Origin of the sequence: Escherichia sp. E2586 (assembly GCF_005781105.1) — a bacterium.
In the GTDB taxonomy this organism is placed as follows: domain Bacteria; phylum Pseudomonadota; class Gammaproteobacteria; order Enterobacterales; family Enterobacteriaceae; genus Escherichia.
Genome location: NZ_VATN01000002.1, coordinates 172,061 through 287,403 on the forward strand (window position 1 = coordinate 172,061; position 115,343 = coordinate 287,403).

The 115,343-nt window shown below is 52.9% G+C and carries 87 protein-coding genes, 1 other RNA gene, 1 pseudogene and 1 other annotated feature (2 of these 90 running past the window's edge); of the genes and pseudogenes, 36 read left to right on the forward strand and 53 right to left on the reverse strand.

What is annotated here, in order from left to right:
- The 4 genes from FEK50_RS02155 to glsA all read right to left on the reverse strand — a co-directional run.
- Positions 1-20,836 carry the 5' portion of an Ig-like domain-containing protein gene (locus tag FEK50_RS02155; RefSeq protein WP_131160996.1) on the reverse strand. The gene continues 833 nt to the left of window position 1, outside the view, so the window shows 20,836 of its 21,669 coding nt (coding positions 1-20,836); it begins with the start codon at positions 20,834-20,836; its stop codon lies off the left edge, out of view.
- 108 nt (positions 20,837-20,944) lie between these two features.
- A complete protein-coding gene (locus tag FEK50_RS02160; RefSeq protein WP_130215513.1) occupies positions 20,945-22,300 on the reverse strand; it encodes a TolC family outer membrane protein in 1,356 nt (451 codons plus the stop codon).
- Positions 22,301-22,642: 342 nt separating this feature from the next.
- Positions 22,643-23,935 carry an APC family permease gene (locus FEK50_RS02165; RefSeq protein WP_131160995.1) on the reverse strand — a complete coding sequence of 431 codons (1,293 nt, stop codon included), beginning with the start codon at positions 23,933-23,935 and terminating at the stop codon, positions 22,643-22,645.
- A 2-nt stretch (positions 23,936-23,937) separates the two neighbouring features.
- Complete coding sequence (glsA, locus tag FEK50_RS02170; RefSeq protein WP_131160994.1) at positions 23,938-24,870, reverse strand: glutaminase A; 933 nt, start codon at positions 24,868-24,870, stop codon at positions 23,938-23,940.
- Positions 24,871-25,131: 261 nt separating this feature from the next.
- Here glsA and copA point away from each other — a divergent pair, with 261 nt between their 5' ends.
- The 3 genes from copA (at position 25,132) to ybaK (ending at position 29,542) form a co-directional block, all read left to right on the forward strand.
- Entirely contained in the window at positions 25,132-27,636 is a 2,505-nt protein-coding gene (copA, locus tag FEK50_RS02175) for a copper-exporting P-type ATPase CopA (RefSeq protein WP_131160993.1), read from the forward strand.
- A 428-nt stretch (positions 27,637-28,064) separates the two neighbouring features.
- Positions 28,065-28,859: a TraB/GumN family protein gene (locus tag FEK50_RS02185; RefSeq protein ID WP_130206323.1), complete on the forward strand. Its 795-nt coding sequence runs from the start codon at positions 28,065-28,067 to the stop codon at positions 28,857-28,859.
- A 203-nt stretch (positions 28,860-29,062) separates the two neighbouring features.
- Positions 29,063-29,542 carry a Cys-tRNA(Pro)/Cys-tRNA(Cys) deacylase YbaK gene (gene ybaK / locus FEK50_RS02190; protein ID WP_130260288.1) on the forward strand — a complete coding sequence of 160 codons (480 nt, stop codon included), beginning with the start codon at positions 29,063-29,065 and terminating at the stop codon, positions 29,540-29,542.
- 36 nt (positions 29,543-29,578) lie between these two features.
- On the opposite strand, the gene ushA is transcribed toward ybaK, so the two are convergent.
- Positions 29,579-31,231, reverse strand: coding sequence for a bifunctional UDP-sugar hydrolase/5'-nucleotidase (gene ushA / locus FEK50_RS02195; RefSeq protein WP_130206319.1), 1,653 nt, complete (start codon positions 31,229-31,231; stop codon positions 29,579-29,581).
- Between the two features lie 217 nt (positions 31,232-31,448).
- Here ushA and fsr point away from each other — a divergent pair, with 217 nt between their 5' ends.
- Positions 31,449-32,669 carry a fosmidomycin MFS transporter gene (gene fsr, locus FEK50_RS02200; RefSeq protein ID WP_130206317.1) on the forward strand — a complete coding sequence of 407 codons (1,221 nt, stop codon included), beginning with the start codon at positions 31,449-31,451 and terminating at the stop codon, positions 32,667-32,669.
- Between the two features lie 238 nt (positions 32,670-32,907).
- Positions 32,908-34,584: a YbaL family putative K(+) efflux transporter gene (ybaL, locus tag FEK50_RS02205; protein WP_130260289.1), complete on the forward strand. Its 1,677-nt coding sequence runs from the start codon at positions 32,908-32,910 to the stop codon at positions 34,582-34,584.
- A 91-nt stretch (positions 34,585-34,675) separates the two neighbouring features.
- Here ybaL and FEK50_RS02210 read toward each other — a convergent pair whose 3' ends face one another.
- The 3 genes from FEK50_RS02210 to gsk form a co-directional block, all read right to left on the reverse strand.
- Positions 34,676-35,128, reverse strand: coding sequence for a hypothetical protein (locus FEK50_RS02210; RefSeq protein ID WP_131160992.1), 453 nt, complete (start codon positions 35,126-35,128; stop codon positions 34,676-34,678).
- A gap of 14 nt (positions 35,129-35,142) precedes the next feature.
- Complete coding sequence (locus FEK50_RS02215) at positions 35,143-35,442, reverse strand: hypothetical protein (RefSeq protein WP_240780237.1); 300 nt, start codon at positions 35,440-35,442, stop codon at positions 35,143-35,145.
- A gap of 128 nt (positions 35,443-35,570) precedes the next feature.
- On the reverse strand, positions 35,571-36,875 hold the full coding sequence (gsk, locus tag FEK50_RS02220; protein WP_130206313.1) for an inosine/guanosine kinase: 1,305 nt from the start codon (positions 36,873-36,875) through the stop codon (positions 35,571-35,573).
- Between the two features lie 151 nt (positions 36,876-37,026).
- Here gsk and aes point away from each other — a divergent pair, with 151 nt between their 5' ends.
- Entirely contained in the window at positions 37,027-37,995 is a 969-nt protein-coding gene (aes, locus tag FEK50_RS02225) for an acetyl esterase (protein WP_131160990.1), read from the forward strand.
- Here aes and hemH read toward each other — a convergent pair.
- The 8 genes from hemH to FEK50_RS02265 form a co-directional block, all read right to left on the reverse strand.
- Positions 37,970-38,932 (reverse strand): ferrochelatase, encoded by a 963-nt coding sequence (gene hemH, locus FEK50_RS02230; RefSeq protein WP_131160989.1) that lies wholly within the window; start codon positions 38,930-38,932, stop codon positions 37,970-37,972. The two genes, aes and hemH, sit on opposite strands and share 26 nt — an antisense overlap.
- 131 nt (positions 38,933-39,063) lie before the next feature.
- Positions 39,064-39,708, reverse strand: coding sequence for an adenylate kinase (gene adk / locus FEK50_RS02235; RefSeq protein WP_001313630.1), 645 nt, complete (start codon positions 39,706-39,708; stop codon positions 39,064-39,066).
- A 218-nt stretch (positions 39,709-39,926) separates the two neighbouring features.
- Entirely contained in the window at positions 39,927-41,801 is a 1,875-nt protein-coding gene (htpG, locus tag FEK50_RS02240; RefSeq protein ID WP_000678201.1) for a molecular chaperone HtpG, read from the reverse strand.
- Between the two features lie 109 nt (positions 41,802-41,910).
- Positions 41,911-42,516, reverse strand: a complete 606-nt coding sequence (gene recR / locus FEK50_RS02245; RefSeq protein WP_130206305.1) for a recombination mediator RecR — start codon at positions 42,514-42,516, stop codon at positions 41,911-41,913.
- Positions 42,516-42,845: a YbaB/EbfC family nucleoid-associated protein gene (locus tag FEK50_RS02250; RefSeq protein WP_001515903.1), complete on the reverse strand. Its 330-nt coding sequence runs from the start codon at positions 42,843-42,845 to the stop codon at positions 42,516-42,518. The genes recR and FEK50_RS02250 overlap by 1 nt, the downstream gene beginning before the upstream one ends.
- A 52-nt stretch (positions 42,846-42,897) precedes the next feature.
- Positions 42,898-44,829 (reverse strand): DNA polymerase III subunit gamma/tau, encoded by a 1,932-nt coding sequence (gene dnaX, locus FEK50_RS02255; protein ID WP_130206303.1) that lies wholly within the window; start codon positions 44,827-44,829, stop codon positions 42,898-42,900.
- Positions 43,501-43,565, reverse strand: a sequence feature (DnaX frameshifting element). (Overlaps the previous gene by 65 nt.)
- Before the next feature lie 118 nt (positions 44,830-44,947).
- Entirely contained in the window at positions 44,948-45,499 is a 552-nt protein-coding gene (gene apt / locus FEK50_RS02260) for an adenine phosphoribosyltransferase (protein ID WP_064529079.1), read from the reverse strand.
- Between the two features lie 161 nt (positions 45,500-45,660).
- Positions 45,661-46,029: a DUF454 family protein gene (locus tag FEK50_RS02265; protein WP_130215613.1), complete on the reverse strand. Its 369-nt coding sequence runs from the start codon at positions 46,027-46,029 to the stop codon at positions 45,661-45,663.
- Between the two features lie 69 nt (positions 46,030-46,098).
- On the opposite strand from FEK50_RS02265, the gene priC reads away from it, so the two are divergent.
- On the forward strand, positions 46,099-46,626 hold the full coding sequence (gene priC, locus FEK50_RS02270; RefSeq protein WP_130206301.1) for a primosomal replication protein N'': 528 nt from the start codon (positions 46,099-46,101) through the stop codon (positions 46,624-46,626).
- A 13-nt stretch (positions 46,627-46,639) separates the two neighbouring features.
- Positions 46,640-46,807, forward strand: a complete 168-nt coding sequence (gene rsmS / locus FEK50_RS02275; RefSeq protein ID WP_130206299.1) for a pleiotropic regulatory protein RsmS — start codon at positions 46,640-46,642, stop codon at positions 46,805-46,807.
- Positions 46,808-46,852: 45 nt separating this feature from the next.
- Here the strand turns inward: rsmS and FEK50_RS24685 are convergent.
- The 3 genes and pseudogenes from FEK50_RS24685 to acrR all read right to left on the reverse strand — a co-directional run.
- Positions 46,853-46,951 (reverse strand): annotated as a pseudogene (locus FEK50_RS24685) (hypothetical protein); the annotation flags it as partial.
- 60 nt (positions 46,952-47,011) lie between these two features.
- A complete protein-coding gene (mscK, locus tag FEK50_RS02280) occupies positions 47,012-50,374 on the reverse strand; it encodes a mechanosensitive channel MscK (protein ID WP_135524485.1) in 3,363 nt (1,120 codons plus the stop codon).
- A gap of 121 nt (positions 50,375-50,495) precedes the next feature.
- Positions 50,496-51,149, reverse strand: a complete 654-nt coding sequence (gene acrR / locus FEK50_RS02285) for a multidrug efflux transporter transcriptional repressor AcrR (protein WP_130206295.1) — start codon at positions 51,147-51,149, stop codon at positions 50,496-50,498.
- A gap of 141 nt (positions 51,150-51,290) precedes the next feature.
- Between acrR and acrA the strand changes: the two genes are divergently transcribed.
- From acrA to FEK50_RS02320, 7 genes are all read left to right on the forward strand, one after another.
- Positions 51,291-52,484, forward strand: coding sequence for a multidrug efflux RND transporter periplasmic adaptor subunit AcrA (acrA, locus tag FEK50_RS02290; protein ID WP_130206293.1), 1,194 nt, complete (start codon positions 51,291-51,293; stop codon positions 52,482-52,484).
- A 22-nt stretch (positions 52,485-52,506) separates the two neighbouring features.
- Positions 52,507-55,656 carry an efflux RND transporter permease AcrB gene (acrB, locus tag FEK50_RS02295; protein ID WP_131160987.1) on the forward strand — a complete coding sequence of 1,050 codons (3,150 nt, stop codon included), beginning with the start codon at positions 52,507-52,509 and terminating at the stop codon, positions 55,654-55,656.
- A gap of 556 nt (positions 55,657-56,212) precedes the next feature.
- Positions 56,213-56,587: an Hha toxicity modulator TomB gene (gene tomB, locus FEK50_RS02300; RefSeq protein ID WP_021532618.1), complete on the forward strand. Its 375-nt coding sequence runs from the start codon at positions 56,213-56,215 to the stop codon at positions 56,585-56,587.
- 25 nt (positions 56,588-56,612) lie between these two features.
- Complete coding sequence (locus FEK50_RS02305) at positions 56,613-56,831, forward strand: HHA domain-containing protein (RefSeq protein WP_001280991.1); 219 nt, start codon at positions 56,613-56,615, stop codon at positions 56,829-56,831.
- A 171-nt stretch (positions 56,832-57,002) separates the two neighbouring features.
- Complete coding sequence (gene maa / locus FEK50_RS02310) at positions 57,003-57,554, forward strand: maltose O-acetyltransferase (protein ID WP_130206289.1); 552 nt, start codon at positions 57,003-57,005, stop codon at positions 57,552-57,554.
- 113 nt (positions 57,555-57,667) lie between these two features.
- Positions 57,668-58,138, forward strand: a complete 471-nt coding sequence (locus FEK50_RS02315) for a YlaC family protein (RefSeq protein WP_130206287.1) — start codon at positions 57,668-57,670, stop codon at positions 58,136-58,138.
- A 162-nt stretch (positions 58,139-58,300) separates the two neighbouring features.
- Positions 58,301-59,851 carry an EAL domain-containing protein gene (locus FEK50_RS02320; RefSeq protein WP_131160986.1) on the forward strand — a complete coding sequence of 517 codons (1,551 nt, stop codon included), beginning with the start codon at positions 58,301-58,303 and terminating at the stop codon, positions 59,849-59,851.
- A 37-nt stretch (positions 59,852-59,888) separates the two neighbouring features.
- Here the strand turns inward: FEK50_RS02320 and FEK50_RS02325 are convergent, their stop codons facing one another.
- The gene (locus tag FEK50_RS02325) at positions 59,889-60,242 is read right to left on the reverse strand and encodes a DUF1428 domain-containing protein (RefSeq protein WP_064529090.1); all 354 of its coding nucleotides are present in this window, start codon (positions 60,240-60,242) and stop codon (positions 59,889-59,891) included.
- A 119-nt stretch (positions 60,243-60,361) separates the two neighbouring features.
- Positions 60,362-60,458: signal recognition particle sRNA small type (ffs, locus tag FEK50_RS02330), an RNA gene on the reverse strand.
- A 162-nt stretch (positions 60,459-60,620) separates the two neighbouring features.
- Between ffs and FEK50_RS02335 the strand changes: the two genes are divergently transcribed.
- A complete protein-coding gene (locus tag FEK50_RS02335) occupies positions 60,621-60,932 on the forward strand; it encodes an MGMT family protein (protein ID WP_130215477.1) in 312 nt (103 codons plus the stop codon).
- A 30-nt stretch (positions 60,933-60,962) separates the two neighbouring features.
- Here FEK50_RS02335 and FEK50_RS02340 read toward each other — a convergent pair whose 3' ends face one another.
- Positions 60,963-61,535: a YbaY family lipoprotein gene (locus FEK50_RS02340; RefSeq protein WP_131160985.1), complete on the reverse strand. Its 573-nt coding sequence runs from the start codon at positions 61,533-61,535 to the stop codon at positions 60,963-60,965.
- A 218-nt stretch (positions 61,536-61,753) separates the two neighbouring features.
- Between FEK50_RS02340 and tesB the strand changes: the two genes are divergently transcribed.
- Positions 61,754-62,614, forward strand: a complete 861-nt coding sequence (tesB, locus tag FEK50_RS02345) for an acyl-CoA thioesterase II (RefSeq protein WP_130223207.1) — start codon at positions 61,754-61,756, stop codon at positions 62,612-62,614.
- 182 nt (positions 62,615-62,796) lie between these two features.
- Here tesB and amtB read toward each other — a convergent pair whose 3' ends face one another.
- The 6 genes from amtB to cof form a co-directional block, all read right to left on the reverse strand.
- On the reverse strand, positions 62,797-64,083 hold the full coding sequence (gene amtB / locus FEK50_RS02350; protein ID WP_130260297.1) for an ammonium transporter AmtB: 1,287 nt from the start codon (positions 64,081-64,083) through the stop codon (positions 62,797-62,799).
- 29 nt (positions 64,084-64,112) lie between these two features.
- Positions 64,113-64,451, reverse strand: a complete 339-nt coding sequence (gene glnK, locus FEK50_RS02355) for a P-II family nitrogen regulator (protein ID WP_000780338.1) — start codon at positions 64,449-64,451, stop codon at positions 64,113-64,115.
- A 180-nt stretch (positions 64,452-64,631) separates the two neighbouring features.
- The gene (locus FEK50_RS02360) at positions 64,632-66,413 is read right to left on the reverse strand and encodes a SmdB family multidrug efflux ABC transporter permease/ATP-binding protein (protein WP_131160984.1); all 1,782 of its coding nucleotides are present in this window, start codon (positions 66,411-66,413) and stop codon (positions 64,632-64,634) included.
- Entirely contained in the window at positions 66,406-68,178 is a 1,773-nt protein-coding gene (locus FEK50_RS02365; protein WP_130260299.1) for a SmdA family multidrug ABC transporter permease/ATP-binding protein, read from the reverse strand. Before FEK50_RS02365 ends, FEK50_RS02360 begins: the two co-directional genes overlap by 8 nt.
- A gap of 29 nt (positions 68,179-68,207) precedes the next feature.
- A complete protein-coding gene (decR, locus tag FEK50_RS02370; protein WP_000884589.1) occupies positions 68,208-68,666 on the reverse strand; it encodes a DNA-binding transcriptional regulator DecR in 459 nt (152 codons plus the stop codon).
- A gap of 152 nt (positions 68,667-68,818) precedes the next feature.
- On the reverse strand, positions 68,819-69,637 hold the full coding sequence (cof, locus tag FEK50_RS02375) for an HMP-PP phosphatase (RefSeq protein ID WP_131160983.1): 819 nt from the start codon (positions 69,635-69,637) through the stop codon (positions 68,819-68,821).
- A gap of 99 nt (positions 69,638-69,736) precedes the next feature.
- Between cof and FEK50_RS02380 the strand changes: the two genes are divergently transcribed.
- Positions 69,737-71,437 carry an SgrR family transcriptional regulator gene (locus FEK50_RS02380; protein WP_131160982.1) on the forward strand — a complete coding sequence of 567 codons (1,701 nt, stop codon included), beginning with the start codon at positions 69,737-69,739 and terminating at the stop codon, positions 71,435-71,437.
- Positions 71,438-71,500: 63 nt separating this feature from the next.
- Positions 71,501-72,196 carry a 7-cyano-7-deazaguanine synthase QueC gene (gene queC / locus FEK50_RS02385; protein WP_130206272.1) on the forward strand — a complete coding sequence of 232 codons (696 nt, stop codon included), beginning with the start codon at positions 71,501-71,503 and terminating at the stop codon, positions 72,194-72,196.
- Positions 72,197-72,247: 51 nt separating this feature from the next.
- On the opposite strand, the gene fadM is transcribed toward queC, so the two are convergent.
- The 9 genes from fadM to bolA all read right to left on the reverse strand — a co-directional run bounded on the left by fadM (position 72,248) and on the right by bolA (position 82,577).
- Positions 72,248-72,646, reverse strand: a complete 399-nt coding sequence (gene fadM / locus FEK50_RS02390; RefSeq protein WP_001194534.1) for a long-chain acyl-CoA thioesterase FadM — start codon at positions 72,644-72,646, stop codon at positions 72,248-72,250.
- Between the two features lie 93 nt (positions 72,647-72,739).
- Positions 72,740-73,111: a helix-hairpin-helix domain-containing protein gene (locus FEK50_RS02395; RefSeq protein WP_130206270.1), complete on the reverse strand. Its 372-nt coding sequence runs from the start codon at positions 73,109-73,111 to the stop codon at positions 72,740-72,742.
- Between the two features lie 150 nt (positions 73,112-73,261).
- Positions 73,262-75,133 (reverse strand): peptidylprolyl isomerase, encoded by a 1,872-nt coding sequence (ppiD, locus tag FEK50_RS02400; RefSeq protein WP_131160981.1) that lies wholly within the window; start codon positions 75,131-75,133, stop codon positions 73,262-73,264.
- A gap of 191 nt (positions 75,134-75,324) precedes the next feature.
- Positions 75,325-75,615: a nucleoid-associated protein HU-beta gene (gene hupB, locus FEK50_RS02405; protein ID WP_254892905.1), complete on the reverse strand. Its 291-nt coding sequence runs from the start codon at positions 75,613-75,615 to the stop codon at positions 75,325-75,327.
- Between the two features lie 190 nt (positions 75,616-75,805).
- Entirely contained in the window at positions 75,806-78,160 is a 2,355-nt protein-coding gene (lon, locus tag FEK50_RS02410; protein ID WP_064527151.1) for an endopeptidase La, read from the reverse strand.
- A 187-nt stretch (positions 78,161-78,347) separates the two neighbouring features.
- Positions 78,348-79,622, reverse strand: a complete 1,275-nt coding sequence (clpX, locus tag FEK50_RS02415; RefSeq protein ID WP_000130305.1) for an ATP-dependent protease ATP-binding subunit ClpX — start codon at positions 79,620-79,622, stop codon at positions 78,348-78,350.
- Positions 79,623-79,747: 125 nt separating this feature from the next.
- Complete coding sequence (gene clpP, locus FEK50_RS02420) at positions 79,748-80,371, reverse strand: ATP-dependent Clp endopeptidase proteolytic subunit ClpP (protein WP_000122253.1); 624 nt, start codon at positions 80,369-80,371, stop codon at positions 79,748-79,750.
- 246 nt (positions 80,372-80,617) lie between these two features.
- Positions 80,618-81,916, reverse strand: a complete 1,299-nt coding sequence (gene tig / locus FEK50_RS02425) for a trigger factor (RefSeq protein ID WP_001198386.1) — start codon at positions 81,914-81,916, stop codon at positions 80,618-80,620.
- 343 nt (positions 81,917-82,259) lie between these two features.
- Entirely contained in the window at positions 82,260-82,577 is a 318-nt protein-coding gene (gene bolA, locus FEK50_RS02430; protein ID WP_000973459.1) for a transcriptional regulator BolA, read from the reverse strand.
- Positions 82,578-82,882: 305 nt separating this feature from the next.
- Here bolA and FEK50_RS02435 point away from each other — a divergent pair, with 305 nt between their 5' ends.
- From FEK50_RS02435 to cyoE, 7 genes are all read left to right on the forward strand, one after another.
- The gene (locus FEK50_RS02435; protein ID WP_130206262.1) at positions 82,883-83,461 is read left to right on the forward strand and encodes a lipoprotein; all 579 of its coding nucleotides are present in this window, start codon (positions 82,883-82,885) and stop codon (positions 83,459-83,461) included.
- Between the two features lie 43 nt (positions 83,462-83,504).
- Positions 83,505-84,980 carry a muropeptide MFS transporter AmpG gene (gene ampG / locus FEK50_RS02440; protein WP_131160980.1) on the forward strand — a complete coding sequence of 492 codons (1,476 nt, stop codon included), beginning with the start codon at positions 83,505-83,507 and terminating at the stop codon, positions 84,978-84,980.
- A 460-nt stretch (positions 84,981-85,440) separates the two neighbouring features.
- Positions 85,441-86,388, forward strand: a complete 948-nt coding sequence (cyoA, locus tag FEK50_RS02445; RefSeq protein ID WP_001239440.1) for a cytochrome o ubiquinol oxidase subunit II — start codon at positions 85,441-85,443, stop codon at positions 86,386-86,388.
- A gap of 21 nt (positions 86,389-86,409) precedes the next feature.
- Positions 86,410-88,401, forward strand: a complete 1,992-nt coding sequence (gene cyoB / locus FEK50_RS02450; RefSeq protein WP_130215449.1) for a cytochrome o ubiquinol oxidase subunit I — start codon at positions 86,410-86,412, stop codon at positions 88,399-88,401.
- Positions 88,391-89,005, forward strand: a complete 615-nt coding sequence (locus FEK50_RS02455) for a cytochrome o ubiquinol oxidase subunit III (protein WP_032328763.1) — start codon at positions 88,391-88,393, stop codon at positions 89,003-89,005. The genes cyoB and FEK50_RS02455 overlap by 11 nt, the downstream gene beginning before the upstream one ends.
- Complete coding sequence (locus FEK50_RS02460; protein ID WP_130206254.1) at positions 89,005-89,334, forward strand: cytochrome o ubiquinol oxidase subunit IV; 330 nt, start codon at positions 89,005-89,007, stop codon at positions 89,332-89,334. Before FEK50_RS02455 ends, FEK50_RS02460 begins: the two co-directional genes overlap by 1 nt.
- An 11-nt stretch (positions 89,335-89,345) precedes the next feature.
- Positions 89,346-90,236 carry a heme o synthase gene (gene cyoE / locus FEK50_RS02465; protein WP_000971336.1) on the forward strand — a complete coding sequence of 297 codons (891 nt, stop codon included), beginning with the start codon at positions 89,346-89,348 and terminating at the stop codon, positions 90,234-90,236.
- Positions 90,237-90,261: 25 nt separating this feature from the next.
- On the opposite strand, the gene FEK50_RS02470 is transcribed toward cyoE, so the two are convergent.
- Complete coding sequence (locus FEK50_RS02470; protein ID WP_131160979.1) at positions 90,262-91,200, reverse strand: tetratricopeptide repeat protein; 939 nt, start codon at positions 91,198-91,200, stop codon at positions 90,262-90,264.
- Between the two features lie 10 nt (positions 91,201-91,210).
- Complete coding sequence (locus FEK50_RS02475; RefSeq protein WP_131160978.1) at positions 91,211-92,710, reverse strand: SEL1-like repeat protein; 1,500 nt, start codon at positions 92,708-92,710, stop codon at positions 91,211-91,213.
- Positions 92,711-93,103: 393 nt separating this feature from the next.
- Here FEK50_RS02475 and FEK50_RS02480 point away from each other — a divergent pair, with 393 nt between their 5' ends.
- Complete coding sequence (locus tag FEK50_RS02480; protein WP_130206246.1) at positions 93,104-94,468, forward strand: MFS transporter; 1,365 nt, start codon at positions 93,104-93,106, stop codon at positions 94,466-94,468.
- A gap of 127 nt (positions 94,469-94,595) precedes the next feature.
- On the opposite strand, the gene yajQ is transcribed toward FEK50_RS02480, so the two are convergent.
- Complete coding sequence (yajQ, locus tag FEK50_RS02485) at positions 94,596-95,087, reverse strand: nucleotide binding protein YajQ (RefSeq protein WP_131160977.1); 492 nt, start codon at positions 95,085-95,087, stop codon at positions 94,596-94,598.
- 167 nt (positions 95,088-95,254) lie between these two features.
- On the opposite strand from yajQ, the gene panE reads away from it, so the two are divergent.
- Entirely contained in the window at positions 95,255-96,166 is a 912-nt protein-coding gene (gene panE, locus FEK50_RS02490) for a 2-dehydropantoate 2-reductase (RefSeq protein WP_130206244.1), read from the forward strand.
- Entirely contained in the window at positions 96,129-96,719 is a 591-nt protein-coding gene (gene yajL, locus FEK50_RS02495; protein WP_001276309.1) for a protein deglycase YajL, read from the forward strand. Before panE ends, yajL begins: the two co-directional genes overlap by 38 nt.
- A gap of 53 nt (positions 96,720-96,772) precedes the next feature.
- On the opposite strand, the gene thiI is transcribed toward yajL, so the two are convergent.
- Positions 96,773-98,221: a tRNA uracil 4-sulfurtransferase ThiI gene (gene thiI / locus FEK50_RS02500; protein ID WP_131160976.1), complete on the reverse strand. Its 1,449-nt coding sequence runs from the start codon at positions 98,219-98,221 to the stop codon at positions 96,773-96,775.
- 205 nt (positions 98,222-98,426) lie between these two features.
- Here thiI and xseB point away from each other — a divergent pair, with 205 nt between their 5' ends.
- From xseB to yajO, 4 genes are read left to right on the forward strand one after another with little or no spacing between them, the layout of a single operon-like run.
- Positions 98,427-98,669, forward strand: coding sequence for an exodeoxyribonuclease VII small subunit (gene xseB / locus FEK50_RS02505; protein ID WP_001124935.1), 243 nt, complete (start codon positions 98,427-98,429; stop codon positions 98,667-98,669).
- A complete protein-coding gene (ispA, locus tag FEK50_RS02510) occupies positions 98,669-99,568 on the forward strand; it encodes a (2E,6E)-farnesyl diphosphate synthase (protein ID WP_131160975.1) in 900 nt (299 codons plus the stop codon). The genes xseB and ispA overlap by 1 nt, the downstream gene beginning before the upstream one ends.
- A 24-nt stretch (positions 99,569-99,592) precedes the next feature.
- A complete protein-coding gene (gene dxs / locus FEK50_RS02515) occupies positions 99,593-101,455 on the forward strand; it encodes a 1-deoxy-D-xylulose-5-phosphate synthase (protein WP_123178148.1) in 1,863 nt (620 codons plus the stop codon).
- 54 nt (positions 101,456-101,509) lie between these two features.
- A complete protein-coding gene (gene yajO / locus FEK50_RS02520; RefSeq protein WP_131160974.1) occupies positions 101,510-102,484 on the forward strand; it encodes a 1-deoxyxylulose-5-phosphate synthase YajO in 975 nt (324 codons plus the stop codon).
- A 53-nt stretch (positions 102,485-102,537) separates the two neighbouring features.
- On the opposite strand, the gene pgpA is transcribed toward yajO, so the two are convergent.
- The 6 genes from pgpA to nrdR all read right to left on the reverse strand — a co-directional run bounded on the left by pgpA (position 102,538) and on the right by nrdR (position 106,643).
- On the reverse strand, positions 102,538-103,056 hold the full coding sequence (gene pgpA / locus FEK50_RS02525) for a phosphatidylglycerophosphatase A (RefSeq protein ID WP_130223239.1): 519 nt from the start codon (positions 103,054-103,056) through the stop codon (positions 102,538-102,540).
- Entirely contained in the window at positions 103,034-104,011 is a 978-nt protein-coding gene (gene thiL, locus FEK50_RS02530; protein ID WP_130260311.1) for a thiamine-phosphate kinase, read from the reverse strand. The genes pgpA and thiL overlap by 23 nt, the downstream gene beginning before the upstream one ends.
- Positions 104,012-104,088: 77 nt before the next feature.
- Positions 104,089-104,508, reverse strand: a complete 420-nt coding sequence (nusB, locus tag FEK50_RS02535; RefSeq protein WP_000801121.1) for a transcription antitermination factor NusB — start codon at positions 104,506-104,508, stop codon at positions 104,089-104,091.
- Between the two features lie 19 nt (positions 104,509-104,527).
- The gene (gene ribE, locus FEK50_RS02540; protein ID WP_001021161.1) at positions 104,528-104,998 is read right to left on the reverse strand and encodes a 6,7-dimethyl-8-ribityllumazine synthase; all 471 of its coding nucleotides are present in this window, start codon (positions 104,996-104,998) and stop codon (positions 104,528-104,530) included.
- A gap of 88 nt (positions 104,999-105,086) precedes the next feature.
- On the reverse strand, positions 105,087-106,190 hold the full coding sequence (gene ribD, locus FEK50_RS02545) for a bifunctional diaminohydroxyphosphoribosylaminopyrimidine deaminase/5-amino-6-(5-phosphoribosylamino)uracil reductase RibD (protein ID WP_131160973.1): 1,104 nt from the start codon (positions 106,188-106,190) through the stop codon (positions 105,087-105,089).
- A gap of 3 nt (positions 106,191-106,193) precedes the next feature.
- The gene (gene nrdR, locus FEK50_RS02550; protein WP_064527125.1) at positions 106,194-106,643 is read right to left on the reverse strand and encodes a transcriptional regulator NrdR; all 450 of its coding nucleotides are present in this window, start codon (positions 106,641-106,643) and stop codon (positions 106,194-106,196) included.
- A 150-nt stretch (positions 106,644-106,793) separates the two neighbouring features.
- On the opposite strand from nrdR, the gene FEK50_RS02555 reads away from it, so the two are divergent.
- Together FEK50_RS02555 and tsx are read left to right on the forward strand one after the other, a co-directional pair.
- The gene (locus FEK50_RS02555; RefSeq protein ID WP_131160972.1) at positions 106,794-107,336 is read left to right on the forward strand and encodes a DUF3251 domain-containing protein; all 543 of its coding nucleotides are present in this window, start codon (positions 106,794-106,796) and stop codon (positions 107,334-107,336) included.
- Between the two features lie 297 nt (positions 107,337-107,633).
- Complete coding sequence (tsx, locus tag FEK50_RS02560) at positions 107,634-108,518, forward strand: nucleoside-specific channel-forming protein Tsx (protein WP_116836751.1); 885 nt, start codon at positions 107,634-107,636, stop codon at positions 108,516-108,518.
- Between the two features lie 216 nt (positions 108,519-108,734).
- Here the strand turns inward: tsx and yajD are convergent, their stop codons facing one another.
- From yajD to queA, 6 genes are all read right to left on the reverse strand, one after another.
- Positions 108,735-109,082: an HNH nuclease YajD gene (yajD, locus tag FEK50_RS02565; RefSeq protein ID WP_000974823.1), complete on the reverse strand. Its 348-nt coding sequence runs from the start codon at positions 109,080-109,082 to the stop codon at positions 108,735-108,737.
- A 127-nt stretch (positions 109,083-109,209) separates the two neighbouring features.
- Positions 109,210-110,181: a protein translocase subunit SecF gene (gene secF / locus FEK50_RS02570; protein ID WP_130206230.1), complete on the reverse strand. Its 972-nt coding sequence runs from the start codon at positions 110,179-110,181 to the stop codon at positions 109,210-109,212.
- Between the two features lie 10 nt (positions 110,182-110,191).
- Positions 110,192-112,039: a protein translocase subunit SecD gene (gene secD / locus FEK50_RS02575; protein WP_130206228.1), complete on the reverse strand. Its 1,848-nt coding sequence runs from the start codon at positions 112,037-112,039 to the stop codon at positions 110,192-110,194.
- Positions 112,040-112,066: 27 nt separating this feature from the next.
- The gene (yajC, locus tag FEK50_RS02580) at positions 112,067-112,399 is read right to left on the reverse strand and encodes a preprotein translocase subunit YajC (protein WP_000007629.1); all 333 of its coding nucleotides are present in this window, start codon (positions 112,397-112,399) and stop codon (positions 112,067-112,069) included.
- Positions 112,400-112,421: 22 nt separating this feature from the next.
- On the reverse strand, positions 112,422-113,549 hold the full coding sequence (gene tgt / locus FEK50_RS02585; RefSeq protein WP_000667317.1) for a tRNA guanosine(34) transglycosylase Tgt: 1,128 nt from the start codon (positions 113,547-113,549) through the stop codon (positions 112,422-112,424).
- Between the two features lie 54 nt (positions 113,550-113,603).
- Positions 113,604-114,674: a tRNA preQ1(34) S-adenosylmethionine ribosyltransferase-isomerase QueA gene (queA, locus tag FEK50_RS02590; protein WP_130206226.1), complete on the reverse strand. Its 1,071-nt coding sequence runs from the start codon at positions 114,672-114,674 to the stop codon at positions 113,604-113,606.
- Between the two features lie 92 nt (positions 114,675-114,766).
- On the opposite strand from queA, the gene acpH reads away from it, so the two are divergent.
- On the forward strand, positions 114,767-115,343 hold the 5' portion of the coding sequence (acpH, locus tag FEK50_RS02595; protein ID WP_130223247.1) for an ACP phosphodiesterase. Its footprint extends 5 nt past the window's final position; only the first 577 of its 582 coding nucleotides appear in the window; its start codon is at positions 114,767-114,769; its stop codon lies off the right edge, out of view.

Consider the following 115,343-nt stretch of genomic DNA (forward strand, 5'->3'; position numbering starts at 1 on the left):
CGGTGGATTTGATCAGCACCGCGTTGTAAGTTTCCCCGGCATTCAGCCCGTAGAAATTGACCAGCGCCGAGGTGTCGTTGACGCCCATCCCCGACTGCGGGTTGATGATTTGCGTAGCGACCAGCACTCCCGCCGAGTTGTAGAGTTTTACGGTATTACCGTAATAGACGTTAATGCCGTTGGGATCGGTGATGCGCAGGTGCAGCGAGGTACCGTAGCTCACCGTGTTAGTATTGCGGATCAGGAACACGCTGCCCGACTGTTTGGTCACCAGCACATCCACCGCGCCGTCCCAGTCGTAATCCATTGCCGCCACGCCGCTGGTGATGCCGCTCTGGCTGCCGCCGAGGGTAGATTGTGTCCAGTTACTGGCATTACTGACGTTAGTATAGAGGTACGACTGCCCGGTCTGAGCAATACGCGCGATATCCATTAACCCGTCATGATCCCAGTCCACTGCCACGCTGAACTGGCTGGCATAGGTTGTACCCGTAGCCCCCACCGCCACCGGATTCCCCAACACGCCGTTGGTATTGAATAACAGCGAGCCGTAGTTAGCTCTTCCCTGGCTGGCGGGCAGGAAGAGGTCCATATCGCCGTCACCATCGAAATCTGCCCAGGTCATGGAGACAGACGTCGAGTTACCACCGCTGCCTGCAACGCTGAGGAAGGTGTTGATGGTGTTCTGCCCCCAGACAAACGTGCCGTTGCCCTGGCTGATGAGCGATGAAAGGGTGTAGTAGTTATTCAGGTTGAAGGTGTGCTGAACCAGGTCTACCCTGCCGTCATTGTTGAGATCGACGCCGGAACCTTCGTTAAGGGAAAGATAGCCGTTCACCACCCCGCCGACCGTGGCGCTCCCTCCGTTGTTGGCGGTGGTGGAGTTGCCTACCAAGGTGCCTGCGTTATTCCACAGGAAGGTATTAGAGTCCGGCCCGCCTGCGTCGCCAATCCAGAAATCGAGATAGCCGTCGCCCTCTTTATCAAACGCCACAATCGAGCCATACCATGTCAGCGTGCCGACGTTCACCTGAATGGCGCTGGAAAAGGTGCCGTCGCCGTTATTGGTAAAGCCGTTGATATAGCCCGTGCCGTAGTCATCACGGGTGATAAACAGATCGCCTGTACCGTTACGATCGTAATCGGCAATGGAACTGGTTGCGTAGTTGTTGCCGCTTTGCACCAGCGTCAGTGCGGTCTTCGACCAGGTGAGCGGATCGGTTGATTGCATAATTTGCTGGTTAGCCAGCACCGTCCACATCCCATGGTTGTCGAGGCCGTAGGTCAGCCCCCAGGCGGTCGTTTTATTGGCAGTTGTCCAGGCGGGCGTGTAATCAATCGCCGCGTTGACTGTCACCGTGCCGTTGCTGACGTTGGCGGTGTTGCCGTTGCCCGCCGAGCTTTTTACCTGCGCGGTGACGTTATAGGCGGTCGCGGACGCCGCCAGCACATCGGTATCCGGTAACTGCACATACCAGGTGTTATGCGCCGGATCGACTACCACCGCACCGCCCGGCTGCGAGGTGTAGGTTTTGCCATTGATGACCACTTCGACATACTGCCCACTGGCGAGCGCGGCAGTGATCACCCCGCTGATAATCGGCGTGGTATCGCGCGTGGTCTGGCTGGTGATTTGCGCCAGCGTGGTCGGAATAGAAGTATCGACCGTCAGGATAAAATCGCTGGAGGAGGTGATATTCCCTGCCAGATCCACTACCCGCGCGCTGTAGGTATAGGCGCCGCTGACCAGACCGCTGTCGCTGTAGGTCCAGTTCAGCGCACCTACCATCGTCACCGCGCCTAACAGCAGACCGTTACGGTAGAGGTAAACCACTTCACCGCTGGCCAGCGGACCGGAGAGCACGCCGTTCAGCAGTGGCGTGGTATCGTCAGTGGCCTGCGAACTGCTTAACGTCCCCTGCCGCTGCCCGACATCATCGGTATACGACACAATAGTTGGCGTGGCGGTGGGGTTAATCGTATCGACCACCACCGTTTTCGACACCACCGGGCCGGTATTTCCCGCCAGATCCAGCACCCGCACCTGATAAACATAGCTGCCATCGGTCAGCGTGCGGCTGTCGGTGTAAGTCCACTGCGTGCCGTTGGTAGTGAGCGTGGTCCAGGTCGCACCGCCATCAAGGCTAATCTGCGCCACTTCGCCGCTCGCAAGCCCCGCCCCCAGCGAACCGGTCAGCGTGAGCGAGGTATCACTGGTGATAAAGTCGGTGGACGAACTCCCCGTGTCGGTGCTGATGCTGGCGATGGTCAACACCTGCGCCGGGTTAACGGTGTCGATCTGCGCCGACTGGCTGCCGGTTGCGCCAACGTTGCCCGCCAGATCGACCACTCGTACCTGCCAGGTCGTCGTGCCATTCGTTAGCGTGCGTCCGTCAACGTAACTCCAGTTCAAGCCGTCTGCCGCCAGCGTTACGTTCACCCAGGTTGCACCGTTGTCGGTGCTGATTTGCGCGAACTCATTAGCCCCTAGCGCCGCGCCCAGTACGCCGCGCACGGTAAGCGAGGTGTCGCTGGTAATAAAATCGCTGCTGCTGGCTCCGGTGTCGTCACTGATACCGGTAATGGTGATGCTTTTCGCCGCTTCCGGACTGGTGGTATCGACCACCACGTTTTGCGTCGCGGTCTGCCCGACGTTCCCCGCCAGATCCACCACCCGCACCGTGTAGTTCCAGGTGCCGTCGGTCAGTGAGCGACCATCGGCATAGCTCCAGCTGGTGCCGATAACGGTTAACGTGGTCCAGGTAACGCCGCCGTCGAGGCTGATTTGCGCCCGTTCATCGGCGGCCAGCGCCGCACCGAGCGTCCCGCGCACGGTCAGCGTGGTGTCGCGAGTAACAAAATCGCTGCTGCTTAACCCGGTGTCATCGCTGATGCCCGCAATGGCGATGGTTTTGCTCGCCAGCGGCGCGGTGGTGTCAACGGTGACAATCTGGCTGGCGGTCGCACCGATATTTCCGGCGGTGTCGATCACCCGCACCTGATAGTTGTAGTTACCGTCAGCCAGCGTGCGTCCGTCAAGGTACGTCCAGGTTAATCCGCTTACCGACAGATTCTGCCAGGTGGTGCCGCCGTCGATGCTGATTTGCGCGAACTCACCGGCAGCCAGCGTCGCCCCCAGCGTGCCGCTTACCGCAAGCGTCGTGTCGCTGGTGATAAAATCGTTAGTGATCAATCCGGTATCGGTGGTGATCGCGCTTATGGCGATGGTTTTTACTGCTGGATCTGGCGCGATGGTGTCGATCACCACGTTCTGGCTGTCGGTCGCGCCAACGTTGCCCGCTGCGTCAATCACCCGCACCTGATAGAGATAGTTGCCATCGGTCAGCGTGCGGCTGTCGTTATAGCGCCAGGTCGTGCCAGTAACGGTAAGCGTGGTCCAGGTTACGCCGCCGTCGATACTGATTTGCGCCGTCTCGTTACTGGCAAGCGCGGCGGTGAGCGAGCCGTTGACCACCACCGGACTGACGCTGGTGATAAAGTCGCTGGCGCTAAGCCCGGTGTCTGCTTGCAGGGAATCAATATTAATGCCCATCGCCGGGGCGCTGAGATCGACGGTAATGGTGTGATTACTGTTACCGGTGTTGCCAATGGCGTTGCTCACCGAGGCGTTAATCACGTAGGCGTTGCCGTCCGCCAGCGCGGTGACATCGGCGCTGCCGAGCGTGTAGCTCCAGCTACCGCCCGTCTGTACCGTAGTGGTGTAGGTTTTGCCGTTTAAGGTCAGGGTCAGCGTCTGCCCAACTGGGGCGGTGGTGGTGCCGCTGATCACCAGCGACGAGCCATGTTCCGCCGCGTTCACTACATCGTCGCCCGCAAAAGTGTTGATGGTGACGGTAGGCACATCGCCGTTCAACGTCACGCCACGGCTGGCGCTACCGGGGTTTCCGGCCTGATCGCTGACCGTCGCGCTAATGGTGTAGCTGCCGTCGCTTAATCCGGCAAACTGCTGCGCCGGAATAAACACCGACCAGCTTCCGCCGCTGCCGACCGTGGCGGTCCAGCTCTGACCGTTAAAGGTGACGGTCACCGTCTGACCCACTTCGGCGGTGGTGGTGCCGCTGATGGTCTGCCCGGCAAGCTGCTCGGCGTTGTTGATAATATCGTCACCCGCCACGGTGGCGATGGTCACCGTTGGCGCAACGGTGTCAACGGTCAGAGCGTGCGTGGTTTGACCGGGGTTGCCCGCGCGATCGTTCACGCTGGCGGTAATGGTCTGCGCGCCCTGCCCGAGCGCTGCCAGATCCGCCGCAGGCACGTTCAGCGCCCAGGTGCCATTGGCAGCAACCGTGGCGGTGTAGGTTTTGCCGCCAAAGGTGACGGTGACCGTCTGCCCCACTTCCGCGCTGGTCGAGCCGTTAAGGGTTAACGGCTGCTGTTGTTCTGCGGCGTTGAGTCGGTCGTCCGTCGAAACGGTGTTAATGCTGATAATCGGTGCGGTGAGATCCACCGCTACGCTGCGCGAGGCCGTGGCGCTGTTTCCGGCGCTGTCCTGAGCGGAGGCGCTGACCGTGTAGCTGGTGCCATCCGCCAGTGCCGCGACGTCTGCCGCTGGCACGTTCACGCTCCAGCTCCCGTTGCTTTGAATAGTGGCGCTGTAGCCTTTGCCGTTAAGCAACACGGTCACTACTGTGCCTGTCGCAAAATTAGTGCCAGTGCCGCTCAGGGTCAGCGCACTGCCTGCTTCGGCGGCATTAATAAGGTTATCGCCGCTGATGGTGCTGACCGAAAGTGACACTGCCGCCGTATTGATCTGCACGTTGTGCGTCTGGGTGCTGCTGTTACCTGCGCTATCGGTGATGGTGGCGCTGATGGTCACCGTGCCGTCCGCAAGGCCGGAAATCACGCTGGCAGGCACGCCGACGCTCCAGTTGCCGCTGGCATCGGTGCTGGTGACATACTGCTGCCCGGCGATGGTCACCACCAGGCGGTCGCCCGCGACCGCGCCCATGGCGGTGCCGCTGATAATCTGCGCCTGAGTGTGTTCGACGTTGTTAATCACATCATCGCCCGCCACGGTGTTAAAGCTGATGACGGGCGCGGTGGTATCGACGGTCACGCCTTTGCTGGCGCTACCAGGATTCCCCGCCAGATCGCTGACCGTGGCGGTCAGGGTGTAGCCGTTATTAGCAAGCGTGGTTAAGGCGCTGGCAGGCAGCGTTAAGCTCCAGCTACCGTCCGCCTGCACCGTGGTCTGGTAGTTGCTGCCGTTGAGCGTGACGGTGAGCGTTTGCCCCGTTTCCGCCGTACTGGTGCCAGACACCGTTACGCCCGCCGCGGCTTCGCTGGCGTTGATGATGTTATCGCTGGCTATCGTGTTGATGGTGACGATCGGCGCGGCGCTATCGACGCTGTATTCATGCGTTGCCGTGGCGCTGTTGCCATTGACGTTAGTCACCCGCACCTGGGCGCTGGCATCACCATCACGCAACGTCGCCATATCCGCAGCCGGAACGGTGGTGCTCCAGCTACCGTTTGCTGCCACCGTGGTGGTGTAGGTTTTGCCACCAAAGATCACAGTAACGGTTTGCCCCGCTTCGACGCCGGACGTACTGCCGGAGAGCGTTAGCGCCGCGCCTTTTTCGGCGGCGTTAATCACATCATCGCTGGTGATGCTGTTCATGCTGATGGCGACGGTAGTGAGATCAACCGTGACCGGATGGGTAATGCTGGTTTGCGTTCCGGCACTGTTCGCACCGCTAACGCTAATGTTCAGCGTTCCCGCAGGCCAGTTGCTGACATCCGCCGCCGGAACGCCGACGCTCCAGGTGCCGTTTGCCAGCACCGTGGCGGCGTAAGTTTGGTTATTAATCACCACCGTCAATGCCGTCCCTGCGGCAAAACCGGAACTGCTGCCAGTAATCACCTGCGCCTGACCGTGCTCGATGATATTGACCACATCATCGCCTGCGACGGTATCGACTCGCAGACCTGGCAGACTGGCGTCAATGGTGATATCGCGCGTGCCGCTGCCGGTGTTGCCAACGGCGTTGGTCACCGAGGCGTTAACGGTTAACTCACCGTTACCCAGCGCCTGCCAGTCGGCTGAGGGGACATTCACGCTCCAGCTTAAATCTGGCTGGACGGTGGCGCTGTAGGTTTTGCCGCCCAGCGCAACGGTGACGGTGCTGCCCGCCGCCGCACCGGTTACCTGACCGCTGATGGTTTGTGCGCTGCCTGCTTCGGCGGCATTGATAATATCGTCCGTCGCCACCGGATTAATGGTCACACCCGGCAGCGCGGTATTGACCTGCACGTTATGGCTGGCGGTGCTGCTGTTGCCCTGGGCGTTGGTGACGCTCGCCGTCACGCTGTAGGTAGCTTCGCCCAGCGCACTGACTGCCGAGGCGGGTACGGTAACGCTCCAGTTGCCGGAAGCGTCGGTGGTAGTGCTGTAGTTTTGTCCGTTCAGCGTCACGGTGATCGCCGTGCCCGCAGGTTGATCGCTGGTGCCGGAAAGCGCCAGATTCAATCCTTTTTCAGTGGCGTTGATCACGTCATCACCCGCGATGGTGTTGATGCTAATCACTGGCGCGGTGAGGCTGACGGTAACGGTGCGGCTGGCGTCGTCGCTGTTGCCCGCCCGATCGCTGACGCTGGCGGTGATCGTCTGCGCACCGCTACCGAGTGCCGTAACATCCGCCGCCGGGACGCCGACGCTCCAGTTGCCGGAGGCATCCAGGGTGGTGGTGTAGGTTTTGCCGTTGAGCACGACGCTCACCACATCGCCCGCTTCCCCGCCCGTGCTGGTGCCGGAAATCACCAGCGCCTGCCCGTGTTCGGCGTCGTTGATGATGTCATCGCCCGCCACGGTGTTAATGGTGAGAACGGGCGCGGTGGTGTCTATCGCCAGATTATGGCTGGCGCTGCCGGGGTTACCCGCTTTGTCATTGACTGTGGCGCTGACGGTGTAATTGCTTGCGGTCAGCGCACCTAAGGCTGAGGTGGGAACGCTGATGCTCCAGCTACCGTCCGCCTGTACATTACCGCTGTAGGTTGCGCCATTAAGGGTGACGGTGACCGTCTGCCCGGTTTCGGCGGTGCTGGTGCCGCTGATGGTGAGCGGGCTTCCGGCCTCCGTGGCGTTAAGAATATCGTCGCTGGCGATGGTATTAATGGTGAGCGTCGGCACGCTGGCGTCAACGCTATACGCATGGGTCGCCGAGGCACTGTTGCCGCTCGCGCTGCTGACGCTGGCCTGCACGTTCGCCGCGCCGTCTGGCAGAGTTGCCAGATCCGCCGCCGGAACCGTTACACTCCAGCTCCCGTTAGCGGCGACGCTTGCGGTGTAGGTTTTGCCGCCAAAGGTAACGGTAACGGTTTGCCCGCTTTCAATCCCGCTGGTGGTGCCGGAAAGGGTCAGCCCGGCACCTTTTTCCGCCGCGTTAATTACGTCATCGCTGGCGACCGTATTGATGCTGATCGCCACCGCCGTTAAATCGACGGTGAATGGATGGCTGACGTTGACTGGATTTCCGGCGCTGCTCTGGCCGGCCACGTCAACGGTTAACTGCCCCGCAGGCCAGGCGCTGACGTTTGCTGCCGGAATGCCTATGCTCCAGCTCCCATCTGCCTGTACCGTGGCAGCATAGGCCACGTTGTTGATGGTGACCGTCAGCACGGCGCCGGCATTCAGACCGCTGCTGCCGCCAGTGATTACCAGTGCCTGTCCGTGCTCGATGCTGTTGACGATATCATCGCCCGCCACGGTATCCACCCGCAGTCCAGGCAGGTTGGCGTCAATGGTGATATCCCGCGTGCCGCTACCCGTATTGCCATTCGCGTTGGTGACCGAGGCGGTAATGGTCAAATCACCATTGCCCAGCGCCTGGAGATCGGCTGCAGGAACGCTGATACTCCAGCTTAAGTTGCCCTGTACCGTGGTGGTGTAAGTGTTGCCGCCCAGCGTCACGGTGACTGTATCGCCAACTGCCGCGCGGGTGACCACCCCGCTGATGGTTTGATCGGCGCCTGCTTCAGCCGCATTAATAATATCGTCGCCCGCCACGGTGTTAATGGTGACACCCGGCAGGCCGCTATCGACCAGTAAATTGGCCTGGCTGCTGGCGGTGTTGCCCACCGCACTGGTAGCGCTGGCGCTGACGGTATAGTTGGCCTGGCCTAATGCCGCCAGATCGCTGACCGGCACGGTTAACGTCCAGTTGCCCGCTGCGTCGGTGGTGGCACTGTAGTTATGACCGTTCAGTGTGACGGTAACCTGTGCGCCCGTCGCCAGCCCCGTACTACTGCCGCTAATGGTCAGCGGTTGTCCTTTTTCATTGGCGTTCAATACGTTATCGCCGCTGATGGCGTTAAAGATAATTGATGGCAGGCCGGTATTGACCGTCACCTGATGCGTGGCGCTGCCGCTGTTACCGGCGGCATCGGTGACGCTGGCGTTAATGGTCACCGTGCCGTTCGCCAGTGCCGAGACGACGCTTGCCGGGACACCGACGCTCCAGTTACCGCTGGCATCCAGCACGGTGGTAAAGGTGTTTGTGCCGATAGTCACCGTCACGGTGCTACCGGTTGCCGCGCCAGTAGCGGAGCCGCTGATAATCTGCGCCTGGGCGTGTTCCGTCGCGTTGATCACATCATCGCCCGCCACCGTGTTGATGGTGACGACCGGAACGGAAGTATCCACCGTCAGGTTGTGATTAACCGAGGCCGGGTTTCCGGCCTTGTCGCTCACTGCCGCGCTGACGGTGTAGTTGCTGGCGGTCAGCGCGCTTAAGTCGGCTGGCGGCACGCTGACGCTCCAGCTGCCATCCGTTTGTACGGTGCCGGTATAGTTTGCACCATTGAGCGTGACGGTCACTGTCTGCCCCGCTTCCGCCGTGCTGCTGCCGGTGATGGTCAGCGCCGCTCCGGCTTCGGCGGCATTAAGAATATCGTCACCCGCAATAGCGTTGATGGTCACCGTTGGCGCGCTGGCATCGACGCTGTAAGCGTGGGTCGTGGTGGCGCTGTTGCCGTTAACATTGCTGACGCTGGCCTGTGCGCTGGCATCGCCCTCACGCAGGGCTGCCATATCCGCCGCCGGAACCGTGGTACTCCAGGAACCATTCGCCGCGACGCTTGCTGTGTAGGTTTTGCCGCCAAAGGTGACGGTAACCGTTTGACCAGCCTCCACGCCGGAAGTGCTGCCGGAGAGCGTTAACGCCGCGCCTTTTTCAGCGGCGTTAATCACATCATCGGCGGTAATGGCGTTGATGCTGACGGCAATCGCCGAGAGATCGACAGTCACCGGATGCGTAACGCTGACCGGGTTTCCGGCGGTGGTGCTACCGCTCGCCGTAATTGTGACCGTCCCCGCAGGCCAGGCGCTGACATCCACCGCCGGAACGCCGACGCTCCAGGTGCCATCCGCCAGTACCGCCGCAACATACGTTTGCCCGTTAATGGTCAGCGTGACGTTGCTGCCCGCCGCCAGGCCGGAACTGCTGCCGGTAATCACCAGCGCCTGCCCGTGCTCGATAATGTTGACCACATCATCGCCAGCGACAGTATCGACCCGCAGACCGGGAAGATTCGCGTCGATGGTGATTTCGCGCGTGCCGCTACCGGTGTTGCCTACGCTGTTCGTTACCGAAGCCGAAATGGTCAGTTCGCCGTTGCCCAATGCCTGTAAAGCGGCTGCCGGAACATTAATACTCCAGCTTAAATTCGCCTGCACCGTGGCGGTGTAAGTCGCCCCGCCGAGCGTGACGGTTACCGTGTCGCCCGCCGCCGCACCTGTGACCTGACCGCTGATGGTCTGGCCCGCGCCCGCTTCGGCAGCGTTAATAATATCGTCGCTCGCCACAACGTTAATGGTGACGCCAGGTAGCGCGGTATTGACCTGCACGTTATGGCTGGTGGAACCGCTGTTGCCAACTGAGTCAGTAGCGGCGGCGGTCACCGTGTAAGTCGCTTCACCGAGCGTACCAACCGCAGACGCTGGAACGGTCACGCTCCAGTTACCTGAGGCATCGGCAGTAGTGGTGTAATTTTGCCCGTTGAGCGTAACGGTTACCTGCGTACCCGCAGGCTGGTTGCTGGTGCCGGAAATCGCCAGATCCGCACCTTTCTCCGTGGCGTTGATAATGTCATCGACGGCAATGGTGTTGATGCCGAGCACGGGTGCGCCGAGCGCCACGCTGACAGTGTGCGAGGCTGTGCCGCTGTTACCTGCGGAGTCGGTGACCGTGGCGGTAATGGTCACATCGCCCTGCGCCAGCGCGGAAATCACGCTGGCAGGCACGCCGATGCTCCAGTTGCCGTTGGCGTCCAGCACGGTGGTATACGTGTTGGCGCCAATCGTCACGGAAACCGTGTTACCGGTGGTCGCGCCCGTTGCCGAGCCGCTGATAATCTGCGCCTGAGCATGTTCCGTGGCGTTGATGATGTCATCGCCCGCCACCGTGTTAATGGTGACGACTGGGGCAACGAGATCTACCGTCAGATTATGCGTTGCCGAGGCCGGATTTCCGGCTTTGTCGCTGACCGCCGCGCTCACCGTATAGGGGCTTGCGGTGAGGTTGGCTAAATCGCCAGTTGGTACGCTGACGCTCCAGCTACCGTCAGCCTGTACGTTCCCGCTGTAACTGACGCCGTTTAGCGTCACGGTCACCGTCTGCCCGGCTTCTGCCGTACTGGTGCCGCTGATGGTCAGCGCCGTTCCGGCTTCCGCGGCATTAAGAATATCGTCGCTGGCAATGGTGTTGATGGTAACGGAGGGCGCGGTGGCATCAACGCTGTAAGCATGTGTTGCCTGGGCGATGTTGCCAGCTACGTTGCTGACGCTGGCTTGTACGTTTGCTGCGCCGTCCGGCAAGGTTGCGAGATCGGCGGCTGGGATCGTCAGCCCCCAGGTATTATCCGCGGCAACCGTGGTGGTGTAGCTTTTGCCGCCGAAAATAACGGTGATGGTCTGCCCCGCTTCCACGCCGGAGGTGGTGCCGGAGAGCTGCAAATCGCTGCCTTTCTCGGTGGCGTTAATTACATCGTCGCCGGAAAGGGTATTGATGGTGATAGCGGCGGCAGCGAGATCGACCGTAACTGGATGGCTGATGCTGGTTGTGGTTCCAGCAGTATTAGTGCCAGAGACGGCAATATTAACCGTCCCTGCAGGCCAGTTTGCGACATCTCCCGCCGGAACGCCGACGCTCCAGCTGCCATCGGCGAGTACCGTTGCGCCGTAGGTGACGTTGTTGATTTCCACTGTCAGTGGCGTTCCCACCGCCAGTCCGGTACTGCTACCGGTGACCACCAGCGCCTGACCGTGCTCGATAATATTGACCACATCATCGCCTGCTACGGTATCGACGCGCAGACCTGGCAGGTTGGCGTCTATCACGATGTCGTGTGTGGCGGTGCCGGTATTGCCTGTGGTGTTGGTGACCGAGGCGGTGATGGTCAGCTCACCGTTACCTAACGCCTGCAAATCAGCCGTCGGTACGCTGACGCTCCAGCTTAAATCTGGCTGCACGGTGGCTGTGTATTGATTACCGCCGAGCGTGATAGTGACCGTGTCCCCTGCTGCTGCCGTCCCTGTAACCTGACCGCTGATGGTCTGGTTAACGGCAATTTCAGCGGCGTTGATAATGTCATCACCAGCTACGGTGTTAATGATTACCCCAGGCAGGAGTGATTCGACATTCACCGTATGGGTGGTACTGCCGCTGTTGCCTGCGCTGTCGGTGGCGCTGGCGCTAATTTGATACACTGCCTCGCCCAAGGCACCGACTGCCGAAGCTGGCACGGTAACGCTCCAGTTGCCGGAACCGTCGGTGGTGGCGCTGTAAGCCAGGCCGTTCAACATCACGGTGACCGTGGAGCCCGTCGCCAGGCCGCTGGAGCCGCCGCTGATGATTAGATCCTGGGTTTTCTCTGCATTATTAATAATGTCATCACCGGAGACGGTGTTGATGGTCAGCGTCGGGCCGCTGAGATCAACGGTCACATCGTGAGTCGTGCTGTCGCTGTTGCCCGCGCGATCGCTCAGGCTGGCGGTAATGGTCTGGCTACCGGTCGCCAGCGCCGTGACATCCGCCGCCGGAATACCGACGCTCCAGTTACCGGAAGCGTCCAGCGTGGTGGTGTAGTTTTTGCCGTTGAGCGTGACGGTGACCACATCGCCGGGTTCCGCGCCCGTGCTAGTGCCGCTCACCACCAGCGCCTGCCCGTGTTCGATAGCGTTGATAATGTCATCGCCCGAAACGGTGTTAATGGTGAGATCCGGCGCGGTAACGTCCACCGCCAGCGCATGATCGGCGCTTGCCGGGTTACCCGCTTTATCGCTCACCGTCGCAGTCACGGTATAGCTGCTGGCGGTTAATCCGCTTAAATCCGTTGCCGGAACATTCACGCTCCAGGTGCCATCGGCCTGGACGGTGGTCTGGTACGTGTTGTTATTGAGCGTGACAGTCAGCGTCTGCCCGGCCTGCGCCGTGGTGGTGCCGCTGATGGTGATCCCCGCGCCCGCTTCGCTCACATTAAGAATATCGTCGCTGGCGATGGTGTTGATGGTAATGATCGGCGCGGTGCCATCGACGCTGAAAGCATGAGTCGCCTGGGCGCTGTTGCCGTTAATATTGCTGACGTTCGCCTGCACGTTGCCCGCGCCGTCTGGCAACGCAGCGAGATCGGCAGGCGGTACATTCACCGTCCAGCTACCGTTGGCTTCCACGGTGGTGGTGTAATTTTTACCGCCAAAGGTGACGGTCACCGTCTGTCCGGCTTCCACGCCGCTGGTGCTGCCGCTTACGACCAGCGTTTCGCCTTTCTCCACGGCGTTGATCACATCATCGCCGGAGAGAGTGTTAATGGTGATGGCGACTGCCGCCAGATCGACGGTAACCGAATGGGTAATGGTGGAGGTTGTTCCGGCGCTGTTAGTGCCGCTTACCGTAATATCCACCGTACCCGCAGGCCAGTTGCTGACGTCGGCCGCCGGAACGCCGAGATTCCATGTGCCATCGGCTAAAACCGTGGCAGCGTAAGTGACGTTGTTGATCACAACCGTTAACGCCGTTCCTGCCGTCAGTCCAGTGCTGCTCCCGGTAATCACCAGCGCCTGACTGTGCTCAATGCTGTTAATAACATCATCACCCGCTACGGTATCGACACGCAGGCCAGGCAGATTGGCGTCGATAGTGATGTCTCGCGAGCCGCTGCCCGTGTTGCCAACGCCATTGGTGACCGAGGCGTTAACCGTCAGAGAACCGTTGCCCAGCGCCTGAATATCCGCCGCCGGAACGCTGACACTCCAGCTTAAATTAGCCTGCACCGTGGCGGTGTAGGTGTTGCCACCCAGCGTAACGGTGACCGTATCTCCCTGCGCCGCGCCCGTCACCTGACCACTGATGGCTTGCGCATTGCCCGCTTCGGCAGCGTTGATAATGTCATCGGTCGCCACCGCGTTAATGGTGACGGCAGGCAAGGCGCTGTTGACCAGCACATTATGGCTGGCGGAATTGCTGTTGCCCGCCGTGTCAGTGACGTTTGCCGTTACTGTGTAGTTGGCCTCACCCAATGCACTGACCGCTGAGGCTGGCACCGTGGCGCTCCAGTTGCCGGAAGCATCTGTGGTGGCGGTGTAATTTTGCCCGTTCAGCGTCACCGTAATGGTGGTGCCTGCGGGCTGATTACTGGTGCCGGTGATTTGCAGATCCGCGCCTTTTTCCGTGGCGTTAATGACGTCATCGCTGGCGATAGTGTTGATGCCAATGGTTGGCGAGGTGAGATTCACAGTGACCGTGCGGCTGGCGTCATCGCTATTACCTGCTACATCGGTAATGGTGGCAGTGATGGTTTGCGGGCCGCTGCCCAGCGCAGTGACATCTGCCAGCGGAACGCCGACGCTCCAGTTGCCGGAAGCGTCCAGCGTGGTGGTGTAGGTTTTACTGTTTAACGTGACGGTGATGACATCGCCCGCTTCGCCGCCAGTGCTGGAACCGGAGATCACCAGCGCCTGCCCGTGTTCGGCGGCGTTAATAATGTCATCGCCGGAGACGGTGTTGATGGTCAGCACTGGAACGCTGAGATCTACCGCCAGACCGTGAGTCGCGGTCGCCGGGTTACCCGCTTTGTCGTTCACCGAGGCGCTGACCGTGTACTGGCTGGCGGTCAGATTGCTGAGATCCGCCGTCGGTACGCTGACGCTCCAGCTGCCGTCCGCCTGGACGGTGCCGCTGTAAGTCACGCCATTAAGCGTGACGGTTACCGTCTGCCCCGCTTCGGCGCTACTGCTGCCTCTGATGGTTAACGGATTGCCCGCCTCGGCGGCGTTAAGAATATCGTCAGTGGCGATGGTGTTAATGGCAAGCGTCGGGGCTGTGGCATCGACGCTGTAAGCGTGGGTTGCCGAAGCCGTGTTGCCGTTAATAGTGCTGACGCTGGCCTGCACGGTGGCGTCGCCGTCGCGTAATGCGGCGAGATCGGCGGCAGGCACGCTGGTTGTCCAGCTACCATCGCCCGCTACGGTGGCGGTGTAGGTTTTACCGCCAAAGGTAACAGTGACCGTTTGCCCCGCTTCCACGCCAGAGGTGCTGCCGGAAAGGGTTAAATCGGCCCCTTTTTCAGCAGCGTTAATCACATCGTCGCCGGAAACGGTGTGAATGGAAATCGCCACCGCTGCCAGATCGACGGTGACCGGATGGGTGATGGTGACCGGGTTTCCTGCGCTAGTAGCACCTGAAACCGTGATATTCACCGTCCCCGCAGGCCAGTTGCCCACATCTGCCGCCGGAACACCAACGCTCCACGTGCCATCGGCTAATACTGTCGCAGCGTAAGTGACCGTGTTTATCACCACCGTCAGCGCCGCGCCCGTCGCCAGCCCGCTGCTGCTACCGGTTATCACCAGCGCCTGAGCGTGCTCGATGCTATTGACCACATCATCGCCCGCCACGGTATCAACGCGCAGACCTGGCAGGTTGGCATCGATAGTTATATCGCGCGAACCGCTGCCGGTATTGCCAACGCCGTTGGTCACCGAGGCGTTAACCGTCAGGTCGCCATTACCGATGGCCTGAATATCCGCCGCCGGAACGTCCACGCTCCAGTTTAAATTCCCCTGCACGGTAGCGGTGTAGGTTTTCCCGCCTAGCGTCACGGTAACCGTATCGCCCGCCGCCGCGCCCGTCACCTGACCGCTGATGGTCTGCGCCACGCCCGATTCGGCGGCGTTAATAATATCGTCAGTCGCTACCGGATTAATGGTGACACCCGGCAACGCGGTATTGACCTGCACGTTATGGCTGGCGGAATTGCTGTTGCCTGCGCTGTCGGTGACGTTCGCCGTCACCGTGTAACTGGCTTCGCCCAGCGCACCGACGGCGGAGGCTGGCACCGTGGTGCTCCAGTTGCCTGCGGCGTCCGTCGTGGCGGAGTAATTTTGCCCGTTAAGCGTCAGCGTAATTGTGGTGCCTGCGGGCTGATTGCTGGTGCCGGAAATTTGCAGATCCGCGCCTTTTTCGGTGGCGTTAATCACGTCATCGGTGGCGATGGTGTTGATGCCAATGGTCGGTGCGGTAAGGTTAACGGTAACCGTGTGCGTCTCGCTATCGCTATTACCTGCCACATCGGTAACGGTCGCCGTCACGGTTTGCGGGCCGCTGCCCAGCGCCGTGACGTCCGCTGCCGGAACGCCGACGCTCCAGTTGCCGGAGGCATCCAGGGTAGTGGTGTAGGTTTTATTGTTTAACGTGACGCTGACGACATCTCCCGCTTCCCCGCCTGTGCTGGAACCGGAAATCACCAGCGCCTGCCCGTGCTCGGTGGCGTTAATAATATCGTCGCCCGCAATGGTGTTGATGGTGAGTACCGGAACAGTGAGATCCACCGCCAGATTATGCGTGGTGCTCGCCGGGTTGCCCGCTTTGTCATTGACCGTCGCCGTCAGGGTGTGGCTGCCATCCGTCAATGCCTCAAGATCTGCCGCCGGAATATTAATACTCCAGCTGCCGTCGGCCTGTACCGTTGCCTGATACGTCTGCACGGTCGGGCTGTTAAGCGTTATCGTAACAATCTGCCCCGCTTCAGCGGTGGTGGTGCCGCTCACCGTCACGCCCGCGTCAGCTTCGCTGGCGTTAACGATATTGTCGCTGGCAACGGTATTGATAATGATGGTTGGCGCGCTGCTGTCGACGCTGTAGTTATGCACCGCCGAGGCGCTATTGCCATTGATATTGCTGACGCTGGCCTGCGCGGAGGCGCTGCCATCGGTTAATGACGCCAGATCGGCGGCGGGAACGGTGGCGGTCCAGCTACCATCGCTCGCCACGGTAGCGGTGTAGTTTTTACCGCCAAAGGTCACGGTGACCGTTTGCCCGGCTTCTACATTCGTGGTGGTGCCGGAAAGCGTTAAATCAGCGCCTTTTTCTGCGGCGTTAATCACATCGTCCGTGGCGATAGTGTTGATGGTGATAGCCGCCGGAGTGAGATCCACCGTTACCGGATGCGTAATGCTTATCGGATTTCCGGCGCTACTTTCCCCAGAAACGGCAATATTAACCGTCCCCGCAGGCCAGGCGCTAACCTGCGCCGCCGTGACGCCCACGCTCCAGCTACCATCGGCCTGCACCGCAGTGGTGTAGTCCACATTATTAATCGTAACGGTAAGCGGCGTGCCTTCTGCCAGCCCCGAGCTGCTGCCGGTGACAACCAGCGCCTGCCCGTGTTCGATGATATTGACCACATCATCGCCCGCCACCGTATCGACCCGCAGACCGGGCAGATTAGCGTCGATGGTGATATCCCGCGTGCCGCTGCCGGTGTTGCCGTTTTGATTGGTGACCGAGGCGCTCACCGTCAAATCGCCATTACCCAGCGCCTGAATATCTGCCGCCGGAACGCTCACGCTCCAGCTTAATCCCGGCTGGACGGTGGTGGTGTAAGTATTACCGCCCAGTGTAATCGTTACCGTGTCGCCAACGGCGGCTCCAGTAACCTGCCCGCTGATGGTTTGCGCTACGCCCGCTTCGGCGGCGTTAATAATATCGTCGGTTGCCACCGGGTTAATGGTCACACCGGGCAGTGCGCTGTCGACCAGCACGTTATGGCTGGCGGTGGCGCTGTTGCCGATACTGCTTGTCACCGCCGCCGTTACCGTATAGTTGGCCTGGCCCAGGGCGGTTACCGCCGATGCCGGAACCGTGACGCTCCAGTTGCCGGAGGCGTCGGTCGTGGTGGTGTAAGTTTGCCCGTTCAGCGTCACGGTGATGGCGGTATTGGCTGGCTGATCGCTGGTACCGGTAATCTGGAGATCGGCTCCTTTTTCGCTGGCGTTTATCACATCATCGCCAGCAATGGTGTTAATACCAATTACTGGCGCGGCGGTATCGACCGTGACGGTCAGTGACTGGCTACCCGTGTTTCCGGCACGGTCAGTCACTGAAACGTTGACAGGATAACTGCCGTCCACCAGCCCACTGACCACCGAGGCCGGAACGCCCAGACTCCAGTTGCCGGAAGCATCCACCACCGTGGTGTAATTCACATTATTCAGCGTCACGGTGACGATATCGCCCGCCTGTGCGCCAGTGACCGTGCCGCTGATAATTTGCGCCTGAGTGTGTTCCGGCGTGTTGATGACGTTATCGGTCGCCACCGGATTAATGGTTACTACAGGTGGCGTGGCATCGACCAGCGCTACGCGTGAAACGCTGGTCGGATTACCCGCGACATCGTTCACGCTGGCGGTGACCGTGGCGTTGCCGTCAGCCAGTGCGCCAACGTTGGCGGCAGGTACGGTCACGCTCCAGGTGCCGTCTGACTGCACGACGCCCTGATACGTCTGCCCATTCAGCGTGACGGTCACCGTCTGCCCCGGCTGGGCGTCGGTGGTGCCAGTGATTTGCAGATCCTGACCACTTTCGGCGGCGTTGATGATGTTATCGGCGGTCAGCGAATCGATACTTAAGGCTGGCGCCTGACTGTCGACGGTAATGGTGCGGGAGGTGTCGCCAGTGTTACCGCTGATATTAGTGACGGTCGCGGTGATTTCTGCTGCGCCATCGGGCAGACTGCTTACCGCGCTGGCGGGAACGGTCAGGCTCCAGGAACCGTCATTCTGAACAGTGGTCGTCAGGGTTTGCCCGGCAAATTTCACGACTACCGTTTGCCCAGCCTCTACTCCTTGAGTGGTGCCGGTCAGCGTCAGCGGCGCACCTTTTTCTGCGGCATTGATAATGTCATCGCCGGAGACGGTATTGATAACAATCGCCACGCTACCCGCATCAACCAGCACATTATGGTTGATAGAAACCGGGTTACCTGCCGGATCTTCCGCACTGGCGGTAACAATAACCGTGCCCGCAGTGAGCGCCTGCAAGTCCGCAGCTGGAACACCCACCTGCCAGTTGCCGTTGCTGTCGGTCACGCCCTGATAGCTTTCGTTGCCGAGTGTTACCGTCACGGTAGTGTCCGCAGGTAAATGGCTACTGCTGCCAGAAATGACCAAATCCTGCTGCTGTTCGAGAGCGTTAATAACGTCATCGCCGGAGACAGTATTGATACGCAGTCCCGGCAGCGTGGCGCTGATGGTGATATCACGCTCACCATTACCAGTGTTGCCATGCCCGTTCGTCACAGAGGCATTTATCGTTAACGCCCCATCGCCCAGCGCCTGTAAATCCGCCGTCGGTACGTTCACGTTCCAGGTAAGGTTGCTGCCCACCGTCGCCGTGTAGGTATGACCGCCCAATTCAATAGTGACGGTATCACCCTGCACCGCACCCACGACGCGCCCACTGAGGGTTTGATCTGCCGCTGCTTCGGCGTTGTTAACAATGTTGTCGCCCGCAAAGGTGTTGATGATCACCTGCGGCAGCACCGTATCGACCAGCAAATTGCTCTGCGCGGTGCCGGTGTTGCCGGTCACATCGGTGGCGCTGGCGGTAACGGTGTAATTGGTGTTTGCCAGATTCAGGACATCGCTCACCGGAACATTCAGCGACCAGACGCCGCCGCTGACCTGAGCGCTATACGTGACATTATTCAGCGTCACGTTAACCGTGCCGCCGTCAGGTAAATTGCTGGTGCCACTTAACGTGAGCGGCTGCTGAGATTCCAGCGCATTCAGTACGTTATCACCGCTGATGGTATCTATTGCCACCTGCGGCGCGACGCCTGCCAGCGTGATGTTATGGGTCGCCGTACCGGTATTTCCAGCGGCATCGGTAACCGTGACAATAATATCGTTAGGGCCACGCGCCAGGGTGCGGGTTACCGCCGGATCAAGCGCTACGTTCCAGCTGCCGTCTGCCTGTACCACGCCTGTCAGAACTGTGGCTCCTAACTTCACGGTGACGATATCCCCCGGAGAAGCCCCACTGACCTGACCGGAAATAATCTGCGCCACAATCTGTTCAGCGGTGTTAAGAATATCGTCGCCCGCAACGGTGTTAACGCTAACCACTGGCGCACTGGTGTCTACCGCGAAATTCGCACTGTTGCTGGTGGTATTTCCTGCCCGGTCGCTGACGCTGGCATTTACGGCGTAGTTGCCATCGGCCAGCGCCTGCACTTCTGCGGCAGGCAGCGTCACTTGCCAGGTTCCGTCGCTACCGACGGTTGCTGTGTGGGTGACGCCGTTCAGGTTCAGGGTTACGGTTTGCCCCGCTTCCGCATTCGATGTACCGCTTAACACCAGCGCGGCGTTATGTTCCGCGGCACTGACAATGTTGTCCTGGGCGATGGTGTTGATAGCAAGTGTCGGCGGTTGGGTATCGACCGTTAACAGTTGCGCGCCAGTGACCGTATTGCCCGTGGCATCTTTCCCACTGACCAGCACCGCCTGATTCCCTTCGCCTAACGCCTGTGCATCGGCGGTCGGTACTTGTACGCTCCAGACACCGTTAGCCCCAACGGTGGTAGTGTAGGTTTTGCCGTTTAGCGTAACGGTGAGTTCTGTTCCCTGTGCCAGATGGCTACTGGTGCCAGAAAGCGTAAATCCAGCGGCCTGTTCGCTGGCGTTAATAATGTTATCGCCTGCGGTGGTGGCGAGCTGTACGGCGGCCTGACTATTGTCGATGGTTAACGTTATCGACCCGGCGTTGGTAATGGTGCTACCGACGATCTGCACCACTGACCAGGTATGTTCGCCCGCGCTTTGCGTGGGCAAATCGACGCTCCAGCGTCCATCGCTACCGACCTGAGTACTGGCGATGGTATCACCATTGCTGTCTTTAATCTGGATGGTCGCCCCCGCCTGCCCGCTGCCGCTAAAGGTTGGCGTAGTGTCATCGGTGGTATCGTTGGCGGAAAGAATACCGCGTTGATCGCCCTGATTATCGGTTACCAAAAACGATGGCGTGGCGTTGCCGGGTTCGGCTGGCGGTGGGTTGTTAACCACTTCAGTTTTTGAGCCATCATCGCCACCGCTTGCCAGTAAAGCGCCAAGCGCGCCGCCACCTACCGCCGCCCCCGCCAGCCATCCCCACGGGAAAGCCGTCGTCTGACCGACAATATCGAGGTACGGCGCAATGCTTTCAATTGCGGTGGTCTGAGCGGTCAGCTCCACAGGCGCTAATCCACCTGCCGCGGTATCGGCAAAGGTGACATGAGTCAGCTGTTGACCATCGGCAAACACCAGTTCGGATTGTTCGCTGGTATTTGCCGCTTGCAGGAAATAACCGTTGCAGCGGATCACCGTGCCGTCCTGCATATAGATCAACAAGTCATTTCCGTCACGAACATAACGCGCAACGGCAGATGCCTGAGCATGAACCTGCACCACAGAGGGCTCATAAATGACAACCGTAACGTCGCCAGGATTGATCAGCGTTTGTTTGACGGATGTTTTTCGCGAAATAACATCAATAATCAGGCTCATAATGGCATTCCTGATAAATGGCGCACATCCTTAGCGAGTCCATTTATCTAAATAAGACAAAGGTAATCACTCAACAACGATGCATACCTGATATTAATAATGGCAGGATTATTTCAAGTCGGGTAAGTCGTTGTATAAGCCCTGTTTAATTCCCGCTAATGGAATAAGGTTATTAACCGCAGCGGCATAATTCACTGCGGCGACCCAGCCATCATAATTGGCATTTATTTCAGCCGATTGCGCCTGAAAGACATCTTGCTCGACGGTTAATAGATCATTCAGGCTGCGTTTACCCAATTTATATTCATTTTGGTACACATCTCTCGTTTTGTGCGCACTTTCAGATTGCGCTAACCCAGCCTCTTCACGACCCCGTGCGCCAGTCCAGTTGGCATACGCCACCGACGCTCGTTGAAGCACGTCCAGTTTTGCCTGCTCAACCTGCGAAGCAGAGATTTTTTGTTGCCCTTCGGCCTGTTGCACCTGGGCTGAAACCGCGCCGCCCTGATACAGCGGCGCGTTGACGTTCAGTTGTAACTGATCATCCCAATACGAGCGGTCGCTGGTCTGGTAGCGCGTTTTGCCGCCCTGAATACTGAGCGTAGGCCAGTATTGCGATTTGGTTTTCTCCACGCCGTACTGGGCAGACTGGCGTAAGTTTTCTGCCGCCAGTACCAGCGGGATGGACTGATAGTCGATATTTTTTAGCGACACTGGCTGTTCGGCTAGTGCGGCTGGCGGCGAAGCTATCGCCTCCGGCTGTACGCCTGTGAGCACCGCCAGCTGTGCTTTGGCGCTTGTCATCTGTGCCTGATATTGTTCCAGCGTCGAGCGCATTCCCGCTATACGCGTTTGCGCCTGTAACTCATCGGATGATGAATTAAGCCCGGCGTTGGCGCGTAGTGCGGCCATGTTGTAGACGTTTTCCAGAGAGTGAATGTTACGTTGCGCTGCGTCGCACAAAGCCTGATAACGACTGACTTCCATATAGGTCGTCGCCGTCTTTTCGGCTACGTCGGTTAAGGTTGCCATCAATTTAAAGCGGTAGCTGTCACGAGCGGCAGTTTGCAGTTTGATATCGTTACTGGTTTTACCAAAGTCATACACCAGCTGCGTCAGGGTTATGCCATAAGAAACGTTGTTATCCAGCCTGCCGCTGGAGTCCGTTTGCCGGGAAGGCCCCGCATTACCCGTTAAACCGATGTGCGGATACCAGGCGCTTTTGGCTTCATCGATTTGCGCTTCACCAATACCTATCTGCGCCGCCTGTTGGGTGACGTCGGGGTTTCGCGCAAAGGCACGCAATATGCTTTCCTGTAACGATAAACTGGCAACCGGCGTAACCGCAGGAGCATTGGCCCATTGCGGTAATGGCGCAGCAAGCGCGTCTCCACCCATCACAATAAAACTGATTAAAAATATCAGACCTTTATTTTTACGGTTTTTTAATTGTAATCGCGCCATAGATAAGTCACTTCCTTCCAGGTCATTATTTTAACTGATCTTTATAACCAGCATCATTTTATTTAAGAAGGGTAATAACTTGTGCATCTCTTTTGTTTTTACTTCCCCCATTAAAAGAAATGCAGTGAAAAAGCTTATACGTTATTTATTAAGAATACACTACGACTTTTAGTTTACCATCATCCTCGTTAAGAATAATCCACGATAAGAAGTGATAGAAATCACAGTTTTATCGTCTATATATCTTTTTGGTGTGAATTATTTATTAAAAGCATAAGCAAGGGATTAAATTAATGATAAAAAATAAAAGCGCAGTGCAGAAAGCACTGCGCACAAGAAGGTTTATACCGTTTTATTCCGTTTCATTACCATTGCCACAATAAGGCTTAGTAATAGTGCGCCTATAATCCACATCAGCGCACTGCTGCCCTGGGACCACAGGCTGTAAATAAAACCGATGATCACCAACAACATAACCAGCGTGCCAACGATGAGGATTGGCAACGAGGCGTGGATATCATAACGCAGGCGGATAGCGACCATAAACACCGCCAGGTAACAGACCAAAAAAGTGGCACTGGCGACGCTGGCGAGCGAGCCTAAATTCAACGCCGCCGTCATCAGCATGATCAACACCACCACGATGATGTTGCCCCATGTGCTCTGCCGCCACAGGGATTTATTCATTAGCTTCGGCAGTTCATGCTCGCTGCCCATGTTGTCCATGATATTAAATACCGCGAACAGGTTAGCGTTAATGGCTGAAGCCGTCGCCAGTAAAGCGCCGATCACCACAATCACATACCCCACATGCCCGAGCAGTGGAGAAGCGGCCTGCGCTACCGCGGTATCGGCATATTTTTCTAACTCTAATGCCGAAACATCGCTAAGCAGTACCAGCGCTAGTGCGATGTAAAGCAGCGTAGTAACGCCAATCGCCACCAGAAACGCCCGTGGCATAATGACCGCCGGATCTTTCACTTTATCCGCTGCGTTCGCCATCATGCCAAAGCCCGCGTAGGCAAGGAAGGTAATCCCGATACAAGAGAAGAACGCGCCGGAAGTGGGGGGCGCGGAGACAGAAATGTGCGCAGGTTGTAGCGACCAGACACCCGCAATGATCAACAACAACAGGATCATCATTTTGATGCCAACAAGGATAACTTCCAGTCGACCTACCGCGTGGTTGCTTAAAGAGTTGAAGAGAGTCATCAGCGCAATGATAGCCAGCGCGTACAGCAAAATAAGATGCTCATCCTGGCTGCCTTCATGCAGAAACTGCACGGCATAAGCACCAAATGCGCGGGCAACCATAGCAATACTCACCGCCAGCGTCATCAGGTAAAGCAAGGATAATGCCAGTGAAAAGACGCCGTTCCCTAATCCCCGGCGAAAGAAGTCAATAATCCCGCCATTACTGGGATAACTCGCCCCAAGTCGCGCATAGGCATAACCGGAAAACATCGCCACTATGCCGCCAAAGGCAAAAGCGACCCAGGTTGAGGCTTCCATTAACAACGCCGCCTGCCCCAGCAGGGCAAAGATCCCTGCCCCCACCATTGCCCCGATGCCAATGGAAACGACGTTCCATAGCCCGAGGGGTTTGTTACCGTTATCACCTTCCGCGTTCATCATGATCAGCCCTTAAACACGTTATAGCCGAGTTGGTTAGCAACAGATGCCACCATTTTCTGACCCCGAACACTATTACCGTCTTCATCCAGCGGCGGGGAGAACGCGGCAATCCCCATCACGCCAGGTACTACCGCCAGAATGCCGCCGCCAACGCCGCTTTTTCCTGGCAAACCAACGCGATACGCCCAGTCACCGGAGCGACCATACAGCCCTTCCATCATCATTTCGGCCAGAATGTATGGCACGTTGTCGGCCTGCAGAATGCGTTTTTGACTTAGCGGATTAACACCGCCCGCCGCCAGCGTCGCGCCAAGCGTCGCCAGTTCCACGGTATTGATGAGCGTGGAACATTGGCGAGTGTAGACATCACAGGCTTCCATCGCATCGCAATAGAGATATCCGGCGGAGTACAGCAGCCAGGCAATAGCGCGGTTATGGAAGTTGGTTGTTTGTTCCGACTGGTTGACTTCGTCAGAGAGCGCGACTTGTTCTCCTGCAAGCTGTTGTTGAATATGTAAAATTCGCTGCCAGCGTTGTTCTGCATTCTCGGTTTTAATCAGACTGACGGCGGCGATAGCCCCCGCATTAACCAGCGGTGATAACGGTTTGCCACCATGAAGTTCTAAGGCAATGACCGAGTTAAAGGGAAGTCCGGTGGGATCTGCGCCAATTTTATCCTGTACAGCCTTCGGGCCGACATCTTCTAACGCGAGGGCTAGCGTACAGACTTTGGAGATGGATTCCAGCGCAAAGCGGTAATCACTGTCACCGGCACTATAGATATTGCCATCGCAGGTTACGATAGCGACGCTCGCCAGTTGGCTGGGGACATTCGCCAGAAAGGGGATGTAGTCGGCGTTTTGTCCGCCGCTAAGTGAGTGAAATTGGGTATACGCCTGATCCACTGCTTGTTGTAATTTGTTTGCATCTAACATCTTTTGTTAACTCCTTTTTATAGATGCGGGAGGTATTTCCTCACCCCGATGCCAGTTTTCAGGCATCCTGATTTAACTTAGCACCCGTACTTTAGATAAAGGAAAACAAAGAGATAAATGTCTAATTCTGATGCTAATTGCGCCAATTTTTTAATCTCTGCCGACTTTTCATTTCGCTGATAAATAATTTCTTGACCTTCCCCTTGCTGGAAGGTTTACCCTTTATCACAGTCAGTCAACACTGTCTTAAAGGAGTACGTTATGTCACAAACTATCGACCTGACCCTGGACGGCCTGTCCTGCGGTCACTGCGTTAAACGCGTGAAAGAAAGTCTCGAACAGCGCCCGGACGTTGAGCAGGCGGATGTGTCTGTCACTGAAGCACACGTTACCGGCACTGCCAGTGCAGAACAGCTGATCGAAACCATCAAACAAGCGGGTTATGACGCATCTGTAAGCCACCCAAAGGCTAAACCGCTGGCGGAGTCATCAATCCCGTCGGAAGCACTGACAGCGGTTTCTGATGAGCTTCCGGCAGCGACCGCCGATGACGATGACAGCCAGCAGTTGCTGCTGAGCGGCATGAGCTGCGCCAGCTGTGTCACCCGCGTACAAAATGCGCTGCAAAGCGTACCGGGCGTCACCCAGGCACGGGTAAACCTGGCGGAGCGTACTGCGCTGGTGATGGGCAGTGCCTCCCCACAAGATTTAGTCCAGGCGGTGGAGAAAGCAGGTTACGGCGCAGAGGCAATTGAAGATGACGCTAAACGTCGTGAGCGCCAGCAAGAAACCGCCATCGCTACAATGAAGCGCTTCCGCTGGCAGGCGATTGTCGCCCTGGCGGTGGGTATCCCGGTGATGGTCTGGGGGATGATCGGCGATAACATGATGGTTACCGCCGACAACCGCAGCCTGTGGCTGGTTATCGGCCTGATAACGCTGGCGGTGATGGTTTTCGCGGGCGGACATTTTTACCGCAGCGCATGGAAAAGCCTGCGCAACGGTGCGGCGACGATGGATACGCTGGTGGCGCTGGGTACGGGCGTGGCGTGGCTCTATTCGATGAGCGTCAACCTGTGGCCGCAGTGGTTCCCGATGGAAGCACGACATCTTTATTACGAAGCCAGCGCGATGATTATCGGTCTGATCAATCTCGGTCATATGCTGGAAGCGCGCGCACGTCAGCGTTCTTCAAAGGCGCTGGAGAAATTACTCGATTTAACCCCGCCGACGGCGCGACTGGTTACTGACGAAGGTGAAAAAAGCGTGCCGCTGGCGGAAGTTCAGCCAGGCATGCTACTGCGCCTGACGACGGGCGACCGCGTGCCGGTAGATGGTGAAATTACCCAAGGCGAAGCGTGGCTGGATGAAGCGATGCTGACGGGCGAACCTATCCCGCAGCAAAAGGGCGAAGGCGATAGCGTCCATGCCGGGACAGTGGTTCAGGACGGTAGCGTGCTGTTTCGCGCCAGTGCGGTTGGCAGCCATACCACGCTGTCACGGATTATTCGTATGGTGCGCCAGGCCCAGAGCAGCAAGCCAGAAATCGGCCAGCTGGCGGATAAAATCTCTGCCGTATTTGTGCCTGTAGTGGTGGTTATTGCGCTGATCAGTGCGGCAATCTGGTATTTCTTTGGTCCGGCACCGCAGATTGTCTATACCCTGGTGATCGCCACCACGGTGCTGATTATCGCCTGTCCGTGTGCGCTGGGGCTGGCGACGCCGATGTCGATTATTTCCGGCGTCGGGCGGGCGGCTGAGTTTGGTGTGCTGGTGCGGGACGCCGACGCACTGCAACGCGCCAGTACGCTTGATACCGTCGTGTTCGATAAAACCGGGACGCTGACCGAAGGGAAGCCGCAGGTTGTCGCGGTAAAAACATTTGCTGATGTTGATGAAGCGCAGGCACTGCGTCTGGCGGCGGCGCTGGAGCAAGGTTCCAGCCATCCGCTGGCACGAGCGATCCTCGATAAAGCAGGCGATATGCAGCTACCGCAGGTCAACGGTTTCCGCACATTGCGCGGGCTGGGCGTGAGCGGTGAAGCAGAAGGTCATGCGTTATTGCTGGGTAATCAGGCGTTGCTAAATGACCAGCAAGTCGATACTAAAGCGATTGAAGCAGATATTTCAGCTCAGGCATCGCAAGGCGCAACGCCTGTGCTGCTGGCGGTTGACGGGAAAGCGGTGGCCTTACTGGCAGTACGCGATCCGTTGCGTAATGATAGCGTGGCGGCGCTGCAACGTCTGCATAAAGCGGGATATCGTCTGGTGATGTTGACCGGGGATAACCCAACCACCGCCAAAGCAATCGCCAAAGAAGCTGGAATTGATGAAGTGATTGCCGGGGTGCTGCCGGACGGTAAAGCCGAAGCGATCAAACGTCTGCAAAGTGAAGGACGTCAGGTGGCAATGGTGGGCGACGGCATTAACGACGCGCCAGCGCTGGCCCAGGCGGATGTCGGTATTGCGATGGGGGGCGGCAGTGATGTTGCCATTGAAACCGCGGCGATTACCCTGATGCGCCATAGCCTGATGGGTGTTGCGGATGCGCTCGCGATTTCCCGTGCAACGCTGCGCAACATGAAGCAGAACCTGCTCGGCGCGTTTATCTACAATAGTATCGGTATTCCGGTCGCCGCCGGTATTTTGTGGCCGTTCACCGGAACACTGCTTAACCCGGTAGTTGCCGGAGCGGCAATGGCGCTCTCGTCGATTACCGTAGTGAGTAACGCCAACCGGTTGCTGCGGTTTAAACCGAAGGAATGATTGGTATTTACTTAATGCGTTTGTGAGATCCAGTTCTTGTTGCGCTCCTTTTATGAGTAATGCCATATAAAGTGACTGGCGCAGGGAGCGCGCAGGGGGCGGCCAATCGCCGCCGCCCCCTGCACCCCCGGGCTCTGGCGAACAAAATCGCCGCTGCGCGGTACCCTCAGCTTATCCCTTGCGGCTACCGGGTCGGGCGCGAGGTAACATCCCTGTAAAACGCGCCCTCAGCCCACATCCATGTGGGCTGCCCCGGCCTTCAGGGAACGCCTCGGCGATTTTGACGCCACCAACACCCGTGCAGTCTTTCGTTTCAAAGCAAAAACAATTTTTCGATCATATTTAAGCTACCACTGAACAAGCCTCATAACTCTATTTGCGCCATCCCTCCCCGCGCGCTAGCATGATATTTCACAAAGGGAGGTCGTATGGATCTGTTGTACCGGGTAAAAACGCTTTGGGCCGCGCTGCGCGGTAATCATTACACCTGGCCTGCCATCGATATAACCCTCCCCGGCAATCGCCATTTTCATCTGATTGGCAGTATTCATATGGGGAGTCACGATATGGCTCCCCTGCCCCCCCGTTTGCTCAAAAAGCTCAAAAACGCCGATGCGCTGATCGTCGAGGCGGATGTTTCCACCAGCGATACCCCATTCGCCAATTTGCCCGCCTGCGAGGCGCTGGAAGAGCGTATCAGCGAGGAGCAATTGCAAAACCTGCAACATATCAGCCAGGAGATGGGCATTTCCCCTTCGCTGTTTTCTACCCAACCGTTGTGGCAAATCGCGATGGTTCTCCAGGCGACGCAGGCGCAAAAGCTGGGGCTGCGGGCAGAATACGGTATCGATTACCAGCTATTGCAGGCGGCGAAGCAACAACATAAACCCGTGATTGAACTGGAAGGGGCAGAAAACCAGATTGCCATGTTGCTCCAGCTTCCCGACAAAGGACAGGCGCTGCTGGACGATACGCTGACCCACTGGCATACCAACGCACGGTTGCTGCAACAAATGATGAGCTGGTGGCTGAATGCACCGCCACAAAATAATGAAATAACACTGCCCAATACGTTCAGTCAGTCGCTGTACGATGTCCTGATGCACCAGAGAAATCTCGCCTGGCGGGATAAACTGCATGCCATGCCGCCAGGGCGCTATGTGGTCGCGGTCGGTGCTTTACATCTGTATGGAGAAGGAAATTTGCCGCAAATGTTGCGCTAAAAAAATGGCCAATATCGCTATTGGCCCGTCAAAGAGGAATTTCATATTTTTATTATTATGCCGTCGCTTTAAACGACGGTGTAAGTCGATTGTCGCTCAATCTCACCATCCTGCCAATACTCTTAGGCAAGATGGCACTTTTTTTTGGACCACCATCAGGCGTATGCTTGCTTCGTTTTTTTGTTTAAGGCAGGAAAATTACGATGACACCGGCAGTTAAATTACTCGAAAAAAACAAAATTTCTTTTCAGGTTCATACCTACGAACACGATCCGGCAGAAACCAATTTTGGCGATGAAGTCGTCAAAAAATTAGGTTTGAATCCGGATCAGGTCTACAAAACGCTGCTGGTCGCAGTGAATGGCGATATGAAACACCTTGCCGTGGCCGTCACGCCAGTCGCAGGTCAATTAGATCTCAAAAAAGTAGCAAAGGCGCTGGGTGCCAAGAAAGTAGAGATGGCCGATCCGATGGTCGCGCAGCGTTCAACGGGATATCTGGTTGGGGGAATTAGCCCATTAGGGCAGAAAAAACGTCTGCCGACGATTATCGACGCCCCCGCACAAGAATTTGCCACTATTTATGTTTCCGGCGGTAAACGCGGGCTGGATATCGAACTGGCGGCAGGCGACTTGGCGAAGATCCTCGATGCTAAATTTGCTGATATCGCCCGTCGCGATTAAGCATTGTGCCGGATGTGAGCATCCGGCACTTTCAGATTACTGCCAGCTCACCTCACCTTTCGGTTCATAGACACTCACATCCAGCGGCGAGTTTTTCTGGATATACGCTTTCAGCACTTCGGCATCAATAAAGCCGGTATTCACATAGCCCGGTTTGTTATCAAGGTGCGGGTAACCATCACCGCCAGTAGCATTAAAGTTTAATGTTGCCATGCGGTAGGTTTTTGCCGGATCGACCGGTTCGCCTTTGATTTTCAGGTCGTTGAGTTTGCCGTCTTTCGCCACAAAGCTGACGTTGGCAAATTGCGGGTAGGCACCGGAATCCGGCTTCATCTGCGCGACGGCAGTCAGATAATCAATCGCCTCTTTACCGGTCATGTCGGCATACACCACCACATTGCCGAACGGCTGCACTTTCAGCACGTTTTTATAGCTGATATTGCCTGCCTCGATAGAATCACGAATCCCGCCTCCGCTCATCACCGCAAAGTCAGCACCAGTACGATCCATTTGGGCTGCCAGAATCAACCGCCCCATATTGGTCTGTACAAAACGCACTTTGTCACGATCGCCTTCCAGACGACCGTTGGTTTCGCCTATTTTCACTTCCAGCTGCGCTTTGCCTTTGTTCTGGAACGGCGATAACAGCGAGATCATTTGCTGGTTTTCAGCTATTTCAGGGGTGTACAGCACACGCTCGCTTTTCCCGTCTTCCCAGGTGACTTTTTTCTTCAGGTTCACCGGAATCAGCTGGTAGTTGACCATTTTCATTTCGCCGTTGCGAAACTCAAAGTCGGCCCGACCAACGTACTTGCCCCACTCATGCGCTTGTACAATCCAGATGCCGTTTTGTTGATCCGGTTTGCATGGCGTACCAGGAACGTAATCTACCTGCTTTTTATTTTCCGCAGCCATACAGACTGGATCTTGCGAATGTCCGCCGACAATCATCGCCAGCGATCCGGCCGGCAAACTGCGCGCCATCTCTACATCCCCCGGCGCGTTAGAACCGTGCTCACCGTTGTCGTAATGCCCCATATGGGTCGCCGCGATAATAATGTCCGGCTTTTCTGTCTGTTGCAGCTCCTGGATCACCAGTTTGGCTTCGTCGGCAGGTTTACGGAATTCAATGTCGGTGAAGTTTTCTGGGTTACCTAACTTCGCTGTTTCATCAGTTGTTAAACCGATAACGGCGATTTTCAAATCCTGGCGCTTAAACAGCGCCCAGGGTTTAAACAGGCGCTCGCCGGTACTTTTTTGATAGATATTGGCAGAGAGCAACGGGAACTTTGCCCACTTTTCCTGCTGGCGTAATACGGTGAGCGGGTTATCAAATTCATGATTGCCAATCGCCATTGCATCATAGCCCACCAGATTCATGCCGCGAAAATCTGGCTCTGCGTCCTGCAAATCGGATTCCGGCACACCGGTATTAATGTCGCCACCAGAAAGTAGCAGCACGCTCCCGCCTTCAGCAGCGACCTCTTTACGAATACCGTCCACCAGCGTTTTTTGTGCCGCCAGACCGTATTCGCCATATTCATTGCGCCAGAAATGACCGTGATGGTCGTTGGTATGCAGAACCGTAATTTTATAGGTTTTATCCTGCTCATAGGCCAACGCAGTTTCACTCGCCAGTGACAATGTGGTTAACAGTGCTAATGCCACACCCCGCTGCAATAATTTCATACTTCTCTCCCTGACCAGATAATAACGTGTTGAAAATTAGTATGACGCGACATCATAGACAAGTCTGCGTTCGGTTACGATAAATCTACATCCAGATTGGAAATTCTGTTTTCCACATTGAGACTTCCTTCAATCAGCGCATACAGGTATGTTAGTCGGGTAATAATCACAAATAAGATCATTCTTTACATCGCAACCCTAAAAAAGTGACTTTCCTATGGCAATGAGTGAACAAACCCAGCCTGTGGCGGGCGCGGCTGCATCGACCACTAAGGCTCGCACATCGTTTGGCATTTTAGGCGCTATCAGCCTTTCGCATCTGCTGAACGACATGATCCAATCGCTGATTCTGGCGATTTATCCGCTCTTACAGTCAGAGTTTTCCCTGACGTTTATGCAGATTGGGCTGATAACCCTCACCTTCCAGCTCGCCTCTTCGCTGCTGCAACCGGTCGTCGGCTACTGGACAGATAAATACCCAATGCCGTGGTCGTTGCCAATTGGCATGTGCTTTACCTTAAGCGGCCTGGTATTGCTGGCTCTGGCGGGCAGTTTTGGCTCGGTGTTGCTGGCGGCGGCGCTGGTCGGTACCGGTTCGTCGGTCTTTCATCCGGAATCTTCCCGCGTGGCACGTATGGCGTCAGGCGGACGTCATGGTCTGGCGCAATCCATCTTCCAGGTCGGCGGTAACTTTGGCAGTTCGTTGGGGCCTTTGCTGGCGGCGGTGCTCATCGCCCCCTATGGCAAAGGCAACGTTGCATGGTTTGTACTGGCGGCACTGCTGGCAATCGTGGTGTTGGCGCAAATCAGCCGCTGGTACTCTGCGCAGCACCGAATGAGTAAAGGCAAGCCGAAAGCGCCAATAATCAATCCGCTGCCACGAAATAAGGTCGTGCTGGCTGTTTGCGTACTGTTAGTGCTGATTTTCTCGAAATATTTCTATATGGCGAGCATCAGCAGCTATTACACCTTTTATCTGATGGAAAAATTCGGATTATCCATCCAGAATGCCCAACTTCATCTGTTTGCCTTCCTGTTTGCCGTTGCGGCGGGGACGGTGATTGGCGGGCCTGTTGGCGATAAGATTGGTCGAAAATATGTGATTTGGGGCTCTATCCTCGGCGTTGCGCCTTTTACGCTTATTTTACCGTACGCAAGCCTGCACTGGACGGGGGTTTTGACGGTGATTATTGGATTTATCCTCGCCTCTGCGTTTTCTGCCATTCTGGTTTATGCGCAAGAGCTGTTGCCGGGGCGTATCGGCATGGTTTCCGGGCTCTTTTTCGGTTTTGCTTTTGGCATGGGTGGCCTTGGAGCCGCAGTTCTGGGGCTTATCGCTGACCATACCAGTATCGAGTTAGTTTATAAAATCTGTGCTTTCCTGCCACTTCTTGGCATGTTGACCATATTCTTACCTGATAATCGGCATAAATCCTGAATTCCCGGCAGCCAAAGGTAAACTTTGGCTGCTTCATTTTGCAGTAACCATAAGCCTTTCCTCTTCATACACCTCATCACTTTTCCGATCCGTGCCTTTTTTGCGGCTAATTCCATTTTTCTGCAAAATTCAATAATTATTCATAAACATAATCTATGAAATTGTCATAAACTATTACCTGTAATTTTGGTTTTCCCGGCCAAAATATGGACAACCACCACCAGGAAAAGGAGACGGAATGCATCACGCCACCCCGCTTATCACCACAATTGTTGGCGGCCTTGTGCTTGCCTTTATCCTCGGCATGCTGGCCAATAAACTGCGTATTTCTCCTCTGGTGGGATATCTGTTAGCGGGTGTGCTGGCAGGCCCCTTTACCCCAGGTTTTGTTGCCGATACAAAACTTGCGCCTGAACTGGCGGAACTGGGCGTTATTTTGCTGATGTTCGGCGTCGGTTTGCATTTTTCGCTCAAGGATTTGATGGCGGTAAAGTCCATCGCCATTCCCGGCGCGGTCGCCCAGATAGCCGTGGCGACACTGCTGGGTATGGCTCTTTCTGCCGTGATCGGCTGGTCGTTAATGACCGGCATCGTGTTCGGTTTGTGTCTTTCCACCGCCAGTACCGTGGTGCTGCTGCGCGCACTTGAAGAACGGCAGTTGATAGACAGCCAGCGAGGGCAAATCGCCATTGGCTGGCTGATTGTGGAAGACCTGGTGATGGTCCTGACGCTGGTGTTGCTGCCAGCGGTAGCCGGAATGCTGGAACAGGGCGATGTGGGCTTTGCGACGCTGGCGCTGGATATGAGTATCACCATCGGCAAAGTCGTCGCGTTTATTGCCATTATGATGTTGGTAGGTCGCCGTCTGGTGCCGTGGATTATGGCACGTAGCGCGGCAACGGGTTCGCGTGAGCTGTTTACCCTGTCGGTGCTGGCGCTGGCGTTAGGGATTGCTTTTGGCGCGGTGGAGCTGTTTGACGTCTCCTTTGCACTCGGCGCGTTCTTTGCCGGGATGGTGCTGAATGAGTCCGAACTTAGCCACCGTGCCGCCCACGATACACTGCCATTACGTGATGCGTTTGCAGTGTTGTTCTTCGTCTCTGTCGGGATGCTGTTTGATCCGTTAATTCTGATTCAGCAACCGCTGGCGGTGCTGGCGACGCTGGCAATTATTCTGTTTGGTAAATCGGTCGCGGCCCTGTTCCTTGTGCGTTTGTTTGGTCACTCCCAGCGCACGGCGTTAACCATCGCCGCCAGCCTGGCGCAGATTGGTGAGTTCGCCTTTATTCTGGCAGGTCTGGGGATGGCGCTGAATCTGCTGCCGCAGGCCGGGCAAAACCTGGTGCTGGCGGGGGCGATTTTGTCGATTATGCTCAACCCGGTGCTGTTCGCGCTGCTGGAGAAATACCTGGCGAAAACCGAAACGCTGGAAGAGCAGACGCTGGAGGAAGCTATCGAAGAAGAGAAGCAGATTCCGGTTGATATCTGCAACCATGCGCTGCTGGTAGGTTATGGTCGTGTGGGCAGCCTGCTGGGGGAGAAATTGCTCGCGTCTGATATTCCTTTAGTGGTGATTGAGACGTCACGTACTCGTGTCGACGAACTGCGTGAGCGCGGAGTCCGGGCGGTATTAGGCAACGCGGCTAACGAAGAGATCATGCAACTGGCGCATCTGGAATGCGCAAAATGGCTGATCCTGACGATTCCCAACGGTTACGAAGCAGGCGAGATTGTGGCGTCTGCTCGCGCGAAAAACCCGGATATTGAGATTATCGCCCGCGCCCATTATGACGACGAGGTGGCATATATCACCGAACGTGGCGCAAATCAGGTGGTGATGGGCGAGCGTGAAATTGCCCGCACCATGCTGGAACTGCTGGAAACGCCACCGGCAGGTGAAGTGGTGACGGGGTAAACGGTGGTTGCCGGATAATAAGCGCGGATATGTAGGCCTGATAAGACGCGGCCAGCGTCGCATCAGGCATCGAGCGCAAAATGCAGGACGATTACCCCGCGTTGGGAGTAATCAATTCCGAGGCCTGGTCCCATGAAATGAAGCCATCTTCCCACCAGGTACGATCAAGCTGCCCTTTATCTGGCTGAATATTTGCAGCATCTTCCTGAAAATAGCGGCAGGCTCGTTCCCGGGCCTGCTTTGCCAGTTCTGCAGTGGTATAAATGCCGAGGAAAGCGTAATCATCGGCCTCATCATCACGGATATGCCACAGGCTGTAAACCATCGCCCCGACGGGATCGTCTGCCTGTGTAACGGGAAAATCTCCCCAGAGATCCTGGTTAAGGATGCATTCAATAAACTGAAAATTTTCCGGGTAATCCACAAACCCTGGCTTATTTTCCACGTCTTTTTTGGCCTGCAAGGCCAGTTCATAACAGGTGTAAATGCCGATACCTTTCATATCGCCAAAATGCGTATGTTGCAGATACCAAACCTTTTGCATCCTATACATCCATGTCAGAAGTAAAAAAAGACGCCGGTACTGGCTGCCAACGCCCGGCGTGTTTGTATTAGCAAAATATTGAGGAATGAATTTTCAGGATGGGTGATGAGCGTTTGCTCAATAAGCGCAGCAATGTGCTTAAGCTTACGTATATCCGTGACAAGCTCATCTTCAAAATCATCGATACAGATATATAAAGTGGCGTTGAGCAAGGTAATCATGTCAGTTTCAGCTAATGCCCGTTCGTCGGCGGCGTTTAACACTACCTCAAACAGATCGCCTGGCTTACAGCAATCATAATCAAGACGTTCCATTGCCTGTTTCGTAAGTGGCACAGAAATACATTTCATCTTGCTGCTTTCCCTGGATAAACAGCATTGCCGGATGCGATGCTGGCGCATCTTATCCGGCCTACGGGTGCGATTTAGTTACATCCGATAACTTAACGATCCCAGTAAGATTCTTCCAGGCTGTCTTCACGCTCCGGCAGCCCGCGCGTTAAGCGTGGAGAATGCTGGTTCAGTACCTGATAGCTCACACGGTTGGCGTATTTACACACCTGCGCTAATGACGAATACGTCAACCAGGTGAATTTATGCTTGCTGGAATTTGGTACGTTGCTACGGTGATAACTGTTAGCGGTAATGTCATGCAACAGCGCCGCCAGCGCCCCATCTCCGGCACCGTTGGTGTTCATGATTTTTTCTGGCCCGCCCATGTACGGCGCAATGTGCGAATAGACGCGCAGCGGATTCTGGCAATCCTTGTGGCGCATGGCGCGGCTAAACTCATACTGGTTAAATTCCGCGATAGCGCCCGGCAGCAGCGGATGCTGGGTTTTGCGTTTCGCTTCGTCTTCAGTAAAGCCCGCCATATACAAACCGATTGGCCCGGCGGTGCACAGCACCAGATCCACCCAGTCCAGCGCCTTATCAGACGCCAGCAGCGGATCGCTCTCTCCGGTCAACGCTTCGGCTTCTTCTTCGTTCATCGCAAGGATGGAAACGTGTTCTTTGAGGAATTGCTGCCACCACTGCGGATTCTCGGCGATGACAAATTTAGTCCCCAGCGTCAGCACCACCGGCACGTTATATTTCTTCGCGTACTCAATGGCTTTCATGGTCGCTTCCGGCATCGGTTCGCCCGGCTTGCAGCGCACCAGATATGAGGTGAGTACCAGCGCCGACGCTCCGGCAATCACATCTTCCGGAATGCTTTCTGCCCGTAGCTGGTTCATGTGGCCAGGGCTAATGGCAAAAGTGCGTTCGCCAGACTCACCAATCAGCGTAAAGCAGCGTCCAATCGGGCCGTCTACGCCTTGCAGATAGTTAAGATCGGTACGGCTGGAGGTATTACACAAATAACGATAGGCGTAGCTGCCAATTTCAATATTGCTGCACATCACGCCCAGTAGTACCGAGCGGTCATCCGCCAGTACCGAGTAGTTATGCATGGTGTTACCAATAGTGCCCCCCGCAAACTGATGGGTAATCAGGTTTTTCTCTTTAAGTTCCTGATAGAGTGCTTCGGCAACATCATCTTCAATCACCAGTGAATGCCCGGCGCTTAATCCATAACGCTCAATAAATTCATCATCCACTTTTGCTTCAATATCTACCAACGTCTGGTCGATACCCACCACCCAGGCAGCGCTGGTTTCGTTTTCTGGCTGGATTTGCTGCAACAGCGGATCGCGTGCGTTTACAGGGAAGTAATGTTTGGATTTACGTTTACCGGGAAATTTCATGGTTGTTTTTACGGGTGGTTAACTGAGCGGCGAATGTTAACACAATCTCACGGGAACGCGCGAGATGCAGCCAGTTTCAATATCAGCAGACGAGATCGCATTATCATGGCAGAGCTTCCTTACAATGGCGTAATTTGAAAGGAGTTTTTCTATGAAGATGGAAAACAAATTACCCGCACTGGAACTGATTTCTGCCGAAATGAGGGCCGTTGTTAATACGCTTCAGCCTGATTTACCGCCCTGGCCCGCAGAAGGAACACTTGCCGAGCAGTGTCAGCATTACACGCTCGAGCGGCGATTCTGGAATGCGGGCGCTCCAGAAATGGAAACCAGGGATTACGCAGTTCCGACAAAATATGGACAAGTGGAGGCCCGTTTATTTTGTCCAAATTCAGATAGCCCAGCGACGCTATTTTATCTTCACGGCGGTGGTTTTATTCTCGGCAATCTCGATACTCACGATCGCATCATGCGACTTCTGGCAATCTACACTCAGTGTACGGTGATTGGCATTGATTACACCCTTTCGCCAGAAGCGCGTTTTCCGCAGGCGATAGAGGAAATCGTGGCCGCCTGTTGTCACTTCCACCAGCAGGCGGGCGATTATCAAATTAATATGTCACGTATTGGCTTTGCCGGTGATTCCGCTGGCGCAATGCTGGCGCTCGCCAGCGCCTTGTGGCTGCGGGATAAACAGATCGATTGCGGTAAGGTTGTGGGCGTTTTGCTGTGGTATGGACTTTATGGGTTACGGGATTCCGTGACTCGTCGCCTGCTGGGCGGTGCCTGGGATGGCTTAACGCAACAGGATTTACAGATGTATGAAGAGGCATATTTAGGCAGCGAAGCGGATCGCGAATCGCCGTATTACTGCCTGTTTAATAATGATCTCACTCGAAATGTGCCGCCCTGTTATATCGCCGGAGCGGAGTTCGATCCGCTGCTGGATGACAGTCGCCTGCTTTACCAGACGTTAGCGGCACACCAGCAACCTTGTGAGTTCAAACTCTACTCCGGTACGCTGCACGCCTTTTTGCATTATTCACGGATGATGAAAACCGCCGACGATGCTCTACGCGACGGTGCTCAATTCTTTAGCGATAGGCTGCAACAAGATTAGCCATCATTTCGATATGTTCCGGTGTAGCATTAAGCGCCGGAATATATTCGTATTTTTTCCCGCCAGCGCCGAGGAAGACTTCACGGTTTTGCTCGGCAATCTCTTCCAGCGTCTCCAGACAATCCGCCGCAAAGCCTGGACACATCACCTGAATATGGCCGACACCTTTTTCTCCGAGCATTTTCAACGTTTCATCGGTATAAGGCATCAGCCAGGGTTCCCGACCAAAGCGCGACTGAAAGGTCATCATCACTTTTTCCGGAGCCATCCCCAGTGCGGAAGCCAGTTCGCGAGTCGTTGTGCGGCAACGCTGCGGGTAATCATCACCTTCATCCGCGTAACGCTGAGGAATGCCATGATAAGAGAGCAGCAGCAGATCCGGCTCGCCATGTTTTTCGAAAGAGGTCCGCACGCTGTTCGCCAGCGCATTAATGTAATCGTGGTTATCGGCGTAATCACGAATAAACGAAATCCCCGGAATGCTACGCTTGCGCGCGAGAATGCGTGCAAGTTCATCCCACACAGCGCCAACCGTAGAACAGGAGTATTGCGGATAGAGCGGCAGCACCACAATATGATCAACATGTTCTGCCAGTAGTTCATCGACGGCGCTTTCCAGTGATGGCGAGCCGTAGCTCATGCCCAGCGCCACTGGCGTATCCGGTAAACGTTGTGCCAGCGCCTGCTGTTGCTGGCGGCTGTAAACCATCAGCGGCGAGCCGTCTTCCATCCAGACCGAGGCGTACAGCTTCGCCACGCGCGGTGAGCGCAGCGGCAAAATCACACCACGCAGCAACGGCCACCACAACAGCCGTGAGGTATCAACCACGCGTCTATCGCTTAAAAATTGTTTCAGATAGCGTTTTACCGCTTCAGGAGTGGGGGCATCGGGCGTCCCCAGGTTTGCCAGCAGGATACCGGTTTTAGTCTGACGCATTACCGCCTCTTATCGATTCAACTTGTTGATAATTGTAGCGGAAAAGTGAGGAAGAAGAACTAATTGCTGTGAGAGGCCTGGCCTGAGGAGGATACGCAGACCTGCCCGAGAGCAGATCTGCTGCGGCTTGATTAGCCGAGGATTTTTTCCAGAGCCGCGCGAACTTCAGCAACCGGTTTGGTGCCGTCAACTTTCGCGTATTTGGTGTTACCCGCTTCTGCTTCTTTGGAGTAGTAGCCAATCAGCGGTGCAGTCATCTGATGGTATTCAACCAGACGTTTACGTACGGTTTCTTCCTGATCGTCTTTACGGGTAGTCAGCTCTTCACCGGTTACGTCGTCTTTACCTTCTACTTTCGGCGGATTGAATTTAACGTGATAAACACGACCAGACGGCGCGTGAACGCGGCGACCGACGATACGATCAACGATCAGTTCGTCCGGTACGTCGAATTCCAGAACGTAATCAACGTTGATGCCCGCTTCTTTCATCGCGTCTGCCTGCGGAATGGTACGCGGGAAGCCGTCCAACAGGAAACCATTACGGCAATCTTCCTGAGCAATGCGCTCTTTAACCAGCGCGATCACCAGTTCATCGGTGACCAGTTTGCCAGCGTCCATAATGTCTTTAGCTTGTTTACCCAGCTCGGAGCCAGATTTGACTGCGGCACGCAGCATATCGCCAGTGGAGATTTGCGGAATACCATATTTCTCCATGATGAACTGAGCCTGAGTCCCTTTCCCCGCGCCCGGAGCGCCAAGCAGAATGATACGCATTGCGAAAATCCCCTTAAATTGTGTCGAATTTTTTGAAAAAGCGATAAACGATACCACCAACAGGCGATTGCCTCAAGAAAGGCGCCCGGGGCTGAAACGGTTAATGGTGAGATAATTTGCGGAAAGTGCAGAGGATGAAAAGAAAAATGCCGGATGACACGAAAGTCATCCGGCACCACATTCAGCTGTATGCCGGATAAAATTCATCCGGCATTACATCAGGAAACCAGTAACTGGTTCATACGACGAATAAACAGGTTCGGATCTTCCAGCGTACCGCGTTCTGCCAGCAGCGCCTGATCCAGCAGCAGTTCTACCCACTCGCTGAACTTGGCTTCATCTTCAGTATCTGCAGCACGTTTCACCAGTACGTGATCCGGGTTCAGTTCGAAGATGTATTTCACTTCTGGCACTTTCTGGCCCGCTGCGGCGAACAGTTTAGCCATCTGGGTGCTCATTTCGTCCGCGTCGGTAGAAACAATCGCTGGCGTATCGGTCAGACGGTGAGTCAGACGGACATCTTTCACGCGCTCGCCGAGCAGGGCTTTCACACGGTCGATGAACGGAGTCAGTGCTTTTTCCGCTTCTTTCGCACTTTCATCGACTTCATCAGCCAGTTTTTCCAGCGATTCATCAACTTTAGACACCGACTGGAACGGTTTACCGTCGAACTCAGTCAGATAGTTCATCATCCACTCATCGATGCGGTCGGAAAGCAGCAGAACTTCGATGCCTTTCTTACGCAGCAGTTCCAGGTGCGGGCTGCTCTTCGCCGCCGCATAGCTGTCTGCGGTGATGTAGTAGATTTTCTCCTGCCCTTCTTTCATGCGGGAAACGTAGTCTTCCAGAGACACGGTCTGCGCAGAAGAATCGGTATGGGTAGACGCAAAACGCAGCAGTTTGGCGATCGCTTCCTGGTTAGCGAAATCTTCCGCCGGACCTTCTTTCAGTACCAGGCCAAACTGTTGCCAGAAGGTCTGGTATTTTTCCGCGTCGTCTTTCGCCAGTTTTTCCAGCATTTGCAGCACACGCTTGGTCAGCGCATTGCGCAGGTTACGCGTGACTGTGCTGTCCTGGAGGATTTCACGGGAAACGTTCAGCGGCAGATCGCTGGAGTCAATCAGACCACGCACGAAGCGCAGATAGTTCGGCATGAACTGTTCTGCGTCGTCCATGATGAACACACGCTGGACGTACAGTTTCAGGCCGTGTTTATGATCGCGGTTCCACATATCCCACGGTGCCTGCGACGGGATGTACAGCAGGCTGGTGTACTCCTGCTTACCTTCAACGCGGTTGTGGCTCCAGGTCAGCGGATCGTTAAAGTCGTGGGCGATGTGTTTGTAGAACTCTTTGTACTCTTCATCGGTGATTTCCGACTTGTTACGGGTCCACAGCGCCTGCGCTTTGTTGATTTTCTCCCAGGAGATAACGGTTTCGCCGTCTTTCTCTTCGCGTTTTTCGATCTCTACCGGCAGCGCGATATGGTCGGAGTATTTGCTGATGATGGAACGCACGCGCCAGTCATCGAGGAACTCGTCTTCGCCTTCACGCAGATGCAGGGTGATTTCAGTACCACGATCTTCTTTGGTGATGTCGGCAACGGTGTATTCACCTTCACCAGCCGATTCCCAGAACACGCCGTTTTCTGGTTTTTCGCCCGCCGCACGAGTACGCACGGTCACTTTATCGGCCACGATAAACGCAGAGTAGAAACCAACACCGAACTGACCGATCAGCTGGCTGTCTTTTGCCTGGTCAGAGCCCAGGGATTCGAGGAATGATTTGGTGCCGGATTTAGCGATAGTCCCCAGATGGTCAATCACTTCGTCGCGGGTCATCCCCACGCCGTTATCGGAGATGGTCAGCGTGCGCTTGTCTTTATCGAAAGAAACACGAACGCGCAGTTCGCCGTCACCTTCGTACAGATCCGGGTTAGAGAGCGCGCGGAAACGCAGCTTGTCCGCCGCATCGGAGGCGTTAGAGATAAGCTCACGCAGGAAGATTTCTTTATTGGAATACAGAGAATGGATCATCAGGTGCAGAAGCTGCTTCACTTCTGACTGAAAACCACGAGTTTCTTGTCCTTTCATGTAGGTCTACCTCAATAATGCCATTTTAAGGTTAAAAACAGGATGAGGGGTAAATGGGGACAAGGAAGGATAATTTCAAGCGAGAGCAGGTGATCCTGCTCTCGTTTGCTTAAAAACGAATCTTATGACGCCCGGCAAGGGAGTGTGACAGCGTGGTGCCATCGACCATTTCCAGCTCGCCGCCAACCGGTACGCCATGAGCGATTCGGCTGGCTTCCACGTCATATTGCGCGCAAAGCTCGGCAATGTAGTTAGCGGTGGCTTCACCTTCGACCGTCGGGTTGGTGGCGAGGATCACTTCGGTGATTTTTTCTGCCGCCAGACGCTGTTCCAGGCGATCAAGTCCGATATCATCCGGGCCAATACCGTCCAGCGGTGACAGATGCCCCATCAACACAAAATAACGACCGGAAAACTGCCCCGTCTGCTCAATGGCGTAGATGTCCGCCGGACTCTCCACCACGCAGATTTGACCGTTTTCCTGACGACGCGGATTTGAACAGATGTTACAGACTTCCTGTTCAGTGAAGGTCCGACAATCGGCGCAGTGGCCGATTTCCGACATCGCCCGGGTGAGCGCCTGCGCCAGACGCATCCCGCCGCTACGATCGCGCTGAAGCAGCGTGAACGCCATACGCTGCGCCGACTTCGGGCCAACGCCCGGCAGACAGCGCAGTGCTTCCATAAGCTGTGTTAACAGCGGGCTGGTTTGCATCAGAACGGCATCTTAAAGCCTGGCGGCAGCTGCATTCCGGAGGAAACAGAGGCCATTTTTTCTTTCTGGGTTTCTTCGATGCGACGCGCTGCGTCGTTGAATGCCGCAGCGACCAAATCTTCCAGCATCTCTTTGTCGTCTTCCAGCAGGCTCGGGTCGATCTCTACGCGACGGCAGTTGTGAGCGCCATTGATGGTCACTTTCACCAGACCTGCGCCGGATTCGCCAGTCACTTCCAGCTTCGCGATTTCTTCCTGCATCTGCTGCATTTTTTCTTGCATCTGCTGGGCTTGCTTCATCAGGTTGCCCAGACCGCCTTTACCAAACATAGGTTTCTCTCTCAATCACGTTAAGGATGACGATCGTAAGCAGTGCTTACGATCAAATGGGGCGGATACTTTCTTCATCCAGCTCTGCATCAAAGAATCGACGCAGGGTCTGAATATTATTATCCGCAATAATGGACTCGCGCGCCTGCGCAAGTTTTTCTTCGTATATCGCCTGACGCCACTCCAGCGGCGTACGCACCGCGGGATTATCATCTTCAACGATAGTCAGTTCAACCGTTGAACCTTTTAACGTGCTCAACGCTTCAGCCAGTTTTTGCTGTGCGCCGCGGTTATTCAAATGCCGCTGAGAGGAGCGCAAATGCAGGCATACTGCGTTGTCGCTCTCCTCTTTCCAGGCATTTAACGCCACCTGCTCGACCAGTTTGGGTAGCGATAGTTGGCTCACCTGTGCCGCCCACGGGTCGCGCTCAATGGCTTCTGCCGCCAGCTTCGCCGCCAGTTCCGGCGTTTTTTCATGTTCCAGCGCTTTTTTTAGCGCCTTCGGCGTGGCGACCACTTCTTTTTGCTGCATCACTGGGGTGGTCGCCTTCCAGCGATACGCTTCTTTTTTGGCTGGCGCTTTTTCCAGCGCCGATGGCACAGGACGCGACTGAACGCGATCGGTGACCGAAGCCAGTCTTTCCAGCGCAGCGTTATTCACCGGCCGCGCGCGGGTAGCGGCTGCCGGTTCACTCTTTTTTGCTTTGGTTGCTCCCTGAGCGCGCTGCAGTTGCTGACGCGCCGCCAGCACCTGGCTGGTGGTTTCTGAGAGCGGTACAGTCGGTGCCTGCTGCGGCGCTGGTTGCGGTTGCGGCGGCACCTGGGTTGGCGTCATTACTGCCGTTGGCGCGACGGGCGCAAAGGACTGGCGTGGCACTTCTGGCTCAGGCAGCGGCATACGCGGATGGAACGCCAGCGCGCGCAGCAGTGTCATCTCAACGCCCATGCGGCGATCCGGCGCATACGGTAATTCTTTGCGACCAATCAACAGCGTCTGATAGTAAAGCTGAATATCCGTCGGCGGTATGGTGCGCGCAAGTTCACGCATCCGCAACTCGATGGCGGCCATGTCGTTGCCAAGTGCTGCAGGCGAAAGTTGTACCATCGCAATGCGGTGCAACAGTCCGAGCATTTCCACCAACAACGCTTCCCACTCGATACCACGGGCAGCAGCTTCATTAATCAGCGCCATTACGCGCTCGCCGTTGGCCTCGACCATCGCTTCAACCAGCGACAGCGCCTGATCGTCGTCAAGCGTACCCAGCATCGCGCTTACTGACTGGGTCGAAACCTGGCCGTCGCCGCTGGCAATCGCCTGGTCGGTCAGACTTAAGGCATCTCGCAAACTGCCTTCGGCGGCGCGCGCCAGCAGTTGCAGTGCGCGTGGCTCGTGAGCGATATGTTCTTCGTTGAGGATGTGCTCAAGCTGGTGGCGAATTTGCTCGACATCCAGCGCCTTAAGATGGAATTGCAGACAGCGTGACAAAATCGTCACTGGCAATTTCTGCGGATCGGTCGTCGCCAGCAGGAACTTGACGTGCTCTGGCGGCTCTTCAAGGGTTTTTAACAGTGCGTTAAAGCTGTGACGCGACAGCATATGCACTTCGTCGATCAGATAGACTTTAAAACGACCACGCGCCGGAGCGTACTGAACGTTATCCAGCAGGTCGCGGGTATCTTCAACTTTAGTGCGCGAGGCGGCGTCGATTTCAATCAAATCGACAAAGCGCCCCTGCTCGATTTCACGGCAGTTATCGCATACGCCGCACGGCGTCGCGGTAATGCCGGTTTCGCAGTTTAGCCCCTTCGCCAGCAGTCGGGCGATAGAGGTTTTTCCGACGCCACGGGTGCCGGAAAAAAGATAAGCATGATGAATACGCCCTAACGACAAGCCGTTCGCCAGTGCGGTCAGCACATGTTCCTGGCCGACGACGTCAGCAAAGGTTTGTGGGCGCCATTTTCGGGCTAAGACCTGATAACTCATTGGCAGGCTCTGAAACGCTGGAAGGTGGATTCACGAAGGGGTAATGCTAACACAGCCCCGTCAGAACGGCGAGGCTGAATGTACAACTTGTGCTGCCCATGACGTGGGCTGGCGAAAATTAATGGCCCGGGAACGGGACAAGGCTATAACAGGTAATGCCCTGCTTTTCGAGGCGCTGTTCGCCGCCAAGATCGAACAGATTAATGATGAACGCAGCGTCAGTAACTTCACCACCTAAACGGCGGATCAGTTTAACCGTCGCTTCAATGGTGCCGCCTGTTGCCAGCAAATCATCAACCACCAGCACTTTGTCGCCAGGTTTAATGGCATCAACGTGGATTTCCAGCTTATCGGTGCCGTATTCCAGTTCATAAGATTCGTTGATAGTTTCGCGCGGCAGTTTGCCTGGTTTACGTACCGGCACAAAACCAACGCCCAGACCCAATGCTACCGGAGCGCCGAACAAGAAGCCACGAGCTTCAGTGCCGACAACTTTGGTAATGCCCGCATTTTTGTAACGCTCAACCAGTAAATCGATGCTGAGAGCGTAAGCTTTCGGGTCTTCCAGTAAGCTGGTGACATCGCGGAAAAGAATGCCGGGTTTCGGGTAGTCCTGAATGCTTTTGATGCTATTTTTGAGATACTCAAGCTGCTGTGCAGTCGCGGTCATAAGTGTATGCCTGCTTGTTACGGTGGTACTCACGGCGCGTTTTAAACGAGTCAAAAGTAACAGTTGTTTAACCTTTGACCGCCTGCGCCTGTGCTCGAAAACGCCAGAATGTACTGGCTGTGGGCGATAATTGCAACAGCGATTGTTGTGCTTTGCCGTTTTTATTGCTTTTCATCAATCACTGGGATTCGCCACATAAAAATCAGCAAACAGCCGAGGATCACCAATAACAGAATCCGCACCCACGTCATATGGACGAACCAAAGTGAAATCGCAAAAGTTAGTAAAATAATGCATATCGCCCGAGGCTTTGCACCGCGTGGCATCGCATGATATTTCTGCCAGAAGCGTAAATAGCTGCCAAACCATGAGCGGTACAGCAACCAGGCGTGGAAGCGCGGCGATGAACGGGCAAAGCACCAGGCGGCCAGTAGGATAAATGGCGTCGTCGGCAATACCGGTAATACCACGCCCAGCGTACCCAACACTACCGCCAGCCAGCCAATGATGATTAAAATGATTCGTTGCATATTATGTGTAGTCAGCATACAGAGTGGCTACTTTAGCATAACAATTATCATTTTCATTGAGGTCTTATCGTGAAAACTGCCCTGCTGCTGGAAAAACTGGAAGGTCAGCTCGCCACGCTGCGCCAGCGTTGTGCCCCGGTGGCGCAGTTCGCCACGTTAAGCGCCCGTTTCGACAGGCACCTTTTTCAGACCCGTGCGACAACGTTACAGGCGTACCTGGAAGAAGCGGGAGATAATTTGTCCGCGCTTCGCCATGCGGTTGAGCAACAGCAACTGCCGCAAGTCGCCTGGCTGGCAGAACATCTGGCGGCACAACTGGAAGCCATCGCGCGTGAAGCCGCAGCCTGGTCGCTACGCGAGTGGGATAGCGCACCACCAAAAATTGCCCGCTGGCAGCGTAAACGTATTCAGCATCAGGAGTTTGAACGACGGCTACGTGAAATGGTTGCCGAACGTAAAGCCCGTCTGGTGCGGGCGACCGATCTCGTGGAACAGCAAACGCTACATCGTGAAGTGGAAGCCTATGAAGCGCGCCTGGCGCGTTGCCGTCATGCGTTGGAAAAAATCGAAAACAGGTTAGCGCGTTTAACCCGCTAACAATGGAGAAAGTATGTCACTGGAAAATGCCCCTGACGATGTCAAACTGGCCGTCGATTTAATTGTGCTACTGGAAGAAAATCAAATCCCTGCCAGCACCGTGCTGCGCGCGCTGGATATTGTAAAGCGTGATTATGAAAAGAAATTAACGCGCGATGATGAGGCGCAAAGTGATAAATAAATGGGGCCGCTAAATGTCCCCTAAGATTACGGGCAAACGCAAAACTGCCTGATGCGCTACGCTTATCAGGCCTACACCGCTCCTGCAATATATTGAATTTTCGCGGTTTCGTAGGCCGGATAAGGCGGTCACGCCGCATCCGGCATGAACAACGCGCACTTTGTCAGCAATCTCGGGGGCAACTAAATGCCGCCCCTTTCGTTATTATCCTACCGCAGGCGTCGGATCGTCACCTTTGTAGTCACGTTTCACTTCCGTCACTTCATCGCCCTTCTCGTTATGCAAATGCACTTCAAGCTGGTTAAAGGCAATGTTGATGTCGTTTTCACGGCATAACTGATCGATAGTACGGTTCAGTTCATCGACGGTGCGGCTACGGTCGCGCAGTTCACGAACATACAAGCGCAGTTCGTGATCCAGCGTGCTGGCGCCAAATGCAGTAAAGAAGACTTCTGGCATTGGCTCGTGCATCACCCTTGGATGCTCAGTCGCTGCCTGGAGCAGAACTCTGCGGACTTTTTCCAGATCGGAGCCATAGGCCACGCCCAGACGGATCACCAGACGCGTGGTGGTATCAGTCAACGACCAGTTGATCAGACGCTCGGTAACAAACGCTTTGTTCGGGATGATCACTTCTTTGCGATCGAAATCGGTAATCGTTGTCGCACGAATACGGATCTTACTGACCGTCCCAGAGTAGGTACCAATGGTTACCGTATCGCCAATGCGCACCGGACGTTCGAACAAGATGATCAAACCGGAGACAAAGTTACCGAAGATCTCCTGTAAGCCAAAACCAAGACCTACGGATAATGCTGCTGCCAGCCACTGGAGTTTATCCCACGAGACGCCCAGCGATCCGAACACCATCATCGCACCAACGGCAATGATGATGTAGTTAAGGATAGTGGTGATGGCATACGATGCCCCCTGGCGCATGTTCAGGCGCGACAGCACCAGCACTTCCAGCAAACCAGGCAGGTTGCGAATCAACGCCCAGGCCACCATTGAGACGATAATCGCAAACAACAGACTGCCCATGGTGACGTTTTTCACCACCGCAGCGCCAGCTTCAGTGCCGTTGTAATGCCAGAGCGTGATGCTGTCGAGATAGCTGAACACGGTGATCAAATCGGACCAAATTGCCCAGAACATGACACCGAACAGCGCAAACATCAGCAACATGGTAATACGCAGCGTCTGTTGGTTAACCTGCTCCAGCGCGATGGTGGGTTCTTCCGGCGGTTCGGCACCTTCTGCGCCCTCTTTCACCAGATTCTGCCGACGCGCCAGCGCACGACGCCAGGCGATACGCCGCGCCGCTACGCTTAAACCGCGCAATACTGTCTGGTAGAGCAGGTTCCAGATGATCACCAGATAAACGGTTTCAATCCAACGCCCGGAGAGGCGAAGCGTGGTGTAGAAGTAACCTGTAGCGGTCAGCACCATCAGCGCAATCGGGATAATCGACAGCACGGTAATGGTGACCAGTCGCATGGTGTGCGACTCTTTATCACGCCAGCTTTCGCGGCACATCGGCCACACCAGGAAGGCAATCAGCAGCAGGTTGAAGAAAATCATCGCCTGCCCCAGCACATCATCCATCAGATGCAGCGGGGAGAGTTCTGCCACCACAGACCAGAAATGGATCGGCAGCAACGCGAGGCTGATGCGGACAATTTGCCGACGCCAGTGGCTGGTCTGCTGTTCCGGCATACCAAAGTGACGCACGGCAACACCGTTTTTCTCCAGCACTTTCCAGCACAGGCCAAACACCAGCCAGAAAATCGCCAGTTTTTTGCTGAACGACCACAATAATTCTCTGATGTTGAGTTGCATCGTCAGTAGAATCAGACCGACAGCGAGAATAATCAGGCACACCGGCAGTGCGCGGATCAGATCAATAAGAATCGCTTTTGGCGTATTGAGCTGACTATCGTTACGCAGGGAACCTACCGCCGAAGCCAGTTTTTGTTGATATGCTTTCAGCCAGCCTAAACGCCAGTGAATCAGCCCGGCAATCAACAGCAGCGGCAAACCGGCAAGGAAAGCGATAAATACGGCGGGCCAGGCTTTTTCCCAGTTCACCGTAATTTTCATCGATTTAAACTCATCTTTCAGGGTTTGCGGGAACGCTTTGATCCAGTCCCAGTCCATCGGACGGTTACTGTTCACCCAAAAAATTTGCTGAGTCAGGATGGATTTCAGGTTTTTCGATACGCTCATTAACTGCTGCTGGTTGATTTGCAGGTTAATGGCCATCATCAGCTGGTTACCCAACTGTTTGTTAAGCTGATCCAACAGTTCGCGACGCATATCAACCACTTGCAATAACGCATCGTGAACTTCGCTGTTGACTTCGTTGGCGTGACCTTCTTCCAGCTTGCTGACGAACGCATCGCTCTGGAACAGCGCGTCACGTTGCTGGTTGACTTCAAACTGTTCGAGACGCAAGTCCGCGATGCGGTTGGTCATATTTTCCAGTTCATCCGCCGAGGGCAGCGTTTGTTGTTGCTGATAAAGAATGCGTGAAAGCAGCAGACTGCCCTTCAGGACAGAAATCTGCTCTTTGATGTTACGTTCCGATTGCAGCGCCCGCTCCAGCCAGTTTTTGACTTTGATGTTTTGCTGCATCAGGACATTACCGTTTTCGGTAGCGGTAATCAGACGCTGGCTTAATTGCTGGTTTATTTCCAGCTCCTGCTTCACCAGCGGATTAGCCTGAATACGCGCAGCTTCATCCGGGGTAACGGCTTCCTGCGCCGTTTTTTCGGTTAATGTCAGGCGCTTGCTGTTCACCGCCTCCTGCAACAGTTGTAGCTGATGTTCAAGTCGCGTACTGTTCGCCGTCACGTAATCACGCTGCTTTTGCAGGGTATCCTGTAAGACTGTGTTCCCTTCCAGGCTTTTACGCTGTTGGTCAATCTCGGCATTCAGCAAAGCCTGCTGCGCCTGCATTAACACTTTCTGGCTGGGACGTAAGGCGGCTTCGCCGACCTCGGTTCCATCCAGGCGGCTGCGAATTTGTTGCAATTGCTGCGAGGCGGTATACATCGCATTTTGCACGCGTTCAGGCTGCGTCTGTAACGAAACTAACTGGCTGTTATAAGAAGCCAGATCATTTTGTGCATTCTGCAAATCGTCCAGCGCCTGGGAGACACGTAACTCCAACTGGCGCAACGATAGCGTACTCAGAATTTTGCGGGTTTCTTCGTCGTTATCCACATCATTGAGCGCAGTTAGCGCTGCAGTCGCTTGACGCATTTTCTCTGGCGCTTCAGCAACTTTTTGCCGTAATTGCACCGTTTCGTCTTTTATGCGATCGATTTTCTCGAGGGTGGCTAACGTGTCAGTAATATCTTGCTGCACCAGCTTGTCCTGGGCAGAAAGATCTTTTTGTTTATTCAGTGAGTCAAGTTGTGCCTGCAGGTCTGCTTTCGTCGGTAGATCACCATTCGATGACGCCCGCGCAAACGCCGTGTTCTGGCATAACAAGACAAGAACAAAAGCAATAAATGCTGAAAAAACAAAATGCCGTGATCGTTTGTAATACTGGAACATAGTCATGATGAATGAAGGTTTCTGAACCTGAAGAACGACCTGAACGAGTCGGGTGGCTAGAATATCACGGTGTAGAGAGCCAGAATAGCAACAGCGAAAATGTCCAGGATAAATCCTGGAGTCTGATTCAGGATTTTTCGTTGGCGGCGGGAGTACGAAGAGTCGGGCAAAGAAGATACATTTCCAACAAGATGGCTACGTAATCGCGGGCTTCTTTTTTGAGATCAAAAGATTGCGGTGCAAACAGCCAGTTTTCCATCAGGCCGGAAATATAACCGCGCATAATTATCGCCGCACGGCGCGTCATTAAATTGGTTGGTAATAATTTCTTTTCAATACAATGCCTTAACGTTTGCTCTATACGTTCATAACTTTCCAGACAGAGATTTCGTTGTGCCTGTTGGACAACCGCCATTTCTCCGACAAACTCGCATTTGTGGAAAATAATCTCCATCAATAATCGACGCCGTTCTTCCGTCACCGTCGATTCAAGCACATGAATTAGTATTTCTCTTAAAACTGAGAGTGGATCGTCAGGGAATTTTGCCTGATACTCAAGCTCTAGTTCACCAATATTGGACTCTGACAGCTCCCAGATCTCACTGAACAAATCCGACTTGTCTTTAAAATGCCAGTAGATTGCACCGCGCGTAACGCCTGCCGCTTTTGCAATCTCTCCCAGTGAGGTGGATGATACCCCCTGCTGTGAGAAAAGACGTAGCGCCACATCGAGGATGTGTTGACGCGTTTCTTGCGCTTCTTGTTTGGTTTTTCGTGCCATATGTTAGTGAATTTACAGGCGTTAGATTTACATACATTTATGAATGTATGTACCATAGCACGACGATAATATAAACGCAGCAATGGGTTTATCGACTTTTGACCATTGACCAATTTGAAATCGGACACTCGAGGTTTACATATGAACAAAAACAGAGGGTTTACGCCTCTGGCGATCGTTCTGATGCTCTCAGGCAGCTTAGCGCTTACAGGATGTGACGACAAACAGGCCCAACAAGGTGGCCAGCAGATGCCCGCCGTTGGGGTAGTAACAGTCAAAACTGAACCTCTGCAGATCACAACCGAGCTTCCGGGCCGCACCAGTGCTTTCCGGATCGCAGAAGTTCGTCCTCAAGTTAGCGGGATTATCCTGAAGCGTAATTTCAAAGAGGGTAGCGACATCGAAGCAGGTGTCTCTCTTTATCAGATTGATCCTGCTACCTACCAGGCGGCGTACGACAGTGCAAAAGGCGATCTGGCGAAAGCGCAGGCGGCAGCCAATATCGCGCAACTGACTGTTAATCGTTACCAGAAACTGCTGGGTACTCAGTACATCAGTAAGCAAGAGTACGATCAGGCTCTGGCTGATGCGCAACAGGCAAATGCGGCTGTCACTGCGGCAAAAGCGGCTGTTGAAACCGCGCGGATCAATCTGGCTTACACCAAAGTCACCTCTCCGATTACTGGCCGTATTGGTAAATCAAACGTGACGGAAGGTGCCCTGGTGCAAAACGGTCAGGCGACTGCGCTGGCAACCGTGCAGCAACTTGATCCTATCTATGTGGATGTTACCCAGTCCAGCAACGACTTCCTGCGTCTGAAACAGGAACTGGCAAACGGTACGCTGAAGCAAGAGAACGGCAAGGCCAAAGTCTCGCTGATCACCAGCGACGGCATTAAGTTCCCGCAGGACGGTACACTGGAGTTCTCTGACGTGACTGTCGATCAGACCACTGGGTCTATCACTTTACGCGCTATCTTCCCGAACCCGGATCACACTCTGCTGCCGGGTATGTTCGTGCGCGCTCGTCTGGAAGAAGGGCTTAATCCTAACGCCATTTTAGTTCCGCAACAGGGTGTAACTCGTACACCACGCGGTGAGGCTACCGTTCTGGTGGTTGGCGCGGATGACAAAGTGGAAACCCGCCCAATCGTCGCAAGCCAGGCTATTGGCGATAAGTGGCTGGTGACAGAAGGTCTGAAAGCAGGCGACCGCGTAGTAATAAGTGGGCTGCAGAAAGTGCGTCCTGGTGTCCAGGTAAAAGCACAAGAAGTTACCGCTGATAATAACCAGCAAGCCGCAAGCGGTGCTCAGCCTGAACAGTCCAAGTCTTAACTTAAACAGGAGCCGTTAAGACATGCCTAATTTCTTTATCGATCGCCCGATTTTTGCGTGGGTGATCGCCATCATTATCATGTTGGCAGGGGGGCTGGCGATCCTCAAACTGCCGGTGGCGCAATATCCTACGATTGCACCACCGGCGGTCACGATCTCCGCTTCCTACCCCGGCGCTGATGCGAAAACAGTGCAGGACACGGTGACACAGGTTATCGAACAGAATATGAACGGTATCGATAACCTGATGTATATGTCCTCTAACAGTGACTCCACGGGTACTGTGCAGATCACCCTGACCTTTGAGTCTGGTACTGATGCGGATATCGCGCAGGTTCAGGTGCAGAACAAACTGCAACTGGCGATGCCGTTGCTGCCGCAAGAAGTACAGCAGCAAGGGGTGAGCGTTGAGAAATCTTCCAGCAGCTTCCTGATGGTTGTCGGTGTTATCAACACTGACGGCACCATGACGCAGGAAGATATCTCCGACTACGTAGCGGCAAATATGAAAGATGCCATTAGCCGTACGTCGGGCGTTGGTGACGTTCAGCTGTTCGGTTCACAGTACGCGATGCGTATCTGGATGAACCCGAATGAGTTGAACAAATACCAGCTAACGCCGGTTGATGTCATTACCGCTATCAAAGCACAGAACGCCCAGGTCGCAGCCGGTCAGCTCGGCGGTACACCGCCGGTGAAAGGCCAGCAGCTTAACGCCTCTATTATTGCTCAGACGCGTCTGACCTCTACTGAAGAGTTCGGCAAAATTCTGCTGAAAGTGAATCAGGATGGTTCCCGCGTGCTGCTACGTGATGTGGCGAAGATTGAGCTGGGTGGTGAGAACTACGACATCATCGCGGAATTTAACGGACAACCGGCTTCTGGTCTGGGTATCAAGCTGGCAACCGGTGCGAACGCGCTGGAAACTGCTGCGGCAATCCGTGCTGAACTGGCGAAGATGGAGCCATTCTTCCCGTCAGGTCTGAAAATCGTTTATCCGTACGACACGACGCCGTTCGTGAAAATCTCTATTCACGAAGTGGTTAAAACCCTGGTCGAAGCGATCATCCTCGTGTTCCTGGTTATGTATCTGTTCCTGCAGAACTTCCGCGCGACGTTGATTCCGACCATTGCCGTACCGGTGGTATTGCTGGGGACCTTTGCTGTCCTTGCCGCCTTTGGCTTCTCGATAAACACGCTAACGATGTTCGGGATGGTGCTCGCCATCGGCCTGTTGGTGGATGACGCCATCGTCGTGGTAGAAAACGTTGAGCGTGTGATGGCGGAAGAAGGTCTGCCGCCGAAAGAAGCCACACGTAAGTCGATGGGGCAGATTCAGGGCGCACTGGTGGGTATCGCGATGGTGCTGTCGGCGGTATTTATCCCGATGGCCTTCTTCGGCGGCTCTACTGGTGCAATCTATCGTCAGTTCTCCATTACCATTGTTTCGGCAATGGCACTGTCAGTGCTGGTGGCGTTGATCCTGACTCCGGCACTTTGTGCCACTATGCTGAAACCTATCGCTAAAGGCGATCACGGCGAAGGCAAAAAAGGCTTCTTCGGCTGGTTTAACCGCATGTTCGAGAAGAGCACGCACCACTACACCGACAGCGTAGGCGGTATTCTGCGCAGTACGGGGCGTTATCTGGTGCTGTATCTGATCATTGTGGTCGGCATGGCTTATCTGTTTATACGTCTGCCAAGTTCCTTCTTGCCAGATGAAGACCAGGGTGTATTTATGACCATGGTCCAACTGCCAGCGGGTGCGACGCAGGAACGTACGCAGAAAGTGCTCAATGAGGTGACGGATTACTATCTGACCAAAGAGAAGAACAACGTTGAGTCGGTATTCGCCGTTAACGGCTTCGGCTTTGCGGGACGTGGTCAGAACACCGGTATTGCGTTCGTTTCGTTGAAGGACTGGGCTGACCGTCCGGGTGATGAAAACAAAGTTGAAGCGATTACCACGCGTGCAACGCGCGCTTTCTCGCAGATTAAAGATGCGATGGTCTTCGCCTTTAACCTGCCTGCGATTGTGGAACTGGGTACGGCAACGGGCTTCGACTTTGAGCTGATTGACCAGGCGGGCCTCGGTCACGAAAAACTGACTCAAGCGCGTAACCAGCTGCTGGGCGAAGCGGCGAAACATCCTGATCTGTTGACCAGCGTGCGTCCAAACGGTCTGGAAGATACTCCGCAGTTCAAGATTGATATCGACCAGGAGAAAGCTCAGGCACTGGGTGTTTCTATTAACGATATTAACACTACCCTGGGCGCTGCATGGGGCGGCAGCTACGTGAACGACTTTATCGACCGCGGTCGTGTGAAAAAAGTTTACGTCATGTCAGAAGCAAAATACCGCATGCTGCCGGAAGATATCGGTAACTGGTATGTGCGTGCTGCTGATGGCCAGATGGTGCCGTTCTCGGCATTCTCATCTTCGCGTTGGGAGTACGGTTCGCCGCGTCTGGAACGTTACAACGGCCTGCCATCCATGGAGATCTTAGGCCAGGCGGCACCAGGTAAGAGTACCGGTGAAGCAATGGCGCTGATGGAACAACTGGCGAGCAAACTGCCTACCGGTGTTGGCTACGACTGGACGGGGATGTCCTATCAGGAACGTCTCTCCGGCAACCAGGCGCCGTCGCTGTATGCGATTTCGTTGATTGTCGTGTTCCTGTGTCTGGCGGCATTGTACGAGAGCTGGTCGATTCCGTTCTCCGTTATGCTGGTCGTGCCGCTGGGGGTTATCGGTGCGTTGCTGGCAGCCACCTTCCGCGGCCTGACCAACGACGTCTACTTCCAGGTGGGCCTGCTCACAACCATTGGGTTGTCGGCGAAGAACGCGATACTTATCGTCGAATTCGCCAAAGACTTGATGGATAAAGAAGGTAAAGGTCTGATTGAAGCAACTCTGGATGCGGTGCGGATGCGTTTACGCCCAATCCTGATGACTTCACTGGCATTTATCCTCGGTGTTATGCCGCTGGTTATCAGCACCGGTGCTGGTTCCGGCGCGCAGAACGCAGTAGGTACTGGTGTAATGGGCGGGATGGTGACCGCAACTGTACTGGCTATCTTCTTCGTTCCGGTGTTCTTCGTGGTGGTTCGCCGCCGCTTTAGCCGCAAAAATGAAGATATCGAACATAACCATACAGTCGATCATCATTGATTAATGTCGTAATCACTAAGGCCGCGCAAGCGGCCTTTTTTATACGCGTAATCTTAATGTTGAAATGTTTATAGTTAATGATTTCAAACGTAAGTTAGTTTTAACACCGCATAAAATTCATAAAAAATACTTATTGTTAGTTAATTTATATTAAGTCGTACCGATGGATTTAATAACCCCCAGGCATCTAGAGGCTATTCTTAATTATTTGCGGCAATTCTTTATTTGTTCATGTCAATTACATCATAATCAGAGTAATCCTGGGTATTAGTGTGACAAATCGTCAGACCATTTTATCACTCTCAAACATCCTGATTACATTATGTTATGAATAGCATCAGACAAAGTGCTTTAGCCATTACGTCGTCAGCGCTGGAATGAGGAAGAGAGTCTTTTCCCTCCCCTCCTCCTAATTGTAATTTTTCGTAATAATACGATGAAAACCGCCAAAGAGTAGCTTATAGTTAATCTAACAAGTGAGAGGGCAGGCCAGGTCTGTAAGTTTTCCATCCCAAAAGGTGTCCGTTAGTTCAACCGCTAAGAAGGGGGACGCGTTATGGATGAATACTCACCAAAAAGACATGATGTCGCGCAGCTTAAATTTCTCTGCGAAACCTTGTATCATGACTGTCTTGCAAACCTTGAAGAAAGTAACCATGGTTGGGTTAACGACCCTACCTCGGCCATCAATCTGCAGCTTAATGAACTCATTGAACATATAGCAACCTTCGCACTTAATTACAAAATTAAGTATAATGAAGACAATAAGCTCATTGAGCAGATAGATGAATATCTGGACGACACCTTTATGTTGTTCAGTAGTTATGGTATTAATATGCAGGATCTCCAGAAATGGCGGAAGTCAGGTAACCGACTGTTCCGTTGTTTTGTGAATGCCACTAAAGAGAATCCTGCGAGTTTATCTTGTTAGAATTATTACAACCATGGGTAGAAGTATGTCCGATAAACCTTTAACGAAAACCGATTATTTGATGCGTCTGCGTCGTTGCCAGACAATTGACACGCTAGAGCGTGTTATCGAGAAAAATAAATACGAATTATCAGATAATGAACTGGCGGTATTTTACTCAGCCGCAGATCACCGCCTCGCAGAATTGACCATGAATAAACTCTACGACAAGATCCCCTCCTCTGTATGGAAATTTATTCGGTAATTAAATAGCAGACATTCGAAAATGTAACCGACTGTTTATTAACATTATTATATTATTCGCAATGAAAGCATACTGCATGTGACCTTCATCACATTCGGAAAACGGGAACGTTCTCTTAACTGACTATTCGCATTACCGTGTTGCCGCATTTTCAGCAACGGGAGGTCAGTAATGAGCACAGAAAAAGAAAAAATGATTGCTGGTGAGTTGTATCGCTCGGCAGATGAGGAGTTATCTCGCGATCGCCTGCGCGCTCGTCAGCTTATTCACCAATACAATCACTCCGCACCGGAAGAACAAACATTACGCCAGAAAATTCTCACCGATTTATTCGGTCAGGTAGCAGATGCTTATATTGAACCCTCTTTTCGCTGCGACTATGGCTATAACATTTTTTTGGGCAAAGGATTTTACGCCAACTTCGATTGCGTGATGCTCGATGTCTGCCCAATTCGTATCGGTGATAATTGCATGTTGGCACCAGGTGTTCACATTTATACCGCTACGCACCCTGTCGACCCAGTAGCCCGTAATAGTGGCGCTGAACTGGGGAAACCTGTGACTATCGGTAATAACGTCTGGATTGGCGGACGTGCTGTCATCAACCCTGGTGTAACCATTGGCGATAACGTCGTGGTGGCCTCTGGCGCCGTCGTCACAAAAGATGTTCCGGCTAACGTTGTCGTGGGCGGTAACCCGGCCACTGTCATTAAAAAACTGTAACCATGGTTGCAACTGTTATGCAAAATTGTGGTTAATCTGTTACTTTCATCATATGATTCCCACGTTAAAATAGGGTGTTCCCTGAAAAGTTGCAGATACCACAAAGGCAAAAGATGACTGAAATACAACGCCTGCTGACCGAAACAATTGATGCACTAAATGCACACGAAAAACGCGATAATAAACCTCGCTTTAGTATCAGTTTTATCCGTAAACATCCGGGGCTGTTTATCGGTATGTATGTCGCTTTTTTTGCCACTCTGGCGGTGATGTTACAGTCTGAAACGCTGGTTGGTTCAGTCTGGCTCCTGGTGGTATTGTTCATCCTGCTTAACGGTTTCTTCTTTTTTGACGTTTATCCGCGTTACCATTACGAAGATATCGACGTTCTTGATTTCCGGGTTTGCTACAACGGCGAATGGTACAATACACGCTTTGTTCCAACTGCATTGGTCGACGCTATTCTGAACTCGCCGCGTGTCGCGAACATCCACAAAGAACAGTTGCAGAAAATGATCGCTCGTAAAGGTGAGTTGTCCTTTTACGATATTTTCACTCTCGCCCGCACCGAAGCGACACCATAAGTTGTATCGCCCTCACCAGGCGTAAACATCCGCGCCTGGTGAATTGACAACAATCGTTGCCACAACTCATTTAACGAAACTCCCCCGCATCACTTATCTTTTGCATGCCCTTATTCGCTATCGGATATACTTTCCCTACACTGCGTAAATAAGGACATGCTGGTGAGAACACGACATCTGGTCAGCCTAATTTCAGGAGTACTGATCCTTTCCGTACTTCTACCAGTGGGCTTAAGCATCTGGCTGGCTCATCAACAGGTAGAAACGTCATTTGTTGAGGAGCTACATACTTATTCATCCCGCGTCGCTATTCGCGCCAACAAAGTGGCGTCGCAAGGGAAAGATGCCCTACAAAAACTGGAAAAATGGCAAGGCGCAGCCTGTAGCAAGGCTCATCTAATGGAAATGCGCCGGGTATCTTATAGTTATCGTTATATTCAGGAAGTGGTCTATGTCGATAACAACGTGCCTCAGTGCTCTTCTCTGGAACATGAAAGTCCGCCAGATACCTTCCCCGAGCCAGGTAAAATATCGAACGATGGTTATCGGGTATGGTTAACCTCGCACAACGATTTAGGTATTACCCGCTACATGGTTGCAATGGGAACTGCACATTACATAGTGATGATTGACCCAGCCTCATTTATAGATGTGATTCCTTATAGCTCGTGGCAAATTGATGCCGCGATTATTGGCAATGTGCATAACATTATCATTACCAGCAGTGACGAAATAGCCCAGGGAATTATTACCCAGCTGCAAAAAACACCGGGTGAACACATCGAAAAGAATGGAATCATTTACGATATCCTGCCTCTCCCCGAGATGAATATTTCCATAATCACCTGGGCTTCGACAAAAACGTTACAAAAAGGTTGGCATCGGCAGGTCTTTATCTGGTTGCCTGTCGGATTGTTAATTGGCCTACTGGCGGCAATGTTCGTCCTGCGGATTTTACGCCGTATCCAGTCACCGCATCATCGCCTGCAAGATGCTATCGAAAACCGCGATATTTGCGTGCACTATCAGCCTATTATCTCCTTATCGAATGGAAAGATTGTCGGAGCCGAAGCGCTGGCGCGCTGGCCGCAGACAGACGGTAGCTGGTTGTCACCGGATAGTTTTATCCCGCTGGCGCAACAAACGGGCCTGTCAGAATCTCTGACTCTGCTTATTATCAAAACGGTCTTTGAAGATATGGGCGACTGGCTGCGTCAGCATCCACAGCAACATATTTCGATCAATCTTGAATCCACTGTGCTCACCTCGGAAAAAATCCCGCAATTGCTGCGTGAAATGATCAATCACTACCAGGTCAATCCCAAACAGATCGCTCTTGAACTCACTGAACGCGAGTTTGCTGATCCAAAAATCAGCGCCCCGGTAATCTCCCGATATCGACAGGTTGGTCATGAAATTTATCTTGATGATTTTGGTACCGGTTATTCGAGCTTAAGTTATTTGCAGGATCTGGATGTCGATATTCTGAAGATCGATAAATCCTTCGTTGATGCACTGGAATATAAAAATGTCACACCGCATATCATCGAAATGGCAAAAACGCTGAAACTTAAAATGGTGGCGGAAGGGATCGAAACCAGCAAACAGGAAGAGTGGCTACGCCAGCATGGCGTGCATTACGGCCAGGGATGGTTGTACAGCAAAGCATTACCGAAAGAGGAGTTTATACGCTGGGCAGAACGCCATCTGTGAATTTTGGGGCTGGCGGCACGCCGCACAGCCCGTCACGCTACTCGTCAATGATTGACTCGAACCCACCGTAGATCATTCGTTTACCATCAAACGGCATGGACTCGCCGAACTCTTTCATCCGTGGGTCCGACATCATCTTCTGATTGGCAGCGTCGCGGACCTCTTTTGAAGGGTATTCAATCCAGCTAAAAACCACTTCCTCATTCTCTTCCGCTTTGACCGCCATACGAAAATCGGTCACTTTGCCATTCGGTACATCGCTGGCCCAGCATTCAACAATGCGCAGGGCGCCAAACTCTTTAAACAGCGGCGCGGCCTTTGCGGCCATTTCACGATAGGCATCCTTTTTGTCGGCAGGAACAGCAACCACAAAACCATCAACATACTTCATCAGACATACCTCCGAAGCGTACCGTGCAGCCAGAAAATTCTTGCGGCATCAGTCGTGGTTAAAGTTTAGCCACATTGAGATTTTTTGACGAAACGGTGGGAGGCAGAAATGGGTGGGGGCCCTGCCAGCTACATCCCGGCACACGCGTCATCTGCCTTGGCTGCTTCCTTCCGGACCTGACCTGGTAAACAGAGTAGCGTTGCGGGAGAACCAACAGAGCCCCCATTGAGAGCGTTGAGAACCAACGCGCAGGCGCATTATCACTGCTGCCCCGGCTAATTGCAACCCATTGCGTGCCGGATGCTGGTTTCTTGCGCAATGCGACTTCACTCGGACGTTTTTCCAGATTATGCTGAAAAATTACCTCAGGAAGAAAAGATGGAAAAAGAAGATTCATTTCCCCAGCGCGTGTGGCAAATCGTAGCCGCTATTCCCGAAGGGTATGTCACTACTTACGGCGATGTCGCGAAACTGGCAGGATCGCCCCGTGCCGCGCGCCAGGTGGGCGGTGTGTTAAAGCGCCTGCCTGAAGGCAGCACTTTGCCCTGGCATCGGGTGGTTAACCGCCACGGCACAATCTCATTAACCGGACCAGATTTACAGCGTCAGCGCCAGGCATTACTGGCAGAAGGCGTGATGGTATCGGGAAACGGACAAATCGACTTACAGCGTTATCGCTGGAACTACTAACCCTCTCCGGGCGGAGAGGGTTAACTTCGCTTAATATTGCGTAGGAGCTGGAACTGCCGAAGACGGATTCACCTGAGTTGGTGAAGTCGAAGGTATGGTAGTTGTTGCGCCACCACTGGCCTGGACAGGCACGGCGGTTTGCTGAACCGGCACCAATGTCAGGTCGGCTTTGGTTCCCCCCTGATTGACAACCGGCTGGACGGTATCGGTAATAAATACCAGTTTGTCATTCACGGTAATCGCCGCACTCAACAGAATACGCGCGTTCGGCTGAACATCTGCCGGGTTAAATGGCAGAACAAAGCTGAATGGCGACTGTTTACCTTCGGTACGCACCGCTTTTTGCGCCAGTACTTTAGACGGCGCATCGGCTAACGACGCGTCAGAAAGTGTCACGGTCAGCACAGCATCGGGAGGCAGTGCGACTTTCTGACGGATCCAGACCGTACCGGAGACATTAGGTTGCTGTATAGCAGGTTGTTGTGTCGCCGCAATAGAGGTATTTGCAGCAGGTGCTGGCGTCTGGATATCCGCGCTTTTATCAGCGCAAGCCGCCAACGCAATCGCAACCGCTAAACCACTGGCCATGTGCACGAGTTTCATTCACTTCTCCTTATTATCAATGCACCAGCGGGCTAACTTTCCTCGCCGGAATAGTGGTTAACAAAATCGTAACGTCAATAAGTGTGGCACAAATCACGTATTTACGCCTGCATTTAGCCCGTAATTCAGACCATTGCACCCATCGGACCAGTGACAAAATTGCGTTATACTCAACTCACTTTGGCTTGCTGCGGCAGCTTTGTTACTGGAGAGTTAATATGAGTCAGGCCTTAAAAAATTTACTGACATTGTTGAATCTGGAAAAAATTGAGGAAGGACTCTTTCGCGGCCAGAGTGAAGATTTAGGTTTACGCCAGGTGTTTGGCGGCCAGGTCGTGGGTCAGGCCCTGTATGCCGCAAAGGAGACAGTACCCGAAGAGCGTCTGGTGCATTCATTCCACAGCTACTTTCTTCGCCCTGGTGATAGCAAGAAGCCGATTATTTATGATGTCGAAACACTGCGTGACGGCAACAGTTTCAGTGCTCGCCGTGTGGCAGCGATTCAGAACGGCAAACCCATTTTTTATATGACAGCGTCTTTCCAGGCGCCAGAAGTTGGATTCGAACACCAAAAAGAGATGCCTCCGGCCCCAGCGCCCGATGGTTTGCCTTCGGAAACACAGATCGCCCAGTCGCTGGCGCACCTGCTGCCGCCAGTGCTGAAAGATAAATTCATCTGCGATCGTCCGCTGGAAGTGCGTCCGGTGGAATTTCATAACCCACTGAAAGGTCACGTCGCCGCGCCACATCGTCAGGTGTGGATCCGCGCAAATGGTAGCGTGCCGGATGATCTGCGCGTTCATCAGTATCTGCTGGGGTACGCTTCTGATCTTAACTTCCTGCCGGTAGCTCTACAGCCGCACGGCATCGGTTTTCTCGAACCGGGGATTCAGATAGCCACCATTGACCATTCGATGTGGTTCCATCGACCATTTAATTTAAACGAATGGCTGCTGTATAGCGTGGAGAGCACGTCAGCGTCCAGCGCCCGAGGATTTGTGCGCGGTGAGTTTTATACCCAGGACGGCGTACTGGTTGCCTCGACCGTTCAGGAAGGGGTAATGCGTAATCACAATTAAAAAAACAGCCGGAGGTGAAAACCGTCCGGCTGCCAGATAGTTGGTAACATGCTTTTGTTGATGCCGGATGCGGCGTAAACGCCTTATCCGGCCCACCAATTATTGTAAATTCAACAAATTGTGATTTTTAATGTAGGCCTGATAAGCGCAGCGCATCAGGCTAAATTGCATTTGATTGCTTGTTACGCGTTATAGGCATTCTCGCCGTGGCTGTTGACATCCAGCCCTTCTCGCTCCTGTTCTTCCGGTACACGCAGGCCAACCGTCAGATCCGCCAGTTTGTAGCCGATAAATGCCACCACACCAGACCAGACGATCGTAATGGCGATGCTTTCCAGCTGTACCAGCAACTGATGCCCCATCGTCACACCTTCAGCGAAGCCCACGCCGCCCAGCGAGCTGGCGGCAAAAATCCCGGTCATGGTACAGCCAACAATGCCACAAACGCCGTGCACACCGAAGACATCGCAAGGATCATCGACCCGCAACAGGCGTTTGAGCATGGTAACGCCCCACAAGCCCGCCAGACCAGCTACCACGCCGATAATCAACGCACCGCCAACCCCAATGTAGCCACAGGCTGGCGTCACGCCGACCAGACCGGCAATCGCGCCAGAACACGCCCCCAGCAGTGAAGGCTTACCACGCAGCGCCCATTCACCGAAGATCCAGCCAAGAATTGCCGCCGCCGTTGCCACCACAGTATTCACAAATGCCAGTGCCGCGATTTCATTCGCCGTACCCGCTGACCCGGCGTTAAAACCAAACCAACCGATATAGAGAATGGCAGTCCCGGTGAAGACCATTGGCAGGTTGTGCGGTTTAAACGCCTCTTTGCCAAAGCCCACGCGTTTACCTATCAGATACGCGCCCACCAGACCGGCGATTGCGGCGTTAATGTGCACCACCGTGCCACCCGCGAAATCCAGCGCACCATGAGAAGCCAGCAAGCCGCCGCCCCACACCATATGTGCAATTGGAATGTAGGAGAGCGTCAGCCACACCACCACGAAAATCAGCACTGCTGAGAAGCGGATCCGTTCCGCCAGCGCCCCGACTATCAAGCCTACGGTAATGCAGGCAAACGATCCCTGAAACGCCACGTGGATATACTGATAAATGCTGCCCATCACCGCCGTCAGTTCGATGTTTTTCAGCATCAACCAGTTAATGTTGCCGAAGAAATTGTTGCCCTCACCAAACGCCAGCGAGTAACCGTAAACCACCCAGAGAATACAGACCAGTGCAAACGTCACGGTCACCTGCGTTAGCATCGACAGCACGTTTTTGCCGCGAATCAACCCGCCGTAAAACAGGGCAATCCCCGGAACAGTCATAAACAGTACCAGCGCAGTACAAATCATCATAAACGCATTGTCGGCTTTATCGGCTACCGCAGGTGCAGCCATTACCAGTCCCGGCAGCATCGCCAGTGAAGCAAGCCCAGTTTTTATCGTCGCTATCTTCATGTTTCGTTCCTGTTGCTGTGTGCCAGAGATTACAGCGCCGCTTCGTCGGCTTCGCCGGTGCGAATACGAATGACGCGTTGCAATTCAGCGACGAAGATTTTGCCATCGCCAATTTTTCCGGTGTAAGCCGCCTTACTGACGATATCGATCACTTCATCGAGTTGATCATCAGCAATCGCCACATCAATTTTTACTTTTGGCAGGAAGTTGACGCTGTATTCCGCGCCCCTGTACAGCTCAGCATGGCCCTTCTGACGCCCGAAACCTTTCACTTCGGTGACGGTCAGGCCCTGAATACCAATGGAAGATAACGCTTCACGAACGTCTTCCAGCTTGAATGGTTTGATTATCACGGTCACCAGCTTCATAGATCCTCTCCGGTCAGAATTCGGTAATGGTTCTGCTACACGAAGAAGGGATTGCAAGCGGTGTGCCAGAAATGAAAAACGAGAAAGAGAGCAGGAAGTTAAGAAGATTGAAAATAAAAACGCACTATGACAGTGCACAGTGCGTTACATTTTTGCACCACCGATGAAATTTTGCGCTAATCAGGCGCTCAGGGATTCATCTTCACGCACGCTGGCTGCCAGCTCTTCGCCCGCAAGTTGCAGTTGATACATCTGCCAGTAGCGCCCCTGGGCGGCCAGCAGTTGCTGGTGAGTGCCCTGTTCCACAGCCTGACCACGATGAAGCACCAGAATGGTATCAGCATCAACAATGGTCGATAAGCGGTGAGCAATCACCACAAGCGTAGTGTGTTCACGCACCGCCGCCAGAGCGTGCTGAATCGCCTGTTCAGTACCGGAGTCAATGCTGGCGGTTGCCTCATCAAGGATCAGGATTTGCGGCGTCTCCACCAGCACGCGTGCCAGTGCCAGCAGTTGCTTTTGCCCGACTGAGAGATTATTCCCCTGCTCGCCCAGCGGCGTATAAATACCATCACTCATGCTGCGCGCGAGTTCCGCCAGTTGTACCGTTTCCAGCGCCTGCCAGACGCGCTCTTCGGAGATATCACGTCCCAGCGTCACGTTGGCGAGGAAGGTATCCGCCAGCACTACCGGATCTTGCTGCACCATCGCCACGCCCTGACGCAGCGCGCTATGACTGAGCGAACTTAACGGACGTCCATCAAGCCGAATCACACCTTCTGTTAGTGGGTAATAGCCCATCAGCAAACTTGCCAGGGTACTTTTGCCGCTACCGGTATGCCCCACCAACGCCACAAAGCTGCGCGAAGGAACGGCAAGATTAATATTTTTCAGCACCAGATTATCATCGCGATAAGCAAACGACACGTTTTCGACTTCAATGGTGCCGCTCTGTAACGGGCGATCATCATTGCCATATTGCTGGCGCGGTCCGTCCATCAGTTCAAACACACGCTCGCCAGCAACAACAGCCTGTTGCAGCATCGCCTGCTGCGTGGTCAGTTCGATTAAGGGTTCGTTAAGTCGCCCCAAATAGCTGATAAACGCATATAGCACACCCACTTCAATGGTGCCGCTGGCGGAGAAGCCAAACAGCATCAACAAGCCACAAAGAATGAGCGATGAAAACAGACTCAGCAGGGGACGCAGTAAAAAGCCGTCCAGCCGTAGCGTTTGCATTCGCGCCATATAGTGTGAACGGCTGGCTTCGCCCATACGTTCGCCAAATCGCGCCTGCTGGCGGAACTGCTGGATGACGCTCATGCCGTTAATAACTTCGTTAAAGCCGTCGTTGATATCAGCCAGATAGGCGCGTACTCGGCGGACAATCGGCGTACTGTAACGCTGGTATATCACCATCACCACCAACACAACAGGGAATATCATTATCGCTACCAGCGCCATTCGCCAGTCGAGACTGAACATCGCTACCAGCATCGCCCCTACCAGGGCGGCACTACGCAAAACAGTCGCGACCACGGTAACGTAGAGATCGCGGATAACTTCAGTATCATTGGTAACGCGGGAAATCACCTGCCCGACCGGCTGAGTATCAAACTCACTCAACGGTTGGCGCAGTGCAGCATCCATCACATCGGTACGTAACTGTTGTACAACGCCTACTGCCGCCCGGTTAAACAACAGCGACTGCGCGTAATGTAGCCCGGCGGCAAACAGTTGCAGTACGACATATGCCGCCGCCAGCCCGACAACCATTTTCAGCGGCAGATTATTTTTCGCCACCATATTGTCGATAAAGTAACTGACGAGCAGCGGGCAGCTCACTTCTGCCGCCGCTGCCACCCACATCATCAACACTGCGATACCCAGCGGTTTACGCCATGGTGAACCGTAAGCTAACAGGCGCTTCAGAGTCGGCCAGAGTTGGTTAAAACTACGCATCAACAGCTTCCTCATGATTTTCCGGAGCATCGTTGAGCGCCGCTTCCAGTTGTTGATAGCGATACATATCGCGATACCAGCCGCTTTGTTGCGCCAGCACATCATGATCGCCGCGCTGGGCAATATGCCCATGCTGCATCACAATAATTTCACTCGCTTCGGTCAGGGCAGAAAGGCGATGGGCGCTGATAATCACCGTTCTCCCCTGCCCCCACTGGCGCAGGTTATGGAGAATCTGGTATTCCGTACGACCATCTACCGCCGATAGAGCATCGTCAAGAATGAGGATTTCCGCATTCACCAGCAATGCCCTGGCAATGGAGATTCGCTGTTTTTGCCCACCGGAAAGCATCACGCCGCGTTCGCCCACTTCTGTGTCGTAACCTTGCGGCAGACGCAAAATATCGTCATGCACGCTGGCTAACCGCGCTACGTGTTCAATCTCTTGCTGGGTGGCATTTGGGCAACCCAGCGCGATGTTATTAGCAACCGTGTCAGAAAAAAGGAACGGTGTCTGGCTAACTACCGCCAGGCGGCTACGCCAGCTGTCGAGTTGCAACTGCGTCAAAGGAATATCATGAAAACGGATATCACCCTCGGTGACATCAAAATGACGTTGAATTAATGACAGCACAGTACTTTTGCCGGAGCCGGTCGGCCCGCAAATTCCCAGCATCTGACCCGGTTTCAGCGCAAAACTGACATTCTCGAGCGCAGGGTGATGAGTTTGAGGATACGTAAACTGACGAATATTCACATCCAGTTCACCACGACCTTCTGGCACCTTATCTTTACCATCAATAACGACTGGCGCTTCGGCCAGCATGGTACGAATTCGGCTATACGCCGCGCTGCCGCGCTCCACAATGTTAAACATCCACGCCAGCGCCAGCATCGGCCAAATCATCAAACCAAGGTACATCATAAAACTGGTGAGCTGGCCCAACGTTAAGCTGCCCTGCACGACCATCCAACTACCACCGCCAATCGCCAGTAAATTCGCCATGCCAATCGCGATATAAATGGTCGGGTCGAAACGAGCATCAATGCGCGCTACTCGCATGTTTTTCTTACCGGTATCTTCGGCATCTGCGGCGAACAGCGCAGACTGGCGATCCTCCAGACCAAAGGATTTAATCATGCGAATACTGGTCAGACTCTCCTGGGTACGATCGTTAAGGCTGGAAAAGGCGGCTTGTGCCAGCTTAAAGCGTTCATGCAAGGCATCGCCGTTGCGTTTAATCATGATTGCCATCACTGGCATCGGCAACAGCGCTATTAAAGTTAACTGCCAGCTAATCTGCGTTGACATCATTATCAGCACTGCGCAACCCATCACCAGCGAATCCACCAGCGTTAGCACCCCTTCACCGGCGGCAAATACCACACGATCGACGTCATTTGTCGCACGGGCCATAAGGTCGCCCGTACGATGACGCAGATAAAACTCTGGATGCTGGCGGCTTAGCTGGCGGTAATAGTCTTCACGCAGTTCAACAGCCAGTTGATAAGACGCGCCGAACAGCAGTACGCGCCAGACGTAACGCAGGAGATAAACCACCACTGCAATCAACACCATGGTGGCGATCCACATCAGGATCTGCCCGGTAGTAAAGTGTTTTTCTGTCACGCCATCGACAACAATACCAACGACTTTTGGCGGGATCAGTTGCAGAATCGCAATAATGACAAGCAAGGCAACAGCCCCGAGATAGCGGCGCCATTCCCGGCGGAAATACCAGCTTAGTTGAGCAAATAATCGCACGCGTTATGTCCTGACCTGATCCTGGATAATTATTCGATAGGTAACGAGGTAGTGTACTTAATCTGTTCCATCGCGAAGCTGGAAGTGACGTCCGAAAGCCCCGGCACACTGTTAACCAGACGCTTATAAAACTCATCGTAGCGCTTCATATCAGCAACCTGGACCCGCATCAGATAATCGTATTCACCGGCCATGCGCCAGAAACCGAGAACTTCCGGCATTTCCGTGACGACCGTAACAAAGCGACAATACCATTCACTGCTGTGATGTTGCGTTTTAATCAGCACAAAAGCAGTCAGACCCAGGCCAATTTTTTCCGGATCCAGCAACGCGACTTTGCCGATAAGAATACCGTCATCTTCCAACCGTTTCAGACGCTTCCAGCAAGGCGTGGTTGTCAGATTAACGGCTTCTGCCAGTGCCTGCAAAGAAAGGGTGCAATCCTGCTGTAATAAGGCCAGCAGCTTACGGTCAATTTTATCTAACATAGCCAATCCACAGAGAATTATTTTCTCTTTTGATTCTATTTTAAAGGCCAAATAGCGACAATTTATTCCGTGCGATTTCACAGAGAATGCACAAAATGACAAATTCGGGGCAAAAAAAACCGGGCAGTTGCCCGGTGCTGGAAGGGATCTCGTTATTCGGGGGAATAAGGTAGATGTGGATTATCCAGCCAGTGCGTCAAAAAGTGAGAGACAGCCTGATTACGGCAGTGTCCAATCACCGGTAAATGAGGGAGTTCCGCACGCAATTGCGGCATCGCATTACCCATAATGAAGCCCTTACCGACGCTGCCTAACATTTCGCGATCATTCATCGCGTCACCAAAGGCCATACAGTCACGCAGCGAAAAACCTAAATGTTGGGTCAGCACCGTCAACGCAGCGCCTTTATTGCAGCCCATCGGCAGCACTTCCAGGCAATCAGTCGCGGAAAAACACAAATGTGCATGCTCACCTAAAGCTTCGTGTAGTTGGATCTGCAAGCGTGCAAGATCGTCGTGATCGCCACAGAAACAGATCTTGGTGACTCGATCGAGTGGCATTTTTTTGACATCGATTATCTGATAACGAAAACCGCTATAGACAAATGCCTGCAACAGCGCAGGGATCTCTTTCCCGGTAAACCAACCATCGTCATTGAAGATATGCATGCTGGCTCGGGTATCCCATTGCTGATACAACACCAGCTCCGCCACATCCGCAGGTAAATCATCACGATGTAAAAGTTCGCCTTCCAGAGAGTGCACACGCGTGCCGTTGCCGGTAATTAAATACGCATCCAGCGATAGCGCCCCGAGAATATGCTGCATCTCCAACACATGACGACCCGTAGCAAATGTAAGGGTAATATCGCGTTCACGCAGGCGCGCCAGAGTAGAGAGCGTTTTCTCACCTAAATGATGGTCAGGCATCAATAAAGTGCCGTCCATATCAAATGCTGCCAGACGAGCCATTTCTTTCTCCACTCTGTGACACGGTTAATGGTGATTGAGTATCACTTGATATATACGGAAGTAATAGTGAATAGATAAAAAATATTGTTCCGGGTTTATATGCGACTGCTTAATCGTCTTAACCAGTATCAACGTTTGTGGCAACCTTCCGCCGGAGCACCACAATCCGTTACCGTCAGCGAACTGGCGGAACGTTGCTTTTGCAGCGAACGCCATGTACGCACATTGTTACGTCAGGCGCAGGATGCGGGATGGCTGGAGTGGCAGGCACAATCCGGGCGCGGAAAACGCGGGCAACTGCGCTTTCTGGTGACGCCGGAATCCTTGCGCAATACGATGATGGAACAGGCGCTGGAAAGTGGAAAACAACAGGATGTGCTGGAACTCGCGCAGCTGGCGCCTGGCGAACTGCGTACCATGTTACAACCGTTTATGGGCGGGCAATGGCAAAACGATACCCCGACATTGCGTATTCCTTATTATCGCCCGCTCGAACCACTGCAACCGGGTTTTTTAGCCGGACGTGCCGAACAGCATCTCGCCGGGCAAATTTTTTCCGGCCTGAGCCGTTTCGACAATAACTCCCAACGCCCAATTGGCGATTTAGCGCATCACTGGGAAACGTCTGCTGACGGGTTACGCTGGGATTTTTATCTTCGCTCAACCCTACACTGGCATAACGGTGATGCAGTAAAAGCAACACAGCTACATCAACGCTTGCTGATGCTGCTACAGTTGCCTGCCCTGAGGCAGTTATTTATTAGCGTGCAGCGTATTGAAGTCACCCACCCGCAGTGTCTGACCTTCTTTTTAAATCGCCCCGATTACTGGCTGGCACACCGACTGGCGAGCTATTGCTGCCATCTGGCGCATCCGCAATTACCACTGGTAGGAACCGGACCTTTCCGCTTAACACAATTCACACCGGAACTGGTGCGACTCGAAAGCCATGATTATTACCATTTACGTCATCCGCTACTAAAAGCGGTTGAGTACTGGATAACCCCGCCGCTTTTTGAAAAAGATTTGGGTACGAGTTGTCGGCATCCCGTCCAAATCACCATCGGCAAACCAGAGGAATTGCCACGGGTCAGTCAGGTCAGTAGCGGCATCAGTTTAGGTTTTTGCTATTTAACGTTGCGCAAAAGCCCCCGACTGACTCTCTGGCAGGCACGAAAAGTGATCACCATTATTCATCAATCCGGTTTACTACAAACGTTAGAAGTCGGAGAAAACCTGATCACCGCCAGTCATGCATTGCTGCCAGGCTGGACTATTCCGCAATGGCAAGTACCGGATGAGGTCAAACTACCGGAAACTTTGACGCTGGTTTATCACCTGCCGGTGGAACTTCATGCCATGGCAGAACAGCTACGAACGACGCTGGCAGCAGAAGGTTGCGAGCTAAAGATTATTTTTCATAACGCGAAAAACTGGGATGGAGCCACGCCACTGGAGCAAGCAGACCTCATGATGGGCGACAGATTAATTGGCGAAGCGCCGGAATATACCCTTGAACAGTGGCTGCGCTGCGATCCGCTGTGGTCACATGTTTTTACTGCCAGTACATACGCACATCTGCAATCGACACTGGATGCCGTGCAAATAATGCCTGATGAAGAAAACCGATTTAATGCCCTGAAAATGGTGTTTAGCCAGTTAATGGCTGACGCAACGCTGACACCACTGTTCAACTATCACTATCGCATTAGTGCGCCGCCAGGCGTGAACGGTGTGCGACTGACACCGCGCGGCTGGTTTGAATTTACCGAGGCCTGGCTACCCGCACCGTCGCAATGAAGAGCTGGCCCGGGTTAACCGCAGGCGTTACCATAACGTTTTATCGATTTAGCAGGATGATTTATGAAACGTGCTGTCGTTGTATTCAGTGGGGGCCAGGACTCTACAACCTGTCTGGTGCAGGCATTGCAACAATATGATGAAGTCCATTGCGTGACGTTTGATTACGGTCAGCGCCATCGCGCAGAGATCGACGTTGCGCGCGATCTGGCGCTGAAACTGGGCGCACGCGCGCATAAGGTGCTGGATGTCACCCTGCTTAACGAGCTGGCAGTCAGCAGTCTGACGCGTGACAGCATTCCAGTGCCAGATTATGAACCTGAAGCCGATGGCATCCCGAATACGTTTGTTCCAGGGCGTAATATTTTGTTCCTGACGCTCGCGGCGATTTACGCATATCAGGTGAAAGCCGAAGCGGTGATCACCGGCGTCTGCGAAACAGATTTCTCCGGCTACCCGGATTGCCGCGATGAGTTTGTGAAAGCACTAAACCATGCCGTCAGTTTGGGCATGGCGAAAGAGATTCGTTTTGAAACGCCGCTGATGTGGATTGATAAAGCAGAAACCTGGGCGCTGGCGGATTATTACGGCAAGCTGGATTTAGTGCGTAACGAAACACTGACCTGCTATAACGGCATTAAAGGCGACGGTTGCGGTCAATGTGCGGCGTGTAATCTGCGCAGTAATGGGTTGAATCATTATCTGTCCGATAAACCAGCGGTGATGGCGGCGATGAAGCAAAAGACCGGGTTGAAGTAATTATTCGGGGTGTTGCCGGATGCGGCATAAGCATCCGGCACAACAAAACGTTTACTTAACCATCTGCTCCAACTTTTCGCGCAGCTCCCCTTCCAGAGCTAAAGCCTTCTGCGTTTTAAGATCAATACAAACAAACGTGATAAGCGCATCCGCCACCACCTGCCCTTCCGGCTCCAGAGTAATAACCTGGCTTAAGATGCCGCTTTTACCGTTTAATTGCTGTAACTGGCTCGTAATGGTTAACAGGTCGCTTAATACCGCCGGGCGGCGATAGTTGATATTGATATTCACCACCACGAAAGCGATGTTATGGGCGGTCATCCATTGAAAACTGTCGCTGTTTTCCAGTCCATCCCAGCGGGCTTCTTCGAGAAACTCAAGGTAGCGGGCGTTGTTTACGTGCTGGTAGACGTCGAGATGATATCCACGAACTTTGATTTGTGTTTGCATAGCGCAATAACCTTACGTTGTTGTTATAAGTACAGAGGCCATAACTGGTATGACCTCTTCAGTCTGGCAAAAAATTGCCACTATGCAAATTAATTACAGGGTTAATACCGCCAGATTACGTTCCACCAGCGAATTGCCCATCCCCGGCACCTGCTTTAGATCCTCCACCGTTTTAAACGGGCCATACTCTTCGCGATAACTGACAATCGCCTGCGCTTTCTTCAGGCCAACGCCATTCATCGCGCGGGCTAGCTCTTCCGCGCTGGCATTATTAATGCTGACTCTGGTGCCTTCTTCATCACTGGCTTTCGCCGGTACTGCCGCTTTGCTTTGTGCTGCAGGTGCTTCCGCTTTGGTTTCGACCGCCGCCGGTTTCGCTGCAGGAGCTGCCGCCAGCGCACAGTGAGACATTCCAGCACAGGCCAGGGACAGGGTAATGAGCAGTGCTTTGATTCCGTGTTTCATACTGTTTTCTCCTTGTTTGTTAACAGTGGAATCACCTTAACGGCAGTCAAAACAGTAAACAAATGGCAATGTTCAGAAATGGAAAAGGCCGCGAAAGCGACCTTTTCTTGTTACAGCTGCAAAGCATTTTTTTGCGAGGCGGCTTCAGGATTATTGCTGTTCCAGCGCATCGCCAATTTTGATTTTCGCCTCTTTGCGCAGGTTACTCATCAGAGCTTCAAAGACGATTTGTGCGTTGTTTTGGGTAATACCCTGCACCATCGCTTTTTTCTGCTCTTCCGGCATTGAACCTTGTTTCACTTCGTCCAGCGCCAGCAGAACGACATTGCCCTGCATATCGGTCGCCATACCGTAGATCGGTTTGTCTTTCGCTGGCAGAGGCAGAGCAAATGCCGCCTGGCTAATCGGGTCACGGCCAGAACGGCTTAAGGTTTTCGGCTCACCAAATTTCACACCGGCAGCTTGCATAGCTTCCGCACCTTTGCCCGCTTTCAGATCAACCAGCAGTTTTTCAGCATCCACTTTCGCTTGCTGTTCAGCTTTGTTGTGCTGAACCATCGCTTTAACCTGTTCCTGAACATCTGCCAGCGGTTTAACCGCTTCCGGTTTATGCTCACTGATACGCAGAACGAATGCACGATCGCCGTCTACGGTGATGATGTCAGAGTTGATGCCCGGTGCGCCATTTTCACCAATCAGACCGCCGTTAAAGATAGCGTCCGCCACCGGTTTGAAGTTTAACTCTTCCGGCAGCTTATCTTTGCTGAACCAGCCAGTCTGAGTAGCTTTAACGCCCGCTGCCTGCTCTGCACCTGCCAGAGATTCAGTGTCGTTGCTTGCTGCATCGCTTATTTTCTGTTGCAACGCGTAGTATGCATCCAGCGCTTTTTCGTGTTTCACTTTCGCTGCGATTTCGTCACGCACTTCGTCTAACGACTTCACTTTTGCTGGCTGAATGTCATCCAGACGGACGATCAGGAAACCTACCGAGGATTTGATCACACCAGAAAGCTGGCCTTTTTCTTTCAGACCGGCATTTTTCAGTTCGTCTGGGGTGGTGGAGTCTTCTAACCAACCCATATCACCGCCGTTACGGGCAGAGATAATATCAGCAGATTTTTCTTTTGCTAACGCGGCAAAATCACCGCCTTTGTTCAGCGCATCAAGTACAGCTTTCGCTTCATCTTCAGTTTTGGTCTGGATGATGCTGTAGCGCGTGCGCTGCGGCTGGGTGAATTGATCCTGATGCTGATCGTAGTAGCTCTGGATATCCGCATCGCTAACCGGTTGCTGCATCGTGGCAGCATCCAGCTTGATGTAGCTCACGCGGAACTGTTCCGGAGTCATGAAATTGTTTTTGTTTTGCTCGTAGTAGCTGGCGATTTCTGGTTCGGTCACAGCTTGTTTAGCCGCCAGCGCATTAACGTCGATAGTCGCTTCACGCACTACACGTTGTTGAGCGACCAGCGCGGCCAGTTCGTCAGTTTCACCTTTCAGCATAAAATCGGTGCCAGCAACGCCATTAATCAGCTGTTGGGTGGTTAGCTGGTTACGCAGCGCCTGCGCGTACTGATCGGCACTCATTCCCATTCGGTTGAGGATATCGTTGTAGCGGCTGTTATCGAACTTGCCGTCAACCTGGAAAGCCGGGGTCGCGAAAATAGCCTGCTTGACCTGCTCATCGCTGATACCCAGTTTCAGTTCGCGAGCGTACTGATCCAGTAGAGCCTCGTCGATAAGACGATTCAGCACCTGTTGACGCAGGGTTTTCATATAGCCTTCGTTCGCCGCCAGCTCGGAGTATTGATCGCCCAGCTGTTGCTGCATGCGATTACGCTCGCTGTTGAAGGCGTTCTCGAACTGCCCACGGCTGATTTCCTGGTCATTCACTTTTGCGGCGTAGTTATTGCCTCCGCCAATCAGGTAACCACTCACGCCGGTCAATATGAACGACACGATAATGATACCGAAAATAATCTTGAGCACGAGACTGTTTGCAGCCGTGCGTAAGCTGTCCATCATGGTGTAACAACACTCCGCTGTAGATGACTGTATACCTCACGCAACTTATCGCTGCGCGCAAAGGCCTATTGTGACAAGAAACGGGGGCAATTGTCAGCCCACAATGCGCAGAAAGTCACGGAATACAAATAAAAAAGGCACATCAGTAGATGCGCCCTTGAACTTCGTCACATCCCCAATGGGGACAACACTTAGTTTACCGCGTCTTTCAGTGCTTTACCTGCACGGAAGCTCGGTACTTTAGCTGCAGCGATGGTGATCTCTTTACCGGTCTGCGGGTTGCGACCAGTACGGGCAGCACGCTCTTTAACGGCAAAAGTACCAAAACCTACCAGTGCTACATCATCCCCTTCTTTCAGGGATTCAGTTACGGAAGCAATAATAGCATCTAACGCACGGCCAGCCGCAGCTTTAGAGATATCAGCCCCTGCAGCAATCTTGTCAATCAATTGAGATTTATTCACTCTTCTCTTCCTCTTTATAATTTATCTCGCACTTGAATCCTTCAAGGTGCGAACGCGCAGCAGTTATATCAGGCCAGCCATCCCCTTACAACACCCCTTAATAAGGGCAAGCCTAATCCGCCCTCTAACTTAACGAGACAAAAAAAGGCTGGCAAGTCCGAATTTACCTGCCAGCCCTTTTTTTATTAGTGCATTTTGCGCGAGGTCACTATTTTGCGGTTACAACCTGCATGCCAGACGGTTCATTTTGCAACGCGAGAGTCAGAACTTCCTCAATACGTTTCACCGGATGAATGTCCAGATCGGCTATCACGTTGTCTGGAATCTCTTCCAGATCGCGTTTATTTTCGTACGGAATTAACACAGTTTTAATTCCACCACGATGCGCCGCCAGCAGTTTTTCTTTCAAACCGCCGATTGGTAACACTTGGCCACGCAAGGTTATCTCGCCCGTCATCGCCACATCGGCGCGAACCGGGTTACCGGTCAGGCAAGAAACCAGCGCAGTGCACATGGCAATACCAGCGCTCGGACCATCTTTCGGCGTCGCACCTTCCGGTACGTGCACGTGGATGTCGCGTTTTTCGTAAAAATCTGGATTGATCCCCAATTTTTCCGCACGCGCACGAACCACCGTTAACGCCGCCTGAATGGACTCTTGCATCACTTCGCCCAGCGAACCGGTATAAGTGAGTTTACCTTTGCCTGGTACACACGCAGTTTCGATGGTCAGCAAGTCGCCGCCGACTTCTGTCCACGCCAGACCCGTTACCTGACCGACGCGGTTTTCGTTATCCGCGCGACCATAGTCGAAACGTTGTACGCCGAGGTAGTCATGCAGGTTATCGCCGTTAATTTCGATATGTTTTAATGACTTATCGAGAAGTAACTGCTTAACCGCTTTACGGCACAGTTTGGAGATTTCACGCTCCAGACCACGCACGCCTGCCTCACGGGTGTAGTAACGAATAATGCCGATAATGGCGCTATCGTCGACGGTCAGCTCACCTTTTTTCAGCGCATTACGTTCAATCTGCTTCGGCAGCAGGTGACGTTTGGCGATGTTCAGTTTTTCATCTTCGGTATAACCGGAGAGGCGAATCACTTCCATACGATCCAGCAGCGGTGCCGGAATGTTCATGGAGTTCGACGTCGCGACAAACATCACGTCACTCAGGTCGTAATCCACTTCCAGGTAATGGTCGCTGAACGCCACGTTCTGCTCTGGATCCAACACTTCAAGCAGTGCGGAGGCCGGATCGCCACGCATGTCAGAAGACATTTTGTCGATCTCATCGAGCAGGAACAGCGGGTTTTTCACGCCCACTTTCGCCATTTTCTGGATCAATTTACCCGGCATAGAACCGATGTAAGTACGGCGGTGACCGCGGATTTCCGCTTCATCACGCACGCCACCCAGTGCCATACGAACATATTTACGTCCTGTGGCTTTGGCGATGGACTGACCCAGGGACGTTTTACCTACCCCCGGCGGCCCTACCAGGCAGAGGATCGGCCCCTTGATTTTGTTTACACGGCTTTGAACCGCGAGGTACTCAAGGATACGATCTTTCACGCGCTCCAGACCATAATGATCGGTATCGAGGATTTCTTGCGCCTGACGCAGGTCTTTTTTGACCTTGCTACGCGCATTCCACGGCACCTGTACCATCCAGTCGATATAACCACGCACCACGGTTGCTTCTGCCGACATCGGAGACATCATTTTCAGCTTCTGCAGTTCTGCTTCCGCTTTTTCTTTTGCCTCTTTCGGCATTTTCGCCGCGTCGATTTTACGCTTCAGGGCTTCGTTTTCGTCCGGCGCGTCGTCCATTTCGCCGAGTTCTTTCTGAATGGCTTTCATCTGCTCGTTCAGATAGTACTCACGCTGGGATTTCTCCATCTGTTTTTTCACGCGGTTACGAATACGTTTCTCAACCTGCAGCAGATCGATTTCCGATTCCATCATCGCCATCAGATATTCCAGACGCTCGTTAACGTCGGACATCTCAAGAACAGACTGTTTGTCAGCCAGTTTCAGCGGCATATGCGCGGCAATGGTATCTGCCAGACGCGCAGGATCGTCGATGCTGTTAAGCGACGTCAGCACTTCTGGTGGGATTTTCTTATTCAGCTTGATGTAGCCTTCGAACTGGCTGATTGCAGTACGCACCAGCACTTCCTGTTCCCGCTCCTCAATGGTCGGCGATTCCAGATACTCCGCCTTCGCAGAAAAGTGTTCGCCATTGTCAGAGAGCGCAGAAATACGCGCGCGCTGTAACCCCTCGACCAGCACTTTGACGGTGCCGTCAGGCAGCTTCAGCATCTGCAATATAGAGGCCACGGTCCCGACGGTGAAAAGATCGTTTACACCCGGCTCATCCGTTGAAGCTTCTTTCTGCGCGACCAGCATAATTTTTTTATCATGGTCCATCGCCGCTTCCAGACAACGGATAGATTTTTCCCGCCCGACAAATAAGGGGATGACCATGTGCGGATAAACCACCACATCGCGCAGCGGCAATACGGGGATTTCAATGCGTTCAGAACGCTCAGGATTCATAGAGCTCTCTCTTAGTTTAATTTCCGCCAGGTAATCAGATGACACGACTGTGCTTCACGCCATCTATTAACATGTACGTCAGTATATGGGGATGTTTCCCCCACATTCAACGTCGAGAATAGAGGAAAAATGAAAGGGGAGATAAAATCCCCCCTTTTTGGTTAACTGACTGTATGCGAATGGTTAATTATTCACCAGATGCCTGTTGCGCTTCCGGCTTACCATAAATCAGCAGCGGTTTGCTCTGGCCATCAATTACCGATTCGTCGATAACCACTTTTTCGACATCTTCCATGGACGGCAGATCGTACATGGTATCGAGCAGTGCGGCTTCTACGATGGAACGCAGGCCACGGGCACCGGTTTTACGCGCCATCGCTTTCTTAGCGATAGCATCCAGCGCCTCGTCACGGAATTCCAGATCCACGCCTTCCAGATTAAACAGCGCCTGATACTGCTTGGTCAGGGCGTTTTTCGGCTCTTTAAGGATCTGAATCAGGGCTTCTTCGCTCAGTTCATTCAGCGTTGCTACAACTGGCAGACGACCGATGAACTCAGGGATCAGACCAAATTTGATCAGATCTTCCGGTTCTACCTGCGCCAGCAGTTCGCCTTCACTTGCTTTGTCGGACTTCGCTTTTACCGTCGCGCCAAAACCAATGCCAGAGCCGGTTTCTACACGATGGGAAATCACTTTATCCAGACCAGCAAACGCACCACCACAGATAAACAGTATCTTAGAGGTATCTACCTGCAAGAACTCCTGCTGCGGATGCTTACGCCCGCCCTGCGGTGGAACGGCAGCAACTGTACCTTCGATCAGTTTCAACAGTGCCTGCTGTACGCCTTCACCGGAAACGTCACGGGTAATAGACGGGTTGTCAGACTTACGTGAAATCTTGTCAATTTCATCGATGTAGACAATACCGCGCTGCGCTTTCTGTACATCGTAGTCGCACTTCTGCAACAGCTTCTGAATGATGTTTTCAACGTCTTCGCCCACATAACCGGCTTCGGTCAGTGTAGTCGCATCGGCCATAGTGAACGGAACATCCAGCAGGCGTGCCAGCGTTTCAGCCAGCAGCGTTTTACCGGAACCGGTCGGACCGATCAGTAGAATGTTACTTTTACCCAACTCGACGCCATTGCTGGTATCGCCATTGCGCAGACGTTTGTAGTGGTTGTATACCGCGACCGCCAGCACTTTTTTCGCCTGTTCCTGACCGATTACGTAATCGTCCAGATGGTTGCGAATTTCATGCGGCGTCGGTAGCGCACTGCGTTCACGATGCGGTGCAACTTCTTTAATCTCTTCGCGAATGATGTCGTTACATAAATCAACACATTCGTCGCAGATATACACGGATGGTCCGGCAATCAGCTTGCGCACTTCATGCTGGCTTTTGCCGCAAAAAGAGCAGTACAACAGTTTGCCTGAGCCATCTTTGCGTTTATCTGTCATGGGTCAAAACCTCTTCTTTGTTCTTTGTGCCGCACACGACGACGCAAATGCCATTCTCAGGCGCAAGTCGCTTATAGCGTTGTGCCGCCCTGGATAAGTATAGCGGCACAGTTGCGCCTCTGGCATCAATTACGATGGGTCAGAATCGAATCGACCAGACCGTATTCCACCGCTTCAGGGGCGGAAAGGAAGCGATCGCGCTCGGTATCTCGTTCAATCTGTTCCAATGATTGACCCGTATGGAGCGCCATAAGTTCATTCATGCGCCCTTTAACTTTCAAAATTTCACGGGCATGAATTTCGATATCGGTCGCCTGGCCCTGATAGCCGCCCAGCGGCTGGTGAATCATCACGCGCGAGTTCGGCAGGCAGAAACGTTTACCTTTTGCCCCTGCGGTCAGCAGGAATGCGCCCATCGAGGCCGCCTGGCCCATACAGATGGTGCTGACATCAGGCTTGATAAACTGCATGGTGTCATAGATAGACATCCCGGCAGTGATCACTCCGCCTGGGGAGTTAATGTACAGATAGATATCTTTTTCTGGGTTTTCCGCTTCCAGGAACAGCATCTGCGCCACAATCAGGTTAGCCATGTGGTCTTCAACCTGGCCAGTCAGAAAAATGACGCGTTCCTTAAGTAGACGAGAATAGATATCAAAAGAGCGCTCACCGCGTGAGGTCTGTTCAATGACCATCGGCACCAGCGCCATATGGGGTGCAAAGTTATCTCGTTCGCCGCTGTATGACATTTCCGTCTCCTGGATAAAATTGAAAAAACCTGCTGTACCGATTGTAACCTTATGGACGGATTATCAGCTAGTCCCTGTGTTATGGGTACGGCATCACCATATTTCAAGCATAACAATCTTTTGTTGTTACGCTAACACCGAAAGAGCGTTTTCGCACGGTTCCATGCAAAATTCATGACAAAAAAAAAGCCCACCACCTGGCGGTGACGGGCCTTTGTGCGAATTTAGCGCGTTATGCTGCGTAAATTACGCCTGCTGGTTCATCAGCTCATTGAAAGTGGTTTCTTTTTCAGTCACTTTCGCTTTCGCCAGTACAGCTTCTACAGCCTGTTCTTCCAGAGCAACATTGCGCATGTTGTCCATCAGTTCTTTGTTTTTGCTGTAGAACTCGATAACTTCTTTCGGATCTTCGTACGCAGAAGCCATCTCTTCGATCAGACCTTTCACACGCTCTTCGTCAGCTTTCAGCTCGTTGGTGCGGATAACTTCGCCCAGCAGCAGGCCAACAACTACGCGGCGTTTAGCCTGTTCTTCGAACAGTTCACGCGGCAGTTCCAGCGCTTGTTTCTCGTTGCCACCGAAACGCTGTGCAGCCTGACGACGCAGAACGTCGATTTCGCTGTCGATCAGCGCAGCCGGTACGTCGATGTCGTTAGCTTTTACCAGACCTTCGATCGCCTGAGACTTAACGCGGTTACGGATGGCGCTCTTCAGCTCGCGCTCCATGTTTTTACGCACTTCAGCGCGCAGACCTTCTACGGAACCATCCTCAACGCCGAAACGTTTGATGAATTCTGCAGTCAGTTCCGGCAGTTCACGCTCTTCAACTTTCTTCAGGTTGATAGCGAATTTCGCTGCTTTACCCTTCAGGTTTTCTGCGTGGTATTCTTCCGGGAAGGTCACGTCGATGGTGAACTCTTCGCCAGCTTTATGGCCTTTGATACCGTCTTCAAAGCCCGGGATCATGCGACCCTGGCCCATCGCCAGTACGAAATCAGACGCTTTACCGCCTTCGAACTCTTCGCCGTCAACTGAACCGGTGAAGTCGATGGTTACGCGGTCTTCTGCTTCAACAGCGCCGTCTTTTTCTTTCCAGGTAGCCTGCTGTTTACGCAGAGTATCCAGCATGCCGTCAACGTCAGCGTCGGTCACTTCCACGATCGGTTTTTCAACTTCGATCGCTTCCAGGCCCTGCAGTTCAACTTCCGGATACACTTCAAACTCTACAGAGTAGGTGAAGTCTTCACCCAGCTTGTATTCGCCCGGAACATAGGTCGGTGCGCCAGCCGGATTGATTTTTTCTTTAATGATGGCGTCAATGAAGTTACGGCTCATCAGGTCGCCCAGAACGTCCTGGCGTACAGACGCGCCATAACGCTGAGCAACGATATTCATTGGCACTTTGCCTTTACGGAAGCCGTCAATACGTACTTTTTTCGCAACGTTGACCAGCTCGCTTTTAACAGCGGTTTCGATGCTGTCAGCAGCGATAGTAATCGTTACACGGCGGCCAAGGCCTTGAGTGGTTTCAACTGAAACTTGCATCTTGTTACCTCAAAAAATCACAGTGCTCGGTCAACTCTTACCCCGCAAGCACAGGTTGTTGGCTTCGCGGTACCGGGATGTTCTTATAATCAATCACATTCCCTGTTACCAGAATCATCCCGAAAGCATTCAAATAGGACGCGGCATTATAGCGGCATCACTTTTATGAGTCGAGAACGGTTATTGCGCGCTACCGCGTATTTTTTCACAATTCCCGGGGAATTTTCGTCTGAATGCTGGGCAAAAAGCACAAAATCCAGACAAAACAAAACGGCCCGCAGGCCGTTTTTCATAAAATCTTTAGCAACATACTGGAAAAGCGCTGACGGTTGCAAATGCGTTTTTACGCGATGCTTCCTGCTCCACGACAGGGAGGAGAGGCAAAAATGGTATCCTGCAACCCTTCCCATTCCTTAATAGTGTAAGTATGCAGAGCCAGCGCATGAACGGTAGTAGAGAGTTCCTCCGCTAAAGTACTGTAAATCATTCGATGACGATTCAGAAAACGTTCACCCGTAAAACGATCGCTGACCAGCACAACTTTAAAATGGCTTTCAGAGCCGGCTGGGACATTGTGACGATAGCTTTCATCCACAACTTCGAGGAATACGGGTTGGAACGCCGTCCTTAATTTTTCTTCTATCCGCTCACGTATCATCATGAAATATCTCCTCCGACAACGCTGAGATGTCACCCATCCCTTTAAATACTAGCCGCTTTTACCGTTACCATTACAGCTTAGCAACAAATATTTAGCTTTCGTCCCAGTTTTTCAGTCAACCGTATGAAGTTTACTGATTTAAAGATTAATTCGCAGGCTGCGCACGAGTGATTCTTTTACTCACGGTGATTATTTCGTCAACACGATGAATTTACATGCCTTACCCACTTCCCCTCGTCGTTGGCAATGTTATGATGGCGAGAATTTTTTACCAAACACGCTTACCAGTCTCTGAGAGCCAGAACATGTTCAAAAAAATCCTCTTCCCATTAGTTGCTCTGTTTATGCTTGCAGGATGCGCAACACCACCAACGACGATTGACGTTTCCCCAACGATGACGCTGCCGCAGCAGGATCCAAGCCTGATGGGCGTCACCGTTAGCATTAATGGTGCCGATCAACGTACCGATCAGGCGCTGGCGAAAGTGACCCGCGATAATCAGATTGTCACCCTGACCGCCTCTCGCGATTTGCGTTTCCTGCTGCAAGAAGTGCTGGAAAAACAAATGACCGCGCGTGGTTACATGGTCGGCCCAAATGGTCCGGTTAATCTGCAAATCATCGTTAGCCAACTGTATGCTGACGTGTCCCAGGGTAACGTGCGTTACAATATCGCCACTAAAGCAGATATCGCCATCATCGCCACCGCGCAGAATGGCAACAAGATGACCAAAAACTATCGTGCCAGCTACAACGTTGAAGGCGCTTTTCAGGCTTCCAACAAAAATATCGCCGATGCGGTTAACAGTGTGCTGACCGACACCATTGCTGACATGTCTCAGGACACCAGCATTCACGAATTCATCAAGCAGAACGCGCGTTAATTTCTGCCCTCTGGCCCGGTGCAAGCCGGGCCTGTAGACGCCCATGTCCAGTCAATATTTACGTATTTTCCAACAGCCGCGTTCAGCCATTTTGCTGATCCTGGGTTTTGCTTCTGGGCTACCGCTAGCCCTGACATCCGGCACGTTACAGGCGTGGATGACCGTTGAGAATATCGATCTTAAAACCATCGGTTTCTTCTCTCTGGTAGGCCAGGCTTATGTATTTAAATTTCTCTGGTCCCCGCTGATGGACCGCTACACCCCACCGTTCCTCGGACGTCGGCGCGGTTGGCTGCTCGCGACACAAACTCTATTGTTGCTGTCCATTGCGGCGATGGGTTTTCTCGAACCTGGCACCCAATTACGCTGGATGGCAGCTCTGGCGGTGGTGATCGCTTTTTGCTCCGCCTCCCAGGATATCGTCTTTGATGCCTGGAAAACGGATGTGCTGCCAGCGGAAGAACGCGGCGCAGGTGCGGCAATCAGCGTGCTGGGGTATCGCCTGGGGATGCTGGTATCCGGCGGCCTGGCTTTATGGCTAGCGGATAAATGGCTGGGCTGGCAAGGCATGTACTGGTTGATGGCAGCGCTGTTGATCCCCTGTATTATCGCGACACTGCTTGCACCAGAACCCACCGACACCATTCCTGTACCCAAAACGCTGGAACGGGCCGTTGTAGCACCATTGCGTGATTTCTTTGGCCGCAATAACGCATGGCTGATTCTGCTTTTAATCGTACTGTACAAACTGGGCGATGCTTTCGCCATGAGCCTGACAACCACGTTTTTGATTCGCGGCGTCGGATTTGATGCCGGCGAAGTGGGTGTAGTTAACAAAACGCTCGGTCTACTGGCGACCATCATCGGCGCATTGTTCGGCGGAATTTTGATGCAGCGCCTGTCATTGTTCCGTGCGCTCATGATTTTCGGCCTTTTACAAGGTGCGTCCAACGCCGGTTACTGGCTACTTTCCGTGACTGATAAGCATCTCTACAGCATGGGCGCGGCTGTCTTTTTCGAAAATCTGTGTGGCGGGATGGGAACATCAGCATTTGTGGCGCTATTAATGACCCTGTGTAATAAGTCATTTTCCGCTACCCAGTTCGCCCTGCTCTCGGCGCTTTCTGCTGTAGGACGGGTTTATGTAGGGCCAGTAGCAGGTTGGTTTGTTGAAGCTCACGGCTGGCCGACGTTCTATCTGTTCTCTGTTGCCGCCGCCATACCTGGACTTATTTTGCTGCTGGTTTGCCGTCGCACGCTGGAGTACACATGGGTCAATAACGACTTTATCCCTCGTACCGGGTATCCGGCAGGTTATGCCTTTGCCATGTCGACGCTGGCAACGGGCATCAGTCTGTTAGCCGTGTGGTTACTGCTATTGACGATGGACGCGCTGGATTTGACCCACTTCTCTTTCCTGCCTGCTCTGCTGGAAGTCGGCGTTTTAGTCGCCCTGGGCGGAGTCGTGCTTGGTGGTTTGCTGGATTATCTGGCACTACGAAAAACACATCTGACGTAATCTGTGAATATTATTTAGCTGTAGTAATCACCCGGCGTAATTATTACGGCTAAATAAACATCAGCATCGCTTAATAATATTTGTTCTTTTGTGCGGCTTAGATTTCTAAAATTATTGACGGCATTTATAGATTCTATTTTTCTTACACGATTCAGCTAATGACACTTTATTTCCCCTCACCTGAGTTGTCACTTCAATGATAATTGTTTGTTAAATAATTGTTTTATTTTGAGATTGGTTATACCAATTGCCCTGCTACCCCCCTTCCGCGCGCCCCTTTCGTTATAACGCCCTTTTGCAACAGCTTCTTAAAACCAACTTGATATGTTTTGCAACATATGTGACCTGGCAGCCAAATCCAAGTAACAGGAATTTAATCATGTTTACAGTAATGTAACCTTCCCGTAAAATGCCCACACACTTTAAACGCCACCAGATCCCGTGGAATTGAGGTCGTTAAATGAGACTCAGGAAATACAATAAAAGTTTGGGATGGTTGTCATTATTTGCAGGCACTGTATTGCTCAGTGGTTGTAATTCTGCGCTGTTAGATCCCAAAGGACAGATTGGTCTGGAGCAACGTTCACTGATACTGACGGCATTTGGCCTGATGTTGATTGTCGTTATTCCCGCAATCTTGATGGCTGTTGGTTTCGCCTGGAAGTACCGTGCGAGCAATAAAGATGCTAAGTACAGCCCGAACTGGTCACACTCCAATAAAGTGGAAGCTGTGGTCTGGACGGTACCTATCTTAATCATCATCTTCCTTGCGGTACTGACCTGGAAAACTACTCACGCTCTTGAGCCTAGCAAGCCGCTGGCACATGACGAGAAGCCCATTACCATCGAAGTGGTTTCCATGGACTGGAAATGGTTCTTCATCTACCCGGAACAGGGAATTGCTACCGTGAATGAAATCGCTTTCCCGGCGAACACTCCGGTGTACTTCAAAGTGACCTCCAACTCCGTGATGAACTCCTTCTTCATTCCGCGTCTGGGTAGCCAGATTTATGCCATGGCCGGTATGCAGACTCGCCTGCATCTGATCGCCAACGAACCCGGTACTTATGACGGTATCTCCGCCAGCTACAGCGGTCCGGGCTTCTCAGGCATGAAGTTCAAAGCTATCGCAACGCCGGATCGCGCCGAATTCGACCAGTGGGTCGCAAAAGCGAAACAGTCGCCGAACAGCATGTCTGACATGGCAGCGTTCGAAAAACTGGCCGCGCCTAGCGAATACAACCAGGTGGAATATTTCTCCAACGTGAAACCAGACTTGTTTGCCGATGTGATTAATAAGTTTATGGCTCACGGTAAGAGCATGGACATGACCCAGCCAGAAGGTGAGCACAGCGCACACGAAGGTATGGAAGGCATGGACATGAGCCACGCGGAATCCGCCCATTAAAGGGGTTGAGGAAGAATAAAGATGTTCGGAAAATTATCACTTGATGCAGTCCCGTACCATGAACCTATCGTCATGGTTACGATCGCTGGCATTATTTTGGGAGGTCTGGCGCTCGTTGGCCTGATCACTTACTTCGGTAAGTGGACCTACCTGTGGAAAGAGTGGCTGACCTCCGTCGACCATAAACGCCTCGGTATCATGTATATCATCGTGGCGATTGTGATGTTGCTGCGTGGTTTTGCTGACGCCATTATGATGCGTAGCCAACAGGCCCTTGCCTCGGCGGGTGAAGCGGGCTTCCTGCCACCTCACCACTACGATCAGATCTTCACCGCGCACGGCGTGATTATGATCTTCTTCGTGGCGATGCCTTTCGTTATCGGTCTGATGAACCTGGTGGTTCCGCTGCAGATCGGCGCGCGTGACGTTGCGTTCCCGTTCCTCAACAACTTAAGCTTCTGGTTTACCGTTGTTGGTGTGATTCTGGTTAACGTTTCTCTCGGCGTGGGCGAATTTGCGCAGACCGGCTGGCTGGCCTATCCACCACTATCGGGAATAGAGTACAGTCCGGGAGTCGGTGTCGATTACTGGATATGGAGTCTCCAGCTATCCGGTATAGGTACGACGCTAACCGGTATCAACTTCTTCGTTACCATTCTGAAGATGCGTGCACCGGGCATGACCATGTTTAAGATGCCGGTATTTACCTGGGCATCACTGTGCGCAAACATTCTGATTATTGCTTCCTTCCCAATTCTGACGGTTACCGTCGCGTTGTTGACCCTGGATCGCTATCTGGGCACCCATTTCTTTACCAACGATATGGGTGGCAACATGATGATGTACATCAACCTGATTTGGGCCTGGGGCCATCCGGAAGTTTACATCCTGATCCTGCCTGTTTTCGGTGTGTTCTCCGAAATTGCGGCAACCTTCTCGCGTAAACGCCTGTTTGGTTATACCTCGCTGGTATGGGCAACCGTCTGTATCACCGTGCTGTCGTTCATCGTCTGGCTGCACCACTTCTTTACGATGGGTGCGGGCGCGAACGTAAACGCCTTCTTTGGTATCACCACCATGATTATCGCCATCCCGACCGGGGTGAAGATCTTCAACTGGCTGTTCACCATGTATCAGGGCCGTATCGTGTTCCATTCTGCGATGCTGTGGACCATCGGCTTTATCGTCACCTTCTCGGTGGGCGGTATGACGGGTGTGCTGCTGGCAGTACCGGGCGCGGACTTCGTTCTGCATAACAGCCTGTTCCTGATTGCGCACTTCCATAACGTTATCATCGGCGGCGTGGTCTTCGGCTGCTTCGCAGGGATGACCTACTGGTGGCCTAAAGCGTTCGGTTTCAAACTGAACGAAACCTGGGGTAAACGCGCGTTCTGGTTCTGGATCATCGGCTTCTTCGTTGCCTTTATGCCGCTGTATGCGCTGGGCTTCATGGGTATGACTCGTCGTTTGAGCCAGCAGATTGACCCGCAGTTCCACACCATGCTGATGATTGCAGCCAGCGGTGCAGTACTGATTGCGCTGGGTATTCTCTGCCTCGTGATTCAGATGTACGTTTCTATTCGTGACCGCGACCAGAACCGTGACCTGACTGGCGACCCGTGGGGTGGCCGTACGCTGGAGTGGGCAACCTCTTCCCCGCCTCCGTTCTATAACTTTGCCATTGTGCCGCACGTTCACGAGCGTGATGCATTCTGGGAAATGAAAGAGAAAGGCGAAGCGTACAAAAAGCCTGACCACTATGAAGAAATTCATATGCCGAAAAACAGCGGCGCCGGTATCGTCATTGCGGCTTTCTCCACCATCTTCGGTTTCGCCATGATCTGGCATATCTGGTGGCTGGCGATTGTTGGCTTCGCAGGCATGATCATCACCTGGATCGTGAAAAGCTTCGACGAGGACGTGGATTACTACGTGCCGGTGGCAGAAATCGAAAAACTGGAAAACCAGCATTTCGATGAGATTACTAAGGCAGGGCTGAAAAATGGCAACTGATACTTTGACGCACGCGACTGCCCACGCGCACGAACACGGGCACCACGATGCAGGCGGAACCAAAATCTTCGGATTTTGGATCTACCTGATGAGCGACTGCATTCTGTTCTCTATTTTGTTTGCTACCTATGCCGTTCTGGTGAACGGCACCGCAGGCGGCCCGACAGGTAAGGACATTTTCGAACTGCCGTTCGTTCTGGTTGAAACTTTCTTGCTGTTGTTCAGCTCCATCACCTACGGCATGGCGGCTATCGCCATGTACAAAAACAACAAAAGCCAGGTTATCTCCTGGCTGGCGTTGACCTGGTTGTTTGGTGCCGGATTTATCGGGATGGAACTCTATGAATTCCATCACCTGATTGTTAACGGCATGGGCCCGGATCGCAGCGGCTTCCTGTCAGCGTTCTTTGCGCTGGTTGGTACCCACGGTCTGCACGTCACTTCCGGCCTTATCTGGATGGCGGTGCTGATGGTGCAAATCGCCCGTCGCGGCCTGACCAGCACTAACCGTACCCGCATCATGTGCCTGAGTTTGTTCTGGCACTTCCTGGATGTGGTTTGGATCTGTGTGTTCACTGTTGTTTATCTGATGGGGGCGATGTAATGAGTCATTCTAACGAACATAGCGGCGCATCCCATGGCAGCGTAAAAACCTACATGACAGGCTTTATCCTGTCGGTAATCCTGACGGTGATTCCGTTCTGGATGGTAATGACAGGAGCTGCCTCTCCGGCCGTAATTCTGGGAACAATCCTGGCAATGGCAGTGGTACAGGTTCTGGTGCATCTGGTGTGCTTCCTGCACATGAATACCAAATCAGATGAAGGCTGGAACATGACGGCGTTTGTCTTCACCGTGCTAATCATCGCTATCCTGGTTGTAGGCTCCATCTGGATTATGTGGAACCTCAACTACAACATGATGATGCACTAAGAGCGGCGGTTATGATGTTTAAGCAATACCTGCAAGTAACGAAACCAGGCATCATCTTTGGCAACCTGATCTCGGTGATTGGGGGATTCCTGTTGGCCTCAAAGGGCAGCATTGATTATCCCCTGTTTATCTACACGCTGGTTGGGGTGTCACTGGTTGTGGCGTCGGGTTGTGTGTTTAACAACTACATCGACAGGGATATCGACAGAAAGATGGAAAGGACGAAGAATCGGGTGCTGGTTAAAGGCCTGATCTCTCCTGCTGTCTCGCTGGTGTACGCCACCTTGCTGGGTATTGCTGGCTTTATGCTGCTGTGGTTTGGCGCGAATCCGCTGGCCTGCTGGCTGGGGGTGATGGGCTTCGTGGTTTATGTCGGCGTTTATAGCCTGTACATGAAACGCCACTCAGTCTACGGCACGTTGATTGGTTCGCTCTCCGGCGCTGCGCCGCCGGTGATTGGCTACTGTGCGGTAACCGGCGAGTTCGATAGCGGCGCAGCGATCCTGCTGGCTATCTTCAGCCTATGGCAGATGCCTCACTCCTATGCCATCGCCATTTTCCGCTTTAAGGATTATCAGGCGGCGAACATTCCGGTACTGCCGGTGGTAAAAGGCATTTCGGTAGCGAAGAACCACATTACGCTGTATATCATCGCCTTTGCCGTTGCCACGCTGATGCTCTCTCTTGGCGGTTACGCTGGGTATAAATATCTGGTGGTCGCCGCAGCGGTTAGCGTCTGGTGGTTAGGCATGGCCCTACGCGGTTATAAAGTCGCTGATGACAGAATCTGGGCGCGTAAGCTGTTCGGCTTCTCTATCATCGCCATCACCGCCCTCTCGGTAATGATGTCCGTTGATTTTATGGTGCCGGACTCGCATACGCTGCTGGCTGCTGTTTGGTAAATCTTATCGTCATCAAAAAACCCGCTTACTCTGGCGGGTTTTTTATTGCCCCCACTTTTAGCAGATCCACTTCTTTACCCTTTATCGTTGCCGTTGCGGCAATAATGCGAGTCTTCACCTGTGAACACATTTTCGACTCAAAATCGGATCTATAAAGAAGGAGCAATGAATTGCTGCTAAACGAACCGATTATGTAATCAGTAAAGTTAATATTCAGCCGGTTTAAGCCGAAAGGCTTGAAACCAACCGTTTGGATAATTTCCTTACCAGACGGACTCTTAATGTTGTACGTAACACGAAGATTGGCCACTTCGCCTAATTTATTGGTTTCGGCAAAGAGGCTGTCCATACAGGAAAAGCTCTCATCTAAAAAATTATCCCGCATTCCAGAATGGGTAATCGTGATCACTGGTAACGTATCGTCAACCGTTTTTCTGTCAATCATGTCTTTTCGACAAGTAGCCAGAAAGTCTTCCGGGCCACCATAAATATGGACACCTTTATCAAGATATTCCTTCGCTTTCTTACAATCTACCTCAACATACTGACCATTGGCGTACATCATGCCCAATCTGGACCATGCTAAATTTATACCGTGTTGCGCGGCCTGATTAAATAACGCATACGCTTTGGCATAATCCACCCGCACCTGCTCACCGTCGTAGTAGATATCCCCCAGCGCTAACGGAGCTTCTCTGTCACCTTGTTTAGCGGCTAACTCGAACCATTTAATGGCTTCCTGAACGTTGGGTTTCGTATCGTAGCGGGGCTGATGATATTCCCAGCCTAACAGGCTTTGCGCGTCGACATCCCCCGACTCAGCCATTTTATGTAGTGTACTTATAACATCGGGGGCAGGCTTTTTACTGTATATGCTGTCATACAATTCATGCGCTTTCTCGCTTGCCACCACGCCTGGTGGAACTATCAGCATTAAAGAAAATAATATTCTTTTAGGCAACATAAAATATCCATTATTTATCTTGCACCTGAATATGCTCTTCTTTTAACAAGTCGCGTTGTTTCCCATTCAGTATCGTCGTCGCAGATTTAACAGAATAAGTTAAATCATGAAAATCGCATAAATTACGATTATAAACTGGGATATCTATATAGGTCTGTCTTATATGAGTGGAGTTATTATACATATCCACGCCAAGTGTATTTAGACTAAAAGGCGGTACGACAACGGTATATTCTTCACTGATACCTTCACTTCCCTTTAGCTCAAGCGTCAACTGCAAATTAGTTATACCACTGATTTTATCAGCATTAATTTTAATACTGACATCGCATATTTTTGGTTTTTCATTTGCGTTAAAACCATAGGTCCCGTAATGTTTTAACGTGAGATAAGGTAAAATATCACCCTGTGTTTCTCGGATTTTCTGATCTTGATTACAACGGTTTAAATATTCATCCTTACTGAATTTCAATGAATATTTCCCCGCACCTTTTTCGTAATAATCCCAGGCCTTATCACAATCAAGCCATTCACCTAATCCGTTGTAATACATCCAACTTAACCACAATGCGGCTTTTTTTGCCCCTTGCTGTTCAGCCTTGTTAAAAAGCACGCTCGCTTTAGAATAATCAACTTCGCCGGTCAACCCAGAATAGTATATATTCCCCAGGGCTACTAATGCTTTTTCGTCATTCTTATTTGCAGCTAATTCGTACCATTTTTTGGCTTCGACAGCATCAATCTTTAAACCAGCACTGCCATTTTCGTAGGCATCGCCCATGGTATACTGCGCCATCGGATAACCTTTTTCTGCCGCAGTGCGAAACCATTGCAGTGCTTTCTTTTTGGTGTCTAAAGAACGTCTATCATCAGAAGGTGAAAAATCATCGAGATAAAGATTTCCGACAATATAATCCATTTTTGGGTCGTCTTCCTGCGCCCATAGAGTCGCCAGACGCAAAATTTCTGGTTTACTGAAACCAATTCGCCCCCAAAGAAGCAAATCATTCTCGGGTGCCTGACCGACATAACGACTGACAAATTCAATTAAACTCGCCCGTTTCGTTTTGTCTGTCTCGGCCCCGGATTTCAATTCATAGGCCTGATTGATTATTTTATTCATCAAATCAGGAGGAATATTAAGATCGTCAGTTTTCGACTTACTGGCATACATCTGTGCTCGTGTCACGTCCAGGGTTACGCCTTTACCATATTGAAAGAAATAACGTGCATTATAGCAACCGTATTCTCCCCCCTGGTTACAGGCTTTCTCATACCACTGAATCGCCTTTGGGATGTCAACAGATACTGTCACTCCGTGTTCATAAATAAATCCCAGTAGCACTAGCGCCTGCGTGTTATTGGAGTCAGCTAATTTTTGCAGTTCTTTTAACGCCATCCGATCTTTATTGACAATACGTTCATACAGTTGATTAATATCCGTTGAAGCATGACAAAAAGAAGCCAGAGACAAACCAAATGATAATAAAATAACTTTACCAGACCACATATATAACCCCTTATTATACCTAACCACCAAACATCCATTTCATGAATAAATACACTGCCATAACGGCCCAGGTAATAAGCAAGCATTTAAGCTGAAACAGCATAATCAGTGCCTCCTACACCTCTATTTATTGAGTTAAAATAACATCATCCTTTGATAAAAAGTTACATGCCACTCAATAAAGCCAAAAATAATGTCATTGCCTGGAGGATAAAATCATGTGAGCTTTTCATTTGTTATATTTAACGCACAAAGTATTAATGGCAAGAATACGAAAGAAGCTCATACCTGACGTAAAAACCACTCTCTTATGTAATATTTACTCATTAACACTCTGTTTACCCAACATGCGCTCCGCACTACACTATGTGGGCAATTTTTTAAGAGGTGGTAATGAACGATTATAAAATGACGCCAGGTGAGCGGCGCGCGACCTGGGGTTTAGGGACCGTATTTTCATTGCGCATGCTGGGCATGTTTATGGTACTGCCGGTTCTGACTACGTACGGTATGGCACTGCAAGGGGCCAGCGAAGCGTTAATCGGTATTGCCATTGGTATTTATGGTTTGACCCAGGCCGTTTTTCAGATTCCGTTTGGCCTGCTTTCCGACCGCATTGGTCGCAAACCATTAATTGTCGGCGGACTGGCAGTGTTTGCTGCCGGCAGCGTTATTGCTGCGCTCTCTGACTCCATCTGGGGAATCATTCTGGGTCGTGCGTTACAAGGCTCCGGCGCCATAGCCGCAGCCGTTATGGCGTTGCTTTCCGATCTCACTCGCGAACAAAACCGCACCAAAGCGATGGCGTTTATTGGCGTGAGCTTCGGCATTACCTTCGCCATTGCGATGGTGCTTGGCCCGATCATTACTCACAAACTTGGGCTGCACGCGCTGTTCTGGATGATCGCTATTCTGGCAACGATCGGCATTGCGTTGACCATTTGGGTTGTACCTAACAGCAGCACGCACGTACTCAACCGTGAATCCGGGATGGTGAAAGGCAGTTTCAGCAAAGTGCTGGCAGAACCGCGGCTGCTGAAACTCAACCTTGGCATTATGTGTCTGCACATGCTGCTGATGTCGACGTTTGTTGCCCTGCCAGGGCAACTGGCTGATGCGGGTTTCCCGGCGGCTGAACACTGGAAGGTCTATCTGGCAACGATGTTAATCGCCTTTGGCTCTGTCGTGCCTTTCATTATCTACGCTGAAGTTAAGCGCAAAATGAAGCAAGTCTTTGTCTTCTGCGTCGGGTTGATCGTGGTTGCGGAAATTGTGTTGTGGAACGCACAAACGCAGTTCTGGCAACTGGTGGTCGGCGTGCAGCTTTTCTTTGTGGCGTTTAATTTGATGGAAGCCCTTCTGCCTTCGCTTATCAGTAAAGAGTCGCCAGCTGGTTACAAAGGTACGGCGATGGGTGTTTACTCCACCAGCCAGTTTCTTGGCGTGGCGATTGGCGGTGCGCTGGGCGGCTGGATTGACGGCATGTTTGACGGTCAGGGCGTATTTCTCGCTGGCGCAATGCTGGCAGCAGTGTGGCTGGCAGTCGCCAGTACCATGAAAGAACCGCCGTATGTTAGCAGTTTGCGCATTGAAATCCCGGCGGACATTGCCGCAAACGAGGCGTTAAAAGTGCGTTTACTGGAAACCGCAGGCGTCAAAGAAGTGTTGATTGCAGAAGAAGAACATTCAGCTTATGTGAAAATCGACAGCAAAGTGACGAATCGCTTTGAGGTTGAACAGGCAATTCGTCAGGCATAAAAAACGAGGCGAATTGCCTGCTGCGCTACGCTTATCAGGCCTACAAAGCTTCTGAGTTACAAACCTTTGTAGGCCGAATCAGGCGTTCATGCCGCATCTGACATGAACAAAGCGCATGTTGTCGCGATTAATCGCGGAAGTTTTTGAACTGGAACGGCTGACGGAGATCGCCACCGCGTACCATCGCCATGACAGCCTGCAAATCATCACGAGATTTACCCGTTACGCGGATCTCATCGCCCTGAATTTGCGCCTGCACTTTCAGTTTGCTGTCTTTGATCATCTTGACGATTTTCTTCTGGGTCGCGCTCTCAATACCCTGTTTCAGTTTCGCTTCCACAAACCAGGTTTTACCGCTATGAACGATATTTTCCGGTACATCCAGCGAACTGCCTTCAATGCCGCGCTTCAGCAGCTTGGCACGCAGAATATCCAGCAACTGATTGACCTGGAAATCGGACTCGCTCAACACTTTGATGGTTTTGCTGGCGTCGTTCAGCTCAAATGAGGCTTCAACGTTACGGAAGTCAAAACGGGACTCCACTTCGCGGCTCGCGTTATCGACCGCGTTACGCGCTTCCTGAAGATCAACTTCAGAAACAATATCGAAAGATGGCATCTTTTCCTCTCCCTTCATTTTTGATGCGAAGCATAATACCTGCAAAGTTAAATAACCAACAGTCCTGCACCAGGACGTATCCCTTAATTGTGCATAGTCGCAACAGCATGCACAATTAAGGGATAGCCTTATTGAACACCCGGAGTGGTTGCGGGTGAGGAGGAACAATGAAAATTACCGTATTGGGATGCGGTGCCTTAGGGCAATTATGGCTTACAGCACTTTGCAAACAGGGTCACGAAGTTCAGGGCTGGCTGCGCGTACCGCAACCTTATTGTAGCGTGAATCTGGTTGAGACTGACGGTTCGATATTTAACGAGTCTCTGACCGCTAACGATCCCGATTTTCTAGCCACCAGCGACCTGTTACTGGTGACGCTGAAAGCCTGGCAGGTTTCCGATGCCGTCAAAAGCCTCGCGTCCACACTGCCTGTAACCACGCCAATACTGTTAATTCACAACGGCATGGGTACCATCGAAGAGTTGCAAAGCATTGAGCAGCCGTTACTGATGGGCACTACCACCCATGCGGCGCGCCGCGACGGAAATGTCATTATTCATGTGGCAAACGGTATCACGCATATTGGTCCGGCACGGCAACAGGACGGCGATTACAGTTATCTGGCGGATATTTTACAAACCGTATTACCTGACGTTGCCTGGCATAACAATATTCGCGCCGAGCTGTGGCGCAAGCTGGCAGTCAACTGTGTGATTAATCCACTAACCGCCATCTGGAATTGCCCGAACGGTGAATTACGTCATCATCCGCAAGAAATTATGCAGATATGCGAAGAAGTCGCGGCAGTGATTGAACGCGAAGGGCATCATACTTCAGCAGAAGATTTGCGTGATTACGTGATGCAGGTGATTGATGCCACAGCGGAAAATATCTCGTCGATGTTGCAGGATATCCACGCGCTGCGCCACACTGAAATCGACTATATCAATGGTTTTCTCTTACGTCGCGCCCGCGCGCATGGGATTGCCGTACCGGAAAACACCCGCCTGTTTGAAATGGTAAAAAGAAAGGAGAGTGAATATGAGCGCATCGGCACTGGTTTGCCTCGCCCCTGGTAGTGAAGAGACTGAAGCCGTCACCACTATCGATCTGCTGGTTCGCGGCGGTATCAAAGTCACCACTGCCAGCGTCGCCAGCGATGGTAACCTGGCGATTACCTGCTCGCGCGGCGTTAAGCTGCTGGCGGATGCGCCGCTGGTCGAAGTTGCCGATGGCGAATATGACGTGATCGTGCTGCCTGGTGGCATTAAAGGCGCGGAATGTTTTCGCGATAGCACCCTGCTGGTTGAAACCGTTAAACAGTTCCACCGTTCCGGGCGTATCGTCGCGGCTATTTGCGCCGCGCCAGCCACCGTGCTGGTGCCGCACGATATCTTCCCGATTGGCAATATGACCGGCTTCCCGACGCTGAAAGATAAAATTCCCGCCGAACAATGGCAGGACAAGCGCGTCGTCTGGGATGCACGAGTAAAATTGCTGACCAGCCAGGGGCCGGGTACAGCTATCGACTTTGGTCTGAAAATTATCGACCTGCTGGTTGGGCGCGAGAAAGCCCATGAAGTGGCATCACAACTGGTGATGGCGGCAGGAATTTATAATTATTACGAGTAGTGTCGGATGCGGCAAACGTCGCATCTGACCAGATGCGACGTAAAAACCACAAATTACGGGCGATATACCTTCACATTCTTAAAGCCCTGCTCGCGCAGATAGAGCGCCTGCAGGCGGCTCATCACCCCGCGCTCACACCACAGCAGCCAGGTTTTGTTCTGGTCGAGATCGCCAAATTTGGTGCTCAGTTTATAGAACGGCAGAGAAACTACGTCGATGCCTTCAACTTTCAGCGGCTTATCTTCCTGTTCATCGACAGAACGGATATCGAGGATCACGTCGTTCGGGCCGAAGCCATTGACGGTTTCCACTTCCACCACTTCCTGCTCGGTCTGCTGGGCGATTTCGCGGATATCAACGTTATTCGCTTCCTCAACCACTTTATCGAGAATGCTGAAGTCGAACTTATCTTCTTCCGCTTCAATCTTCGATTTAACCGCTTTCACCGTCGGGCTTTTGGAGATCACACCGCAATATTCCGGCATAGTGCGGGCAAAGTCTTCGGTGCCAATCTGGCGAGCCAGGTTGATGATGTGCTCTTTGTCGTAAGAGATCAGCGGACGCAGGATCAGCGTATCGGAGACGTTATCAATCAGGCGCAGGTTGGTCAGCGTCTGGCTGGACACCTGACCCAGTGCTTCGCCGGTGACCAGCGCCTGTACGCCGTAACGTTCAGCCACTTTAGACGCGGCACGCACCATCATACGTTTGAGGATAACGCCCATCTGACCGTCGTCGATTTTCTCGAGAATTTCCCCGACGACCGGTTCGAAATTAATGGCGACAAAACGCACGCGGTGGGAGCTGCCAAAGCGGTTCCACAGATAATGCGCCACCTGGCGAACGCCGATTTCATGCGCCGCGCCGCCGAGGTTAAAGAAGCAGTAATGCACACGGCAGCCGCGACGCATCAACATATAGCTGGATACACCGGAGTCGAAACCGCCGGAAATGAGCGACAGTACATCTTCCTGGGTGCCGATCGGGAAACCACCAATACCTTCGTAGCGGCCTTTGATCAGCAGCAGACGATCGTCTTCCACTTCCAGATGGACAGTCACTTCCGGATTGGTCAGCTTCACGCGCGCGGATTCAATATGCTGATTTAAACCGCCGCCGACGTAACGTTCCACATCAATCGAACTAAAATCATGCTTACCGCGGCGCTTCACGCGCACGCAGAAGGTTTTGCCTTCCAACTGATCGCGATACTGAACCAACGCTTTCTCGAAAATATCGTGCATGTCGGTAAACGGCACGTCTTCAACTTCGAGAATATGGTGGATACCCGGAATACGGGTCAGGGCGTCGCGAATAGCCAGACGCTGGTTTTCATCTTTTGCGCGAACTTCGATGTTATCCCAGTGGCGGACGACAGCGAGCGTCTCATCATAGTGCTTTAAAACGTTACGAATGTTCCCGGTAAGGATTTTTATAAAGCGCAAGCGCACAGATTGGCTTTTGATGGTGATTTCCGGGAACAATTTAATGATAAACTTCATGGCGGCAATGGTTCGTTGGCAAGTCTTAAGCGACTTGTATAGGGAAAAATACAGCAGCCCACACCTGCGGCTGCATCCAGGCGCGGAAGTATACCACTAACATCGCTTTGCTGCGCACATCACCTTACCATTGCGCGTTATTTGCTATTTGCCCTGAGTCCGTTACCATGACGGGGCGAAAAATATTGAGAGTCAGACATTCATTATGCCGAAGAAAAATGAGGCGCCCGCCAGCTTTGAAAAGGCGCTGAGCGAGCTGGAACAGATTGTAACCCGCCTGGAAAGTGGCGACCTGCCGCTGGAAGAGGCGCTGAACGAGTTCGAACGCGGCGTGCAGCTGGCACGTCAGGGGCAGGCCAAATTACAACAAGCCGAACAACGCGTACAAATTCTGCTGTCTGACAATGAAGACGCCTCTCTAACCCCTTTTACACCGGACAATGAGTAATGGACTTTCCGCAGCAACTCGAAGCCTGCGTTAAGCAGGCCAACCAGGCGCTGAGCCGTTTTATCGCCCCACTGCCCTTTCAGAACACTCCCGTGGTAGAAACCATGCAGTATGGCGCATTATTAGGTGGTAAGCGCCTGCGACCTTTCCTGGTTTATGCCACCGGTCAAATGCTCGGCGTAAGTCTGAATACTCTGGACGCACCCGCCGCCGCCGTAGAGTGTATCCACGCTTACTCATTAATTCATGATGATTTACCGGCAATGGATGATGACGATCTGCGTCGCGGCTTGCCGACCTGTCATGTGAAGTTTGGCGAAGCGAACGCGATTCTCGCTGGCGACGCTTTACAAACGCTGGCGTTCTCGATTTTAAGCGATGCCGATATGCCGGAAGTGTCGGACCGCGACAGGATTTCGATGATTTCTGAACTGGCGAGCGCCAGCGGTATTGCCGGAATGTGCGGTGGTCAGGCATTAGATTTAGACGCGGAAGGCAAACACGTACCTCTGGACGCACTCGAGCGTATTCATCGTCATAAAACCGGCGCATTGATTCGCGCCGCCGTTCGCCTTGGTGCATTAAGCGCCGGAGATAAAGGACGTCATGCTCTGCCAGTACTCGACAAGTACGCAGAGAGCATCGGCCTTGCCTTCCAGGTTCAGGATGACATCCTGGATGTGGTGGGAGATACTGCAACGTTGGGAAAACGCCAGGGTGCCGACCAGCAACTTGGTAAAAGTACCTACCCTGCACTTCTGGGTCTTGAGCAAGCCCGGAAGAAAGCCCGGGATCTGATCGACGATGCCCGTCAGTCGCTGAAACAACTGGCTGAACAGTCACTCGATACCTCGGCACTGGAAGCGCTAGCGGACTACATCATCCAGCGTAATAAATAAACAATAAGTATTAATAGGCCCCTGATGAGTTTTGATATTGCCAAATACCCGACCCTGGCACTGGTCGACTCCACCCAGGAGTTACGACTGTTGCCAAAAGAGAGTTTACCGAAACTCTGCGACGAACTGCGCCGCTATTTACTCGACAGCGTGAGCCGTTCCAGCGGGCACTTCGCCTCCGGGCTGGGCACGGTCGAACTGACCGTGGCGCTGCACTATGTCTACAACACCCCGTTTGACCAATTGATTTGGGATGTGGGGCATCAGGCTTATCCGCATAAAATTTTGACCGGACGCCGCGACAAAATCGGCACCATCCGTCAGAAAGGCGGCCTGCACCCGTTCCCGTGGCGCGGCGAAAGCGAATATGACGTTTTAAGCGTCGGGCATTCATCAACCTCCATCAGTGCCGGAATTGGTATTGCGGTTGCTGCCGAGAAAGAAGGCAAAAATCGCCGCACCGTCTGTGTCATTGGCGATGGCGCGATTACCGCTGGCATGGCGTTTGAAGCGATGAATCACGCGGGCGATATCCGTCCTGATATGCTGGTGGTCCTCAACGACAATGAAATGTCGATTTCCGAAAATGTTGGCGCGCTCAACAACCATCTGGCGCAGCTGCTTTCCGGTAAGCTTTACTCTTCGCTGCGCGAAGGCGGGAAAAAAGTTTTCTCTGGCGTGCCGCCAATTAAAGAGCTACTCAAACGTACCGAAGAACATATTAAAGGCATGGTAGTGCCTGGCACATTGTTTGAAGAGCTGGGCTTTAACTACATCGGCCCGGTTGACGGTCACGATGTGCTGGGGCTTATCACCACACTTAAGAACATGCGCGACCTGAAAGGCCCGCAGTTCCTGCATATCATGACCAAAAAAGGTCGTGGTTATGAACCGGCAGAGAAAGACCCAATCACTTTCCACGCCGTGCCTAAATTTGATCCCTCCAGCGGTTGTTTGCCGAAAAGTAGCGGCGGCCTGCCAAGCTATTCAAAAATCTTTGGCGACTGGCTGTGCGAAACCGCAGCGAAAGACAACAAGCTGATGGCGATTACTCCGGCGATGCGTGAAGGTTCCGGCATGGTCGAGTTTTCACGTAAATTCCCGGATCGCTACTTCGACGTGGCGATTGCCGAGCAACACGCAGTGACCTTTGCTGCGGGTCTGGCGATTGGAGGATACAAACCCATTGTCGCGATCTACTCCACCTTCCTGCAACGCGCCTATGATCAGGTGCTGCATGACGTGGCAATTCAAAAGCTTCCGGTCCTGTTCGCCATCGACCGTGCGGGCATTGTTGGTGCTGACGGTCAAACCCATCAGGGTGCTTTTGATCTCTCTTACCTGCGCTGCATACCGGAAATGGTCATTATGACCCCGAGCGATGAAAACGAATGTCGCCAGATGCTCTATACCGGCTATCACTATAACGATGGCCCGTCAGCGGTGCGCTACCCGCGCGGCAACGCGGTCGGCGTGGAGCTGACGCCACTGGAAAAACTGCCAATTGGCAAAGGCATTGTGAAGCGTCGTGGCGAGAAACTGGCGATCCTTAACTTTGGTACGCTGATGCCAGAAGCGGCGAAAGTCGCCGAATCGCTGAACGCTACGCTGGTCGATATGCGTTTTGTGAAGCCGCTTGATGAAGCGTTAATTCTGGAAATGGCCGCCAGCCATGAGGCGCTGGTTACCGTTGAAGAAAACGCCATTATGGGTGGTGCAGGCAGCGGCGTGAACGAAGTGCTAATGGCCCATCGTAAACCAGTACCCGTGCTGAACATTGGCCTGCCGGATTTCTTTATTCCGCAAGGAACTCAGGAAGAAATGCGCGCCGAACTCGGCCTCGATGCCGCCGGTATGGAAGCCAAAATCAAGGTCTGGCTGGCATAATCCCTACTCCACTCCTGCTATGCTTAAGAAATTATTCATGGCAGGAGTGGCAGCATGCAATACAACCCCTTAGGAAAAACCGACCTTCGCGTTTCCCGACTTTGCCTCGGCTGTATGACCTTTGGCGAGCCAGATCGCGGTAATCACGCATGGACACTGCCGGAAGAGAGCAGCCGTCCCATCATTAAACGCGCGCTGGAAGGCGGCATAAATTTCGTTGATACCGCCAATAGCTATTCCGATGGAAGCAGCGAAGAGATCGTCGGTCGCGCACTGCGGGATTTCGCCCGTCGTGAAGACGTGGTCGTTGCCACCAAAGTGTTCCATCGCGTTGGTGATTTACCGGAAGGATTATCCCGTGCGCAAATTTTGCGCTCTATCGACGACAGCCTGCGCCGTCTCGGCATGGATTATGTCGATATCCTGCAAATTCATCGCTGGGATTACAACACGCCGATCGAAGAGACGCTGGAAGCCCTGAACGACGTGGTAAAAGCCGGGAAAGCGCGTTATATCGGCGCGTCATCAATGCACGCCTCGCAGTTTGCTCAGGCGCTGGAACTGCAAAAACAGCACGGCTGGGCGCAGTTTGTCAGTATGCAGGATCACTACAATCTGATTTATCGCGAAGAAGAGCGTGAGATGCTGCCGCTGTGTTATCAGGAGGGCGTGGCGGTGATTCCGTGGAGCCCGCTGGCACGGGGACGTCTGACTCGTCCGTGGGGAGAAACCACTGCACGGCTGGTGTCTGATGAGGTGGGGAAAAATCTCTATAAAGAAAGCGATGAAAATGACGCACAGATCGCAGAGCGGTTAACGGGCGTCAGTGAAGAACTTGGTGCGACACGAGCACAAGTTGCGTTGGCCTGGTTGTTGAGTAAGCCGGGCATTGCCGCGCCGATTATCGGAACTTCGCGGGAAGAACAGCTGGATGAACTACTGAACGCGGTGGATATCACGTTGAAACCGGAACAGATTGCCGAACTGGAGACACCCTATAAACAGCATCCGATAGTGGGATTTAAATAGGTATGCAGGCCTGATAAGACGCAACAAGCGTCACATCAGGCTCTGGTGCAAAACTATGACAGAAGACCCAACGGCCAGTGATGACCGATAAAGTACAGGATGCCTGCGGAAATCACCCCGGCGACAATATCGTCGATCATGATCCCCATGCCGCCATGTACATTGCGATCAAACCAGCGGATCGGCCACGGTTTCCACATATCCAGAATACGGAAAATCACAAACCCGGCGGCGACCCACTGCCAGTCATTGGTCGGCAGCGCCATGAGCGTGATCCACATGCCGATAAATTCGTCCCAGACAATGCTGCCATGATCGTGCACGCCCATATCTTTCGCGGTCTGATGACAAAGATAAACGCCAATACAGATCCCCAGCATGACTACCAGCGAATAAAGCTGCCAGGGTAAAAAGGTCATCAGATACCAGAACGGAATCGCCGCCAGCGATCCCATCGTGCCAGGAACAATCGGGCTTAATCCACTTCCGAATCCGACAGCAAGCAAATGCCACGGATTACTCATCTTCAGGCGACTTTTCGCGACATCTTTATGGCGTGGCAAAATGGTCATATCCTTTCCAGTCTAACGTGACAGGTTCGCCGTCACGAATAAAACAAAGCCCTTCTATATCGGCGGTCATTTGCCCGATACAGGTAAATGGTACGCCCAGATGTCCCAAAGCGACATCCAACGCACCACGGTTCAGTTCCGGCACAGTGAAACACAACTCGTAATCTTCGCCACCAGAGAGCGCCCAGCGCAGCGCCTGTTCCGGTTCAACATGACGTGAAAGTGCGTCAGAGAATGGTAACAACGCCAGGTCAATGCGTGCGCCGCAGTCGCTGGCTTTCACGATATGCCCGAGATCGGAAATCAGACCGTCAGAGAGATCGATGGCTGAATTTGCCAGATCGCGCAATGCCTGTCCCTGTAAAATACGCGGCGACGGACGGAGGTGACGTTTGACCAAGTAGTCAGCATCTTTGCCATCCGCCACGTGGAGACGATTTTGCAAAATCGCCAGCCCGGCGGCGCTATCGCCCGGTGTACCGGTCACATAAATCCAGTCACCCGGTTTCGCCCCAGAGCGCGTTAAGGCTCGTCCCATCGGAACAAAGCCGTGGATACCCAACGTCATTGATAATGGCCCACGCGTGGTGTCGCCGCCAATGAGTTGCATATCGTAATAATTGAGGAGCTCAAACAAACTGTCGCTGAAGGACTCAAGCCACGATTCGTCTACGTCCGGTAAGGTTAATGCCAGCGTCAGCCAGGCCGGATCGGCGCCCATCGCTGCCAGATCGCTTAGGTTTACCGCCAGTGCTTTATATGCCAGATCCGCAGGATCGATATCAGGGAGGAAATGGTTGCCCGCCACCAGCGTATCGGTGCTGATCGCCAGGGTCTGTTTCTCGGGGATATTGAGAAGTGCGCAATCGTCGCCAATGCCAAGTTCGACATCAAGACGAGAGCTTCTTACACGGTCAAAATAACGGGCAATCAGGGAGAACTCGCCACATGCCATACGTTATGCCTCAGCAGGTAAAAAAGAAAAGGCCGGCGAGTGCGGAACTGTTTTCCGTTACTCTGCCGGCCTGGATATCACTTTTTGTTAGGGCGAATCACAGGTGCTGCTTTATCCAGTACGCCATTGACGAACTTATGGCTGTCTTCTGCGCCGAACGATTTCGCCAGTTCGATCGCTTCGTTAATGGCCACTTTGTACGGCACATCGCTACGTTTAGACAGCTCGTACAGCGCAATGCGCAGTACCGCTTTTTCTACCTGGCCCAGCTCTTCCAGCAGGCGAGACAGATATGGCTTCATCAGTCCGTCGAGGTATGCGGTGTTAGTCGCCACCCCGGCCAGCAGCTCACGGAAGTACAGGATGTCAACGTCTTTTACATCCTGTTCAGCCAGGAACTGGTATTCAACATCAGCGATGTCGTTCTGGGACAACTGCCAGGAGTAGAGCGCCTGGACGGCACACTCACGAGCGCGGCGACGAGCAGCAGGTTTCACGGATTTCCCCTTACTAATTTCAGGCCTTGATGGCTTTCAATACATTAATCATTTCAAGCGCGGTCAGTGCAGCTTCTGCACCTTTGTTACCAGCTTTGGTGCCAGCACGTTCGATCGCTTGTTCAATGCTTTCAGTGGTCAAAACCCCAAAAGCAACCGGAATTTCGCTGTCCTGGGCAACATGCGCCAGGCCGTTGCTTGCACCACCAGCGACATATTCAAAGTGGGCAGTGCCACCACGAATAACCGTCCCCAGCGCAATCACCGCGTCGTATTTACCGGTTTTAGCCAGTGCACCCGCCGCCAGCGGCAGCTCATAGGCACCAGGCACCCAAACAACGGTAATATTTTCATCTTTTACCTGACCGATACGTTTCAGTGCGTCAATTGCACCTTCCAGCAGGCTGTCATTGATAAAGTTGTTGAAACGCGCAATGGTGATGGCGACGCGAGCGTCCGGGGTAGCAACGTTAGCTTCAATAATGTTCATTTTCTTCCTTCGGGTTCGAGTATGGCCCCGCAGGGGGGCGGATTTTAGCATAATATTTCGTGCGCTGCTTCCCTTTCGAGCCGGGAGATCATGCACCCACTAAATGCAGGCAAACATCCGGGCCTACATGACGTATCTCTTTGAATTTAAATTGGGGCGCGTCGGCTAATTTCTCAAGCCCCGGCAGCGTACATAATCCGCGGGCGTCGCTGCCTAATAGTTTAGGTGCGATATAGACAATCAGCTCATCGACTAAACCCGCCTGTAGCAATGCGCCAGCGAGCGTTGGCCCCGCTTCCACCCAGATACTGTTAATCTGTTGCTTGCCGAGTTGCATCATCAGCACAACCAGATCCAGATGACCTTTATGCTCTGGAATCAGCAAAGTACGCACCGTTTCCGGCCATTCACGAGAATCTTCCTGCGTACGCGCGAACCAGGTTTCGCCCGGCTGCTGCACGATGCGGTGTTCCGGCGTCACGCGATTTTGGCTATCAATCACAATACGTACCGGCTGACGGAGATTTTGTTGCGGATAGAGCGCCTGAGTGTGTTCATCCAGTTCAGACCAACGCACAGTTAAGGCTGGATCGTCCGCCAGCACCGTGGCGCTGCTGGTTAAAATGGCATGACTTTGCGCGCGCAGTCGTTGTACATCGCGTCGAGCCTGAGGTGAAGTGATCCACTGGCTTTCACCGCTGGCCATCGCAGTGCGGCCATCTAGCGACGCGCCGAGTTTCAACTGTATATAAGGAAAGCCGGTGCGCATGCGCTTGAGGAAGCCTTTATTCAATTGCTCGGCTTCGCTCATCATCAGGCCGTGGCTGACGTCAATGCCAGCTTGTTGCAAACGGTAAAGTCCACGCCCTGCGACCTGTGGATTGGGGTCCTGCATCGCAGCCACAACGCGCGCCACGCCAGCAGCAATTAATGCGTCACAACACGGTGGCGTACGACCATGATGACTACAAGGTTCGAGTGTCACATACGCCGTTGCGCCTTTGGCTTTTTCACCTGCCATGCGCAACGCGTGTACCTCGGCATGCGGTTCGCCCGCGCGGTGATGGTAACCTTCACCGACAATTTCGCCATCTTTCACAATGACGCAACCGACATTCGGGTTAGGGTGAGTGGTGAAGCGCCCTCGTTGCGCCAGCTTTAGCGCCCGCGCCATGTATAACTCGTCCTGCACGGTTTAATCCTCCAGGCGCGCAATCTCTTCGCCAAATTCTTTGATATCTTCGAAACTGCGATAGACAGAGGCAAAACGGATATAGGCGACTTTATCGAGCTTTTTCAATTGCTCCATCACCAGATTGCCAATCATTTTGCTCGGCACTTCGCGCTCACCGGTGGCGCGGAGTTGCGATTTAATATGGTTGATCGCCATTTCGACGTCATCGGAACTCACCGGACGTTTTTCCAGCGCCCGCAGCATTCCGCTACGCAATTTTTCTTCATTAAACGGTTCGCGCACGTCGTTGCTTTTCACGACACGCGGCATAACCAGTTCCGCAACTTCAAAAGTAGTGAAACGTTCATTACACACCAGACACTGCCGACGGCGGCGTACGGAAGAGCCCTCGCTAACGAGACGAGAGTCAATTACCTTAGTGTCCACGGCGAAACAGAATGGGCAATGCATACGGCGTCCTGACCAGGTGGTTAATAGAAATCTATTTTACCCTGAACTGACGATACAACAAAGGCGCAACGCTTTTGAGATAAAGGATCGATGCTTTCACGGCTTTAAGCCTCTACCATTAGGCTAATTGTGACGAGAAAGGGACGACCTATGAACATTAAAGTATGTTTTCGACTATTCCTGCTGGGAAGCCTGTTCAGCCTGAGCGCCTGCGTACAGCAAAGCGAAGTACGCCAGATGAAACACAGCGTCAACACGTTGAATAAAGAGATGACTCAGCTCAACAAAGAAACTATCAAAATCACCCAGCAAAATACGCTGAACGCAAAATCCAGCAGTGGGGTTTACCTGTTGCCTGGTGCAAACACACCGGCACGGCTGGAAAGCCAAATTGGCACTTTACGTATGTCGCTGGTGAATATTACGCCAATTGCAGATGGCACCACTCTGACGCTGCGTATTCAGGGTGAGTCCAATGATCCCTTACCCGCTTTCAGCGGAACCGTTGAATATGGGCAAATTCAGGGAACAATCGACAACTTTCAGGAAATCAATGTGCAGAATCAATTGATTAACGCGCCGGCCAGCCTCCTCGCGCCCAGTGATGTTGACATTCCGTTACAGTTAAAGGGCATTTCTGTGGATCAGTTAGGCTTTGTACGCATCCACGACATTCAACCTGTTATGCAGTAAACGTTTTTCGGGGCGTTTTGTGCGTCCCGCAACATCCTCCCCCTTCATTTTGTTACTCTGCTTACATCACCCAGATTGATAGTAAAAGTTTGCAACAAGGGTGAAAGTCAGTACAATTCCCGCCCGAATATGTGTATTCGTGAACGCAATCGATTACGTAAATGATAGAACTGTGAAATACAACATATTTTTGTGAGCAATGATTTTTATAATAGGCTCCTCTGTATAGGAAATATTTAGAAACGCAATTTGCGCCTTTTTCACTCCCGTAAGGGATTTTCAAACAGTGGCATACATATGAAAAAAACATTACTGGCAGCCGGTGCGGTACTGGCGCTCTCTTCGTCTTTTACTGTCAACGCAGCTGAAAACGATAAACCGCAGTACCTTTCCGACTGGTGGCACCAGAGCGTTAACGTAGTTGGTAGCTATCACACTCGTTTCGGACCGCAGATCCGTAACGATACTTACCTGGAGTATGAAGCATTCGCTAAAAAAGACTGGTTCGATTTCTATGGTTACGCGGATGCGCCGGTATTCTTCGGCGGTAACTCCGATGCCAAAGGTATCTGGAACCACGGTTCTCCGCTGTTTATGGAAATCGAACCGCGTTTCTCCATCGATAAGCTGACCAATACTGACCTTAGCTTCGGTCCGTTCAAAGAGTGGTACTTCGCGAACAACTACATTTACGACATGGGCCGTAACAAAGATGGTCGCCAGAGCACCTGGTATATGGGTCTGGGTACTGACATCGACACTGGCCTGCCGATGAGCCTGTCCATGAACGTGTATGCGAAATACCAGTGGCAGAACTACGGCGCAGCGAACGAAAACGAGTGGGACGGTTACCGTTTCAAAATTAAATACTTTGTGCCGATTACCGATCTGTGGGGCGGTCAGCTGAGCTACATCGGCTTCACCAACTTCGACTGGGGTTCCGATCTGGGTGATGACAGCGGTAACGCAATCAACGGTATTAAGACGCGCAGCAATAACTCCATCGCTTCCAGCCATATTCTGGCGCTGAACTACGATCACTGGCACTACTCTGTCGTTGCACGTTACTGGCATGACGGTGGTCAGTGGAACGATGATGCAGAGCTGAACTTCGGTAACGGCAACTTCAACGTTCGCTCTACCGGCTGGGGTGGTTACCTGGTGGTAGGTTACAACTTCTGATTATGAAAATGCCGGGATTTATTCCCGGCATTTCAGATTGTCGACAACGTGCGCTTTGTTCATGCCGGATGCGGAGTAAACGCCTTATCTGGTCTACAAAAGCACGAAAATTCAATACATTGCTGAGATTACGTAGGCCTGACAAGCGTAGCGTATCAGGCAATTTTTCGTTTGTCACAAAGCTCAAATAGCGGATTTTATATCCGGCATTTTTTATTACTTCTTCTTATTCATCATCGCTTTTAAATCAGCAAACGGGTTGTATTTCGCTTCACCGACATCTTTCTGCGCATCTTCCCCTGCGATAACCGTCGTACCATACTGATCCGCTTCGGTATATTTCGAATGCTCATGATCATGGCAATAGAGACAAAGCAATTCCCAGTTACTACCATCTTCCGGATTATTGGTATGGTCGTGATCGATATGGTGCACAGTTAGCTCACGCAGGTTGGAATAGACAAACTCGCGGGAACAGCGACCGCAGACCCACGGATAGAGTTTTAATGCTTTTTCGCGATAGCCGCTTTCTAACCGCGCATAGTTTTTTGGGATGATAGCCATGAAAAGTTACCTGGATGAAATGTAGGGTTACGCGCAGTTTCCCAAGATGCGGGGATTTTCGCAATCTCCATACATCAAAAAAATCCCGATCTTCTGACCGGGATTTTCAACATCAACGGGAACTTGATTAAGGCAGAATTGACGGCTGGTCCGCCCCTTCTTTTTCCACTTTCTGTTGCAGCATATGCTCACGCTTCATACCCAGTTTCAGGGCCAGCGCAGATGCTACATAGATGGAAGACGCCGTACCGATGGTTACACCGATCAGCATGGTCAGCGAGAAGCCTTCCAGTACCGGACCACCAAAGAGATACAGCATCAGGATCACCATCAAGGTGGTACCGGATGTGATCAAAGTACGGTGCAGCGTCTGGGTCAAGGACACGTTAAAGATTTCGTAAGGCGTACCGCGACGGATTTTGCGGAAGTTTTCACGAATACGGTCCGATACCACAATACTGTCGTTAAGCGAGTAACCGATAACCGACATCAACGATGCCACAATGGTCAGGTCAATCTCGATATGGAATAACGACAAAATACCCAGTGTAATGATAACGTCGTGCGCCAGCGCGATTACTACCCCTGCCGCCAGTCGCCACTCAAAGCGGAAACCGACATATACAAGGATAGACAGCAGTGCCGCCATCAGCGCCATCGCACCGGTTTGCGCAAGGTCTGCCCCTACGCTCGGACCGACGAACTCAATACGCTTCACCGCCGCGTTCTGATTGGTAGCTTCGTTAATCACCTTCAGAACTTTGCTGCCCAGCACCTGACCACCGGTTTCGCCTTCAGCTGGCGGCATGCGGACCATGATGTCGTGGCTGCTACCGAAGTTTTGCAGCATCGGCTCTTCAAAGCCCGCTTTCTGCAATGCATCACGCATTACATCGATTTCAGCCGGTTTTTCAAGCGTAATTTCAATAACCGTACCACCGGTGAAATCCAGCCCCCAGTTAAAACCGCGCACGCCCATAATGACGATCGCGGCGATTAACAGCAGACCAGAGATGCCGAAAGCCCAGTAGTCCCAGCGCATAAAGTCATAGACTTTACGGCCGTGGTTTAGTTGTTCAACAGTATATTCCTGTGCCACATCGCACTCCTCAGATTGACAGCTTCTTGACGCGCTTGCCGCCATATAGCAGGTTTACGATGGCACGCGTACCGACAATCGCGGTAAACATCGACGTCGCCACACCGATACCGGTAGTAATCGCGAACCCTTTAATTGCCCCGGTACCCACTGCGTACAGGATGATGACTTTAATCAGCGTGGTGATGTTCGCATCGAAGATGGAACTGAACGCGCCACGATAACCTTCATCAATTGCCTGCTGAACAGTACGCCCGTTGCTTAACTCTTCTTTAATACGTTCGTTGATCAGTACGTTCGCATCGACCGCTACCGCAAGGGTTAAGACGATACCCGCGATCCCCGGCATACTCAGCGTCGCGCCAGGCAGCAGCGACATAATGCCGACAATCAAGATCAAGTTCGCAATCAGAGCACTGGTCGCAATCAGACCAAACTTCTTATAGAAGATGATCATGAACAGAATAGAAACCAGCAGACCGGCGAGACATGCCTCCAGCCCCTGTTCAATGTTCTGCATACCCAGGGTCGGACCAATGGTACGTTCTTCAACAATCTGAATCGGTGCAATCAACGCACCGGCACGCAGCAGCAGCGACAGCTGACGCGCTTCGTTCGGGTTGTTGATACCAGTGATACGGAAGCTGTTACCCAGACGAGACTGGATATTCGCGATGTTAATCACCTCTTCCTGTTTCACCAGAACCGCACGACCATTAGCATCTTTCTTACCGCTGTCTTTATACTCCACAAACAGGGTCGCCATCGGTTTGCCGATGTTGTCCTTAGTGAAGTTAGACATGATGTTACCACCTGCGCTGTCGAGCGAGATGTTAACCTGCGGCTGGTTGTATTCGTCCTGGCTGGAAGTGGAATCGGTGATATGGTCACCGGTCAGAATCACGCGTTTGTACAGCACAACCGGCTGACCTTCGCGGGTCTGTTTCACTTCAGAGTCGCCCGGTACGCGTCCAGATGCAGCAGCAGCCTGGTCAACGTTGGTATTCACCAGACGGAATTCCAGCGTCGCGGTAGCGCCAAGAATCTCTTTCGCGCGAGCGGTATCCTGAATACCAGGCAGCTCAACGACAATGCGGTCTGCCCCCTGACGTTGTACTACAGGCTCCGCCACACCAAGCTGGTTTACACGGTTACGCAGGATGTTAATGTTCTGCTGCACCGCATATTCACGCGCTTCACTGAGACGCGCATCGCTCATGACCGCACGCAGCTGGTTGCTACCCTGGCTGCTAATGACCAGATCGGGATGACGCTTGCTCAGATATGCAATGGCTTCATCACGGGCGTTGCCATCGCGGAAAGTGATGCTCAGACCGTAATTATTTTCTTTACGAACAGTGGTATACGGGATGCCTTTTTCACGCAGATCGCTGCGCAGGCTATCGATATTTTGTTCCTGGAGTTTGCCAAGCGCAGTGTCCATATCCACTTCCATCAGGAAGTGAACGCCGCCACGCAAGTCAAGACCGAGCTTCATCGGCTCAGCGTGAATAGCTGCCAGCCAGCGCGGCGTGGCCGGGGCAAGGTTAAGCGCCACGACATATTTGTCACCCAGAATGCCCATTAATGCTTCACGGGCGCGTAGCTGGGTGTCAGTGGAGTCGAAGCGCGCAAGAATAGCGCCCTCTTCCAGTGCCACAGACTTAGCAGTTATTTTTTCTTCTTGTAACGTTTTCTGGACCTGGATCAGCGTTTGCTCACTGGCGGCGACTCCGCGCGCGCCAGTGATCTGAACAGCCGGATCCTCACCAAACAGGTTGGGAAGCGCATACAGCAGACCGATGACAATCACCACGATCAGCATGACGTACTTCCACAAAGGATAACGGTTTAACACGGCAATTCCCTTAGGGAAAAATTTTAATTACAGCGCCTTCATGGTGCCTTTCGGCAGAACGGCGGCTACGAAGTCACGTTTAATAACTACTTCAGTGGTGTCATTCAGCGCGATAGCAATGTAGCCGTTTTCTGCTACTTTGGTTACGCGACCGACCAGGCCACCGTTCGTCAGCACTTCATCACCTTTCGCGATGGAGTCCATCAGCTTTTTGTGTTCTTTGGTGCGCTTCTGCTGTGGGCGCAGGATCATGAAATAGAAAATCAGACCGAATACCACCAGCATCAAAATCAAAGACATCGGGCTACCTTGTGCCGGAGCACCCGTTGCCGCTACCGCATCAGAAATAAAAAAGCTCATTAAATTTCCCTCATTATTAATATTAATCAACGTTCAAAGGTGGTACTTCTCGCCCCTGACGCTGGTAAAAATCAGCTACGAAGCTCTCTAATTTACCCTCTTCAATAGCCTTGCGTAAACCCGCCATCAAACGCTGGTAGTAACGAAGGTTATGAATGGTGTTGAGTCGCGCGCCTAATATTTCGTTGCAACGGTCGAGATGATGCAAGTAGGCACGTGAATAATTGCGACAGGTGTAGCAATCACACTCAGGATCGAGCGGGCCAGTGTCGCTCTTATACTTCGCATTGCGGATTTTCACCACGCCATCGGTCACGAACAGATGACCGTTACGCGCATTACGTGTTGGCATTACGCAGTCAAACATATCTATACCGCGGCGCACGCCTTCAACCAGGTCTTCCGGTTTACCAACGCCCATCAGGTAACGTGGTTTGTCTGCCGGAATTTGCGGGCACACATGCTCCAGGATACGGTGCATATCTGCTTTCGGCTCACCCACTGCCAGACCGCCGACAGCGTAGCCATCAAAACCGATATCTACCAGACCTTTAACAGAGATATCACGTAAATCTTCGTAAACGCTGCCCTGAATGATACCAAAGAGCGCATTTTTGTTGCCGAGGCTGTCAAAACGCTCGCGGCTACGCTTCGCCCAACGCAGCGACATCTCCATAGAGCGCTTCGCGTAATCCCAGTCAGCAGGATACGGCGTACACTCGTCAAAAATCATGACGATGTCTGAGCCAAGATCGTATTGAATCTCCATCGATTTTTCGGGATCGAGGAAAATCGGGTCGCCGTTGATGGGGTTACGGAAGTGCACGCCCTGTTCGGTGATTTTACGGATATCGCCAAGACTGAAGACCTGGAAGCCGCCGGAGTCGGTAAGGATCGGGCCTTTCCACTGCATGAAATCGTGCAGATCGCCATGCAGTTTCATGATTTCCTGACCCGGGCGCAGCCACAGGTGGAAGGTGTTACCCAGAATAATTTGCGCGCCAGTGGCTTCAACTTCTTCCGGCGTCATCCCTTTTACGGTGCCGTAGGTGCCAACAGGCATAAAACAAGGCGTTTCCACTACGCCACGATCGAAGACCAGGCGGCCACGGCGTGCGCGACCGTCGGTGGTGTCCAGTTCAAATTTCATTTTTTCTCCACTACGTCAGAAAAACAGTCCAACGTTTAAACCAGCGCCGCGGAATTACTCCCCGACGCGCTCATTAATTGCCTGCGGATTGTACGTGATAAACATCGCATCACCGTAACTAAAAAAGCGATATTTCTCTTCTACCGCCGCTTTATAGGCGTTCATGGTGTGTTGATAACCGGCAAATGCGGAAACCAGCATAATCAGCGTTGACTCTGGCAGATGGAAGTTAGTCACCAGCGCATCGACTACTTTGTACTGGAAGCCGGGATAGATAAAGATTTGTGTATCATCGAAAAACGGTTCAATCAGATCGTTTTTCGCCGCCTGGGCCGCGCTCTCAAGCGAGCGAACAGAGGTGGTGCCAACCGCAATCACCCGGTTACCACGCGCTTTCGCAGCCAGCACTGCGTCAACCACATCCTGCGGCACTTCTGCATATTCCGAGTGCATGATGTGGTCTTCAATGGTGTCGACGCGTACCGGCTGGAAGGTACCCGCCCCCACATGCAGGGTCACGAATGCCATCTCTACGCCTTTGGCGCGTAATTTTTCCAGCAGCGGTTCGTCAAAGTGCAGTCCGGCGGTCGGTGCTGCTACCGCGCCTGGTTTTTCGCTATAAACCGTTTGATAAAGTTCGCGGTCTGCATCTTCGTCCGGACGGTCGATGTACGGCGGCAGTGGCATATGGCCGATGCTGTTGAGAATATCCAGCACCGAGCGCTCATCGTTAAATTCGACTTCAAACAGCGCGCCGTGACGAGCGGTCATTGTTGCTTTGATGCTTTCATCATCGCCCAGCAGTAGCTCCGCGCCCGGTTTTGGCGCTTTCGAGGCGCGAATATGCGCGAGAATGCGTTTGTCGTCGAGCATCCGCTCAACCAGCACTTCAATTTTACCGCCGCTAGCTTTTCGCCCAAACAGACGCGCCGGGATCACGCGGGTATTGTTAAAAACCAGAAGATCGCCGGGGTTGAGCTTGTCGAGTAAATCGGTGAAAGTACCGTGCGTCAGCGCGCCCGTCGGCCCGTCCAGCGACAGTAAACGACAGCTACTGCGTTCAGGCATGGGATAGTGGGCAATCAGGGATTCGGGCAATTCAAAGGAGAAATCGGTAACGCGCATGACACTGACTCAGACTAAAATAAGAGGCGGGTAGTCTAGTGCCGGGGCGCTCTCCCTGCAACCTTTACCCCCCTTTGGATAGAATATAATCGATGAATTTTTTAGCTCACCTGCATTTAGCCCATCTCGCTGAAAGCTCGCTTTCCGGCAATTTACTGGCTGATTTTGTTCGCGGAAATCCTGACGAAAGTTTTCCGCCCGACGTGGTTGCAGGTATTCATATGCATCGGCGTATCGATGTGTTAACCGACAATCTGCCGGAAGTCCGCGAAGCGCGGGAGTGGTTTCGCAACGAAACTCGCCGCGTTGCGCCTATTACGCTGGATGTAATGTGGGATCACTTTCTTTCCCGCCACTGGTCGCAGCTGTCGCCGGACTTTCCGCTACAGGAATTTGTCTGTTATGCCCGCGAACAAGTGATGACGATTTTGCCGGACTCACCGCCGCGCTTTATCAATCTGAATAATTACTTATGGTCAGAGCAATGGCTGGTGCGCTATCGCGATATGGATTTCATCCAGAGCGTGTTAAACGGCATGGCAAGCCGTCGCCCACGTCTGGATGCTCTGCGTGACTCCTGGTACGATTTAGACACCCATTACGACGCCCTTGAAACCCGCTTCTGGCAATTTTATCCGCGGATGATGGAGCAGGCGTCACGCAAAGCGT

Excerpts from the sequence above, each read along its gene's own strand:
- FEK50_RS02325 (WP_064529090.1), bottom strand. The coding sequence starts at position 60,242 with ATGAAGTATGTTGATGGTTTTGTGGTTGCTGTTCCTGCCGACAAAAAG.
- thiL (WP_130260311.1), bottom strand. The coding sequence starts at position 104,011 with ATGGCATGTGGCGAGTTCTCCCTGATTGCCCGTTATTTTGACCGTGTA.
- apt (WP_064529079.1), bottom strand. The coding sequence starts at position 45,499 with ATGACCGCGACTGCACAGCAGCTTGAGTATCTCAAAAATAGCATCAAA.
- amtB (WP_130260297.1), bottom strand. The coding sequence starts at position 64,083 with ATGAAGATAGCGACGATAAAAACTGGGCTTGCTTCACTGGCGATGCTG.
- FEK50_RS02360 (WP_131160984.1), bottom strand. The coding sequence starts at position 66,413 with ATGCGTAGTTTTAACCAACTCTGGCCGACTCTGAAGCGCCTGTTAGCT.
- dnaX (WP_130206303.1), bottom strand. The coding sequence starts at position 44,829 with ATGAGTTATCAGGTCTTAGCCCGAAAATGGCGCCCACAAACCTTTGCT.
- FEK50_RS02475 (WP_131160978.1), bottom strand. The coding sequence starts at position 92,710 with ATGTGGTCTGGTAAAGTTATTTTATTATCATTTGGTTTGTCTCTGGCT.
- FEK50_RS02395 (WP_130206270.1), bottom strand. The coding sequence starts at position 73,111 with ATGAAACACGGAATCAAAGCACTGCTCATTACCCTGTCCCTGGCCTGT.
- yajQ (WP_131160977.1), bottom strand. The coding sequence starts at position 95,087 with ATGCCATCTTTCGATATTGTTTCTGAAGTTGATCTTCAGGAAGCGCGT.
- FEK50_RS02315 (WP_130206287.1), top strand. The coding sequence starts at position 57,668 with ATGACTGAAATACAACGCCTGCTGACCGAAACAATTGATGCACTAAAT.
- yajO (WP_131160974.1), top strand. The coding sequence starts at position 101,510 with ATGCAATACAACCCCTTAGGAAAAACCGACCTTCGCGTTTCCCGACTT.
- hemH (WP_131160989.1), bottom strand. The coding sequence starts at position 38,932 with ATGCGTCAGACTAAAACCGGTATCCTGCTGGCAAACCTGGGGACGCCC.
- FEK50_RS02435 (WP_130206262.1), top strand. The coding sequence starts at position 82,883 with ATGTTCAAAAAAATCCTCTTCCCATTAGTTGCTCTGTTTATGCTTGCA.
- yajC (WP_000007629.1), bottom strand. The coding sequence starts at position 112,399 with ATGAGCTTTTTTATTTCTGATGCGGTAGCGGCAACGGGTGCTCCGGCA.
- ribE (WP_001021161.1), bottom strand. The coding sequence starts at position 104,998 with ATGAACATTATTGAAGCTAACGTTGCTACCCCGGACGCTCGCGTCGCC.
- glsA (WP_131160994.1), bottom strand. The coding sequence starts at position 24,870 with ATGTTAGATGCAAACAAATTACAACAAGCAGTGGATCAGGCGTATACC.
- fsr (WP_130206317.1), top strand. The coding sequence starts at position 31,449 with ATGGCAATGAGTGAACAAACCCAGCCTGTGGCGGGCGCGGCTGCATCG.
- yajL (WP_001276309.1), top strand. The coding sequence starts at position 96,129 with ATGAGCGCATCGGCACTGGTTTGCCTCGCCCCTGGTAGTGAAGAGACT.
- FEK50_RS02455 (WP_032328763.1), top strand. The coding sequence starts at position 88,391 with ATGGCAACTGATACTTTGACGCACGCGACTGCCCACGCGCACGAACAC.
- FEK50_RS02480 (WP_130206246.1), top strand. The coding sequence starts at position 93,104 with ATGAACGATTATAAAATGACGCCAGGTGAGCGGCGCGCGACCTGGGGT.
- queC (WP_130206272.1), top strand. The coding sequence starts at position 71,501 with ATGAAACGTGCTGTCGTTGTATTCAGTGGGGGCCAGGACTCTACAACC.
- FEK50_RS02160 (WP_130215513.1), bottom strand. The coding sequence starts at position 22,300 with ATGGCGCGATTACAATTAAAAAACCGTAAAAATAAAGGTCTGATATTT.
- FEK50_RS02460 (WP_130206254.1), top strand. The coding sequence starts at position 89,005 with ATGAGTCATTCTAACGAACATAGCGGCGCATCCCATGGCAGCGTAAAA.
- FEK50_RS02335 (WP_130215477.1), top strand. The coding sequence starts at position 60,621 with ATGGAAAAAGAAGATTCATTTCCCCAGCGCGTGTGGCAAATCGTAGCC.
- ampG (WP_131160980.1), top strand. The coding sequence starts at position 83,505 with ATGTCCAGTCAATATTTACGTATTTTCCAACAGCCGCGTTCAGCCATT.
- tig (WP_001198386.1), bottom strand. The coding sequence starts at position 81,916 with ATGCAAGTTTCAGTTGAAACCACTCAAGGCCTTGGCCGCCGTGTAACG.
- FEK50_RS02305 (WP_001280991.1), top strand. The coding sequence starts at position 56,613 with ATGTCCGATAAACCTTTAACGAAAACCGATTATTTGATGCGTCTGCGT.
- FEK50_RS02265 (WP_130215613.1), bottom strand. The coding sequence starts at position 46,029 with ATGCAACGAATCATTTTAATCATCATTGGCTGGCTGGCGGTAGTGTTG.
- FEK50_RS02165 (WP_131160995.1), bottom strand. The coding sequence starts at position 23,935 with ATGATGAACGCGGAAGGTGATAACGGTAACAAACCCCTCGGGCTATGG.
- mscK (WP_135524485.1), bottom strand. The coding sequence starts at position 50,374 with ATGACTATGTTCCAGTATTACAAACGATCACGGCATTTTGTTTTTTCA.
- FEK50_RS02470 (WP_131160979.1), bottom strand. The coding sequence starts at position 91,200 with ATGTTGCCTAAAAGAATATTATTTTCTTTAATGCTGATAGTTCCACCA.
- clpP (WP_000122253.1), bottom strand. The coding sequence starts at position 80,371 with ATGTCATACAGCGGCGAACGAGATAACTTTGCACCCCATATGGCGCTG.
- aes (WP_131160990.1), top strand. The coding sequence starts at position 37,027 with ATGAAGATGGAAAACAAATTACCCGCACTGGAACTGATTTCTGCCGAA.
- xseB (WP_001124935.1), top strand. The coding sequence starts at position 98,427 with ATGCCGAAGAAAAATGAGGCGCCCGCCAGCTTTGAAAAGGCGCTGAGC.
- gsk (WP_130206313.1), bottom strand. The coding sequence starts at position 36,875 with ATGAAATTTCCCGGTAAACGTAAATCCAAACATTACTTCCCTGTAAAC.
- FEK50_RS02215 (WP_240780237.1), bottom strand. The coding sequence starts at position 35,442 with ATGGAACGTCTTGATTATGATTGCTGTAAGCCAGGCGATCTGTTTGAG.
- ybaK (WP_130260288.1), top strand. The coding sequence starts at position 29,063 with ATGACACCGGCAGTTAAATTACTCGAAAAAAACAAAATTTCTTTTCAG.
- FEK50_RS02250 (WP_001515903.1), bottom strand. The coding sequence starts at position 42,845 with ATGTTTGGTAAAGGCGGTCTGGGCAACCTGATGAAGCAAGCCCAGCAG.
- tomB (WP_021532618.1), top strand. The coding sequence starts at position 56,213 with ATGGATGAATACTCACCAAAAAGACATGATGTCGCGCAGCTTAAATTT.
- ispA (WP_131160975.1), top strand. The coding sequence starts at position 98,669 with ATGGACTTTCCGCAGCAACTCGAAGCCTGCGTTAAGCAGGCCAACCAG.
- acrB (WP_131160987.1), top strand. The coding sequence starts at position 52,507 with ATGCCTAATTTCTTTATCGATCGCCCGATTTTTGCGTGGGTGATCGCC.
- ushA (WP_130206319.1), bottom strand. The coding sequence starts at position 31,231 with ATGAAATTATTGCAGCGGGGTGTGGCATTAGCACTGTTAACCACATTG.
- copA (WP_131160993.1), top strand. The coding sequence starts at position 25,132 with ATGTCACAAACTATCGACCTGACCCTGGACGGCCTGTCCTGCGGTCAC.
- ybaL (WP_130260289.1), top strand. The coding sequence starts at position 32,908 with ATGCATCACGCCACCCCGCTTATCACCACAATTGTTGGCGGCCTTGTG.
- dxs (WP_123178148.1), top strand. The coding sequence starts at position 99,593 with ATGAGTTTTGATATTGCCAAATACCCGACCCTGGCACTGGTCGACTCC.
- cyoE (WP_000971336.1), top strand. The coding sequence starts at position 89,346 with ATGATGTTTAAGCAATACCTGCAAGTAACGAAACCAGGCATCATCTTT.
- pgpA (WP_130223239.1), bottom strand. The coding sequence starts at position 103,056 with ATGACCATTTTGCCACGCCATAAAGATGTCGCGAAAAGTCGCCTGAAG.
- ppiD (WP_131160981.1), bottom strand. The coding sequence starts at position 75,133 with ATGATGGACAGCTTACGCACGGCTGCAAACAGTCTCGTGCTCAAGATT.
- tesB (WP_130223207.1), top strand. The coding sequence starts at position 61,754 with ATGAGTCAGGCCTTAAAAAATTTACTGACATTGTTGAATCTGGAAAAA.
- tsx (WP_116836751.1), top strand. The coding sequence starts at position 107,634 with ATGAAAAAAACATTACTGGCAGCCGGTGCGGTACTGGCGCTCTCTTCG.
- rsmS (WP_130206299.1), top strand. The coding sequence starts at position 46,640 with ATGTCACTGGAAAATGCCCCTGACGATGTCAAACTGGCCGTCGATTTA.
- queA (WP_130206226.1), bottom strand. The coding sequence starts at position 114,674 with ATGCGCGTTACCGATTTCTCCTTTGAATTGCCCGAATCCCTGATTGCC.
- FEK50_RS02185 (WP_130206323.1), top strand. The coding sequence starts at position 28,065 with ATGGATCTGTTGTACCGGGTAAAAACGCTTTGGGCCGCGCTGCGCGGT.
- FEK50_RS02340 (WP_131160985.1), bottom strand. The coding sequence starts at position 61,535 with ATGAAACTCGTGCACATGGCCAGTGGTTTAGCGGTTGCGATTGCGTTG.
- cyoB (WP_130215449.1), top strand. The coding sequence starts at position 86,410 with ATGTTCGGAAAATTATCACTTGATGCAGTCCCGTACCATGAACCTATC.
- bolA (WP_000973459.1), bottom strand. The coding sequence starts at position 82,577 with ATGATGATACGTGAGCGGATAGAAGAAAAATTAAGGACGGCGTTCCAA.
- acrR (WP_130206295.1), bottom strand. The coding sequence starts at position 51,149 with ATGGCACGAAAAACCAAACAAGAAGCGCAAGAAACGCGTCAACACATC.
- glnK (WP_000780338.1), bottom strand. The coding sequence starts at position 64,451 with ATGAAGCTGGTGACCGTGATAATCAAACCATTCAAGCTGGAAGACGTT.
- tgt (WP_000667317.1), bottom strand. The coding sequence starts at position 113,549 with ATGAAATTTGAACTGGACACCACCGACGGTCGCGCACGCCGTGGCCGC.
- recR (WP_130206305.1), bottom strand. The coding sequence starts at position 42,516 with ATGCAAACCAGCCCGCTGTTAACACAGCTTATGGAAGCACTGCGCTGT.
- cyoA (WP_001239440.1), top strand. The coding sequence starts at position 85,441 with ATGAGACTCAGGAAATACAATAAAAGTTTGGGATGGTTGTCATTATTT.
- FEK50_RS02555 (WP_131160972.1), top strand. The coding sequence starts at position 106,794 with ATGAACATTAAAGTATGTTTTCGACTATTCCTGCTGGGAAGCCTGTTC.
- nrdR (WP_064527125.1), bottom strand. The coding sequence starts at position 106,643 with ATGCATTGCCCATTCTGTTTCGCCGTGGACACTAAGGTAATTGACTCT.
- lon (WP_064527151.1), bottom strand. The coding sequence starts at position 78,160 with ATGAATCCTGAGCGTTCTGAACGCATTGAAATCCCCGTATTGCCGCTG.
- thiI (WP_131160976.1), bottom strand. The coding sequence starts at position 98,221 with ATGAAGTTTATCATTAAATTGTTCCCGGAAATCACCATCAAAAGCCAA.
- yajD (WP_000974823.1), bottom strand. The coding sequence starts at position 109,082 with ATGGCTATCATCCCAAAAAACTATGCGCGGTTAGAAAGCGGCTATCGC.
- htpG (WP_000678201.1), bottom strand. The coding sequence starts at position 41,801 with ATGAAAGGACAAGAAACTCGTGGTTTTCAGTCAGAAGTGAAGCAGCTT.
- panE (WP_130206244.1), top strand. The coding sequence starts at position 95,255 with ATGAAAATTACCGTATTGGGATGCGGTGCCTTAGGGCAATTATGGCTT.
- FEK50_RS02210 (WP_131160992.1), bottom strand. The coding sequence starts at position 35,128 with ATGCAAAAGGTTTGGTATCTGCAACATACGCATTTTGGCGATATGAAA.
- cof (WP_131160983.1), bottom strand. The coding sequence starts at position 69,637 with ATGGCTCGTCTGGCAGCATTTGATATGGACGGCACTTTATTGATGCCT.
- acrA (WP_130206293.1), top strand. The coding sequence starts at position 51,291 with ATGAACAAAAACAGAGGGTTTACGCCTCTGGCGATCGTTCTGATGCTC.
- maa (WP_130206289.1), top strand. The coding sequence starts at position 57,003 with ATGAGCACAGAAAAAGAAAAAATGATTGCTGGTGAGTTGTATCGCTCG.
- FEK50_RS02380 (WP_131160982.1), top strand. The coding sequence starts at position 69,737 with ATGCGACTGCTTAATCGTCTTAACCAGTATCAACGTTTGTGGCAACCT.
- decR (WP_000884589.1), bottom strand. The coding sequence starts at position 68,666 with ATGTTAGATAAAATTGACCGTAAGCTGCTGGCCTTATTACAGCAGGAT.
- clpX (WP_000130305.1), bottom strand. The coding sequence starts at position 79,622 with ATGACAGATAAACGCAAAGATGGCTCAGGCAAACTGTTGTACTGCTCT.
- adk (WP_001313630.1), bottom strand. The coding sequence starts at position 39,708 with ATGCGTATCATTCTGCTTGGCGCTCCGGGCGCGGGGAAAGGGACTCAG.
- fadM (WP_001194534.1), bottom strand. The coding sequence starts at position 72,646 with ATGCAAACACAAATCAAAGTTCGTGGATATCATCTCGACGTCTACCAG.